109 protein-coding genes and 1 riboswitch (2 of these 110 only partly in view) are annotated in these 115,343 nt (G+C 46.6%); of the genes, 81 read left to right on the forward strand and 28 right to left on the reverse strand.

Annotation, left to right across the window (positions count from 1 at the left end):
• The 13 genes from BLV50_RS23230 to BLV50_RS23290 all read left to right on the forward strand — a co-directional run.
• Positions 1–99 carry the 3' portion of an aspartate/glutamate racemase family protein gene (locus BLV50_RS23230; protein ID WP_090810258.1) on the forward strand. 534 nt of this gene lie to the left of the window's left edge, so only the last 99 of its 633 coding nucleotides appear in the window; its start codon lies off the left edge, out of view; the stop codon is at positions 97–99.
• 395 nt (positions 100–494) lie between these two features.
• The gene (locus BLV50_RS23235; protein WP_083584805.1) at positions 495–2,027 is read left to right on the forward strand and encodes a PucR family transcriptional regulator; all 1,533 of its coding nucleotides are present in this window, start codon (positions 495–497) and stop codon (positions 2,025–2,027) included.
• 312 nt (positions 2,028–2,339) lie between these two features.
• Positions 2,340–3,350, forward strand: coding sequence for an ABC transporter permease (locus BLV50_RS23240; RefSeq protein ID WP_170867904.1), 1,011 nt, complete (start codon positions 2,340–2,342; stop codon positions 3,348–3,350).
• A gap of 51 nt (positions 3,351–3,401) precedes the next feature.
• Positions 3,402–4,277, forward strand: coding sequence for an ABC transporter permease (locus BLV50_RS23245; RefSeq protein ID WP_063568004.1), 876 nt, complete (start codon positions 3,402–3,404; stop codon positions 4,275–4,277).
• A gap of 261 nt (positions 4,278–4,538) precedes the next feature.
• Complete coding sequence (locus BLV50_RS23250) at positions 4,539–6,122, forward strand: ABC transporter substrate-binding protein (RefSeq protein ID WP_090810260.1); 1,584 nt, start codon at positions 4,539–4,541, stop codon at positions 6,120–6,122.
• 95 nt (positions 6,123–6,217) lie between these two features.
• On the forward strand, positions 6,218–7,555 hold the full coding sequence (locus tag BLV50_RS23255) for a M20 family metallopeptidase (RefSeq protein ID WP_256336634.1): 1,338 nt from the start codon (positions 6,218–6,220) through the stop codon (positions 7,553–7,555).
• Between the two features lie 60 nt (positions 7,556–7,615).
• Positions 7,616–8,593: an ABC transporter ATP-binding protein gene (locus tag BLV50_RS23260; protein WP_090810262.1), complete on the forward strand. Its 978-nt coding sequence runs from the start codon at positions 7,616–7,618 to the stop codon at positions 8,591–8,593.
• Positions 8,590–9,552: an ABC transporter ATP-binding protein gene (locus BLV50_RS23265; RefSeq protein ID WP_063567983.1), complete on the forward strand. Its 963-nt coding sequence runs from the start codon at positions 8,590–8,592 to the stop codon at positions 9,550–9,552. Before BLV50_RS23260 ends, BLV50_RS23265 begins: the two co-directional genes overlap by 4 nt.
• A gap of 256 nt (positions 9,553–9,808) precedes the next feature.
• Positions 9,809–10,261, forward strand: a complete 453-nt coding sequence (locus BLV50_RS23270) for a chemotaxis protein CheW (protein ID WP_090810264.1) — start codon at positions 9,809–9,811, stop codon at positions 10,259–10,261.
• Positions 10,262–10,545: 284 nt separating this feature from the next.
• Positions 10,546–13,749, forward strand: coding sequence for a DEAD/DEAH box helicase (locus BLV50_RS23275; protein WP_090810265.1), 3,204 nt, complete (start codon positions 10,546–10,548; stop codon positions 13,747–13,749).
• A 52-nt stretch (positions 13,750–13,801) separates the two neighbouring features.
• Positions 13,802–14,620, forward strand: a complete 819-nt coding sequence (locus BLV50_RS23280) for a hypothetical protein (RefSeq protein ID WP_090810267.1) — start codon at positions 13,802–13,804, stop codon at positions 14,618–14,620.
• A gap of 319 nt (positions 14,621–14,939) precedes the next feature.
• Positions 14,940–15,902 carry a M15 family metallopeptidase gene (locus BLV50_RS23285; RefSeq protein WP_064642532.1) on the forward strand — a complete coding sequence of 321 codons (963 nt, stop codon included), beginning with the start codon at positions 14,940–14,942 and terminating at the stop codon, positions 15,900–15,902.
• Between the two features lie 222 nt (positions 15,903–16,124).
• Positions 16,125–16,547: a RidA family protein gene (locus BLV50_RS23290; RefSeq protein WP_063568364.1), complete on the forward strand. Its 423-nt coding sequence runs from the start codon at positions 16,125–16,127 to the stop codon at positions 16,545–16,547.
• A 164-nt stretch (positions 16,548–16,711) separates the two neighbouring features.
• Here BLV50_RS23290 and BLV50_RS23295 read toward each other — a convergent pair whose 3' ends face one another.
• Positions 16,712–17,773, reverse strand: a complete 1,062-nt coding sequence (locus BLV50_RS23295; RefSeq protein WP_218135421.1) for a copper amine oxidase N-terminal domain-containing protein — start codon at positions 17,771–17,773, stop codon at positions 16,712–16,714.
• Positions 17,774–18,068: 295 nt separating this feature from the next.
• Between BLV50_RS23295 and BLV50_RS23300 the strand changes: the two genes are divergently transcribed.
• Both BLV50_RS23300 and BLV50_RS23305 read left to right on the forward strand, forming a co-directional pair.
• A complete protein-coding gene (locus BLV50_RS23300; RefSeq protein WP_072734885.1) occupies positions 18,069–18,545 on the forward strand; it encodes a GNAT family N-acetyltransferase in 477 nt (158 codons plus the stop codon).
• Between the two features lie 38 nt (positions 18,546–18,583).
• A complete protein-coding gene (locus BLV50_RS23305; RefSeq protein WP_090810271.1) occupies positions 18,584–19,654 on the forward strand; it encodes a Gfo/Idh/MocA family protein in 1,071 nt (356 codons plus the stop codon).
• Positions 19,655–19,769: 115 nt separating this feature from the next.
• On the opposite strand, the gene BLV50_RS23310 is transcribed toward BLV50_RS23305, so the two are convergent.
• The 3 genes from BLV50_RS23310 to BLV50_RS23320 form a co-directional block, all read right to left on the reverse strand.
• Positions 19,770–20,810, reverse strand: a complete 1,041-nt coding sequence (locus BLV50_RS23310; protein WP_090810273.1) for a zinc-binding alcohol dehydrogenase family protein — start codon at positions 20,808–20,810, stop codon at positions 19,770–19,772.
• 203 nt (positions 20,811–21,013) lie between these two features.
• Positions 21,014–21,379 (reverse strand): hypothetical protein, encoded by a 366-nt coding sequence (locus BLV50_RS23315; protein ID WP_256338031.1) that lies wholly within the window; start codon positions 21,377–21,379, stop codon positions 21,014–21,016.
• An 85-nt stretch (positions 21,380–21,464) separates the two neighbouring features.
• Positions 21,465–24,128, reverse strand: a complete 2,664-nt coding sequence (locus BLV50_RS23320; RefSeq protein ID WP_090810277.1) for a UvrD-helicase domain-containing protein — start codon at positions 24,126–24,128, stop codon at positions 21,465–21,467.
• 348 nt (positions 24,129–24,476) lie between these two features.
• Between BLV50_RS23320 and BLV50_RS23325 the strand changes: the two genes are divergently transcribed.
• Together BLV50_RS23325 and BLV50_RS23330 are read left to right on the forward strand one after the other, a co-directional pair.
• Complete coding sequence (locus BLV50_RS23325) at positions 24,477–25,268, forward strand: zinc ribbon domain-containing protein (RefSeq protein ID WP_064642520.1); 792 nt, start codon at positions 24,477–24,479, stop codon at positions 25,266–25,268.
• 68 nt (positions 25,269–25,336) lie between these two features.
• Positions 25,337–26,134 (forward strand): TrmB family transcriptional regulator, encoded by a 798-nt coding sequence (locus BLV50_RS23330; protein ID WP_090810279.1) that lies wholly within the window; start codon positions 25,337–25,339, stop codon positions 26,132–26,134.
• A 188-nt stretch (positions 26,135–26,322) separates the two neighbouring features.
• On the opposite strand, the gene BLV50_RS23335 is transcribed toward BLV50_RS23330, so the two are convergent.
• A complete protein-coding gene (locus BLV50_RS23335; RefSeq protein WP_063567889.1) occupies positions 26,323–27,006 on the reverse strand; it encodes an NUDIX hydrolase in 684 nt (227 codons plus the stop codon).
• Between the two features lie 79 nt (positions 27,007–27,085).
• Between BLV50_RS23335 and BLV50_RS23340 the strand changes: the two genes are divergently transcribed.
• Positions 27,086–27,388 (forward strand): hypothetical protein, encoded by a 303-nt coding sequence (locus tag BLV50_RS23340; RefSeq protein WP_063567890.1) that lies wholly within the window; start codon positions 27,086–27,088, stop codon positions 27,386–27,388.
• A 285-nt stretch (positions 27,389–27,673) separates the two neighbouring features.
• Here the strand turns inward: BLV50_RS23340 and mscL are convergent, their stop codons facing one another.
• The gene (gene mscL / locus BLV50_RS23345) at positions 27,674–28,168 is read right to left on the reverse strand and encodes a large conductance mechanosensitive channel protein MscL (protein WP_072734882.1); all 495 of its coding nucleotides are present in this window, start codon (positions 28,166–28,168) and stop codon (positions 27,674–27,676) included.
• Positions 28,169–28,438: 270 nt separating this feature from the next.
• A riboswitch (purine riboswitch) is annotated at positions 28,439–28,538 on the forward strand.
• 299 nt (positions 28,539–28,837) lie between these two features.
• On the opposite strand from mscL, the gene BLV50_RS23350 reads away from it, so the two are divergent.
• A complete protein-coding gene (locus BLV50_RS23350; RefSeq protein WP_024632141.1) occupies positions 28,838–29,425 on the forward strand; it encodes a xanthine phosphoribosyltransferase in 588 nt (195 codons plus the stop codon).
• Position 29,426: 1 nt separating this feature from the next.
• On the forward strand, positions 29,427–30,788 hold the full coding sequence (locus tag BLV50_RS23355; protein ID WP_090810282.1) for a nucleobase:cation symporter-2 family protein: 1,362 nt from the start codon (positions 29,427–29,429) through the stop codon (positions 30,786–30,788).
• 315 nt (positions 30,789–31,103) lie between these two features.
• On the opposite strand, the gene BLV50_RS23360 is transcribed toward BLV50_RS23355, so the two are convergent.
• Positions 31,104–31,442: a DUF4870 domain-containing protein gene (locus tag BLV50_RS23360; protein ID WP_063567894.1), complete on the reverse strand. Its 339-nt coding sequence runs from the start codon at positions 31,440–31,442 to the stop codon at positions 31,104–31,106.
• Positions 31,443–31,595: 153 nt separating this feature from the next.
• Positions 31,596–31,877: a hypothetical protein gene (locus BLV50_RS23365; protein ID WP_064642492.1), complete on the reverse strand. Its 282-nt coding sequence runs from the start codon at positions 31,875–31,877 to the stop codon at positions 31,596–31,598.
• 397 nt (positions 31,878–32,274) lie between these two features.
• On the opposite strand from BLV50_RS23365, the gene BLV50_RS23370 reads away from it, so the two are divergent.
• The 9 genes from BLV50_RS23370 (at position 32,275) to BLV50_RS23410 (ending at position 39,973) form a co-directional block, all read left to right on the forward strand.
• Positions 32,275–32,463, forward strand: coding sequence for a hypothetical protein (locus BLV50_RS23370; protein WP_017690840.1), 189 nt, complete (start codon positions 32,275–32,277; stop codon positions 32,461–32,463).
• Between the two features lie 232 nt (positions 32,464–32,695).
• Positions 32,696–33,457, forward strand: a complete 762-nt coding sequence (gene map, locus BLV50_RS23375; RefSeq protein ID WP_063567895.1) for a type I methionyl aminopeptidase — start codon at positions 32,696–32,698, stop codon at positions 33,455–33,457.
• 580 nt (positions 33,458–34,037) lie between these two features.
• Positions 34,038–35,090, forward strand: coding sequence for a cytochrome c oxidase subunit II (coxB, locus tag BLV50_RS23380; protein ID WP_063567896.1), 1,053 nt, complete (start codon positions 34,038–34,040; stop codon positions 35,088–35,090).
• Positions 35,091–35,161: 71 nt separating this feature from the next.
• A complete protein-coding gene (gene ctaD / locus BLV50_RS23385; RefSeq protein ID WP_371121660.1) occupies positions 35,162–37,012 on the forward strand; it encodes a cytochrome c oxidase subunit I in 1,851 nt (616 codons plus the stop codon).
• Positions 37,009–37,635, forward strand: coding sequence for a cytochrome (ubi)quinol oxidase subunit III (locus tag BLV50_RS23390; RefSeq protein ID WP_090810284.1), 627 nt, complete (start codon positions 37,009–37,011; stop codon positions 37,633–37,635). The genes ctaD and BLV50_RS23390 overlap by 4 nt, the downstream gene beginning before the upstream one ends.
• A gap of 3 nt (positions 37,636–37,638) precedes the next feature.
• On the forward strand, positions 37,639–37,959 hold the full coding sequence (locus BLV50_RS23395; protein WP_063567899.1) for a cytochrome C oxidase subunit IV family protein: 321 nt from the start codon (positions 37,639–37,641) through the stop codon (positions 37,957–37,959).
• A gap of 106 nt (positions 37,960–38,065) precedes the next feature.
• On the forward strand, positions 38,066–38,989 hold the full coding sequence (ctaG, locus tag BLV50_RS23400) for a cytochrome c oxidase assembly factor CtaG (protein ID WP_063567900.1): 924 nt from the start codon (positions 38,066–38,068) through the stop codon (positions 38,987–38,989).
• A 36-nt stretch (positions 38,990–39,025) separates the two neighbouring features.
• A complete protein-coding gene (locus BLV50_RS23405) occupies positions 39,026–39,490 on the forward strand; it encodes a DUF420 domain-containing protein (RefSeq protein ID WP_024632131.1) in 465 nt (154 codons plus the stop codon).
• A gap of 111 nt (positions 39,491–39,601) precedes the next feature.
• Positions 39,602–39,973, forward strand: a complete 372-nt coding sequence (locus BLV50_RS23410) for a hypothetical protein (protein ID WP_063567901.1) — start codon at positions 39,602–39,604, stop codon at positions 39,971–39,973.
• 107 nt (positions 39,974–40,080) lie between these two features.
• Here BLV50_RS23410 and BLV50_RS23415 read toward each other — a convergent pair whose 3' ends face one another.
• On the reverse strand, positions 40,081–40,371 hold the full coding sequence (locus tag BLV50_RS23415; protein ID WP_139295707.1) for a hypothetical protein: 291 nt from the start codon (positions 40,369–40,371) through the stop codon (positions 40,081–40,083).
• Between the two features lie 134 nt (positions 40,372–40,505).
• Here BLV50_RS23415 and BLV50_RS23420 point away from each other — a divergent pair, with 134 nt between their 5' ends.
• The 8 genes from BLV50_RS23420 (at position 40,506) to BLV50_RS23455 (ending at position 48,517) form a co-directional block, all read left to right on the forward strand.
• Entirely contained in the window at positions 40,506–41,219 is a 714-nt protein-coding gene (locus BLV50_RS23420) for a hypothetical protein (RefSeq protein ID WP_143038142.1), read from the forward strand.
• A 92-nt stretch (positions 41,220–41,311) separates the two neighbouring features.
• On the forward strand, positions 41,312–41,701 hold the full coding sequence (locus BLV50_RS23425; RefSeq protein ID WP_076290740.1) for a GntR family transcriptional regulator: 390 nt from the start codon (positions 41,312–41,314) through the stop codon (positions 41,699–41,701).
• A gap of 15 nt (positions 41,702–41,716) precedes the next feature.
• Entirely contained in the window at positions 41,717–42,613 is an 897-nt protein-coding gene (locus BLV50_RS23430) for an ATP-binding cassette domain-containing protein (RefSeq protein ID WP_090810288.1), read from the forward strand.
• A gap of 20 nt (positions 42,614–42,633) precedes the next feature.
• Positions 42,634–43,536: an ABC transporter ATP-binding protein gene (locus tag BLV50_RS23435; protein WP_063567923.1), complete on the forward strand. Its 903-nt coding sequence runs from the start codon at positions 42,634–42,636 to the stop codon at positions 43,534–43,536.
• Positions 43,529–44,824: an ABC transporter permease gene (locus BLV50_RS23440; RefSeq protein ID WP_063567904.1), complete on the forward strand. Its 1,296-nt coding sequence runs from the start codon at positions 43,529–43,531 to the stop codon at positions 44,822–44,824. Before BLV50_RS23435 ends, BLV50_RS23440 begins: the two co-directional genes overlap by 8 nt.
• Before the next feature lie 329 nt (positions 44,825–45,153).
• Positions 45,154–46,038, forward strand: a complete 885-nt coding sequence (locus BLV50_RS23445) for a hypothetical protein (protein ID WP_161490656.1) — start codon at positions 45,154–45,156, stop codon at positions 46,036–46,038.
• A complete protein-coding gene (locus BLV50_RS23450; protein WP_063567906.1) occupies positions 46,035–47,063 on the forward strand; it encodes a TniB family NTP-binding protein in 1,029 nt (342 codons plus the stop codon). The genes BLV50_RS23445 and BLV50_RS23450 overlap by 4 nt, the downstream gene beginning before the upstream one ends.
• Positions 47,064–47,425: 362 nt before the next feature.
• Complete coding sequence (locus BLV50_RS23455) at positions 47,426–48,517, forward strand: hypothetical protein (RefSeq protein ID WP_063567907.1); 1,092 nt, start codon at positions 47,426–47,428, stop codon at positions 48,515–48,517.
• 397 nt (positions 48,518–48,914) lie between these two features.
• On the opposite strand, the gene BLV50_RS23460 is transcribed toward BLV50_RS23455, so the two are convergent.
• Positions 48,915–50,699: a sensor histidine kinase gene (locus BLV50_RS23460; RefSeq protein WP_063567908.1), complete on the reverse strand. Its 1,785-nt coding sequence runs from the start codon at positions 50,697–50,699 to the stop codon at positions 48,915–48,917.
• Positions 50,696–51,376, reverse strand: a complete 681-nt coding sequence (locus BLV50_RS23465) for a response regulator transcription factor (RefSeq protein ID WP_063567909.1) — start codon at positions 51,374–51,376, stop codon at positions 50,696–50,698. Before BLV50_RS23465 ends, BLV50_RS23460 begins: the two co-directional genes overlap by 4 nt.
• Positions 51,377–51,764: 388 nt before the next feature.
• On the opposite strand from BLV50_RS23465, the gene BLV50_RS23470 reads away from it, so the two are divergent.
• From BLV50_RS23470 to BLV50_RS33160, 6 genes are all read left to right on the forward strand, one after another.
• The gene (locus tag BLV50_RS23470; RefSeq protein ID WP_063567910.1) at positions 51,765–52,415 is read left to right on the forward strand and encodes a hypothetical protein; all 651 of its coding nucleotides are present in this window, start codon (positions 51,765–51,767) and stop codon (positions 52,413–52,415) included.
• Between the two features lie 134 nt (positions 52,416–52,549).
• Positions 52,550–53,458, forward strand: a complete 909-nt coding sequence (locus BLV50_RS23475) for a hypothetical protein (protein ID WP_063567911.1) — start codon at positions 52,550–52,552, stop codon at positions 53,456–53,458.
• Positions 53,459–53,462: 4 nt separating this feature from the next.
• Positions 53,463–54,074, forward strand: coding sequence for an ABC transporter ATP-binding protein (locus BLV50_RS23480; protein WP_063567912.1), 612 nt, complete (start codon positions 53,463–53,465; stop codon positions 54,072–54,074).
• A 51-nt stretch (positions 54,075–54,125) separates the two neighbouring features.
• The gene (locus tag BLV50_RS23485) at positions 54,126–55,343 is read left to right on the forward strand and encodes an ABC transporter permease family protein (protein ID WP_063567913.1); all 1,218 of its coding nucleotides are present in this window, start codon (positions 54,126–54,128) and stop codon (positions 55,341–55,343) included.
• 542 nt (positions 55,344–55,885) lie between these two features.
• Entirely contained in the window at positions 55,886–57,334 is a 1,449-nt protein-coding gene (locus tag BLV50_RS23490; protein ID WP_218135422.1) for a pyridoxal phosphate-dependent decarboxylase family protein, read from the forward strand.
• A gap of 507 nt (positions 57,335–57,841) precedes the next feature.
• On the forward strand, positions 57,842–58,090 hold the full coding sequence (locus tag BLV50_RS33160; protein ID WP_218135423.1) for a hypothetical protein: 249 nt from the start codon (positions 57,842–57,844) through the stop codon (positions 58,088–58,090).
• A 559-nt stretch (positions 58,091–58,649) separates the two neighbouring features.
• Here the strand turns inward: BLV50_RS33160 and BLV50_RS23495 are convergent.
• A complete protein-coding gene (locus BLV50_RS23495) occupies positions 58,650–59,228 on the reverse strand; it encodes an isochorismatase family protein (RefSeq protein WP_063567914.1) in 579 nt (192 codons plus the stop codon).
• A 130-nt stretch (positions 59,229–59,358) separates the two neighbouring features.
• Between BLV50_RS23495 and BLV50_RS23500 the strand changes: the two genes are divergently transcribed.
• Positions 59,359–60,240 carry a TetR/AcrR family transcriptional regulator gene (locus tag BLV50_RS23500; protein WP_063567915.1) on the forward strand — a complete coding sequence of 294 codons (882 nt, stop codon included), beginning with the start codon at positions 59,359–59,361 and terminating at the stop codon, positions 60,238–60,240.
• A gap of 463 nt (positions 60,241–60,703) precedes the next feature.
• Here the strand turns inward: BLV50_RS23500 and BLV50_RS23505 are convergent, their stop codons facing one another.
• Positions 60,704–62,350 carry an RNA polymerase sigma factor gene (locus BLV50_RS23505; protein ID WP_177031243.1) on the reverse strand — a complete coding sequence of 549 codons (1,647 nt, stop codon included), beginning with the start codon at positions 62,348–62,350 and terminating at the stop codon, positions 60,704–60,706.
• 1,080 nt (positions 62,351–63,430) lie between these two features.
• On the opposite strand from BLV50_RS23505, the gene BLV50_RS23510 reads away from it, so the two are divergent.
• Complete coding sequence (locus BLV50_RS23510) at positions 63,431–63,910, forward strand: hypothetical protein (protein ID WP_090810294.1); 480 nt, start codon at positions 63,431–63,433, stop codon at positions 63,908–63,910.
• A 68-nt stretch (positions 63,911–63,978) separates the two neighbouring features.
• On the opposite strand, the gene BLV50_RS23515 is transcribed toward BLV50_RS23510, so the two are convergent.
• Positions 63,979–64,281: a hypothetical protein gene (locus BLV50_RS23515; protein WP_063567918.1), complete on the reverse strand. Its 303-nt coding sequence runs from the start codon at positions 64,279–64,281 to the stop codon at positions 63,979–63,981.
• A 163-nt stretch (positions 64,282–64,444) separates the two neighbouring features.
• Here BLV50_RS23515 and BLV50_RS33165 point away from each other — a divergent pair, with 163 nt between their 5' ends.
• The 3 genes from BLV50_RS33165 to BLV50_RS23530 all read left to right on the forward strand — a co-directional run bounded on the left by BLV50_RS33165 (position 64,445) and on the right by BLV50_RS23530 (position 68,228).
• Complete coding sequence (locus tag BLV50_RS33165; protein WP_161490658.1) at positions 64,445–64,582, forward strand: hypothetical protein; 138 nt, start codon at positions 64,445–64,447, stop codon at positions 64,580–64,582.
• A 750-nt stretch (positions 64,583–65,332) separates the two neighbouring features.
• The gene (locus BLV50_RS23525) at positions 65,333–66,553 is read left to right on the forward strand and encodes a TraB/GumN family protein (RefSeq protein ID WP_090810296.1); all 1,221 of its coding nucleotides are present in this window, start codon (positions 65,333–65,335) and stop codon (positions 66,551–66,553) included.
• Between the two features lie 445 nt (positions 66,554–66,998).
• Positions 66,999–68,228 (forward strand): family 8 glycosyl hydrolase, encoded by a 1,230-nt coding sequence (locus BLV50_RS23530; protein ID WP_090810298.1) that lies wholly within the window; start codon positions 66,999–67,001, stop codon positions 68,226–68,228.
• Positions 68,229–68,494: 266 nt separating this feature from the next.
• Here BLV50_RS23530 and BLV50_RS23535 read toward each other — a convergent pair whose 3' ends face one another.
• From BLV50_RS23535 to BLV50_RS23560, 6 genes are all read right to left on the reverse strand, one after another.
• The gene (locus BLV50_RS23535; protein WP_090810300.1) at positions 68,495–69,820 is read right to left on the reverse strand and encodes a 6-phospho-beta-glucosidase; all 1,326 of its coding nucleotides are present in this window, start codon (positions 69,818–69,820) and stop codon (positions 68,495–68,497) included.
• Positions 69,821–69,874: 54 nt separating this feature from the next.
• On the reverse strand, positions 69,875–70,867 hold the full coding sequence (locus BLV50_RS23540; protein ID WP_079695763.1) for an N-acetylglucosamine kinase: 993 nt from the start codon (positions 70,865–70,867) through the stop codon (positions 69,875–69,877).
• A gap of 33 nt (positions 70,868–70,900) precedes the next feature.
• Positions 70,901–71,908 carry a LacI family DNA-binding transcriptional regulator gene (locus BLV50_RS23545; protein ID WP_090810302.1) on the reverse strand — a complete coding sequence of 336 codons (1,008 nt, stop codon included), beginning with the start codon at positions 71,906–71,908 and terminating at the stop codon, positions 70,901–70,903.
• Positions 71,909–72,039: 131 nt separating this feature from the next.
• Positions 72,040–73,422 carry an ABC transporter substrate-binding protein gene (locus tag BLV50_RS23550; protein ID WP_079695761.1) on the reverse strand — a complete coding sequence of 461 codons (1,383 nt, stop codon included), beginning with the start codon at positions 73,420–73,422 and terminating at the stop codon, positions 72,040–72,042.
• Positions 73,423–73,475: 53 nt separating this feature from the next.
• A complete protein-coding gene (locus BLV50_RS23555; protein ID WP_063567787.1) occupies positions 73,476–74,360 on the reverse strand; it encodes a carbohydrate ABC transporter permease in 885 nt (294 codons plus the stop codon).
• On the reverse strand, positions 74,357–75,214 hold the full coding sequence (locus BLV50_RS23560) for a carbohydrate ABC transporter permease (RefSeq protein WP_063567788.1): 858 nt from the start codon (positions 75,212–75,214) through the stop codon (positions 74,357–74,359). The genes BLV50_RS23555 and BLV50_RS23560 overlap by 4 nt, the downstream gene beginning before the upstream one ends.
• Positions 75,215–75,704: 490 nt before the next feature.
• On the opposite strand from BLV50_RS23560, the gene BLV50_RS23565 reads away from it, so the two are divergent.
• Positions 75,705–76,061, forward strand: coding sequence for a FlxA-like family protein (locus BLV50_RS23565; RefSeq protein ID WP_090810304.1), 357 nt, complete (start codon positions 75,705–75,707; stop codon positions 76,059–76,061).
• A gap of 149 nt (positions 76,062–76,210) precedes the next feature.
• On the opposite strand, the gene BLV50_RS23570 is transcribed toward BLV50_RS23565, so the two are convergent.
• Positions 76,211–77,566, reverse strand: coding sequence for an MATE family efflux transporter (locus tag BLV50_RS23570; RefSeq protein ID WP_063567794.1), 1,356 nt, complete (start codon positions 77,564–77,566; stop codon positions 76,211–76,213).
• Between the two features lie 167 nt (positions 77,567–77,733).
• Here BLV50_RS23570 and BLV50_RS23575 point away from each other — a divergent pair, with 167 nt between their 5' ends.
• From BLV50_RS23575 to BLV50_RS23610, 8 genes are all read left to right on the forward strand, one after another.
• On the forward strand, positions 77,734–78,468 hold the full coding sequence (locus BLV50_RS23575) for a class I SAM-dependent methyltransferase (protein ID WP_090810305.1): 735 nt from the start codon (positions 77,734–77,736) through the stop codon (positions 78,466–78,468).
• A gap of 177 nt (positions 78,469–78,645) precedes the next feature.
• Positions 78,646–79,224, forward strand: a complete 579-nt coding sequence (locus tag BLV50_RS23580) for an RNA polymerase sigma factor (protein WP_090810307.1) — start codon at positions 78,646–78,648, stop codon at positions 79,222–79,224.
• Positions 79,221–80,477 (forward strand): hypothetical protein, encoded by a 1,257-nt coding sequence (locus BLV50_RS23585; RefSeq protein WP_090810309.1) that lies wholly within the window; start codon positions 79,221–79,223, stop codon positions 80,475–80,477. Before BLV50_RS23580 ends, BLV50_RS23585 begins: the two co-directional genes overlap by 4 nt.
• A 60-nt stretch (positions 80,478–80,537) precedes the next feature.
• Positions 80,538–80,996, forward strand: coding sequence for a 2-thiouracil desulfurase family protein (locus tag BLV50_RS23590; protein WP_063567797.1), 459 nt, complete (start codon positions 80,538–80,540; stop codon positions 80,994–80,996).
• A 267-nt stretch (positions 80,997–81,263) separates the two neighbouring features.
• Entirely contained in the window at positions 81,264–81,941 is a 678-nt protein-coding gene (locus BLV50_RS23595; RefSeq protein WP_090810311.1) for an NAD(P)H-dependent oxidoreductase, read from the forward strand.
• Between the two features lie 147 nt (positions 81,942–82,088).
• Complete coding sequence (locus BLV50_RS23600) at positions 82,089–82,400, forward strand: ArsR/SmtB family transcription factor (RefSeq protein WP_063567799.1); 312 nt, start codon at positions 82,089–82,091, stop codon at positions 82,398–82,400.
• Positions 82,401–82,564: 164 nt separating this feature from the next.
• On the forward strand, positions 82,565–83,599 hold the full coding sequence (locus BLV50_RS23605; RefSeq protein WP_090810313.1) for an LLM class flavin-dependent oxidoreductase: 1,035 nt from the start codon (positions 82,565–82,567) through the stop codon (positions 83,597–83,599).
• Between the two features lie 316 nt (positions 83,600–83,915).
• Positions 83,916–85,076, forward strand: coding sequence for an AI-2E family transporter (locus BLV50_RS23610; RefSeq protein ID WP_063567801.1), 1,161 nt, complete (start codon positions 83,916–83,918; stop codon positions 85,074–85,076).
• A gap of 140 nt (positions 85,077–85,216) precedes the next feature.
• Here the strand turns inward: BLV50_RS23610 and BLV50_RS23615 are convergent, their stop codons facing one another.
• A complete protein-coding gene (locus tag BLV50_RS23615) occupies positions 85,217–85,588 on the reverse strand; it encodes an ArsR/SmtB family transcription factor (RefSeq protein ID WP_090810315.1) in 372 nt (123 codons plus the stop codon).
• A gap of 264 nt (positions 85,589–85,852) precedes the next feature.
• On the opposite strand from BLV50_RS23615, the gene BLV50_RS23620 reads away from it, so the two are divergent.
• The 7 genes from BLV50_RS23620 (at position 85,853) to BLV50_RS23650 (ending at position 93,871) form a co-directional block, all read left to right on the forward strand.
• Positions 85,853–88,225 (forward strand): heavy metal translocating P-type ATPase, encoded by a 2,373-nt coding sequence (locus tag BLV50_RS23620; RefSeq protein WP_090810317.1) that lies wholly within the window; start codon positions 85,853–85,855, stop codon positions 88,223–88,225.
• Positions 88,226–88,326: 101 nt separating this feature from the next.
• On the forward strand, positions 88,327–88,686 hold the full coding sequence (locus BLV50_RS23625) for an SdpI family protein (RefSeq protein WP_161490650.1): 360 nt from the start codon (positions 88,327–88,329) through the stop codon (positions 88,684–88,686).
• A gap of 246 nt (positions 88,687–88,932) precedes the next feature.
• Complete coding sequence (locus tag BLV50_RS23630) at positions 88,933–89,373, forward strand: helix-turn-helix domain-containing protein (protein ID WP_090810318.1); 441 nt, start codon at positions 88,933–88,935, stop codon at positions 89,371–89,373.
• Positions 89,374–89,513: 140 nt separating this feature from the next.
• Positions 89,514–90,731, forward strand: a complete 1,218-nt coding sequence (locus BLV50_RS23635) for an MFS transporter (RefSeq protein WP_072734865.1) — start codon at positions 89,514–89,516, stop codon at positions 90,729–90,731.
• Positions 90,732–90,750: 19 nt separating this feature from the next.
• Positions 90,751–91,173 (forward strand): universal stress protein, encoded by a 423-nt coding sequence (locus BLV50_RS23640; RefSeq protein ID WP_090810320.1) that lies wholly within the window; start codon positions 90,751–90,753, stop codon positions 91,171–91,173.
• Between the two features lie 90 nt (positions 91,174–91,263).
• Positions 91,264–92,688: an aldehyde dehydrogenase family protein gene (locus tag BLV50_RS23645; RefSeq protein WP_090810322.1), complete on the forward strand. Its 1,425-nt coding sequence runs from the start codon at positions 91,264–91,266 to the stop codon at positions 92,686–92,688.
• A 367-nt stretch (positions 92,689–93,055) separates the two neighbouring features.
• Complete coding sequence (locus tag BLV50_RS23650) at positions 93,056–93,871, forward strand: MerR family transcriptional regulator (protein WP_177031244.1); 816 nt, start codon at positions 93,056–93,058, stop codon at positions 93,869–93,871.
• Positions 93,872–94,026: 155 nt separating this feature from the next.
• On the opposite strand, the gene BLV50_RS23655 is transcribed toward BLV50_RS23650, so the two are convergent.
• The gene (locus tag BLV50_RS23655) at positions 94,027–94,515 is read right to left on the reverse strand and encodes a GAF domain-containing protein (RefSeq protein WP_063567810.1); all 489 of its coding nucleotides are present in this window, start codon (positions 94,513–94,515) and stop codon (positions 94,027–94,029) included.
• 186 nt (positions 94,516–94,701) lie between these two features.
• Here BLV50_RS23655 and BLV50_RS23660 point away from each other — a divergent pair, with 186 nt between their 5' ends.
• From BLV50_RS23660 to BLV50_RS23680, 5 genes are all read left to right on the forward strand, one after another.
• The gene (locus BLV50_RS23660) at positions 94,702–94,998 is read left to right on the forward strand and encodes a hypothetical protein (RefSeq protein ID WP_063567811.1); all 297 of its coding nucleotides are present in this window, start codon (positions 94,702–94,704) and stop codon (positions 94,996–94,998) included.
• A gap of 197 nt (positions 94,999–95,195) precedes the next feature.
• A complete protein-coding gene (locus BLV50_RS23665) occupies positions 95,196–95,768 on the forward strand; it encodes a GNAT family N-acetyltransferase (protein ID WP_090810326.1) in 573 nt (190 codons plus the stop codon).
• Positions 95,769–95,819: 51 nt separating this feature from the next.
• Complete coding sequence (locus BLV50_RS23670; protein WP_079695914.1) at positions 95,820–97,328, forward strand: MDR family MFS transporter; 1,509 nt, start codon at positions 95,820–95,822, stop codon at positions 97,326–97,328.
• Between the two features lie 119 nt (positions 97,329–97,447).
• Complete coding sequence (locus tag BLV50_RS23675) at positions 97,448–97,936, forward strand: hypothetical protein (protein WP_063567814.1); 489 nt, start codon at positions 97,448–97,450, stop codon at positions 97,934–97,936.
• A gap of 34 nt (positions 97,937–97,970) precedes the next feature.
• Positions 97,971–98,153 carry a hypothetical protein gene (locus tag BLV50_RS23680; RefSeq protein WP_063567815.1) on the forward strand — a complete coding sequence of 61 codons (183 nt, stop codon included), beginning with the start codon at positions 97,971–97,973 and terminating at the stop codon, positions 98,151–98,153.
• Between the two features lie 90 nt (positions 98,154–98,243).
• On the opposite strand, the gene BLV50_RS23685 is transcribed toward BLV50_RS23680, so the two are convergent.
• Positions 98,244–98,705: a MarR family winged helix-turn-helix transcriptional regulator gene (locus tag BLV50_RS23685; RefSeq protein ID WP_024632985.1), complete on the reverse strand. Its 462-nt coding sequence runs from the start codon at positions 98,703–98,705 to the stop codon at positions 98,244–98,246.
• A gap of 310 nt (positions 98,706–99,015) precedes the next feature.
• Here BLV50_RS23685 and BLV50_RS23690 point away from each other — a divergent pair, with 310 nt between their 5' ends.
• Positions 99,016–100,347, forward strand: a complete 1,332-nt coding sequence (locus tag BLV50_RS23690) for an MFS transporter (RefSeq protein WP_063567816.1) — start codon at positions 99,016–99,018, stop codon at positions 100,345–100,347.
• Between the two features lie 112 nt (positions 100,348–100,459).
• Here BLV50_RS23690 and BLV50_RS23695 read toward each other — a convergent pair whose 3' ends face one another.
• Positions 100,460–100,768, reverse strand: a complete 309-nt coding sequence (locus tag BLV50_RS23695; protein WP_240321571.1) for a type II toxin-antitoxin system death-on-curing family toxin — start codon at positions 100,766–100,768, stop codon at positions 100,460–100,462.
• Positions 100,769–100,947: 179 nt separating this feature from the next.
• On the opposite strand from BLV50_RS23695, the gene BLV50_RS23705 reads away from it, so the two are divergent.
• The 3 genes from BLV50_RS23705 (at position 100,948) to BLV50_RS23715 (ending at position 103,447) form a co-directional block, all read left to right on the forward strand.
• Positions 100,948–101,679, forward strand: a complete 732-nt coding sequence (locus tag BLV50_RS23705; protein WP_063567817.1) for an ABC transporter ATP-binding protein — start codon at positions 100,948–100,950, stop codon at positions 101,677–101,679.
• Positions 101,680–101,698: 19 nt separating this feature from the next.
• Positions 101,699–102,949 (forward strand): ABC transporter permease, encoded by a 1,251-nt coding sequence (locus tag BLV50_RS23710; protein ID WP_072734859.1) that lies wholly within the window; start codon positions 101,699–101,701, stop codon positions 102,947–102,949.
• A gap of 114 nt (positions 102,950–103,063) precedes the next feature.
• Entirely contained in the window at positions 103,064–103,447 is a 384-nt protein-coding gene (locus BLV50_RS23715) for a hypothetical protein (RefSeq protein ID WP_072734858.1), read from the forward strand.
• 175 nt (positions 103,448–103,622) lie between these two features.
• Here BLV50_RS23715 and BLV50_RS23720 read toward each other — a convergent pair whose 3' ends face one another.
• Complete coding sequence (locus BLV50_RS23720; RefSeq protein WP_072734857.1) at positions 103,623–104,891, reverse strand: BaiN/RdsA family NAD(P)/FAD-dependent oxidoreductase; 1,269 nt, start codon at positions 104,889–104,891, stop codon at positions 103,623–103,625.
• Between the two features lie 169 nt (positions 104,892–105,060).
• On the opposite strand from BLV50_RS23720, the gene BLV50_RS23725 reads away from it, so the two are divergent.
• The 3 genes from BLV50_RS23725 (at position 105,061) to nadE (ending at position 108,332) form a co-directional block, all read left to right on the forward strand.
• On the forward strand, positions 105,061–106,782 hold the full coding sequence (locus BLV50_RS23725; protein WP_083584801.1) for a two-component system sensor histidine kinase NtrB: 1,722 nt from the start codon (positions 105,061–105,063) through the stop codon (positions 106,780–106,782).
• A gap of 168 nt (positions 106,783–106,950) precedes the next feature.
• Complete coding sequence (locus BLV50_RS23730) at positions 106,951–107,385, forward strand: BrxA/BrxB family bacilliredoxin (protein WP_053779648.1); 435 nt, start codon at positions 106,951–106,953, stop codon at positions 107,383–107,385.
• 137 nt (positions 107,386–107,522) lie between these two features.
• A complete protein-coding gene (nadE, locus tag BLV50_RS23735; RefSeq protein ID WP_090810328.1) occupies positions 107,523–108,332 on the forward strand; it encodes an ammonia-dependent NAD(+) synthetase in 810 nt (269 codons plus the stop codon).
• Between the two features lie 99 nt (positions 108,333–108,431).
• On the opposite strand, the gene BLV50_RS23740 is transcribed toward nadE, so the two are convergent.
• Entirely contained in the window at positions 108,432–109,247 is an 816-nt protein-coding gene (locus BLV50_RS23740) for an alpha/beta hydrolase (protein WP_064642409.1), read from the reverse strand.
• A gap of 186 nt (positions 109,248–109,433) precedes the next feature.
• Here BLV50_RS23740 and acpS point away from each other — a divergent pair, with 186 nt between their 5' ends.
• The gene (gene acpS, locus BLV50_RS23745) at positions 109,434–109,853 is read left to right on the forward strand and encodes a holo-ACP synthase (RefSeq protein WP_090810330.1); all 420 of its coding nucleotides are present in this window, start codon (positions 109,434–109,436) and stop codon (positions 109,851–109,853) included.
• Positions 109,854–109,908: 55 nt separating this feature from the next.
• Complete coding sequence (gene mutY / locus BLV50_RS23750; RefSeq protein ID WP_090810332.1) at positions 109,909–111,264, forward strand: A/G-specific adenine glycosylase; 1,356 nt, start codon at positions 109,909–109,911, stop codon at positions 111,262–111,264.
• Between the two features lie 185 nt (positions 111,265–111,449).
• Here mutY and BLV50_RS23755 read toward each other — a convergent pair whose 3' ends face one another.
• Positions 111,450–112,061, reverse strand: a complete 612-nt coding sequence (locus BLV50_RS23755) for a superoxide dismutase (protein ID WP_024632995.1) — start codon at positions 112,059–112,061, stop codon at positions 111,450–111,452.
• A gap of 538 nt (positions 112,062–112,599) precedes the next feature.
• Here BLV50_RS23755 and BLV50_RS23760 point away from each other — a divergent pair.
• The 3 genes from BLV50_RS23760 to queG form a co-directional block, all read left to right on the forward strand.
• Positions 112,600–113,025 carry a GNAT family N-acetyltransferase gene (locus tag BLV50_RS23760; RefSeq protein ID WP_024632996.1) on the forward strand — a complete coding sequence of 142 codons (426 nt, stop codon included), beginning with the start codon at positions 112,600–112,602 and terminating at the stop codon, positions 113,023–113,025.
• Positions 113,026–113,448: 423 nt separating this feature from the next.
• Positions 113,449–114,054 (forward strand): signal peptidase I, encoded by a 606-nt coding sequence (lepB, locus tag BLV50_RS23765; protein ID WP_256338032.1) that lies wholly within the window; start codon positions 113,449–113,451, stop codon positions 114,052–114,054.
• A 178-nt stretch (positions 114,055–114,232) separates the two neighbouring features.
• Positions 114,233–115,343: the 5' portion of a tRNA epoxyqueuosine(34) reductase QueG gene (queG, locus tag BLV50_RS23770; RefSeq protein WP_090810334.1), read on the forward strand. It continues 728 nt past the right edge of the window; the window shows 1,111 of its 1,839 coding nt (coding positions 1–1,111); the start codon lies at positions 114,233–114,235; its stop codon lies beyond the right edge, outside the window.

The raw sequence follows: 115,343 nt of genomic DNA on the forward strand, positions 1-115,343 counted from the left end.
ACGATGGGTTTCGCCGTGGAAGTGGAAAAAGAACTGCATATCCGGGCGCTTGACCCGATCTATTCATTGGGAGCAGCCGTGTCTGCGTTGAATATCTGATCTATGGAATGTCGAGTGTGGGTATTGAATGATTTTATATTTGGGTTGATTTGATTTTGACGCCGATGCAGTGTGGATAACTGCATCGGCGTTATTTGTGTTGGATAAGGTTATCGGGGCTCTTGGAATAGCATGGCGCAGGTGTGCTAGGATCATGGGCATAATTTTTTCTGTTTTCTGATGTGAAGCGATAAAGTAATGAATTTATTTTCCATGCCATCAACTTCTACTAACAACGTACTATTATTGCTGTAATTTATAGAATCAATATATATCATACGTATATCACAGAAATTCCCGTTTTTTTTGATTAGATAGTCTGGTAAACTATCCAAAAAAATTAGATACAGTATGCAAAAATGATTTGCAAATCTGGCTCAGGGTGGTCGATAGGCTTGAAAACGACAGGTATAACACTAAAAGAACTGTTGAATATTCCTATACTCAGCAAGGCCAAAGTCATTAGTGGGCACCAAGGATTGGATCGGGTTGTACGGTTCGTGGATATTATGGAGGTGCCGGATCTGCAAGGATGGTTGCGAGAAGGCATGCTTATGCTGACGACAGCCTATTCGATTCGTGATAATCCCGGCTTGCTCGGAGAACTAATCTATACGCTTAATGAAGCAGGGGCGGCTGCTTTGGCCATCAAGCCTGCGCGTTTTCTCAAAGAAATCCCGAAAGAAGCCGTTGCAGCCAGTAATGACTGTGGTCTGCCCATCATTGAAATTCCTCCGGAGATACCCTACATGGATATTACGCAACCTGTTATGGAATTGGTACTGGATCGACAGGCCGCACTTCTCCGCAGGTCAGAGGAAGTATATCGGACACTGATGACAATGGTACTTGAAAACAGCGGAATTCAGGCGGTGGGGGACAATGTCGCCGAGCTGCTTCAGGCACCTGTGGGTGTTATCGACAATGCTGGTCAGATGATTGTGTCTTCACCGCCGGATTATGACTGGAAAGAAGCGGTGGACCCACTCGTATGGGAGATAAATCTGGATCGGCGGAAGGTTGCCCGACTGCTGGTGGACAAGGACTCCCTGGATGAAATGGAACAAGTCGGCATTGAGCAAGCCAGATTAGTATTATCCCTGGAATTGATGAGAAACAAGGTGGCGGAAGATACCGAATTACGTCTTCGAGGCAATTTCATTGACGAACTGCTGACACCGCCTCTGCTGTTGCCACATGAAGCCGAATCAAGAGGCCGCAAGCTTGGCATGAATCCGGAGCATTTATGGGAAGTAGCTGTGATGGAAGGGGAGACTGCTCCGGATGAAGACCTATTGACCGAATTGCTTGGTCAGGAGGCCAGAAAACGGAGGGTAGCGCCTCATATTGAGTTTCGGACCAACAGGGCAGTGCTCTTCTTGCCAACACCGGAGTCCCGGGATACGACATGGAAGGATGACGTTCAATCCTGGTCTGATACGATTGGGCTATGGCTCGAAGATCCGGCTAACAAGCTTGGACAATTCAGGACAGGCGTAGGCACCCAGGTTCCACTTTGGAATATGCATCAAAGCTATGGCGAGGCCAGAAATGCACTGCTGGTATCCTCCCGCTTGTCGGGTGGGCGTACAACCCGGTTTGAGGATGTGGAGGTATATCATTTGTTGAGCGAAACGGCGAATGAACCAGGTTTTGCGGCATTGTTTGAGCGGAAACTGGGGAAATTGCGTGCTTATGATGATGAACACAGTGGGGATTTGCTGCGTACGTTTTTTTATTATCTGGAGAGCCGGGGCAGCTTGATCGAGACAGCAAATCGCCTCTATATTCACCGGAATTCCGTGAAATACCGACTGGAGCGAATACGGGATATTACGGGCTTCGACCTGAATCATCCGCGTGAACAATTTGTCTGTCATCTGTGTCTTGTGTACTACTACATGAAGCAGGATAAACAAGAGGTGTAGGTCCTGCCAATCGGATACTCTCTTCTACAGCAAAATCAACAAAGGATGATATGGTAGATATAGGTCGAAAAATAGCGAACTATGTCTTAGGGTGTGATTTAACATGACATAAATAGGAGACATTAGTGCACAATCGACAAACGGTTGTGCTTTTTTTTAGCTAAAAGGGACGTAGTTCGACGCTCGGATTCTAGGTAAAATAAGCACAATTACAAAGAAGAGACGGATAATCAGACAAGTTTTCAAGACTGGGCCGTCCACAGAGAACCGTAAAACAGCAAGTGAGACATCAGAGTTAAAGGGGTTGATCGATTGTTTGCTTACACGCTCCGAAGGCTGCTGCAGATGATTCCGGCGCTGATCGGCATTGTGGTGATTACCTTCATCCTGTCCCGTGTTCTTCCGGGAGATCCCGCCATTGTCATGGCTGGCGAACAGGCCACGGATGATGTCATTGCCAAAATCCGAATGGACATGGGATTGGACAAGCCATTATTTGTACAGTTTTTTAGTTACGTGGGACAGTTGCTTCAAGGGAATCTGGGATTCGCCTACCATACCGGTCATACGGTACTGAGTGATTTCGCTACCCGCTTTCCGGCAACCATTGAGCTGACATTAGCCAGTGTGATTATAGCCATCTGTGTTGCGATTCCGGTAGGCATTATCGCTGCAACCCGAAAAGAGTCCTTTATCGACCACATCTCCAGGGTGTTCTCACTGATTGGAGCATGTGTACCGATTTTCTGGCTGGGACTGCTGTTTATTTACATCTTCTATTCCATCCTCGGCTGGGCTCCAGCTCCAATGGGACGCATCAGCGGAGACCTCAACCCACCGACGCATATCACCGGATTGTACGTGGTAGACAGTCTTATGACCGGAGATATGGTTGCACTCAAAAGCAGTCTTGCTCATTTGCTGCTTCCGGCCATATGCCTGAGCACAGGGACAATGGCGATTGTGGCGCGTATGACCAGGTCCAGCATGCTGGAAGTCATCGGACAGGATTATGTACGTACCGCACGAGCCAAGGGCTTGAGCGAAACCGCGGTCGTTGGCAAACACTCCCTGATCAATGCCTTGATTCCCACGTTGACCGTTCTTGGCCTGCAGTTTGGCGGATTACTCGGTGGTGCGGTTATCACGGAAACTATCTTTTCCTGGCCCGGTGTCGGCGGTTATGTTACAGATTCGATTCTGGCTGCCGACTATGCACCAATTCAGGCATTCACACTGGTAAGTGCCATTCTGTTCAGCTTTATAAATCTGGCGGTGGATCTGGTCTATGGATTGATTGATCCACGAATCCGTTATGAATAGGGTCGCCGCGAAAGGAGGAGTACCGCTGTGAGTACTGCCGCACCGACTTCCATGGGAACCAAACCTGCACCAGCGGTTGTTCCCAAACCCAAAACCTTTCTGAGATTGTTGCTCCGCAATCGGCTCGCTGCTATTGGTCTAGCCTTTATAGTCATGTGGACTGTCATCGCAGCTATTGCCCCCTGGATTGCCCCTTATGATCCGTACGTGACGAATACGGCTGTGAAGCTGGAATCCCCATCAGGTGGTCACTGGTTTGGTACGGATAACTATGGTCGTGACATTCTGAGTCGTGTTCTGTATGGCGCCAGAATCAGCATCTGGACAGGCTTGATTGCCGTCAGCATCTCGTTTGTCATCGGGGTTCCGCTAGGCGGAATTGCTGCTTACTACGGCGGACGTACTGGCAATATCATCATGCGGGTGATGGATGTGTTGCTTGCATTTCCCTCGCTGGTACTCTCCATGGCAATTGCGGCTTCCATCGGCAACGGACTGACGAGTGCCATGATTGCTGTAGGGATTGTAGGTATTCCCGAATTTGCCAGATTGATGTATGGGCAGACCGTATCCCTGCGCGAAAAGGAGTACGTTGAGGCCAGCAGAGCCATTGGTGTCAGAGACAGAGTGATTCTGTTTCGCCATATTTTGCCGAATGCTTTGGCACCGCTGTTGGTACAAGCCACGCTTGGTATGGGCTTTGCCATCTTGACGGCATCCAGTTTGAGCTTTCTCGGTCTTGGCGTCAAACCGCCTACAGCCGAATGGGGGGCCATGATCTCTGAAGGTCGGGAGTATATCATTTCCGGACAATGGTGGCTGGTAACATTCCCTGGACTGGCTATAGCCACATCCATTCTTGGCTTTAACCTGCTCGGAGATGGTTTCCGTGATGTACTGGACCCAAGGTTGCGTTCGGGAAAATAGGGGTTAGTGTCATCGGTCCCTATAGAACCGATTCATAGATAGCTGGATGGTGGAACCAACTTGCGGGGAATACCTGAAATAAAGGCAGGCAAGGTTCCATCACCGGCAGTAGGCAGATTGAATGCTGCTGTGGTTGGTATCAGGAAATGGGTAATTTGCTTTCCAAGGTACTGGTCCACGCATTTACTTTGTCTAATAAAAGCTGCAACGTTTTACAGTATCACATCATAAGACTGGTACAAAAAGGGGAGGAAACTAAACATGAAAAAGCTCAAATGGTTTTCTGCAATGATTGCTCTTACCGTTGTTCTTGGTGGCTGTGCCAGTAATGCCAACCAGCAACCTGCGGCATCCGGCTCAGGAGAGGAAACAAAACCCGCGCCAACACTGACGGTTGCTTACTCTGAAGGTGGAACCACGATGGACCCGGCGGAGGCGAATGACCTGACCTCGGACACATTGGTACTGGCAACCTATGACCAGTTGGTAACCTATGGTGTCAAAACGGTGGATGGTGCTGATGTAGCCAACACGGAGGATATTCAGCCTATGCTCGCCGAGAGCTGGGAAGTGTCTGATGACAATACAATGTATACATTCAAAATCAAAAGCGGTCTGAAATTCCAAAGTGGAAATCCGGTCAATGCGGATGCGGTTGTGTACTCTTTTGACCGTGTATCCAAGTCCAGCTCCGGCAGCTTTCTATACGGAATGGCCGACATCAAGAGCGTGACCGCCAAGGACGACTCCACCGTCGAGATCGTACTGAATAAAGCAAACCACATGTTCACCCAGATCATTGCCATGTATACCTTCTCCATTGTGGACCAGAAGTTGGTCGAGGAAAAAGGTGATGATTATTTGAAAACAAATGCTGCCGGATCAGGCCCGTTCACGCTTGAAAAATGGGACCCGGCCAGTGAAGCGGTCTTCCAGGCCAACAACGACTACTGGCAGGGAGCACCGAAACTTAGCAAAGTCACGCTGAAATTCACGAAGGAAGCCTCCAACCGTGTTCTGCTGCTGAACAAGAGTGACGTGGACATGGCAATCGAGATTCCTCCAAAAGATGTTGCAGCTTTGCAGGAGAACAGTAATTTGGCCATCAAGTCGAATGCGAGTAACCGCATTTTGTTCTTCGCGATGAACAACAATGTCAAACCGTTTGATAATGAAAAAGTGCGTCAAGCCATCAACTATGCGATCCCTTATGACCAATTGATCAACGATGTCATGTATGGTCAGGCCAAAGAGATGAAGAGTGCTGTAGCGAGCAACACACCGGGCTTTACGGATGCAGGCTATGTGTACGAGTACAATCTGGACAAAGCCAAGGAATTGTTGAAAGAAGCAGGGTATGCAGAAGGGTTCAGCTTTGACTTTACACTCGGTTCCGGATTTGACGATTGGGAGTATGATGCGGTTCTGATTCAAGCAGAACTGGCCAAGATCGGTGTCAAAATGAACATTAACAAAGTTGCTCGTGCGCAGTTCCTGGAACAACAAAAAGACGGGAATTTAGTCTCTTACATTTCCAAATGGACTTCTTTTGTTAACGATCCTGGATACCATTTGGGCTTCCTGCTCTACGGTGAAGGCTCTTCCAACTACATTCATTACAATAATGCGGAAGTTAACAAACTGTGGGAAGAAGCAGGCGCCGAACCGGATCAGGTGAAACGCAACGAGCTATACATGAAGGCACAGGAGATTATTACGACAGAAGCGCCATGGGCGTATCTATATGAATACAACCGGGTTGTCGGCATGAATAACAAGGTCAGCGGATACGTGTATTACCCGGATGAGGTTCTGCGTTTCTACCCACTTAGCAAAGAGCAGTAAACGAACGGACGATTTGGGGGACAGGCAGTCATGCCTGTCTTCTGACGATTCGTACTGATCATAATGCAGCCATTATTGAAAGGAGCCTGAACGGGATGGATTGGAAAAGGAAGGTACTTGATGCAATCGAGGAAGGTCAGGATGAATTACTGGAGCTCTGTTCACAACTGATTCGTTTTCCGACGGAGAACCCTCCAGGGGATTCGCGTGAGATTAGTGCTTTTATTATCGAATATTTGCATCAGGCCGGAATTGACACCAAAGTACATGCGGCAAACGAAACGATGTTTAACCTGATCTCGACGTTGAACGGAGAAGGGGCAGACAAGTCAGACAAACATCTGATTTTCTGTGGTCATACGGATGTTGTGCCAGCCGGGGATCTTTCTCGTTGGGATTTTGATCCGTTCTGCGGTGAAATCAAGGACGGATATATGCTTGGACGCGGGGCATCCGACATGAAAGGTGGGCTTGCCGGCTTAATCTTTGCGACGGTTATTCTGGCAAAGTTGAATGTGCCTTTGCGCGGAGATCTGTCGCTAATGATTGTTCCGGATGAAGAAACAGGCGGTGACCTGGGGGTACCATGGGTTCTGGAGCGTGGACTTGCAACCGGAACTGCCGCGGTAATTGCAGAGCCATCCAGCCCGCAGCATCCAACCATTGGACAAAAGGGGAGCTGCTGGTTTGAGTTTACGGTGGAAGGTACACCGGGTCATGGCAGTCTTCAACCCATTGTAGGCGATAATGCGATTGTGAAGGCAGCCAAAGGCATTGAAGCATTGCAGCGTCTATGGGACATCAAGCCAGACATCCCTGAAGAGGTGAAGGATATTATCCGCATCTCGCAGGAATATGCGCGTGATCGGGAGAAGGCAGGTCTGGCCTATCAGGTGTTCGACCATGTAACGGTGAATATCGGTTCAATTCAGGGTGGAACCAAGGTGAATGTGGTAGCGGATCGCTGCACAGTTCAGGTGGACTCCCGCGTTCCATTTGGTGTGGATTACCGCGATGTATTGGACCGTGCTCGCTCGCTTCTGCTTGAAGCAGGAATAGAATCGGAGCTGAAGCCGTTTGGCTTCCAGGGCAACGCCAACTGGACTCCAGCACATGAGCCAATAGTGAGCCAATTGGTGGAGAGCATCAGTGAAGTGAGCGGCGAAGAGGCGTACGGTGTGCTGCAATGGGCATCCAGCGATGCACGCCACTTCCGTAATCATCAGATTCCGGTATTGCAATATGGTCCGGCAGAGCTGTCCACGATTCATAATTTTAATGAAAAAGCACCCGTATGGCAGATTATCCAGTGCGCCAAAGTGTACGCGCTGAGCGCGCTTAAATATTTAGGCGTGGAAGGTATGGAAGATGAGACGTCATTGAAGAATTTGAATGGTGCGGCTTCCGAAGAAGCCACGACGTCCAAGCGCTAATTCTTTTTAAAAGGAGCAAAGTTAAAGGTTCAGAACGTAATGGCATGGGAGGGGAACAACATGACTGAACTGCTCGAAGTTTCGGATTTGCGGACAGAGTTCATTACGGATGCAGGTGTGATACGCGCCGTGGACGGGATCAGTCTTTCCATACGGCAGGGTGAAACGCTGGGTATTGTCGGAGAATCGGGATGCGGGAAAAGTATTACATCGTTATCAATCATGCAGTTGCTCCCCAAAAAGATCGGCCGTGTGGCGTCAGGGGAAGTCCGTTTCCAGGGGAAAGACATGCTTAAGCTGTCTGGGCGTGAAATTCGCCGAATTCGGGGTAACCGAATGGCTATGATTTTTCAGGAGCCGATGACCTCACTCAATCCGGTATTCAAAATCGGCAAACAAATCTCGGAAGCGGCACGATACCATCTGAAGCTGGGCAAAAAAGAGGCTTGGGCACGGTCGGTTGATATGCTTCGCAAAGTCGGCATTCCCCGTCCTGACAAAATTGCAGAACAATACCCGCACCAGCTCTCAGGTGGCATGCGCCAACGGGTGATGATCGCCATGGCGATGGTATGCAGCCCGCAGCTGCTCATCGCAGATGAACCAACAACAGCCCTGGATGTGACCATCCAGGCACAGATTCTGGACTTGATGCGTGACCTCCAGCGGACGGAAAATATGGCAATCATGATGATCACTCATGATCTCGGTGTTGTAGCTGAGATGTGTGATCGCGTCATGGTGATGTATGCCGGGCAAGTGGTGGAAGAGACGGATGTCAAAACCCTTTTTGCCGATCCCAAGCATCCATATACTCGCGGTCTCTTGGCTTCGCTGCCGCAGCTTGCGGGGGATCAGGATCGTCTTCAATCCATTCCAGGTCAGGTACCGAATCCCGTCCATATGCCGTCCGGCTGTCGCTTTGCTCCTCGTTGTCCGGTGAAGGAAGCACGGTGCGAGACAATACAACCTGAATTACTGGAGACAGCACCAAGTCATAGCTGTCGCTGTCTGCTGCAACAGGAGGGGATTATATGAGTGCGATATTGGAAGTCAGAAACCTCAAGAAGCATTATCCTATCCGCAAGGGCCTGTTCTCCAAACAGGTCGGTGCCGTCAAAGCCGTCGATGGTGTAACGCTGTCTGTGGAGCGCGGGGAAACACTCGCCGTGGTTGGAGAGTCCGGTTGCGGAAAATCCACCACGGGGCGTGCCATCCTGCGTCTGATTGAGCCGACGGATGGCGAGGTGTTTTTCGAAGGAAAGGATGTACGGAAGCTTCCGCCAGAAGAGCTGCGCCGTTTCCGTACGGATATGCAGATGGTGTTCCAGGACCCATACGCTTCACTGGATCCGCGCTGGACGGTACAGCGCACACTGGAGGAGCCGCTGCTCACCCACCATAATCTGAAAAAAAACGAGTTGAAAAGCCGAATCGAAGAGCTGATGGAAGTGGTCGGACTATCCCCCTATCAGGCACATCGCTTTCCGCACGAGTTCTCGGGTGGACAACGTCAACGGATCGGGATAGCCCGTGCTCTCGCTTTGAATCCCAAATTCATTGTGTGTGACGAGCCCGTGTCAGCGCTGGATGTGTCCATTCAGGCTCAGGTGCTGAACTTGATGCAGGATCTGCAGGAACAATTCGGACTGACGTATATGTTCATCTCTCATGACCTGTCTGTCGTTAAGTTCATCAGTGATCGTGTGGCTGTCATGTATCTGGGCAAAGTGGTTGAGCTTGCGCCCACTTCCGAACTGTTTACCGAAGCACTGCATCCATATACCAAAGCATTGATGTCCGCTGTTCCGGTTCCTGATCCGAATGTGCAAAAGGAACGAATCGTCCTGGGCGGCGATGTGCCCAATCCGGAAAATCCACCTTCCGGCTGCACGTTTCATACTCGTTGTCCGTATGTGAAGGACGAATGCCGCTCTGTTATCCCGGAGCTGCGGGAGATTTCACCAGGACGCCAGGTGGCATGCCATTTGTATTAGAAGTGATTATTTGAACTGAAAAATACGATCAGAAAATGCAAACAAACTCCAGTTTACTTGGGTTCTGTTTGCGTTTTTCTTTTTTTATCTTCTCTTCTGCCATTATTTCTGACGATAGCATCTACATATTAAGAAATGGGTAAAAATTTTTCTCCCTTCAACCGATATAAACACAGAGAATGCAACATGAAATGTAATTATTCATGATCAAGATGACTATAAAAAGCTTCTATTTTAAACTGAAGACAAGAAGGGTATGAAAACATCTATGGATGAGGAAGTTCAAATTCAATACATCAATTTCTCGGTCGGAAATCAGATTTGTGCGCTTCGTATTGATGAAGTTCATGAAATTATCAAAATGCTCCCGGTAACCACCGTTCCTTTTGGCAGTCCTGAGATTAAGGGTTTCACGCCCTTGTACGGCAAAGTGGTCTCTGTTGTGAGTTTACGCGTCCTGCTCGGCTTGCCTGACGAGCAGACTACACCTTCTACTCGTATCATTGTTGTGCCTTACCACGACGATTATGTACCGCTCGTCGTCGATTCCGTGGATTCCGTGGTGATGTATGATCGGTTTGAAGAGCCTACAGAAGAATATCGTCGTTACACAACGGGAATATTTAAGGAAATCGCACACAATGACGATCATGAAGCCGGTATTCTTAATTTGGATGTATTGCTCGGTAATTTAACCAAATTGCAGTAAACGCACGCTGAAATGTTATATACAAAGCACATAACCGCTTGATTATAATAATGCTCCTTACCCCTTTGTGGGGATGAGGGGCATTTTTTATTGTGATCACCTTATCCTTAATGCAATGACGCGGTGTGTTTCACCTTTTAACAGGCATACATAATATAGTATGAAGTGGTTTGAAGATGGTTTTTTGAAGTAATGTAGCACTTTTTATCCGTAAAAGTTTTTAAATCCGAGCATTTTCGTATATGATGGAGAGTAACAATGCGAAGGGATGACGGGAGACTGTAATGATGCAATCGCTGTATGGAGTATGGCTTGGTGACGTATTTTTTTGTTTTTCCGGTGAAACATCGGAACCACGTGTGGATGCGTGGAGCCACGTGGTACGGAAGCTGAATTTTGGCGACGGGGGTCGTCTGTTTCAGCCTGCCGCTCTGCGTCTTGCGGAGCTTCGTTGGCCCAATCCGATGCGTAATGCCGCGGAAGCGAAGGGTACGAAGCGACGTCAATTGCTCGGACGGACGTTGGAAGGGCTCGCAATCTCGCCCAAAGATACATTCAAGCTGCTGCTCCATTGGGACGACAGTATATTGAATGCGGCAGGAATTGAGGCCGGAGAAGAGATTCGCTACTGGGTAAAAGCAGCACAGTTTACACAGGAACTGCTGCTGCGCGGAGAATTTGCTCCGTCCGCTGAGTTTGCGGCCAAGACGGGGGCGCGTCGTCGCACCGGACAGGAAACGCTGACAGGTGTATGGCGTCCACGTCTGTTGCAGGAAGCGGATGTAGAACGATTCCGGGAGTTGGCGGAATCTATGCCGCCGATCGGATTGTCTGCTCCCGGAGCATACGCATCTTCTGAACCGGAATCACGGGAGGAAGCGGGAGCGGCCGTATTATTCTCATTTATGAGTGGAATGATCCATGCGGTTGTCACGGGTGAGATGGAAAGCATGGACAGTGAGCTGTCTCGTTACCGCACGCCATTCCGGCGTGGGTCCTCTCCGGTAGCAGAGCTGTGGTGGAATAGTCTGATCTCGATGTTCCGCCCGGTGACGGTGCAGGGACCTACGGAGGAAATGGCAGAACTCATTGGAACGCTGCAAGAAGCTGGCGGTACAGCGAAACCCGTGGTAGGCAGTGAAGAAACGGCTCCTACGGAAGGTGAGTTGAAGCTGGTACTGCGGTTGGAACCGCCCTTAGGTGATCATGAATCATTGTGGGGGATTACCTTCTGGGCAGACAGTGTGCAGGAATCTGGCCTGAGATTGCCTGCACGTACGATCTGGGCACATCCGGAACGAGATCTGGACCGAGGCAAAGTACGTTATATTTCAGCTGCAGAACAGCTCCTGATGGCGCTGGGGCATGCATCAGAACTGGCACCGGAGCTGGAAACGGCGCTTCTTCATGCACGACCGGAAGGAATGAAGCTGGAACAGCAAGCCTTTTTTGAATTTTTGACCTATGCTGTGCCTCGTCTGCAGAAGGCGGGAGTAACGGTGTTAATGCCTTCCCGCTGGAGCCGTGCAGGGAAACGCCGCGCTGGACTGCGTCTGCAAATGCTCAATCGGGGAATAGAAAGACCGGTTGGGGCCCCGTCTGCACTGGGTATGGAGCAGCTGGTTGCCTTTAAGGCAGAACCGATGCTGGACGGCAAACCTGTTACGGCGGAGGAGCTGGCTGCCCTTGCAGAAGCAACGGTACCTTATGTGATGTTCCGCGGCGAATGGATTGAAGTGGATACAAAAGAGATTCGTCAGGTTCTGCGTTATATGAAAAAAGAAGAAGAACAATATATGCCACTCTCCGAATGGCTGCATCTGGCAGCGGAAGAAGGCGAAGATACGGCATGGAAGGGGCTTTCCGTCTTTGGTGCGGAATCCGAGGGGCTGCTATCCTTTTTGCTCGACGGACAGGTGCTCCGCAGTATTGAGCCTCGGCAGGTTCCGGCAGAGCTGCATGGCGAGTTGAGACCCTATCAAGAGCGCGGGTACCAATGGTTATCCGCCATGCGTGAGCTTGGGTTCGGAGTATGTCTTGCCGATGATATGGGACTGGGGAAAACGATTCAGGTTATTACCTGCCTGCTGGACTTGAAACATGAGGAACAGCAAGCCGCGGCGGAGGAAGCACGTGAGCACGAAGCGTTTATGGGGATGGAAGAAGAATCCGCGAACGTTGAACAGCCGCACGTGCATGATGCGCATCTGCCTGCACTTATTGTGTGCCCTACCTCGTTGCTTGGAAACTGGCAGCGTGAGCTGAAGCGGTTTGCCCCGAATCTGTCGTTATATATTCACCATGGCGGACAACGGTTGCACGGCAATGCCTTCCAGGCAGAAGCGCAGTCCCATGATATTGTGCTGACGACCTATCATCTGGCTGGCCGGGATGGCCCGGATCTGGCTTCGTTGCACTGGTCTACCGTTGTGCTGGATGAGGCGCAATATATTAAAAATTACCGTACAAAGCAAGCTCAAAGCGTCATGCGTCTGTCTACGCCGCATCGCATTGCGATGACGGGTACGCCAGTGGAGAATCGACTAAGCGAACTGTGGTCCATTTTCCAATTCCTCAATCCGGGGTATCTGGGTACGGCTTCTTCATTCCGCCAGCGCTATACCGGACTGGGACCATCCGAAGAAAATGCAGCTTCTTTGCGTGAGCTTCATCGGCTTGTATCGCCCTTTATGCTGCGTAGGCTGAAAAGTGATCCGGATATCCGTAAGGATCTGCCGGAGAAGCTTGAACTGAAATCCTATTGTTCCCTGACACCAGAGCAGACCGTTCTGTATCAGCGGGTGGTGGATGATCTGATGGGCGGATTGGATGGACGAAACGGTATCGCCCGTAAGGGAATTGTGTTGTCATCACTGACCAAGCTGAAGCAAATCTGTGATCATCCGGTGCTGGCGGACAGCAGCCGGAAGGAACATGGCAAGGCTGAAGCATCCGGAAAAATGGAACGTTTGCTGGAATTGGTGGATGCGATCCGTGACAACGGGGAATCTGCGCTGATTTTCACTCAGTATGTGGCGATGGGGGAACTGCTCGTATCCAGGCTTACACAAAGGTATGAGGAAGAACCGTATTTCCTGCATGGCGGCGTTTCGAAGTCGCAAAGGGATGATATGGTGGAAACTTTCCAAAAAGGGGAGGGCCCATCATTGTTTGTCCTGTCTCTTCGTGCCGGGGGTGTGGGCCTGAATCTAACGCGTGCCAGTCATGTCGTTCACTACGATCGCTGGTGGAATCCTGCGGTGGAGAATCAGGCGACAGACCGGGTATTCCGAATTGGGCAGAATCGAAACGTACAGGTGCATAAGCTGATCTGTCAGGGTACCCTGGAGGAACGGATTGATGAGCTGATTGAGAGTAAAAAGGCACTTTCTGAGCAAGTGGTCGGTTCTGGTGAGAACTGGTTGACCGAGATGTCGGATGATGAACTGCGCGGTCTGATCTCGCTTCAGGGCGAGACATGGCTGTAGGTTGCGAGATAAATAGTACATGCAAAATATAGTGACAGGAAGGGGGATTGTTGTGAGCGAAAAATGGAATGTGGAGCTGCATATGTCCCCCGGTGGATGGACAGCAGAAGTAAGTGCGGCGTCTGATGCAAGCAAAGAGGTATTAGCAGCCGCAGGCAAGACTGAATCAGCCGAAGGCTTGTTCACAGTAACAGGCACGCTGCAGCAGTTCAGTGAAGCTGAACGCGAGGCTGTGCTGGCACAGCTGCGCAAGCGTCCACTGGCGCTGTACGCGCTGCTGCGCGGCGGCCCTGCCCCGGCGGAGCTCGCCGGGCTGCTGCCCGCTGCGCCAAGCGAGGCAGAGCAGGGCACAGCCGCGGGCGGCTCGCTTAGCGCGGGCGGCGCAGCGACGTGCACCTGCGGCCGCACGGGCTGCGCGCATGCCTCGGCCGCTGAGCGCGCCGTTGCCGCGCGCTTCGCGGCTGAGCCGCTGCTGCAGCTGGCGCACGCCGGCCTGCCGCGCGAAGCGCTGCTCGCCGGCGTGCTGGGATCATGGGCGGAGGAACTCGCCCATGATCCCAGCGGCCCCGGCCGCGCAGCCGAAACGGCCGGCCGCCCGCAGGCGCGGGGCGGCGAAGGCGGCGCAGCCGTCGGCGAGTGGATCGCCGAGGCAGCCGCGGACGGCGCCATGCACCAGCCGGGGCCTGGTTTCGGCGCCGTGAAGGTGCGGCTGGCGCAGCCGGGGAAACCCCCGGCAACGCCGGAACTGGCGGCGCTGCTGCCAGGCGTGCCTGCCACCGCAGGGCTGGCATTGATCCGCGAGCGCGTAGCTGCGCGGATGTGGGAGGCTGTCCAAAAGAAGAAGAAGAAGGACAGCCCGGCAACCAAATGATGCATCATTCAGAGCGGGGGAGATCTTAGATCATCCCCCGCTTGTTTGTGATGTGCATCGGCATAATCCTTTTTATCCAAAATGGAAATATACATTTTTAATTCGCTTCTATGGCGTTGAACCTTGGGATAGGGCTCTAAAAGTCCAAAAAACGACCGTACAAGCTGTACACCCGGCATATCTTTAGGGTGACCTCCTCTCAAGGAGGTCTTTACCGGTGGAGCTTCGCTGCAATTTAAGGTATACTGTCGCAGGGGAAGACAAGCCCACATGCACGAATACTGCAATCATTATTACAATATGCGATAGGAGTTTTTACATGAAATTACGTACAGGACGACAGCGCCAAGTTGCGGTTATGCTGTCCTCACTTATGATATGCGGAGCTTTGTTATCCGCTTGCCAGGACGGTTCGGGCTCAGAGGAGAACCAGAATCTGAACGCAGCAGGAAGCGCACAGCAAGAGTCGGACGGTACCACGGTTCATTTGACTGAGGATACTGGCAAGGATGGCAGCAACACAGACAGCTCATCTTCGGACAATAACAATGATGATACGGATAGTGGTTCCGGCGATGCTTCAACTGGGGGAGAGGGTTCTTCTGACGCAGGCAATGGAGCCACATCAGAGGATCCCCTAATGGAGAAACGCAGCATTAGCGCGCTGCAAACGACGATTGATGCACAAGCGGTAGTGACCAATTCAGAAGCGATGACAGTGATCGTTAACAAACAGCGCAGCTTGCCAGAAGGATATGAGCCGGATGATCTGGTTGAGCCTAACGTACCTTTTTCCTTCGACGGGCCGCATGAAAAGCGCCATATGCGCAAGGAAGCTGCTGAGGCGTTGGAGAAGCTGTTCGCCGGTGCCAAAGCGGACGACATTGAGCTTCGTGCGGTATCTGGATATCGTTCTTATCAGCGTCAGGTTTCGATCTATAACAACAATGTCAAAACCAAAGGTAAAGAATACACGGATCGTGTAAGCTCTGTGCCAGGCCACAGCGAACATCAGACCGGACTAGCAATTGACGTTTCCAGTCCAAGTGTAGGCAATGCCATAGAAGAGGTGTTTGGCACATCGAAAGAAGGCCAGTGGTTGGCTGAGCATGCAGCAGAATATGGGTTCATCATCCGTTATCCAAAAGGTGAGGAAGGGATAACCGGCTATGTGTACGAGCCATGGCATATTCGCTATGTCGGCACTGATCTGGCTCCTGATGTTGTGAAAAGTGGACTGACACTTGAAGAATACTTTGATGAGGCTAATATCAAGCTGTAAGCCTGGTGCTTCATCTTTTGATTGAAGACTAGGATCTCAATTTCATAGAGCCCCTGAATGATTCACCCTTGTCCAAGGCACGGGAGATCACTTCAGGGGCTTTTTGGTTTGAGCTAAATTCAGTTATATCCTATTTTATTTGCTTGTTCAGCAGGTCGGCAGGCTGATATGATTCATGTTTAATCAGGAGTCCAAATCACATGTAAAGCGAGGGAAAGCAGAATGAACAGACAGCAAGTGTTTACCGGTTCTCCATGGGAGCCGCTTGTAGGATATTGCCGTGCCATTCGTGTTGGCAACCGAATTGAGGTTGCGGGTACTACAGCCATGCAGGACGGTGTTGTGGTTGGAGCAGGTGATCCATATGCACAGACGAGATTTATTTTGCAGACCATCGAAAATGCACTGAAAGAATTGGGAGCAGACATGTCTCATGTCGTGAGAACCCGCATGTTTGTTACCGACATTTCCCGTTGGGAAGAAGTGGGCAAGGCTCATGGTGAATTTTTTGGTCAGATCCAGCCTGTCGCCACGATGGTAGAGGTTAGTGCACTCATTGACCCTTTGCTGATGGTGGAGATTGAGGCAGAAGCGATTGTTGAAGCAGAAGCTGAAGTTGATGCCGAAATAACAATAACGGAATAGAGCTATTACGTACATATATATATAAATGCAGGATCGAGAAATAACCTTACCCCAACCTCCATGAAGGAGGAATCGTGGGATAAGGTTATTTCTGCATTAATATAGTGTGGTCTAGATCTGCTGTGCTCTACGCATAAAGAAGGCTAGCCTTCTTTTCTGGCAGCTTATTTCGCTTCAGGTTGATCGGCTGGTGTTTCGATTACTACTTTCCAAGCCGTTCCGATTGGAGGCAGGCTGCGAGTCAGGACGGGGCTATAGAAACCAATCACTTTGGCCCCTTTGGTCAGTTCCTCTGCTTTGATCGTTTCCCCTTGATGATTCACCAGTTCTGTATCTTTGCTAATGTTAAGAATAACATGGTCAGGTGCTGTCTCTGTCAGACGGGAGCCGGAGATCTCGATCTGAGTACCATTATCTTCTGTTGTTTTTACATTTTCAATCGTACCTGCTGTACCCAGAACTTCTTTTGGTTGTGCTTCGGATTCCGAAGCAGCAGTATCCAGTACAGTGACTTTGTAAGTAGGTGTTTGCGGCGGTAAACTGAGGGTTGCAATCTCTGAATGCTCAGCTTCCACGTTCATGCCAATAGTCAGATCAGTAAGCTTGATATCTTTGCCATCCGCGGATTTGAACACGGTATCTTCACCAACATAAAGGACGATACCATCTGTACCTGCACCGCCGATATGGATGGATTGATATTTGCCTTCACTGTTAATTCCCGTAATGACCCCACGCTCAGTAACAGTTTTCACTTCCTCTTTACTGGAGATGGTTACTTGGTTACCTTTTGTATTCACTTGTGCGTGCAGTACTTTATCTGCAAAAGAAGCGGGTACAAACAATGTACCATTTGTGATTTCAGGTGCTGTTCCCAGCTTAAGCAGCATTTTATTAACTGAATACTGGTCTTTGCCTGTGGTGACGAGTGTCCAGAGGGTACCTTTTGTCAGCTCAGCAGATTTGTTTTCTTTGTTCCATTTCAGTTCAATGCCAAGTGCTTCGGTGAGATCACGCAGCGCGATCATGGGTTCTTGACCATCTTTGTTCCAATAGCCGTCAGCCATCGGTGCCCCGTTCACAGATACTTTTACGGCTTCAGTTCCTTTGCTGTCGGCTGATACGGAAGTTGAATTGATGGGCTGAGTGCTGTCCAGGTTTGCAGCGTATGCGGCTCCCCCGCCCAGGGCCAAGGACAGGACCATCAGGGCACTAACCTTTTTCATGTTGTTGTTCATCGTTGATTTCATCCCTTCTCATCTTGGTTATGACGCGGTAAACTCCTATTAAGGCCACGTTCCAACCTTATAGACGGGACAACTTCGTCCAGTGTTGCACTTTGAGGTAATTAATGTGAGCAGCATGTTAGTCTATTATTTGAAAAACAGACCAATAGCCGGTTATAAGAAGCGGGATGCGGTTAAGGATCAATAAGTGGAAGATCGTGTGATTCAGATTTTGAATTAACCTAGGATTACATGGGGTTGTGGAGCATCCAAATATGAGGAGGGGGGCAATCATATGAGTGATATGTTGGTTGCGCTTTACCATTTGCCAGAGCAAGAGAGTGGACTGAAAAAGTTGGAGGAGTCCTCCATTGTCATCCGAAGAGCCATCGCACCAGAGAAGCAGGTTGTGCTGGATTGGGTGAGATCCCATTTTAGCCAGCCCTGGGTGGATGAATGTGATGTAGCTTTTGCACGTCAACCCGTGACTTGTTATATTGCGCTTGAGCATGGGAAAATGATCGGCTTCGCTTGTTATGAAGCAACGTGTCGTAATTTCTTTGGTCCAACAGGTGTTGGTCAGGAGGCACGGGGCAAAGGTGTCGGTACAGCGCTGCTGTTGGCCTGTATGCACGCCATGAAGACAGATGGTTACGCTTACGCGATTATTGGATCGGCGGGACCCGTTGATTTCTATGCTCAGACCTTGGGGGCCGTGAAGATCGAAAATTCAACACCAGGGATTTACAAAGGCATGCTCAGGGCAGACTAGACGATATTCATGTTCTGGAAAAGGAAGGGAGGAAGAAGATGAGTACTAGCAAAATGTTGCATATCGGCATGATTGGCACAGGCTCCATCTCGGATCTTCATATGAGGTGTTATGCCAAGAACGAGAATGCCGTCATTTACGCCATCTGTGACCTGAACGAACAGCGTGCAGCCGCGGCTGCTGAGAAGTATGATGCGCAATCCGTGTACACCGATTATCGCGAGATGCTGAAGGATCCGCATGTGGATGCCGTTAGTATCTGTACGTGGAATAATACGCATGCCGAATTTGCCATCGCTGCCCTGGAGGCAGGTAAACATGTGCTGCTTGAAAAACCGGTAGCCACCAATGTGGAAGATGCGCTGCGGATCGAAGAGGCTGTGAAGAAAAGCGGATGTACTTTTGTCGTGGGATTTGTGCGTCGTTATGATAACAATATGCAGATGATGCGTAGTTTCATTGATGCGGGTGAGTTTGGCGAATTGTATTATGCCAAAGCTTCTATCCTGCGTCGCTTGGGAAATCCCGGAGGATGGTTTGCGGACAAAAACCGTTCCGGCGGTGGCCCGCTTATTGATCTTGGTGTACATATTATCGACCAATGCTGGTATCTGATGGGCAAACCGAAACCTGTTTCGGTGAGTGGAAATACGTATCGAAAACTGGGCAATCGTGCCCATGTCGAGCATCTTTCTTTTTACAAAGCCGCAGATTACAGTTCTGCTGTCAACAATGTGGAGGATATGGCGAATGCGCTGATTCGCTTCGAGAATGGGGCTTCTTTGGCGGTAGATGTGAGCTTTACCCTGCATGCACGTGGGGAAGAATCTTCAGTCCGATTGTACGGCGAGCGTGGTGGGTTTGAGCTGGAGCCCGAGACGCTAATTGTCACCGAGAAACACAATACGATTCTGAACATTGAACCTCAGACTGACTATAAAGGTCTAGATATTCACGGCGCCTTCCAGAACCAGATTGATCACTTTGTGGATTGCTGTCTGAATGGTACCGAGCCCATCAGTCCCATTGCGGATGGTGTGGCTTCGACTCGGATGCTGAGCGGAATTTATGAGTCAGCCGAAAAAGGTCAAGAGATTCGTCTGGACTGATATAGAGATTGAATCTAACGTGATATTAAAGGGTGTTGTTTCTCTATCTTATCAATGGAGAGACAACACCCTTTGGTTAATTTATCGATCATAATCAGACAAAACGGATGTATGTTTACTTTTCAAACCCTTCTAACACGATTTTGCCAATTGCAGTGCCCGATTTGCTCTTTCTGTAGGCTTCCAGCAGGTTAGCTGCATTAATAGGTTTAATCCGCTCGGCCATCGTTGTATGAATCTTGCCAGCATCTACTAGATCTGCAATTTCATTAAGTAGAAGATGTTGTTCAATCATATCATCTGTCTGGAACATCGGACGGGTGAACATCATTTCCCAAACGAGTGTTACGCTTTTTGAGAATAACTTTTGAAGTTCGGCTGGTTTTTCGAAGGGTAGAATGGAGCAAATTTTCCCCTGCGGTAAAATAACTTCTGCCATCTCATCCATATGCTCATCTATATGATTTAGCACGAAAATATATTGTACACCAGCGAGTCCGAGATCTTTAAGTTGTGGTCCAAATGGTTGATGATGGTTGATCACGTGGTCTGCTCCGTTTGATTTTACCCAAGAGACTGATTCGGGACGAGAGGCAGTTGCTATAACTTTAAGTCCAGCCAACTTGGCTAATTGAGTAGCGATCGATCCGACGCCTCCCGCTGCCCCGATAATAAGCATACTGTTACCCTCATTATCCGATGCATTTCTGGAAATGCCTAAGCGTTCAAAAAAAGCTTCTCCTGCCGTAAGGCTTGTCAGAGGTAAAGCTGCCGCCTGGGCGAAATCCAGATTTTTTGGCTTTCTGCCGACAATCCGTTCATCTACTAAATGAAACTCACTGTGTCCGCCTGGGCGCATATTGCTCCCCGCATAATACACTTCGTCACCAACGTTGAACAAATTGCAATCGGAGCCGATGTCCACTACTATTCCCGCTACATCACGACCAGGCACGGTCAGGGATAAATCGTCCGGATGTTTGGAAAGATGCGATCTCCAATCCGTCGGATTGACAGACACCGCCTTCACCTCAACGAGTAAATCCTTTCCTGTAGGTTTTGGTTTCTCAACTTCTACCTCCTGAAATGGTGGTATGTCGGTCTCTAGCCCAGGCTCGTAATATCCTAACGCTTTCATCATGATTGGATTTCCCATCGCTATAGTTATCCCCTCGCATAAATAAGTTATATATAAAATATATAGTTTAATATCTAAAATAAACAGTAGTATTATTTTTGGTTTATAGTATCAATAATGATACTATTGGGGCTGAATTGTAAAAAAATAAAGACTCCCGTTACTCCTGAAGCAGGTCATTGGCCTGAATTCATCGGAGTGGAAGTCTTTGTGATAAGGGTTCATTTATTCAGCGGTGAGTTCTCATACCCCGGATCATCATAATCCGTATCTTGCAGCCGTGAAAGTACATTCATACTCTCAATCGCCTGCCGGGTATCCGGAGTGCCATGGTCGTAAAGAAACGTGTACAACAACGTCATGCCATCTGAGAATTGTTCTGTAGCCTCGTCATGATCAGCCGATTTGTAGGGTACCGGGGCCCGTTGCAATGTATAGGCATCTTCATCCTCCAGCACTTTCATCAGGTCTTTCAGCCGGTTTAGCTGTTCATCGTGCACCATGATTTCAAACGGTGTTGATTCGTTCTTGGTCTGTTCAATAAGATTATGGGTTACCGATACATAGTAATGCTTTTTGCCGTGCATAATCCAACCTCCATTCTAAAATGGAAAAAAGACGCTTCTACTGTTAATAAACAGCAGGAAGCGTCCTGAAACGAATGGCAATCGTTCATCTTCCGAACCGCCCGGTTACCGGAACCTTCCGTGTACCGGCCTCCATTGTGCCTGAACATAGCGGACAAGCCGGAGGACCAGAGACCGCCTTTTTGGATGGCTTGGCAGAAGCACCATCCGGTTTCTGGCGCAGCCACGCTTTGCAGGTGGAAGAACTGCACTTCCAGATCGCTACGGTTTCTGTACGTTCTGCACCTGAAGAATGCGACTCCGAACTGTTGGAGGACGAAGCTGCCTGATTCACACCCGTGGTGCTGAACGCCGTGTGATTGCGAATCACCCCGCTGCCGCGCCGCTCACTGAGACGATCCTCGTCTCGTTCATCGAGTACTTCAAAATCACGCCGATCACTTTGACGGATCGCGCTGCGCTGATCTGCACCACGCTGAACTGGACTCACTGCATCCCGTCCCTGCGGCCGCGAACCTGAACGGGCGTATGCTGCATTTCCATTTCTAGTTCTACTCTCATTGCCGTTAGCTTTACCATTCGTGTTCCCGTTCCCCTTCCAGTTGCTGCTACCGCTGCCGTATGACGCGTGATTGCCAGTCTGGCTTTCCTCGCGGTTTTTGCGTTTGTCTGGTACCTCCATGCCGAAGGCCTCCAGCAGAAAGCGGGAAACGTCTGCTGGCTTACCGTGATGACTGGCGGGAGAAGTGACGTATAAGTACTGTTTGGCTCGTGTGATTGCGACATAAGCGAGTCGTCGCTCTTCTTCCAGAGCCATGTCGAGTTCGGCATCCGTCTGCTGCACCGTAAGAGCAGCCTTCTGGTCTTCAGGGATATCCTGCCGCAGTGCCGTGCTGTGAGGCACGATTCCTTCGCTGGCGCCGATCCAGTATACACATGGGAATTCAAGTCCCTTGGCCCGGTGAATCGTCATCAGTTGGACTGCATCGCTGTCCTGTGAACGGCGCAGTGATTCCATCTCGCGGTGTCTGCGGGAGAGTTCATCGGCGAATTGGATGAACTCTTCAACGGTTTCGAATTTTTTGGCTGCAGCTTCGAATTCGTCCAGTGTCTCCAGCATCGTTTCCTTATAATGGGTAAAGATGCTTGGATCACCGCTTTCCATATACTTGTCGTAAAACTGGCGGCGCATCTCTTGGATCGCGATCACTGGTTTCAGCTTCGTCAGTGATTTGATCAGCTTGATGCGCTCCTTGACCTGTTCCTGCTGAAAAGGCTTCAGCTTGTCCCATTTGGCCAGATGAATGAGCGGATATTTCTTCGCTTGCTGCTCTTCACTGCGCTGAATCCACTCCAATCCGGCATCGCGGGATACATAGAGAGGCCCCAGCGCACTTGGCAGAGCATCTACAGCGCGTGGGTTCAGTGACAAGCGCATATGATCCATTAACGGTCGAATCAATGACTGGTCATAGAAGACCGGGGAAGCACCATGTTGTACAAATGGCACATCTTTCAACACAAGCTGCTCAAATATAGCCCGACTGCTGCTGGCTGTCCGGTGCAGGATCGCGATATCCCGATAGGTATGCAGACCTTCCTCGACTTGCTGACACAATTGGTTAACAACCCAAGCTGCTTCTTCCTCGGTATTGGAGGGGGTGGCAAACCGAGGCGCATCTCCACGATGCCCGGCTGCGCGCAGCCGCTTGTCACGTCTTCGTTTGTTCCGGGCAACCAATTCGCTGCCCAGTCCCAGAATACGCGCATCGCTGCGGTAATTAATATCCAGCGTCACGATGCGTGCACCGGGGTAAACTTTATCGAATTCCAAAATGGATTCCTGCCGTGCCCCATTAAACGTATAGATCGTCTGGTCATCGTCTCCCACAACCATCAGGTTGCGGTGGGCGGCAGCCAGTTTTTGTACAATTTCATATTGCAGACTATTCGTATCCTGGAACTCATCGACCATGATGTACTGAAAACGCTGCTGAAGCGGCCCCAGTACAGCAGGATCACGAAGCAGAGCGGCAGCTCGCAGCAAAATATCATCAAAATCCATTTTGTTGCGATCCCGCTTCCAGGCTTCATAACCAAGGAGAACACGTTTGGCATCCCGTTCCTCCTGTGATTTTTCGGGAAGATCGCTCGTCTCTGAACCTTGCATTTTCCAAGCGGACAGCATAGCCAGCAGACTCTCAGGCTGAAATGCCTCACTCATGCCATTCTGGCGCAGAAGCATCTTGAGTACCGTATGCTGCGCACGGGACTCACCAAAAATCTCCTCCTGCACGCCGTAATGACGCAGCAGCGTCAATGCGAACGAGTGGAATGTACGGGCCTGCACCGCTCGTGCGGCTGCGGGACGAATGCCAGGCAGCGATGCGATGCGGTCTTTCATCTCAGTGGCAGCTTTGTTCGTGAACGTCACCAGCAGGATGCTTCCCGCGTGAGCACCACTAACCTCCATCAGGTAGCCAGCTCGTGCAGCCAGTACGGTTGTTTTGCCGCAGCCAGCTCCTGCGAGAGTCAGCAGGGGTCCCTTGCCGTGGCGAACCGCTGAGATCTGGGGTCCGTTCAGACGGATGCCTACCTCTTCCAGAGAGCGGAAATAAGGCGCATCCCGTTCATCGCTGGCAACGAGCTGCCTACTGGTCTCCAGCGGAGCTGAAGGGGACTGGGGCAGTGATGCCGCCGGGGTAACCCCGAGCGGACGGGGGTAAAACGTTGAGTTCGGACTTAACATCATTCATCCACCTCTATATGCATTCAGGGATAGGACTATCCCGGCTTAAAAGTAATTCATTTGCCCTTTTCACAATCACATTGTAAATTGGTATGATAGGGATAACCGCCCAAGTAGGCGGATCAGTAGGGCCAAAGCTTCATTATACCCGAACGTATGGTCCTGACGAAAGCCCCCGAATTCATCCAGCATCGGCAGAAAACGGGCATTCACGCGAGATTTCGCAACTTTTTGGCATGATATCGTATAAGTTATATACTATAAAAAAAATCAAATGAAAATGAGTTTTGGAACAAATGGGTGTTGAATCAAAAGGTTCAACTCTGACGGGACAGAGGAGGAGAAGTCATGAAACTGCTTCAGCGAATTAAGAACGGAGCAAACAAAGCAACAGAGCGTGCCCAGCACGCCGTTGAAATCGGAAAAATAAATAATCAGATTGTGGGCTTGCAGCAGGAACAGGAAGTCCATTTTACAGATATGGGTCGTATCTTCTATGAAGGTTATCGCGCACAGGACATGACGCGTGCCGAAAAAGAGATGGTGGATCTATCGGGATTGTGCGATGAATTGCAGGATGAGATCGATGGTCTGCGCAACAAGATTGCACAACTCAAAAATGAGCGCTTATGCGAGTGTGGACACGTCGCTTCACTGGATGCCAACTTCTGTCCGAAATGCGGACGCAAGTTGGGTGAATTCAAACCCGCAGCAGCATCTGTAGGGGCGACAAACCCTGCGAGACAGGAAGCAGCTGTGGCCCAAAGCCCGGAGGGACCAATCTATGATGCGCCAGCTGAAGAGGAACTGGAGGAAGCTGAGCCGTATCACACGGTAATTCCGTCCATTGCGGACCTGGAGACCGAATCTGAATATAACAGTACGGAATTTACCCAAGAGGAAAAGGAAGCGTTCGATGCCGAGTGGGAACGCCGTCGGGATGAAGAAATGCAACGGGAGCGCGAGCGCCAGCAGGAGCTGGATGAGCGCATTCGGTACTGGAAAGAAAATAATCCGATCGTGAACACGGTGGACGTACAGACGGAAGTGCCACGCGAAATGGTGAATTGTCAGATTTGTACAGCAGAGCTGCCCAAAGGTTCGAAATGGTGCCCACGCTGCGGAGCAGAACAGATTTGATGCAGTAGAAGCGCTGCCGAATCAATGTGTGGCAGCGCTGGTTGCTTACAGCATGGGGGGACGGGAATATGGACCAACTGCTGCATCATTTGCGTCATCTGGGGTTTACCGAGATGGAATCTAAAATTATGGTGGAACTCGCTCGCCAAGGCTCGGCCTCGGGTTATGAGGTTGCGAAAAGGCTGGGTGTGTCCCGTTCCAATGTATATGCCACCCTGCAACGGCTGGAACAGCGGGGATTCCTGCGTTGCAGCGCAGGAGAACCTGCGAAATACAGCGTCTTGAAGCCTGAGGAGATGACAAGCATGATCTCCGGTCAGATGCGCGCATCTCTTGAATATGTGCAGAGCAGTATGCCGCAGCATGAGCCGGAGAAGCCGGTCTTTTACAACATTGAAGGCGACAAGAATGTATTTGAAAACCTGAGCCGGGAACTGGCTGAAGCCAAATATGAGATTGTGGTGGACGTGTGGCGTGAGGAAGCAGAGCTGTTGCGTGCCGACTTGCAGCGTGCCGAAGATCGAGGTGTGCGCCTGTTATGGTCATGTGATGGTGGAGAGGGTATTATGGATCAGCCCGCTCCTTGGCCTGGTTTGCCTTCATACGGAGCAGGGAATGGCCGGAAGTTCTCTTTAGTGGTAGATCGTCGTTGGTGCATGTTAGGGATGCGCGGAGAATCTTGCGCCACTCAGGCGATGGTGACAGAACATCCGGTTATGACCGGACTGCTGTTGAATCATTTTGCTCAGGAATTGGTGTTGTATGAACTGGAGCAGGACATGGGGGAGGAACTGGAGTCTCGATACGGGCCTCGATACCAAAACCTGTCAGCACGTTATTGGTCGGTACCTTCAGATATCCTATGAACTCCAAAATACATGCTTAAAGGAAGCAGGCGTTGCCATGAGGCAGACGCCTCTTCTTGCTAGTTAACAGAAGCAGTGATATTCATCACAGCAAATGTTCCCTGTTGAGCTAATGTAATAGGGTATGAATTCATGCTATTTTTGAGAAAATGAAGCTATGAACGTAACTTTATCATAGGCAAAATTGGTTAGTTTTTGGGCACGTGAACTAACGCTTCAAGTACATCGATATAATATTCCGTACCGTGTGGCACGAACTCGGCTGCTCTAATCTCGCGCATGTGACGTGTTTGAACGTGAAGAGGAACAGAGCTACTATTTGCCTGATCCACCTGATTGGACGCTGACTGCACGGCTTGCACTCCCGCGGCTTGAATCACATGGGTTTCGCCACGGAACAAGGCAATCAGGTCATCCAGAGGCACTTCATATAGACTGTCGACTTCACTTGCCTGCAAGGTATAGGCTTCGAGAGGCTGGTTTAAGCACAGTCCAAAGACAGAGCTGAATTCCCGATCAATAAAAGGTACACCGCGAACCTGCCCTTCAAGTTGCTGTCTTGCTGTCAACAGGTAGGTCAGCGTTTCAAAAGGTGCTTGCACGCCCAGTTCTTCCTCCAGCTCACGACTGGCTTCATGCAGCTGTTCGCCTGCTGTGAGATGCCCTGCTGCGGTAATGTCGTAACATCCGGGGAAGGTATCCTTGATATCCCGTCTTCGCTGAAATAGAACCAACCGCTGTGAGCCTTCGTCCCGCACGATCCAGCAGTGGAATGAACGGTGCCAGAATCCCTTGGCATGAACCACGCTGCGCAGCTCTGTACCTATCCAATTTTGCTGATCGTCGTAAATATCGAAACGTTCTGGGGTCATGATACGTATCTCCTTATATAGCAAGTTTTAAAGTTCAAAATTTCACAAAGTATGTTTTAAACGAAAGGGGAACCATCTTATGGAATGCATTGTACACTTTCAGGTCATTTATCCGCAACCTCAGGAACGTAAAAGTCTTAGAGGATTGATTATGGTAGGGCAAGGTCAGGAACCGGCGAATAGCCAGCTAACAACGATGTTTAAGGATATGGGATTCAACGTACGTCTGGAAGACGAGAGCCAATTGTTGTTTAAACCTGTGGATGCGTCGATGAATTTTGATTATATCCGGGTAACAGAGCTCGATACCGGGGAAGAGGTTTATAAGGAAGATCGGGATTTGAAGTCGATTTTGGAGCACTTGTTGCCGCGTCGATTCTAGTTTGTAAGCATGGTGAGCGTAAGATAATAATGACATTAGAGCAACATACCTGCTTGTGAGATAAAGAAAGGCCCCACCTTTACGGTGAGACCTTTCATGTGGTTGCCGATTTGATTCCACCCGCTCCGTGCGGGATTGCAACAACACGGATGAAGAAGCATGACGGACAGATCAAGCAGGAGTTTTTTTACATAAGCCTTTATATATTAACAATTATCCACTACTGTTCTCTATAGAGAGTTTGGGTACACTGTAAATTCTGATGCACTTCAAGCATGGAAACGATTAAGCCGTTGCGCCGTTACCTTCAGCTTCCAGCTCTGAAGTACAGTGCGAACAGCGAGTAGCCGCAGCCGGAATTTCGGACAGACAATATTTGCAAGCCTTGGTCGTTTTTTGCGGCTCGGGCTTTTTGTGTTCTTTGCTTTTGATGTAATTGATACCCTTCACCAGCATGAAAATACAGAAAGCGACGATGAGAAAATCAATCATCACGTTGATGAACTGCCCATATGCAATCACCGTAGCGCCAGCCTCATTGGCTTGAGCGAGAGTTGTGATCTCCTGTCCACTGGCAGTTTTCATATCCCAATCCAGATTAATGATTTTCTGACTGAAATCAACACCCCCAAGCAGTTTACCTACCGGTGGCATGATAATATCATTCACGAGGGACGTGACAATTTTACCAAAAGCAGCCCCGATTATGACACCTACTGCCAAATCGATGACGTTGCCACGTACAGCAAATTCTTTAAATTCCTTTAGTACGCCTTTCATGTCTGCAAATCTCCTTTACCAAATATATTCATAATACAGGCGGCGTTTCCATCGATTCTCCGTTCGGACACGCGCTTCCGTTCTCATATTGTACATAAAAAAACCGCAGCAATCATCCCTTTAATGCAAATTAAGACAAGTTTCCGCAACTTCCATGAAAATACTTCTTTATTTCACAGCGCCGATTCGGTATACTTCTAACATTATCAGTTCCGTTCATACTTTTACATTCAGGTTCGCGATCATACATTGTAACGAATCATGGAGCTCTAAAAATTTAATATGCCGACTCGTATATGTGCAGGAATAGGCCTGCATGTTTCTACCCGATCACCGGAATGATCGGACTACGGGAAAGATCCTGCAACGTTGTTAAGGTATGGAGAGAGATGATTATCGGGCAGTATGTCTGAAAAAGGATGTTCAAGTAGCTTCATATCCCTTCTTGAATAGGGAGTGAGGTTTGCTCTGAGTTATCCTGTTATCATGCTCTTCCATTACACTACACTTGCAGTATCCATGCGGCTTGTCCACATATGTACAAGTCCGTCTTTTCCCGTCTCCGGTTTTTCCGCAGCGTGTAAAAAGGCGGGCTTTTTGTTTTTTTACAGAGGGGATCGAGGTCATGCAGGCTTCTGTACGGGAGGGCGCACAGGGGGAAGAATTACGATGCAATTGTTAAAAGACAAGGTAATACAGGAAGGCATTGTCCTGTCCGAGCAGGTACTCAAAGTGGATTCATTCCTGAACCACCAGATGGACCCGGTTTTGATGAAGGAAGTCGGTAAGGAGTTCATCCGTCGTTTTGAAGGGGAGAACATTACACGTGTACTGACGATTGAATCCTCAGGGATTGCACCAGGCATCATGACTGCGCTGGAACTCAACGTGCCGCTTATTTTTGCACGGAAGCAGAAGTCACTTACACTCACGGAAGACATTCTGGTTGAGAAAGTGTACTCCTTTACGAAGCAGGAGACCAATGAAATTACAGTTGCGAAGAAGTTCATGCAGCCTGGTGACCGTGTACTGATCATCGATGACTTTCTGGCCAATGGCGAGGCAGCATTTGGTCTGGCCCGCATTGTGGAGCAAGTAGGTGCTGAAGTGGTTGGTATTGGCATCGTGATTGAAAAGGCGTTCCAACCAGGAGGCCGCTTGCTGAAAGAGGCAGGATACCGTGTGGAATCACTGGTTCGCATCGGGGCGTTATCAGACGGACAAGTTACGTTTGCGGACGAGGAGGTCACGATCTAATATGGCACGCGAACGTATTTTTCAGCGGCATCGTCATCCGATCAAAACCTTTTCTCTCGGTCTCCAGCACGTTCTGGCGATGTATGCAGGAGCTGTCGTTGTACCGATTATTGTCAGCAAGGCCCTTGGTTTTACTACGGAGCAGTTGACCTATCTGATTGCGATTGACCTGCTCGCCTGTGGTGTGGCAACACTGCTTCAGGTATGGGGCAATCGTTTCTTCGGAGTGGGGCTGCCCGTCATGCTTGGCTGTGCATTCCAGGCTGTATCACCGATGATTTTAATTGGGATGAAGAGCGGTGTGTCTGCCATTTATGGTGCGATCATTGCTTCAGGGATATTCGTTGTATTGTTCTCGGGCATTTTTGGCAAATTGATACGACTCTTTCCGCCAGTCGTCACTGGATCAGTAGTAACCATTATTGGTCTGACCCTGATTCCGGTTGCGTTCAACGATCTCGGCGGCGGTCAGGGTGCAGAGGACTTTGGCAGTGGGGTTCATCTTCTGCTCGGATTCGGCGTATTGGTGTTCATCATTCTGATGACACGGTTCACGACAGGATTCGTTCGTTCCATCTCGGTGCTGATCGGCCTTCTCGTGGGCACAGTGGCAGCAGGGCTCATGGGTGAAGTGAACTTTGCGCCAATTCGCGAAGCGAGCTGGTTCCATGTCGTGCAGCCATTTTACTTTGGTACACCGACGTTTGAGATTGTGCCGATTCTGACCATGATTCTAGTGGCGATTGTCAGCGTAGCTGAATCTACTGGTGTATTCATGGCTCTTGGAAAAATTTTGGATAAAGACCTGTCTTCCAAAGATCTGGCCCGTGGCTACCGTGCAGAAGGTTTGGCGATTGTGCTGGGTGGTATCTTCAACTCATTCCCTTACACGACCTATTCACAAAACGTAGGGCTTGTACAGATGACTCGAGTCAAAACGCGCGATGTTATCGTTGTAGCGGGTGGGCTGCTTGTGGTTATCGGCTTTGTACCGAAGATTGCTGCATTGGCACAGCTAGTTCCAGGTTCTGTTCTTGGTGGGGCCATGGTTGCATTGTTCGGTATGGTGGTATCGTCTGGTATTCGTATTCTGGGCAGCCAGGTTGATCTGAACCGTCATGAGAACCTGTTCATCATTGCCTGCTCTGTAGGCATGGGGCTGGGTGTAACGGTTGTGCCTCAATTGTTCGCAGGTGCGCCGGACTGGGCACAGATTATGCTCGGTAACGGAATTATTGCCGGTAGCTTTACGGCCATTTTCATGAATTTGCTGTTTAATGGTCTGGGTACTCAAGCAACGGCTGCCAAAATGGCTGAACGTCAAGCGGATGTGATCCTTGGAGATAACGGCAAGTCGGCGTAAAAAGTAAAGAACTGAAATCATCGTTGTTATTACCCGATGCCTTCAACATGTATATTATGTTAACTTTAAATTCCTCATGGATTGAATAATAAATGTTGTGAATAAAAAAGTTAAACGGCCTGAACTATTTAGGGGATGAATCATCTATCCTGTTAATCGTTATTGAAGGCATAATAAACGGAACACCGGAGACCTTGCTCGTTAGAGAGCAGGAGATCCGGTGTTTTTTCTTTTTTTTGCCCAAAACAAGATGGATTATTATGTAGACTCACATGATGAATTACTTTGAGATGAAGCCGATAGAAACGTTATATCTTACAGATGCCGCATCTGTTTCTCTGCAAAGTCTCCGACCCACGGCAGCTTCAGCCATTTGCCTTGCAGACTGGTGACTACCATGAGAAGCCAGACCACCACACCAAGCAGGGATAACAGCGAAGCCAGCAGTGGCCCAAACAGTGGGAGGAATGCACACAACACATGACCGACCATAATGAGGCCAAATACCGTAACGGATTGAAGTGCATGAAACAGAACGAATCGGCTTCGTTTTTCTACAGCCAGAAAGACGATTCCACCTACAAAAGTGAACAGATAACAGAGCATGCCGGCAATATTTTCATCCAGACCGCTTGATGATTTCATGGGGGACATTCGGTCCAGCCTCCTTTGTCCTTTTTAACTAGGTTATGAAGGAGGTGGACAGAACTGAACCGGATGGGACGAAATGTATCTTTGCTAGCTTAAAAGGGACATGTTCCTAATACTGCCCTGGAACATGCCCCTTTCCTTGCCTCATTATATAACTTAACGGTCACCCCGCTGGAAATGTCTGCGTGGATGTGTGGTCTTGCCAATCTTATCGGTATCATTCTCTTTAGGAACCAAACGCTCGTCGGTACGACCTTCGTGATGGTTGTCAAAAGTGAATTCCGTCAGTTCCCATTCCGTCTTGCCGAGAACGGGATCGGCCGGGAATTGTTGTCCGCGATGCAGATGTTCTTCTTGTCCGGCTTCGTTGGTATATATTCCGTCCACTTCCACCTTTTCATGCGAAAGGGGCAGCATTTCTTTATCTTTCTGATCCATAAAACAACGCCTCCTTAGATCCCAGTATTTTAACTGTATGGGTTGTCCGTGATAATATCCCCCGAATAGTTCAGTGTTATGCTGGATATATTAATTCCGTATAGAAGTATCGTATTTATAACATATGATTCGGAATTAAACTTTTTGGGCATAAAAACCGTTATAAATATTAGGTAAAATCGTCAAGTCGTCAGATACTTCCGAATATGCTACAATAAGATTATGATTCACACCGAATCATATCGGGTATTTATAGTGTCAGGTACTTGCTTAAGCAAGGGTTCCCGACCTAAAGCTTGCTTTGAGCCGCGCACACAACTTCATGGATGGCATTTAAGACTTATTCGGCATTCTCTAAACGGAGCATTCACTTTCAACGTTTTGGGAGGGAATTACAATGGCAACGAAAGGTCACAATGAGGTCAAAGAAAGTTTGAGGGAAATGACTCGGATTTTCCGTCCTAAAGATCCAAAAAAATTCGTGAAGGAGTACGTGAGAAAATACCGGATTACGGGTGGATACGAGGAAGAATTGACTTCTGTGGTTGAGCATGAGCTTGTCAAGATGGATTCTTCCGTGTCCTGAAACACACACAACTCTGATTATACTGTTCCGATATGAATAGAACCGTCTCCCGGGCGTTAAGCTCCGGCAGACGGTTTTTTTTGATTGAAAAATGATATGTACATATTTCCAACGTGTAAACCTTTCATCTAAAAGAAAACAGAATTAGCTGTAGAGCTTCGCTCCACTTTTGGGGGCTTTGTTCCGTTCCTGCTGCATATACATGGAAGTACACATATGGCAGGAAGGATGAATGCATGTGGACCCTATTTTGAAAACGAAAGAAGAGATTGGCTACATGCGGGAAGCAGGACGAATCCTGCGAAGCTGTCACGAGCATATTGAAAAGTGGTTGGCCCCCGGTGTAACGACAGGAGATATTGACGAACGGGTGGAGGTTTTTTTGGCTGAAAGAGGAGCTACACCTGAGCAAAAGGGGTACAAAGGTTATCCTTACGCTACATGCGCTTCAGTTAATGAAGTGGTTTGCCACGGCTTCCCTAATGACCGGAAACTGGTCGAAGGCGATGTGGTGACCATTGATATGGTGGTGAACAAAGATGGCTGGCTTGCCGATTCTGCATGGACGTATGGGATCGGTGAACAACGCAGGTCCATACGCAAACTAATGAATCGAACGGAAAGGGCGCTTCATAAGGCGATAGCACAGGCAGTGCCAGGAAATACGCTGGGGGATATCGGTAACGCGATTGAACGGACAGCGAGGCTATATCGTTACGGGATTGTGAAGCCTCTTATTGGTCATGGGATCGGTCAATACATCCATGAACCCCCGAATGTCCTCCCTTACGGGAAACGCAGGACGGGCATGATGCTGACAGAGGGCATGGTCATTACGATTGAGCCTATATTTACGAAAGGCAGCTCTGGAGCAGTTGTATGGGATGAGGATGGCTGGACGGTGAGAACAGTGGATGGAAGCTGGGGCGTCCAGTATGAGCATACGGTAGCCATAACAAGTGATGGTCCTCTTATACTAACTGACGGGACTTAGACGCTGTATCTATGGCAAGCTGGTAAGGGTGCCGCATACGGTGTAAGAGATATACAATAGGTTCAGGCTCCATGCCGTTTGGTTCTATAAGGGAGCGGTATGGAGCTTTACTGCGGCTTCCAGTAGTTGTAAGAGAAACAAGCTGATGCAGGCTTTTCTGTTTTGCATAATACTGCATGTTTTCAATGTGAGAAAAATCGGCAAAAAAATCAATTTCATCACCGAAATTTGGCAAAAATTTTCAAAAGTAGAGAGTAATATTTTTAACTGAAATCGGTTACAAATCAAGTTGTGGTGCGGTTTTTTACATATAGTGAACAATTTGTGAACATGTGTCCAAAGATTGACAAAATCATACCCTCAACTTATATTTAATAAGTGATTGAACCATATAGAATGAATTGGAAGAATGCGCAGACATGCCCTTAGCAGGAAATGACGGGAGTAGTGGAAGCGTTATTTTTGTAAGCGTTCTGTATGTCGGACAGGATTACGTGTATCGTGCTGAAATGAACTGAATTAAGTTTATTTTGGGCGACAACGGCAATCTACGAAAATGTTAAAAAAGTGGGGTAGATCAATGATGAAACAGTGGCAGGTTGCGAAGCGAATTCTCCCCTTGCTGGCGGTGTTCTCTTTGCTGCTATCCGCATGCGGGCGGGAAGACTTGTCGGTAATGAAACCTCAGGGTCCTGTGGCGCAAGGCCAATATGATCTGATGAAGCTGTCCATTGCGATTATGATCGTGGTGCTCATCATTGTATTTGCTATTGCTGCGTATGTGTTGATCCGGTTTCGCAGACGAGCCGGGCAGAATGAAATGCCCGAACAGGTTGAAGGTAATTTCAAGCTGGAAGTAATATGGACAGCCATTCCGTTGCTGCTCGTAATTGTTCTGGCAGTACCGACGGTAAAAACGATTTTTGCCCAAGGCGAAGATCTGTCCAACGACAAAAATGCAATTCAGGTCAAAGTCACCTCGCATCAGTACTGGTGGGAATTCACTTATCCTCAATATGACGTAACCACCGCTCAAGATCTCATCATCCCGACCGGAAAGAAAATCGCATTCGAATTGAAAACCGCTGACGTGCTTCACTCCTTCTGGGTGCCGTCACTTGCGGGTAAAATGGACACAAACCCGGATGGAACGCTTAACAAGTTCAGCTTCTCGGCGCCAAATGAAGGCGTTTACCGAGGCAAATGTGCTGAATTATGTGGCAGGTCGCATGCCTTCATGGAATTTAAGGTAAAAGCGGTCAGTCAGGAATCCTTTGACAAATGGGTTAACGAAATGAAAGCCCCGGCGGTACTTCCGGAAGATACCCAATTGGCTGAGAAGTTCAAAACGAACTGCCTTTCTTGCCATGCAGTTGGGGATCAGGGCGGGCCCGTTGCGCCTAACCTTACAGGTATCGGCGGCAAGCAATCCGTGGCAGGTATTCTGCTGAATCAGGGCGAAGGCCAGGAAGACGGTAATCCGGTGCTGGACAACATGAAAGAATGGCTCCATGATCCACAATCCGTGAAGCCGGGCAATACAATGCCTAATCCGAAAGACCTTGGACTCACAGATGAAGAAATCGACGGAATTGCCGAATATCTGGCCAACTACAAATTGGACTATGAATAGAACAGCAAGGACGAAGAAGGGGGTACACAACCTTGGCTCATGCGCATAGCGTCAAGCGGTATAGGGGCTTGATGGATTGGATCACCACCGTCGATCACAAAAAAATCGCCGTTCTCTATTTGATTGCGGGTGGATTTTTCTTCGGAATCGGCGGCATTGAAGCCATTTTGATTCGGATTCAGTTAATGAAACCGATGAATGATTTTGTGTCGGCACAGGTCTTCAACGAATTGATTACGATGCACGGAACAACGATGATTTTCCTTGGTGTTATGCCTATTATTTTTGCACTTATGAATGCCGTTGTACCTTTGCAAATTGGGGCACGGGACGTTGCTTTCCCTTTTGTTAACGCGCTTGGTTTCTGGACGTTCCTGTTTGGCGGACTGCTCTTGAACCTGAGCTGGTTGATGGGAGGGGCACCGGATGCCGGCTGGACTTCGTACACGCCACTCTCTGGCAGCGAGTACAGTGGGACGCACGGTGTGGATTTCTACACGATAGGTCTCCAGATCGCCGGTCTAGGGACACTCATCGGGGGCATTAACTTTCTCGCGACCATCATTACGATGCGTGCGCCGGGAATGTCCTATATGCGGATGCCGATGTTTACCTGGACCACATTTATTACATCAGCCATCATTCTTTTTGCATTCCCTGCCATTACGGTAGGACTTGTACTGTTAACGTTTGACCGTATACTTGGGGCGAATTTCTTCGATGTTGCAGGTGGCGGTAACCCGGTACTCTGGCAGCATATCTTCTGGATCTTCGGGCACCCGGAAGTATACATTCTCATCTTGCCGGCTTTTGGTATTATCTCGGAGGTTATTCCAACCTTTGCACGTAAAAGATTATTCGGTTACAGCTCCATGGTGTTTGCAACCATCCTGATCGCCTTCTTAGGATTCATGGTCTGGGCGCATCACATGTTTACGACAGGTCTGGGAACAGTCGCCAATGCATTGTTCTCGATCTCAACCATGTTGATTGCTGTACCAACAGGGATCAAAATATTTAACTGGCTCTTTACGATGTGGGGCGGACAGATTCGTTTTACGGCAGCAAACCTGTTTGCTGTTGGATTCGTTCCAACCTTCGTTATGGGCGGGGTTACTGGTGTCATGCTGGCCTCAGCGCCTGCGGATTTCCAGTTCCATGATACGTACTTTGTTGTGGCTCACTTCCATTACGTTATCGTTGGTGGATTGGTGCTAGGTTTGTTCTCTGGATTACATTACTGGTGGCCGAAGATGTTCGGTCGCGTCCTGAGCGAAACGCTCGGAAAGTGGACCTTCTGGACATTCATGATCGGTTTCCAATTAACGTTCTTCGTACAGCATTTCCTTGGTTTAATGGGGATGCAGCGCCGGATCGTTACATACTTGCCGAATCAGGATTTTGACCTGCTTAACCTGGTCAGTTCCGTTGGTGCATTCCTAATGGGTGTTGGGGTTATCATGTTCCTCGTGAACATCGTAATTACAACGAGAAAACCAGTTGATGCGCCGAATGATCCGTGGGAAGATGGTCGTACGTTGGAATGGTCAATCCCATCTCCGCCACCGGAATACAACTTTAAGCAGACTCCTCTGGTACGTGGAATCGATGCGTATTGGAAGGAAAAGATGGCAGGACATACGGAGATGACACCGGCCGAACCTGTTGGTTCGATTCATATGCCATCAGCGACTCCACTGCCGTTTGTTATGTCTGTCGGTATATTCATTGCCGGACTTGGTCTCATGTTCAGCAAAGATGATTTTGGCAATGCGTTTATGAACGGATTGTTTAACAATTACATTGTAGTCATTATTGGCCTTCTGATTACATTTGGTGCGATGGCGCTGCGGTCACTCTATGATGATCATGGCTGGCATATTGAACCGGAGGATCAGGATGAGAAGGGGGTTAGAACATGACAACTCCACATGCCGAACCGGTAAACGGCAAATTGCCGCATGAGCCGGAGAAAGCAACGCTGGAAGGACGCAACAAGCTTGTCGGCTTCTGGTTGTTCCTTGGCGGCGAGACCGTATTGTTCGGAACCCTCTTCGCAACCTTTTTGGCCCTCCGTGGCCAAACGAATGACGGACCGACGGCGAATGAATTGTTTCATATGCCACTCGTGGCTGCAGCAACCTTTATTCTCTTAGTCAGCAGTTTGACAAGTGTATTTGCCATCCAGGCTATGCATAAGGGGAAGCGCAATGCTCTTGCTCTCTGGCTTGGCATTACCGTTGTACTGGGTCTTGGATTCCTCGGTCTGGAAATCTACGAGTTCTATGAATATGTGAAACATAAAGAGTTCGGCATGACTACAAGTGCATTCAGTTCAGCATTCTACACGCTGGTTGGGTTCCACGGAGCTCACGTTGCATTCGGTATTATGTGGATTGGGCTCATTATCGGGCAACTGTTCAGAAAAGGATTAACGGTCGTAACTGCACCTAAAGTATACGTCTCCGCAATGTACTGGCACTTTATTGACGTGGTCTGGGTGTTTATCTTTACGGTCGTGTACCTGCTCGGAAAGGTGGGGTAACACATGTCGGTACAGGATAAAAGTGATCAGCAGCCTGTGAAGCATCGTCACCGGGCGGAAGGTCCACAGAAACACGTCGTTGTTTTTATTTTCTCGATTGTCCTGACGCTAATTGCGTTCGCGGCTGCTGCCGCGGGAGGAGTCAATACGACCTTTACCATTATTATATTGGTGGTTATGGCGATCCTTCAGGTGTTTGTACAGCTCGGTTACTGGATGCACTTGAAGGATAAAGGGCATTTAATGCCGATCCTGTTCATGAGCTTCGGATTTTTCGTAGCTTTTACGTGCATCATTATGGCACTCTATTGGGTTTGGTGGTAAAAGAGATGGCGGCGGCGCAGTGTCGCCGTCTTTTCCCCTTTTAGGCGGATCAATCAGTCAATGGATTCAGGCAACAACCAAATCAGGTCACGGGGAGGTTTCCCGTATGCTCGGGTTGCAATATTTTAGTTTCAATGATTTATGGAGTCCACTTATTATGGCATTGTTTTTGCTCATTGCTGCAGCTTATCTAGTGCTCGTTGGTCCATTCAGTGAGCGGATCAAGGGGGCAGATCAGGCCACGGTCGCACAGAAAATGATGTTTATTACTGGGCTTACCGTGTTGTATCTTGCACAAGCGGGGCCATTCAATCTGCTGGGTCATGTGATGTTCAGCTTCCATATGGTGAGTATGGCTCTGTCCTATCTGGTAGCGCCACCGCTATTGATGAAGGGATTACCCCTCTGGGTATGGCGCGGCATCATCCGGTGGCTGCCGACACGGCAGTTATCTTTTTTGGCTCATCCGATCGTGGCGGCTGTGCTGTTTAACGGGTTGTTCTCGTTATATCATCTACCCGTGGTACATGATTACGTGATGTTAAATTTTACGGTTCACCGTTTGTATTACATTGTACTTTTCATTACTTCCATGCTGATGTGGTGGACGCTGCTCAATCCGTTGCCGGAAGGGAGACAAGCGTCGGGGCTGTCTAAGATTGGTTTTATTTTTCTGAACATGGTTCTTCTGACACCAGCTTGTGGACTAATTATTTTTGCCTCCGAACCCTTGTATGCGACCTACAGCAATCCTGCCGTATGGGCTGAGGCGATGCGGTATTGTGTCTCCGGGGATTCCACAGCATTGCTGCGATCGTTCGGTGGACCGGCGTTCTTCAACTTTCTGTCCTCTGCCAAGGAGGATCAGCAGGTGGGCGGTATTTTAATGAAATTCATACAGGAAGGCATCTTCGTCTCCATGCTGGCGTATGTCTTTTTCCAATGGTACCGCAAGGAAAAACGGGAAGATGATGATGATCCGTACCCTGTAGAGAATACGGGAGGACCGCTCAATCCTGCAGCGAAATAACACAAGTTTTGTTTGGACAAGAGGGGGAAACACACGATGGATATGTATTTTCTGCTACCCACGATCAGTACTTCTTTCATTGTGATTAGCGCAGTGCTGGTTGGAATTGGCTGGGTGCTAATTATCCGTGGCAAACGGGAGGCGCACCAAACCGCGATGATTGCAGGGGCCATTGCTGCCCTTCTGTTCTTTGTCATTTATATGTCTCGTACCATCTTTGTCGGGAATACGGCTTGGGGTGGGGACCCGGAAATGGAGATCTTCTATCGAATATTTCTGATCTTTCATATTATCCTTGCCACGGTGGCAGCGGTCTTCGGGATTTCCACTTTGGTGCTTGGGTTCAAAAAGAAATTCAAGACACATCGCCGTTGGGGGAGATTTACATCCATGATCTGGTTTAGCAGTGCTATCACAGGCGTTATTGTATACGTTTTGTTGTACCTGCTGTATCCTGGTGGACACACTCGTCCGGTATGGGAAGTCATTTTGGGTGTTTAATGCAATGAATTGAATTCTTTGAAAATATGAAAATGGATGTATCCACCCGTGGATTGGTCCAAGCTTCCTCTCGCATTCATTCATAGAATGAGTTCGAGAGGGGGAAAACAAATGAAAAAAACAGTCCATGTAAGTCAAACGTATCCACGTCTCACGGTGTATTCAGAAGAGGATTATCGTGGAAGAAGCAGGGTATACCGTGGTAACACGGGTCTCCGTAATCTGGACAACATCCTGGGTGGGGTAGAAAGCCTGCGTTTCTTCTCGACAAGTTCGAATGCAACGTTGGTTGTGTTTACGAGACCTAACTTTCAAGGCGGATTCCGCGTCTTTCGTGGGAACACCAACTTGAGAGATTTGGATGATCTGATTCGTGGCAATGATGTGGAATCTTTGATTTCCACCAATCAACGGCTTACTTTGGACGAAATTCGTGCGATTCGCAGTAATCGCAGCCTGCCAAGTGGCTACAACCTCGTTTAAGGATTAAACCTCTTCAGTATTCAGGTGCCGGGAAACAGGAAAGAGCTGTTCCGAATTGTGTTCGCACAATATCGGATACAGCTCTTTTTTTGGTTTGAGGAGTTATCCTAATCTCCACCACCGCCGCCACTGTCCCCACCGCCACTATCTCCACCACTGTCGTTGCTGGTTCCACTATCGCTACTGTGATGGTGATTAGATCCCGAAAAAGAATCACTGTCATGATGCTTGTGATCGTGTGAATGTTTGGAATGATGAGTGTAGGAGTCATCATTGGTGGTAATGACCGGGTATGCCGGAGAAGAGTCGGTGTAGCCGTTGTTACGGCGAACTCGATGTCTGCCTTTTTTGGCAGCATGACGCTTGGGTTCATCCCGCAAAATGAGCCAGATGACCACGATTCTGACGTGAATCCCATCCTTTCTTCCTGATTCAGGAAAATAAGGAGTTGACGGGAATAGGGAGTGGTCTGTATACTGTGTATATTGATATATACAGTGAGCACAGTCGAGATGGAAAGGCAGGCAATGATATGAGCGCATGGAAGCAGGCGTGGTGGTTGACCCGCAGTGAGATGAAAAAGGATAAGCTCCAATGGCTGTGGACTGCAATTTTTATGATATACACGGGTGGCATGAGTGGTGTGATGTTATTAGGACAACAGAAGACCGATTTCATTAATCCTGTTGTAGATACTTTCTTTTTGATCATGGTGCCATTTCAGGGATTCGTGTTCAGCAGACGATCTTTCCGTTACATACAGGAGGATTCCTATACACAGATGTTGGCCTACTATCGCAGACTTCCTATTCCAAACGAGACAGTGATGTGGTCGAGACTTCAGCAGTCTCTGATGGCGTTTACGTATAATGGTATCTTTTTCTATGGATCACTGTATGTGGTTGGGTTGCACGAGGAAGGGTTCCGGTGGGATCAGTACCTGGCCTTTGGCATAACTTGTACAGGTTACGGACTTCTCATGACAGGCTTATATATTTACGGAGAGTTTCTGCACAGTGGCAAAAAATATTTGCTTCTCAGTTCACTGTTTTTGCCGCTTACGATCATCCTATCCTTGCTGATCCGAACGTCGGGCAGTTACGGATTTTCGATTGTAATTGATATGAGTAAATCATGGGGGCTGCTTTCCCCGATTATGTGGGTTGCTTTGGTGGCTGGCATAGCGGGATTATGGCTTTTCAGTCGGTTGACGCTGAAGAAACTTTCCAATCGGGATTTGAGTTAACGGTATGAGGGATGAACGCAAAAATGAATACAGGATGAAACCGGCACGGACAGGTAACAGACTGGAGTGTACCGGAGGGCGAGGTGCAAGATGTGAAAATACCCATTCAAATTAATGAAAATAGCGCTGAACCTTTATACCACCAAATTGAAAATCAGTTAAGATCGTTAATTGTTACGGGTCAGTTGGGGGAGGGAACACATTTGCCGTCCATTCGCGAATTCGCCGGATCACTGAATTGCAGTGTTATAACGGTTAGACGGGTCTATCAGGATCTGGAGAATGAAGGGCTGCTTCGTACGAAGCAGGGGACGGGTACATTTGTGGCCCAGGTAGAAGCCGGCGACAGAGAACATTATAGATTGAAGGCCGCACAGGAAGCGATGCAGGCAGCGGTGCAGTCCGGAAAATCGGTAGGATGTACGGAAGAAGAACTGGAGAGTCTGTTCCGGGAAGTCCTGAGGGCTGTTTACTCGAATTGAGGGAGTGATTCATACATGGAACCTATCGCAGTTCAGTTGAACGGCGTATCCAAAATGCGAAAACGCAGAGTTATTGGCCCGATCGATCTGACCATCCCGGAAGGGTATGTAGTTGCTATTCTCGGTCATAACGGTTCAGGTAAAAGCACACTTCTTAACATGTTACAACAAGTGGTACTGCCTGATGCAGGGCAGATTATATGGTTTGGGAAGGAACATGAGGGGCCTCTTCCCATTGAACTGAGACAACAGATCGGTTTTGTGGCTGACAACGCTGGGCTCGAAGAGAACCGGATTACTGCACAGGAAGCAGCTGATTTTCGGGCCTACTGGTACCCGCGTTGGGATATGAAGTTGTTCGACCAACTGATTCACGATATGGAAGTACCTGTTGATGTGAAGCTGAACAAGATGTCGAAGGGTGAACGGAGGAAATTCGAGATCGCTGCTGCAATCGCAGCTCGCCCAAGACTATTGCTTTTGGATGAGCCTTCATCAGGATTGGACCCCTTTGCCTGGAAAGTGATGATCGAGCAGTTCCGTACCTTCATGGCTGAGGGAGACACCACGATTCTGATTGCCACACATATTGCGGACGAAGTCAAAAGGCTTGCCGATTACATCGTATTGATGCACCGTGGTCAGTCCCTGGGGATGGCCGAGAAAGATATGGTGCTCGATCAGTGGAAAGAAGTCTGGTATGAAGGAGACTTACGACCAGAGAGCATCCCTGGGGTTGTGGAATCTTCTTCTGAAGAGAGAGGACTGGTTCGCGTCATTACTACCCGGGTTAGCGAAGCGCAGGAAAGGCTGGAGCTGGCAAATAACCGGGTATTGAAGATCCGTAACTTGGAATTGGATGAAGTCTTGGCATTCTGGATTGCCGGGTATGCACCCGTACAGTGGAAATAACCGAAGGGAGACGATAAATGATGAACCGATTGGAATTGAAGCAGGTAGTCAAGCAATATGCAGACAAAACGGCAGTTAATGGTGTGACGCTTAATGTACAAGAAGGGGAGATTTACGGTCTGCTCGGAGCCAACGGCGCTGGTAAAACAACAACGATGCGTATGGTGCTTGGGCTAATCCACCCGGACGGGGGAAGTATCCAGTACAACGGCAAACCCTATAGCAAAGAATTGCAGCAGATTATGGGATATCTTCCGGAAGAGCGCGGTTTGTACCCGAAGGTAAAGGTCAGTGAACAGATCAACTATCTGGCCCGTCTGCGCGGCATGAATGGAAAGGATGCGGATCAGAGCCTGAAGTATTGGTTGGACCGATTCGAAGTGCCGGAGTATTACGACAAAAAGATTGAGGAACTATCCAAAGGGAATCAGCAAAAGATGGGCTTTATTGCCGCAGTGGTTCACAGACCGCAAATTCTCATTCTGGATGAAGCCTTCAGCGGACTTGATCCGGTCAACGTGGAATTGCTGAAATCCACGGTGAAGGAGTTGCGTGACGAAGGTACCGCCATTCTGTTCTCAACACATCGCATGGAGCACGTCGAAGAATTATGTCGTCAGATAACAATCCTGCATCGCTCCAACACCGTTGTACAGGGAGAGATTAAGGAGATCAAGAGCCGTTATCCACGTGAGCATGTGTTCCTGAGCACCATGGGTAATGTGGGCGGTCTGGAACAGCTGCCGGGTGTGAAAAAGGTAGAGCAAAATGAGCGTGGATACCTGATCCATATTGGTCAGATGGAAGCAGCTCAGGAAATTCTGAGAGCAGCCATGGCTCAGACGACCGTTGAACATTTTGAAATCAAGGAACCAACGCTTAACCAAATCTTTATTCGTGAGGTAGGTGAGTCGAATGAATAAAATGGGGACAATTATCGGATTTACGTTCAAAAACAAAGTAAAAACGAAGTCTTTCATGGTGACGACTATTGTACTTGCACTTTTAATTACGATTGGACTCAATATTCCATATTTCATTACCTTATTTAATGGCGGTCCCATCGGTGGAGGCTCGAGCACAAATCCGGTAAATATCGGTCTGCTGAGTAAAGGACAAACGGAGGTAGCCGAGAAGCTGGAGACATACTCTTCCGCACAAGGCAACCAAACGTATCGTTTTGTTAACGACGCGAGTAAAGATGAAGCGGCACTCAAAGCCGATGTGGAGTCGGAGCTTTTGGATGGGTACCTGAAGTTTGAACCTGTTGCGGGGCAAGACTTCCCACAACCTGTTTTGTACTCAAGTGAAGATATCTCCCCGCAGGTTATAGCACCCATTGAAGCTGCGCTGCAAATTGTGAAGCTGGATGTCGTGGTGAAAGATACACTCACGGCGGAACAAAAACAGCTCATCAGTACGCCGGTAAAACTGACAGAGCAAAACCTGGATTCTGGCCAAAGCGGAGCTGCAGCGGAGTCGGAAGGTACCATGAGTGGCATCAATTACATTGTGGTATATCTGCTGATTATCCTGTTGTTCACATCAACGATGATGACAGGTAATATGATTGCTTCCGAGATTACAGCCGAGAAGAGCTCGCGTATTATGGAGATTTTGATTACGAGTGTATCTCCGCTCAGTCAGATGTTTGGTAAAATTATCGGTATTTTCATGGTAGGTCTATTGCAAATCGGTATTTTCGGTGCAGTAGTTGCCGGAAATATGCTGTTACCGCATAACCGCGATGTATTGAGTGATTTCAACATGAACCTGGGTGATGTGAACGTCGCAGTCATTGTATATGGACTCATCTTCTACATTCTGGGTTACTTCCTGTATGCGGTGATGTTCGCGGCCATTGGTTCGATGGTGAGTCGGACAGAAGAACTGGGTCAGGCCGTGCTGCCGATTACGATGTTGTCCCTGGTTTCCTTCTATATTGCAATTTTCAGTATTGCTACACCGAACATCCTGTTGTTGAAAGTAGCAAGCTTCATTCCGTTCACATCGCCAACGGCAATCCTGGTACGGATTGGGGCAGGCGTTGCGCCAACTTGGCAGATCTGGACGTCTCTGGCCATTCTCGTGGTATCGATTATGATCTTCGGCTGGCTCGCAGCGAAAATCTATCGTACAGGTGTGCTGATGTATGGTAAACGCCCAACGTTCAAGGAATTGTTCAAAGCGATGAAGGCTTATAAGATCTAATACAAGTTTACGAACACGGGTTGTTAACTTTAAATTAAAATGTCGGTAACTTGATAGTGATTTGTCGTTAACTTTAAATTAAAGTGCCGTTTCTCCTTGATAAATCAAGGTTTTTCATCAAAGTAATTATGAATCTAGAAACAAATTGGCTTTACAGTATTATGTCGTTTTTTTGAAATTGTAGATTTAATAATAAAGGGACTGCTGGAGGCAGTCCCTTTTCTCATAACGAAAAAGCATCAGGACATCAAAAAGGAACCATCGAAAATGCTTTGGGGAATATCAATCGTATTTTTCATGCTTTCCCAGGGACAACATTCTCGAACCATATGGAACGTGGTCAATATGATTCTGCTAACAAGGCTTGTGTTGATATTAATGGATTGCATGAGATGATTCATATTATATTAGTTGATTTAGTAGCAAACAAATATAATCGAGGAGTTGGTGGGATTCCTGATGATCTTTGGAATGAAGGGTTGAAAATATCTAAAGTTTCAAGGGGTTTACCCCAAAATAGAGAGTATATTGAGCTATTGTTTGCTTCAGAATCTAAATATAGGGTTCTTGGACTTAAGGGTATAGAGATATTTGGGCAGTTTTTCTATAGTGAGGCAGTGAATGAACTACGCCTGAGGATTAGAAATGAGAGTGGAAATCCCAAAGTAAGGGTAAGGCATGGAATTGATTTAAGACATATCTATGTGTATGACGAATTTGAAAAGAGATATCTGGAAGCAAGTCTAAAACAGACATCAAGATTGATTAGATGCCGGATTGATCCTAGGTATCCTTTACATGTGGAGCATTTGTCAGAGTTGTGCAACAAAAACAATAGAGAAGATTACACTTTCCTTCAAAATCAGGAGAATGTATCTCATGCATTGAAGGTACTTGAAGAAGTAGTTCGCGAAGGGAAAAAGGAGTATTCATTAATTAAACGTAGGAGAAGAAAGGTTGAAGATAGAGAAACCTCACTAGTAAGTGCTGTAAATGAATTGAAGAATAAAGCATCTTTAGTTCCAGAAAATCCTAATATTATTTTGATTAAATCTGAAGCAACTGATCTAACCCCTGGGGATAAACATGTGGATCTAGAAGTGTCGATTCCAGAGAAGGCGGTAGAACCTTCAGAAATATCTAAGATTATTACTACGGAAAATGTTGACCTACAGAAAATCAACTCCAGTTGGGGTATAGGGAGGAAGTCATGATAGTGGATAAATTCGAACGATTGAATGGTGCCCCTGCAAGTAGGGTTGAACACAAACGTAGAAAGGAGCATGTGAAGAAGATTATTGTTCACCACCCTCAATATAACGAGGTTTTAGAGCAACTTGAGGATATGTTATACATGAGCGATGGAAGTGTTTCTCCAGACCAGTTGTTTATTTTCGGACCAACAGGAGTAGGAAAGAGTACAGTTACAACAGAGTTTAAAGATCGCTATCCGCCGGTTGAAGTGTTCACTTCAGATAAGCACTATACACGTATTCCTGTTCTTCACGTAAGAGTCCCTCCCAAAGCATCGCCAAAGGCACTTGCCTCAAAATTATTAAATCAAATGGGAGATCCTTTTTTTAACGTGGGGACAGAGGTTCAGATGACAAGTCGTATTCATCATTTTATTAGGGAACTTGAAATTAAAATGATTATACTGGATGAGTTCCAGCACTTAATTGATAGTGACAGGGATAGTGTGCTTGCAACAGCTGCTAACTGGGTCAAAACATTTTCTGAAGAAAGTTCTATCCCTGTTGTTCTATGCGGTATGCCGAACTCAATTAATATTTTTGCCAAAGAAAAGCAATTAGACAGAAGATATGCTACCAAGTTATCCTTGAAGGGATTTGAGTATTTTACAGCAGAGGATAAAGTCATGTTTCGAGCTTTTTTAGATAAAGTGGAACAGGAACTGCCTTTTGCAGATAAATCAAACCTCTCAAATATCCGGTTAGCTGATAAATTGTTTTATATTTCAATGGGTATTCCATTTTACGTGATGAAGCTGTTGGAGTTTGCTACTGAAGTTGCTTCAAAAAAAGGTGAAGATAGTATCCATGAGAGTCATCTGGAACAAGCCTTGAAAAAGATTGGACAAGTATCTCGACCATTTAGAGTCAATCCATTTAATCAGGATAATTTTGATTTGATAGATGAATTATCAAGGGAAACGAAAAAGGAAGGGAATTCTAAAACATCTCAGTTTGCTGAAAAGCAAAACAATCGTAAAAAATGAGACAGCAGTAGTATTCATAAAATCTCCTAAGAGTAAATTTAAACAACTTCTACAGAAGGGAAGATGTACAAATGATAAGTTGTTTCGCTTACATCAATTCAGGATACTCAACTACATATATTACATAAACGCACGTTTTCATGTGAAGTTGGTACCAAATATTATATAATCATAGATAAATGTGAATTCAGTATTTGTAGTTACCTTAAGGATTATGGAATCAACTTGATTATTAAATTGCCCTGATTTTATATGTTGAATTTAAATAAAAGAAGATTACTTATAACTTTTTGTTTGAAGGTAGAGTTTGTATTTTTTTAAGTAAGTGACTTATCTCAAAATATGAAAGAGAGCAATAATTAATGGATAACTTAATAAGAAAAAGTATAATCGCAATGATTATGTTAGTGATGTATGTTCCGCTAAATATTTGGCTTTCAAGCTCGTTGTTTAATCTTGTCATGAAAGTAGATATAGGTATTTTTTATAGGTATGCGACTGATAACAAGTATGGTGAAGATATCTTCTTTTCTGAAAAGATTGATAAAGAAACAAAAGTAAGTCAGACAATTCAAGAGATATTCCAGTTAAAAGGTGAGCTTCAGACGGATAGTATTCAAGATACATTTGCCAAGTTATTAGAGGACGAGCATTTTTTCATTCAACAGATAGAAAAGAATAGTGAATATATTAGTTACTTGACTTCAAAAGAATTAACAACAGAAGATTTAATTACATATATGAATCTAATAGCTGATTTAAACAGCAAGATTATGAATGGTAGCTTCTATTTGTCGGCCTTAATTTTATTCTTATTGATGTACTTATTATTTGAATTTAGGTTAGAGCTATACTTTATTGCAGGAGTCCTATATATATTTACTACTTTGAGTACATTCACCTCGGGAATATTTGCAAATATATTTTTCTACCCTATGCGTTGGATGAGTCAGATTATGCGTGTTAATTTGGATTATAACTTTGAAGAATACGCTATGTATATTGAGTTTTTGCCAACAATTAAAGAGGCATTTTTATCTTTTATTATTTTTGATACAGTGGTTCTGGCGTGGAGAGAGAGGCGGAAGAAGAGAAGAACAATGAAAATCACAGAGATATATTATTCAATAGATGAGATTATTAATGTATTGAGTAATCTAGAGGTATTTAATAGTAATTCTCCTTTTATCAAGGTGAATAAAATCAAAGTAGATTTCAACTATCTCTATAAGTTTACAAAAACGAAGAAAAAGGATCCTGCATTAAAGGAAGTGAGAAGGCTCACTCTAATGCTTCTGTATAGAAACCAATCAATTGCTCTTTTAACCAAGGACGTACTTAATGTTATGGAAAGATTAAAGCAAGAATTAAGTAAATCTATCGTTTTCAAATCTGAAATTGATCAACACTACAAATTTGTTATGGTGAGTAAGCAAAATGCCAAACTTAAATGACGCTCCTTGCATGACATTTTCAATCAGAAATGTTATTAAGCTGAGTGAAAAAAAGGTCCTCTCCCATTCTATAATTACTGTAAACATAATTTAAATGACAACTCCGACCGGTGTTTTACATGTCGGTTTTTTTGAGCCCAAACAATAACGATGGTGCTAAAAACTATTTAGTAAATACCAGTAGTTATGTTATTGATCGTGCCAGGCAGTTTGAAGTGTTCTCGGTTACGTTTGATGTCATGTGATTTATACTTACTCTCGATGTGGCGTGGATTTTGTCACGTATAATTAAAGACCCAGCACGCTCCTCACATCAATGGAGTATGCTGGGTCTCGTGTTCCTCAGAGTCTACGCGAACAAATCCTGTTTACTCTGATCTAATGAATAAAAGCAAGGTCAGCTGCTTTCGAATTGAGTTGCAAGGGGGAGTGTAAAATAAAATTTCACACCAGATGGTGTATTCTCAGCTCCGAAGGTCTGTTGATGTAGCTGCATGATTTCCTTAACGATAGAAAGTCCAAGTCCTGTTCCCCCAGACGAGCGACTTCGTGCATTCTCTTCGCGGTAGAAACGGTTCCAAATCGACGGTAATTCACTGTCGGGAATTTTTGGACCCTCATTAGTGACGGAGACATAGACAGTACGTTCACTTCTGCTTAATTCAAAGTCTAAACGTATGGAGCTTCCTTCTGTGGCATAGTGAATGGCGTTACTCAGATAATTGAGCACTACCTGTTCAATTTTCTCGGGATCAGCCACGACAAGGAGACTCTTGTCCTCCGAGATAAGAATGTTTAATGTTTTAGCGTTAGAAAGTGGCTTCATATTTGCAGCAGTTTCAGCAATCAACTCATAGAGTAGGAACGTAACTGGCTTTAATTTGACAGTTTGAGCTTCAAGTTGTGTCAATTCCAACATGTCTAATACAAGCTTTTCCATTCGATTCGCTTCTCGTAGTATCGTTCGGGCGTACTGCTCCCTTTTATTCTCCGCAATGAAGTCAACCAGACCTTCCGCGTAACCTTTGACTACACTAATTGGTGTCTTCAACTCATGCGAGGCATCCGAGACGAATCGCTTCTGAATCACTTCCATTTTGCTCTTATATTCCATCTCCTCAACCAGCTTTTCATTTGTCAGCTGTAGTTGGTTCAAAGTGCGTTCTAGATTCGATGATAGGCTGACAAGGCTAGTGGACAAGCTACCAAGCTCGTCTTTGGTTTTTATTGGGGATATCGCCGTGAACTCGAGTTTCGCCATTTGGGCTGCGGTCTGATTAAGTTTGAGTAGTGGGCGAGAAACCCATTTGGAAAATAGAAAGGACAAAACCACGATCAGCAGCAGTCCACCTACGATGCTAAAAAAAGCATAGTACATTTCAAGCGCACTAAATGCCTCTTCGAGCTGCGTTAAAGGTGTCAACGCAAACAAATACCCTTGGGTAACGCCGTTAACGATAATTGGCTGGATAAACACGAGATTTTGAACGCTGCTTACGGCTTCTTTCCATTCCGAATGAAAGGCTTCACCATTGGCCACTTGTTCTGAATACTCTTCTGGAAGGGGAAACCAAGCTTTGAGTGCGGCGGCCATGATTCCCTCTCGGTTATTCCATTGTCCGGGCTTGGGCAAAAGTATGGACACAATAGAGCCATGCACCACCTCTAGTCTTTCTGTGTTCACATTGTTAGGGAGGGTGCCAATCGATGGCGAATACTCCTTCGTGATGACGTATGGCGAGAACAATTTTCTGTTTTGCTCATCGTAATATTCTCCTTGAATTGAGACACGGTCATCTTTTTGCAAGCCGTACTGCGCAAGTTTTGATAAATCGGAAAAGAAAGAAGTGGAAACAGCGATCCTCTCACCGCTATCTGTTTCAATCCACAGTTTAAAGGGATTGTCATAACGAATCTGTCCTTGCTTGTCCAGAATTGCTATTTGTACGTGATTTTGCGTAATGAAACGTCCCATGACAGAAGAAATCCTCTCCATTGGAAAATTCTGTTGACTGTAATACGAAGCGAAGCTGGATAGTTTTTTTTGAAGATCCGAAGCTCGCTCATTCTGGTAGAATCGTTCAAAAAAAAAGAAGTGGCCGGAGATGACTATTGCAAAAAATATGATATAGAATACTAAATTGGCAGCGAATAGCTTGAACACGATTCCCCTAGACTTCATGAAGGTTCCTCGAATTTATATCCAATACGAAAGACGGTATGTATATATTGAGCGTCGTCTTTCAGTTTTTTTCGCAGATTTTTGACATGGGTGTCAACAACTCTAGAATCTCCATAATAATCTATTCCCCAGACAAGGTTGAGCAGATGCTCCCGACTCAAAGGTAAGTTTTTGTTTTTCAGAAAATGAATCAGTATATCGTACTCCTTATAAGACAACTCAATCATTTGTCCGTTAACTTCGACTGTGCGTTTATTTTCATTAACGATAGTGTTACCGAAACAAAACAGGAAATTTTCCTGACCGACGGTTTGTTCTACTCGCTTCATTAACGTTTCAGCACGAGCCACTAGCACTCTGGGACTGAATGGTTTGGTAACGTAATCGTCTGCTCCCAATTCAAAGCCCAGCAATTTGCTTTCCTCTTCAAATTTGGCCGTCAGAATGATGATAGGTACAGTAGAGGCAGCTCGAATTCGTTTGCATACACTCCAACCGTCGATTCGGGGAATCATCAGATCTAGTATGACTAGATTTGTGGGCCTGGTTTTAAATAAGTCCATTGCCTCCTCACCATTGGCCGCCTCCACAACCTCCCATGATGATTTTACGAAATAATCGTTGACCAGTTCGCGAATGGATTCTTCATCCTCGACCAGCAATACAGAACGTCTCACTAAATTTCCTCCTATTTAACACATGAATTACACAACTGTTTAGTATTATAGCAAAAGTGATAATTATCTAAATTTTGTACATTTAAGATGAATTAATTAATAAATTTATAATACATATAATTCTATTTTATTTAGTAAAGAGAGGAATCAAATAATACTCATGCCTATTGTTACCGACAAAGGGTCACCCTTTTTAAACAGCTGAGAGGCAAGGTGTAGTAAAGTTGTTCCTTTTGGCAATCTTAAGACAGGTACTATTATAAATTATTATTTTAATAATTCCTATTATTTCTTTATAAAGAAAATAAAGGTTTACTAATTTATGAGATAGTAGTATTATTATGGAAGACAAATCATTAACTAAAAAACAATTAAAGGAGAGTTATTCTTGAAGAAAAAATTGCTTGGTCTAGCTATTTGCACAATGATGCTTAGTCTCCCTCTTAATGCTTTTGCAGCAGAGGATATCTTGGACACTAACAATACCATTATTACGAGTGAACCTGGGTCTGTTGTAGATACAGGACAAAGTTCTGATGGTTTTGATGATTTTGTTATTACGCCGTTTGGTGCAAGTGATCGTTATTATTTCGATGATCCATCGCCAGTACCTACCAGTGACAAAGGGAAATTATATTCGCATGCAGAAAGACAAAAATTTGGCGAACAGAGTGGTAATGTAAAAACGTATCGCTATTATATCTATTCCAAATATGAGGGTAATGCGACAGTGGAAAGTATTTCTTCTGAATGGTACACCACAGCAAAATTAAGAAGTTCTGCTACAATGACATTGAACACATCTTTGGGTACACAGGGGAGTTCAATTTCTGCCGGAATTTCATCTACATGGCAAAATGTGAAGTCTCCAACAAAAACATGGACGAACTCCAATGGTTCCAAGACTACATATGAGCAGTCCAATTTCGCGGTTTCTCCTGTATCCGATTTATATAGCGATGATGTGAGTATTGTCCATACTTCGAAATTGAAATTGAAAGGTGATGCGAGACCATATAGCTTGCAATCAGGAGTATAATATACTTATTTAGGTAGGAAATCTGGTTAATGATATGTCTGAATGATTTTAGGAACTGATAAATCTACGTCCTGTCGTTGTAAAACAGGGCGTAGATTTTATTCGTATAAGCCGAGGTTAAATCGGGAGGGAATATGAAGAAAATAGGAGCATTTTTGTGTGTTATCTTTTTAATGATCGTCATTACAGCTTGCAATAAAGGAAATGATATGGAGGCTAATCCATACAAGGACGAAGTGAACAAAGAAAATGAGATTTTCCTTTTTAATATAACCAAACAGCAAATGGGTAGATACAACAAGGATTCATTACAATGGAGAGCACTATATGAGCAGGATAATTTGTTTCAGTATGTGTTTGGCCATACTAGCAAATTTGTTGTAAGTGGTCATAGCGTTGAGAATGAGTTTGTATTGTTTGATGTTAGCGACGATCAAAAAAAGATCACAAAGATTTTTGATATGAAAAATAATAAGGATGCTTTTTTTCCACTTGCTGATGATGGACAAAAGTATTATTACGTTTTATATGAGAATGAAAAAGATACAGATTCGATAAACAGAAGCGTATTTACATTTGATGAAAATAACGAAATTCAAATTTTATTCAACACGAATGAAAAAATCACTTCAGGCACTATCGTTAATTCAACACTTTACTATACAGTATACGAACCTGGAAAAGACAGTTACACGGTGTATTCCTTTCCATTGAATGGAACGGATAAGCAAGTAAGTGTAGTTAAGCAGGGCCAACCAACCAGGGAATTATACAATTTCCATAACAAGCTCTTTTTTTCAAACGAGAATAAAATTTTTAATGACACCCGTTCGTTTGATAAAAAGGATGAAAACTTTTTTGTAAACAATTTACTTGTCCAGATATATTCTGATACCAATCAAGACCTGATCTGCACTGTAATGGATACGGAAAATAATGAAATGCTAGGGCGCTACAAATATCCTATCAATTTCGAAGTCAAAAACAATACACTATATATTTACTGTGAAGGCGGGATATATACTTTGGAGATTGGGGGTTAAGTGGTTGACTATTTCCTTAAAGTCCATACATCTTAAGTATGGAGAAAGACTTGTACTATGTGAGCTTAACTATCAATTTAACAAGGGTGTTTATTTAATTAGTGGGGAAAGTGGCAGTGGAAAAACAACATTATTAAATCTAATTAAAGGTTATGTGCAACCGGATAAAGGCGAAATTGAGAGAGGTAATTCGACTATTTCTTATATGATGCAAGAAACGATGTTATTTTCCAATTTAACCGTGTCTGAGAATTTCATGATGAAATATGCTCTTCATCATGCGTTGGAAGATGAAAAGTATAAATCAATTCTATCAAATGATATGACTAACATCGGATTGCCAATTAACTTGTTGAATACTAAGGTGTCCTCCCTTTCTGGAGGGCAAAAACGAAAGTTAGAGTTGTTGTTGATTTCCTGTGATCCATCAGAAATCATCTTACTTGATGAACCTGTTGCCAATCTGGACAAAGCAAGTATTCAACAGATTGTTGCTTATGTTGAAAGTCATTGGTCGGACGAGAGAACGGTAATTATATCCAGTCATAGTGAAATGAATTTTGAGGGTCCAGTAAATAGGTTGCTTCTGGATCAGGGAACGTTAAGAAGTATTTAATTGACTTAAATTACGGATCAATTAAGTGTATGGAACAAATGGAGGAAACCTATGAATCCAATTCAAATTCATAAATATATTATTAAAAAATCAAAAAAAACATATTATAGGATGGTAGTAATAGTTTCTTTGATTTTTATTATTATTTCATCTTATGCTTTTTTTTACATGTTTAATCAATTGGCGAATAAAGAAAATTTCTATAATAACACCAATGCTCATCTTATTAGAATTGAAGGAAAGATGAGCAATAATATTTTAGGCAAACTAAGCAGCGAAGATGTTGAACAAACAGAATACATGTTAAGGGATCGCGGAGAGCGGTATAAGCTATCCAAAATATTTAAATTATCAAGCGGAATTATGAATGCCTCAGACAACAAAGGAATGATCCTGTATGGCCTTGATGAAACATTCTCAAACATGCTTAACCAGCATTTTGAGATGAAAGACAACGTTTTATATTCCGAGACGGGATTGGGAGAATTGTCAATAATTATTCCCCATATTCAGTTTACAGAACAAGGGGACATCCAATCTAATTCTTTTGATGAGAAAACATTCCAACTGAAAAATATTTATGACGCAGTTGATAAATCCAATATGGCTTATTTCTTTTCACGTAAGGTCAATGATCTTCCTATGGTGTTTGCTACACAAGATACCCTAGTGGATATTCTGAATATCATGTTTAAAGACAACATGAAAGAAACCGATAACGGAGAATTACACTCATATAATAGTATTTATGATTTCATCGACGTAGAGGAAGTGTTGATCTATATAGATGATATCCAATCATTAGGTGAACTCGTTGAACAGTTTCGAAGTTCCGACTTTCTTGTCTCATATGCATTTGACTCCTTTGAAAGTTTAAGCACAGATTTATGGAAATCTAACATGCTCTACAATATTATTTTGGTGTTGCTTGTAATGATTAGCATGATTTATATCGCGCTAACCTATCGTAATTACTTGAAATCACAGCAAAAAGATTTCGGCATATTTAAAATATTCGGATATTCCGATCAAAGTATTTGCAGAATATATAATCAAGTGTTATTTAAGCTTTTTGGGAGTGTATTCGTTATAGCTTTCATATTCAATTTGATCATATGTTTCAACAGATGGGGTACGTTTATGTTAATTTTTGCTCTTGAATCTTTAATGTTGTTGTTCATTGTATGGTTCATCAGTCAATACCAGATAAGAAGGGTTATCAATAAAGGAGTTTTATTCCTGGTTAAGGATGATAAGGAGTTCGAATGATCCTACTCAAGAATATTTGAGAAGTAAGAAAGCAAATTAAGTCTGAAATATGCTGCATCCTATCTAAAGGATCACTACAAGAAAGACTAGATTGTTATAGTTTTTTTTGTATAGAAACATAGTCCCATTCGAAGTCGCTATTCTAGCGACTTTTTATTTTATTGGTACAAGTTCTTGTACCAAGCCAGGAACAAGAACTTGTACCGATTGCCGAAATGGACAAGAACATGTTCCCATTACCGATTAGGTATGTAACTAATCGGTTTTAGTCTCTTAATTTAGCTTAACGTGCAGGGGGCCCATCGATAAAATAAATGTGATTGAGCGAATAAGGGGAAATCAGTATGAATTGAAAAGGTGAAATTCGCCTAAAGTAATAGTTGCCACGATTTTATTGTCATATTGCAGAAATTTGTAGTTAGCTTACGCTGAGATTGAGGAATATAAGCAAAGTGTGAGGAGTGCGAATTGATGAGCAAGATATCAAAAGGATGGTAATGTTAAAATAAATTTGTCTTAAATTCTTACTGGGGGCGGTTATTTTGATAAGAAAAACACAAACGGATAGTAATGACCTGAATGAAAATTTTCGCTCTCTTCTTGAGCGTACTCAGGTTCATGCTGTAGATTTTCTCAACAAATTGGACAGCCAGTCTGTCGGTGCAACTACAGACACAGATACATTACGTCGTCGATTGGGCCTTCCACTTGGCAATGATGGCATTCCCGCCGAACGGGTGATTGACGAGTTGGTGGCTGCCACGGAAGGAGGACATTTGGGCTCTGCAGGGGGCCGTTTTTTTGCATGGGTGATTGGTGGTGCACTACCATCAGCACTTGCAGCCGATTGGCTTACTTCCACCTGGGACAATAACGCAGCTCTATATGCATGCGGGCCTGCCGCTTCTGTAGTGGAAGAGATTGCCGGAGCATGGGTCAAGGAGGTACTCGATTTGCCTAGCACAGCTTCGCTCGCATTTACCACCGGCTGCCAGATGGCGCACTTTACTTGTCTCGCCGCAGCACGTCATGCGCTCCTTCGAGATAGGGGGTGGAATGTGGAGCTGGACGGGTTGAACGGAGCACCCTCAATCCGTATTCTAGCGTCTGAACAGCGTCATGGAAGTATCGAACGAGCTCTGCGCTTTCTAGGTATCGGAACAGCTGCCTTGGTTCCTCTCACTACCGACGAAGACGCGCGTGTCACAGCAGATGTGCTGTCCACAGCACTTAAGGCTTCTGACAGCCCAACGATTGTTATTCTTGACGCAGCGGATCTTAACGTAGCCGCAATCGATCCGTTCAGCGAACTTATCCCTATCGCGCGAGCAGCTGGGGCATGGGTGCATATCGACGGTGCATTTGGACTTTGGGCGCGAGCAAGTGGACAACATCGAAGCAAACTGGCAGGAATCGAACTGGCGCATTCATGGGCGACGGATGCGCATAAGTGGCTTAATACACCGAAGGACAATGGGATAGCCCTAATTACTGATTCCGATGCACATCGCGCTGCAATGGGGATTAGCGCAGTCTATCTGACCCATGATGAGGAAACACGCGACCAAATTAACTGGACGCCAGATTGGACTCGACGCGCACGAGGCTTTGCGGTGTATGCAGCGTTGCGTGAACTTGGTAGAGCTGGCGTGGCTGATCTCATTGAGCGGAGTTGTAATCATGCCGCAGCACTCGCGAGCGGTATTGCAGCGTTGCATGGAGCCGAGATGGTTTTTGCACCCACGCTGAACCAAGCACTGGTCAGGTTCCTCTCTCCAGAAATCAATGCTACAGAAGAAGATCATGACGCTCGCACCACCTCAGTGATTGCCGCTATCAACGCGGAAGGAACGGCATTTTTCAGCGGCACAGTTTGGAGAGGGCGGAGTGCAATGCGAATCAGCGTTGTCAACTGGCGCACGTCGGACACCGATGTGCATGCGACAGTAGCCGCAGTCGCGCGCGTGCTCGCCAGTATGGACCTTAATTAGAATTTTTGTGGGGCAAGACAAGCAGTCAATAGTAGGTTTGTAACTGGAGAATGGGACCCGTATAAATGAGTTAATTTATACAAATTAGTTTATGTTTTTTTAACCTTGATGGGCTAATTGCCTTCAAGGTTCTTTTATTAAGGTATAGTTCATAACAAGACATTTTTCCTGTGAGAAATGTATAATTAATCAAAGAAATTGTTATAGTGATAGCATCATCCCAGAACAATAAAGACGAATAACTTGAGATGAACATTTGTCGAGGGACAAGAACATAGTCCGATTTCCGATTAGATGTATATCTAAATATAGGTAGTGGAGCTCTTTTGAGTGACTAGACGCTAAAGGCTGAATTATGATCACGATACGAGCTTCAATGCACGCAAGTATTTCTACTGGAACCTGTAATCCCAATTGAAATGTGTATAATAGATAATTGTACATTTATTCGTTAAGACTTGTGCTTTGTTTGCATTGCCAGAGACGAAGCTATTTTCACCTTATATTGTGAGCGTATTTAATAGGATGTTCCTGAGCAGTTTTATTTGGAACTGGTGGTGCTCCGTTACTTCTATAAAAATGGGAGAAGGGGAGCATAACAAAGAGGAAGACTTGCTTGGTTGTCGTTTTTCTATGATACTCATGGCATCCATGCTAATAACAACTGTGTTTCTTCTGTTTAATGCACCATTCTTAAGACTATTTGGTGCCAGTAATGAGATTTTATCATTCGCTAATGAATTTTTAAACATTTAGCTTTTTGGAACTTTAGGTGTACTCATTTCTCTGGGATTAGATTGGTTAATTGCAGCACAAGGATATGCAAAACAGCTATTCACGGTATTTGTTGCTGCGGTTGTGAACATTATCCTCGACACCATTTTTATTTATGGTATGAAGTTGGGCATAGTGATTTTATAGCGCAGCTACCCATTAGTCTGTTCATCAACGATCTAGAGCTTATTGTACTGAAGGCTAGACTAATGAGAGGGGCCAAAAGCTTTCTGCCCCGAAAAAATCGACGGACGTCCAAATTATTTAATGGCTTAAATAATCCGTGTTTTAAGCAGACGAAGGTAGCTCTGTTCATGGAACAACTATTAAACTCTAGATAGGATTACATAGAATGGTGAACCAACTAAAATTAGGTAGTGATCTAAGTGCTAACAGATTAGAAAAGTAACACAAAGCAAAGGTACCTGGTTGCGTACCTTTGCTTTAACTTAAGAGAACGGTGTCGTAAAAGTTACCATTGTATCATTCTCGATGAGTGCTTGTTAGCAGACCTATCATCTATTAAGTTCTTTTATGTGGATCATGATTGAAGCGCTGCACAAGCGAGAATCTCGTCGGTAGTACGGATTCGGCCGATACGTGGAAAGATGACTTTGCTGACGTGCTCATGTTCTGCCTCGCTGAATCCGGTCATTGCGTCTATTGCAAAAATCACCTGATACCCATGAGCAAATGCTTCTCGCGCCGTTGTATCTACCCCGATCCCTGAAGCAATTCCACAGAGTATGATCGTAGTAATGCCTCTCCGGCGTAACTGCTGATCCAGATCCGTCCCGTAAAATGCACCCCACTGACGCTTAGTAATTAGATGGTCGTTAGTAGTGACTCCAATTTCAGGTACAATTTCATCCCATCCAGGTACCAGATTGATCGCTGGCGGTTCTTGATCCAGCAACGGATGGGGCATATCTTTGAAATCTTTCGAAGAAACACGTACGAGTCCAACGAAGGCACCAACCTCACGGAAAGTTTGAACCATGGCAGCGGCACGTTCGACAACTTGTTCTGCTGAATGAGGGGCGTACTGGTTTCCGATCCATTTCTGCAAGTCGATTACGATTAATGCCGTTTTAGAAAATTGATATAAATGCTCTTTCATGTTAATCACACTCCAATTTCAATTTGATCATCCTTAATAGTAAGTTCATAAAATTGAACTTTTATTCATTGACTTGGTGTTCATAATTTTGTACTATAGGTTCAAAGTTGTCAAGAGGGGATGCTTGAGCATGAGCGTAACGAAGCAAGATATTATTTATTCGGCTTCTAAAATGTTTAAAGAAAAAGGTTACCTGGGAACATCCATTCAGGAAATCGCCCAGGACTGTTCCATAGCAAAGGGCTCCGTTTACAAATATTTCCCTTCTAAAGAGGATTTGTTGTGTGAGGTTTTCGACCATTGCCAAATGGCTTATTTTGATCGGGCTGAACGTTTGAAAGATATCGGAAAGGGAAGCCCTCAGGAGAGACTAGTGGATCAGATTGTATTTCGTTTTCAGTATTTCATGGAATATCGTCATATTATGGTGGATTTCATTGATCTGCCAATTACGCAGTACGAAACATTCAGCAAATTGAGGAATCACGTTCGCGAGCGAATGATGGAGTGGCACAGATCATGGCTTATAGAAGTTTACGGCCCTAGAATTAAGCCGTTTCTCTGGGATTTGGTCTTTATTTATCGGTCTTTTATTAAAGATTATCTGCAGCGCGTCATCTCCGAAGAGAATTTATTGTCCATTGAGGATACAGCTTGGTTTATCGTTGATAAAATGGATGCGTTAGTCAACCACATGTCCAAGTTAGGTTCGAATGGGCTGCTCGGGCAAAGCGCATATGATACATTTATTCATTCAGGCTCAAATGACTGGAATAGAGAAAAAAAACGGATCACCGAAGAGTTGCTCAGCAGAGTGATTGCTATCATTGATGTCTGGAAGGGGGGGGCTGAACGCCGTAAGGAATTGCAGGAGATTTTACAATTGTTGAATAGCGAAATTGCTCAGACTAATCCAAAGAGGTCGGTTATTCAAGCGTTGTGTGCTTACCTAGAACAAGAGAAAGAACTAAGGAGTTCAGTTATTCAGTTAAAGCATACCGTCCTATCCTAGGTAAGGAATATTGGTGTTGGTTAGAGAAATGTGATTGTTCCAATGATGATAACTATAGCGGTATATTTAAATAAGGTTGCACAATTGTTGCTTTAATAATTGGATTTGAAGAATAATAACATTGGAACCATGTAAATTCAATATTGCCCGTAAATTCATTCAACTAACGGGCAGTTTTGCTGAATAGATCTGCCGAGTAGTGGAGCATTTGGCCTCTCACGGTTGGTTGCGGACAAGAAAGATAAAAATCATAAGGTAAAGGAGAAATCTGGCAGATACGATTGCGATCAAAAACTACCCATGACGCACATGCGTTATGGGTAGTTTTTGATCATTTCCATACGTTCAGGAGGGGGCCACGTGAAATAGCGATGTCCTAATCACTTCGTTGGACAGACAGAGTTTTGTGTAAAAATGGCCACCGCCCGGAACGGCCTTTCTTCATATACATTTCCGAACTGACTTACTTGACCGGCCCCATCCAGGTTGAGATCGTCTTCTGCTGGTGCGGCAACGGCGGTTTCAACTTCCCGTTATCGACCAAATGCTTCAAAATATAAGCGACAAGCCGGCCTCCGCCGGTGTTGCCTCTCACCATGTAAGCAAGCTGTGGCTCCAAATGCTTCGGCTGATTTTGCAGGAACAGCTTGAGCATTTTGTCGTAGAGCTTGCCGACAGCAGGCGCATACAGAGCGGACAAATCCGGCATTGCCTTGTTCAACCGATCCAACGTTTGCGGAGAGTCGATCCAAACCGCATTGAACTTGTACCCCTCCTCCGTCTTGCGGATGTACCCCTTCTCCAGCAGGAACGAATATTGCTCGCCGTTCTCTTCGTTGTCGGGCAGTTCCCCTTGTTGGAACGCATGACAAATCTCGACATTCCGGTATTCCAGGAAACGCCAATCCATCTGGCGGTCACTCCAGTACGTATTGAATTGCCACAAGTATAAGGGAGTGTCTTCGACGTAGCGGAGCGATGGACCGAAGGTGACGTAACTACTCAAATCAAAACCCGGATCGGCATCGTGGCTCCGGTTTAACGCCGCATAGGCAATATACTGACCTCCGTCCTTTCGCATTGGTGCGACCGCATCGAAGTTTTCGCCCGCCGGCATGCTCCGCCAAGATTGCTCCTCGACGTTCTTGGGCAGCAAGGTCCAGAGCAGGAAGTTATAGTCGCCGTCCGGAACGTACACTCCGCTATCCTCGACTTGCCGGCGAACTTCAATTAACGAGTCAAAATGAACATCGGCCACTTCGGCGGCGCAATCTTGCCAAAATTGATGACCGGCTACGGCCAACTCGAAGAGGTCCCAGACGATGGTATTGCTTTGATATTTGCCGGGAGAGGTTTGGATGAGAAAATTGTAATCGGCCAGGTGCCGGACTTCGCCTTCCAGCAAAGACGGCGGCATTCCAAGCTCCTCCGCGATTTGATGTACGGTACGCGCCTTGTGATAAGCCGCGTAAACGATATTTTGCGCCAAGGCGCGTCCAAGAAAATCGTTGGTTTCGCCCAGTCTGCCGGCCGAACCGGAATGGCCCATTTCCCCCATGCTGACCGGATTGACACTTAAAGTTCCTGTTGCACGCATACGTTTCATTCCTTTCCGTAACTTCTTTTTAGCCTCGCTCAAATGCCACTTCACCGTGTTGACAGGAATGTTCAGAGCAATCGCGATATCGCCGATTTTAAGCTCGTCGTAGTAATGCATGACCACGATCCGGCGATGGATGTCGGACAGAAACGCGACTTCTCGGCGGAGCTCGCGGTAAGCTTCGGTTACCAGCAGCCGGTCAAGCGGCTCCCGGGAAGGGGCAGCAGACAGTTCGGACATGCCGTTGATTTCGAACGCTTGGGGAGCGTGCGCACGCTTTTTCAACCAATTCACCCAAGTGTATCGGGCAACCGTCCAGACGTAAGCGTCAAGGCTTCTAATGTCCCGCACCCCAGAGAAGGATTTCAACAACTGCAGCATTATCTCCTGAGCCAGATCCTCCGCCTCGGCCCGCTGCTTGACCCGGTTTAAGGCAAAACCGAAAATCGGTTTGACATAGCTCCGAATCGCTTCCGCCGCTTCTTTTCCGTTTTTACTAATTGAATCCATCTTTTGCCTCCATAGTTGCATCTGTAATTCCTGACAATTATATAGTGTGCCAGGCGAAATAAAGGTTGGGATTATTTTAAAAAACATTTGGACGTCCTACCGGATCAATCATACACGTATAATTACAAACATCATGAGTAGGTCATTTAAATGGTTAAAGAGACGTTATGAATTTTTTGTTAAACAAGATGAAGATTACTTTAGATGTAAAGGTCTCACTTTTAGTATATAAATATACTTCTTTTCCGTTCAACTATGGGAGGATACAAACTAGGAGCACGAGCCGAAGTTCTTGTTCGGGTACTTGGGGTACTCCTTCGTTCCGTGGTTAACCAGGAGTGGTCTGGATTAATTATTCAAATGCATAATAGAGGCTCATTAAACTAACGGGAAACGATAGCTCATACAACAAACAAAGCAGCTGACCAAAATGATCGGCTGCTTTTATTTCAAAATAACAGGAAGATTATTTTTTAATCAAGTTAAAATTTGCACTTATTCTCAAGAGGTACATATCATATTATTGTAGACATTGGGTCTACTTCTGTAGGAAAAGGTTAGCCCGCCGATTCACTCCCGGCGGGCTTTATTATTGTACAGCTATTCGGCACAACAGACTCAACGGAACTCAGATATACGATAGGTCAATGACCGGGAACCATCCGTGAGATAACTCTACTTCATACCTATGTATCGGGGCAGCTTCACGTTCACCATTTTTCAGTATCTCTTCAGCAAACAACGCCCTTCTTTGATAACACGTTCATATATCCTCCAGGTGAAACAAAATGGAACGGTTTACCTTCTGATTCGCCCGATCGCTATCCGGCGTGTTGTCCATGTTGGATGGAACATAATAATACCTAGAGGAGAATTGAGATTTAATGCGTAAGGAAATGCATTTTATCGTAAACTGATGTTCACATGCACTTTAAATGCTAGTATAATAAAATTAGGAAAATAAAACATTTTATAGTTGAATCTTTTCCTTAACAGACCTTATCGATTCGTTCAACATTTGGGTGAATATAATGTTTTAAAGTAGGAAATAATTATTGTTATAGGAAGGGCGAGGATAATATGTTTAAAAAAATATATTTAATAGCCTTTGCAGTGATTATTATTTCAGGAGTGGCATTAATATCGAATTCAAAAGCAGACACCTATTCAGAAATGGAAACCGTAAATAAGACAGATGAAAATCCTGTTAACACTAATTTTTCAACAAATAACGTGAAATCCGTAGAATCCGAAGAATCAGTAAAAAACGTAGAATCCGTAGAATCAAAAATCGCAAAAGGGTATTATAGTCAACTATATACACCTCATGGCATGTTCGTGCGAGCAGATGAAAAAAGTATCTTTAAGGAATCGGAGATAGCAAGAAATTTAGATCAAATCGGGCCTAATACGAATCAACTAATTTTTGAAGGCGAGTTTTTTTTAAAAGTAGATGAAGCAGAATTTCTTAAAAATTATCCCAATTCGTTGCTCTTAAATAAAACCTTAAATGATGAAAACCCGACTGATACTGATGTTCCATCAAGTTCATCAAAATAGTAATTTCACTTCATAAATAAGGAGCCATTGTTTTCGACAATGGCTCCTTCTTGGCCTTCTTGTTTTACTTAATCATTGATTGATCCATATCCACTAGCAGTTGTAGTTCCAATACTTTTTATTTGCAAAGCATAAGTACCCGCTTGAACATTGGAAAAAGTTATTGTTTTAGTAGCACTTGAATAGTTACCAGCGATTGGTATGCTATTTTTTTCAGAAGCTCTCAAAGTATACTCGATAGATACAGTCCCGCTACCATTAGTGGGATACTGGGCAAGCTTTATCGTTATATCTCCGTAAGAGTAGTGGTTGAACCATTCTTTAGTTGTATAGTCATCAGATGAAAGAGGCCCAAAGGAATAGTTTTGCAACCGCTGAAGGTCCTCTTAAGTACCTTAAAGGAATTAGTGGTTCTCGAATGCTTGCTTAAGATTTGATTTCCGAGGTCATCCCTACGAAGTGAAGTAGATTAGGAGTGAGTTGGTGTATCTTATACGATTGAAACCAAACCACAATGAGTCTTTGTTGAGTTACTTGAGTAGAACTGCTGAAGCGAACGAGTTTTCTTTGATTGATGTGATCAAGGATGTGAAAAGTAAAAAGTACACCTTACGAATCGATCGACTGTATCTTATAGATCATCACCCTCATGTGAAGCAGGAGTTAGGTTAGAAGAATAGTAGGCGTTGGGATTTATTCCTGAAGATAATGAACTGGTAAGAGTAAAGGCCCAAGCATTGCTAATATCGCAATTTACTTGGACCTAAAATTAAGATTTACTATACTCAATAGAATTATTTTTTATTTTGTGGGACAAGTTTCTCGTAGGCTTCGGTATCGAAAGTGTCAGCTTGAATAAGCCACTTATCATTTTTATTTACTAATGACAGTCTTCCTTCTAATGGAACAGTCTCATTACTTATAACGCAATAAGATAGAGACAATTACTAATATAAACAGTTAATAAATTGGATATATGAGTTAAATTTAAAACAATAGCAAAAGACCGCTTCTCAAAGTAAAAGAGAGCGGTCTTTTGCTGTTGGTACCTTAGGATTATCCGGTTTAATTCGTCAACAATTTTATGCATAAATATACAAATGAGGATTTGCTGTTTTTCTCAGCATTTGTGAAAAAGATGGAGATTCTATAACGTTAGCGTTAAGTTACTCTCGGTAAATATGAAAAAATGACTTGATTTATAAGGCATTTTCGATGATTTTTCTCATTAATTATGACAACACACAACACGACGTTATTAGTGGTTCAATAGAACCTTTTTGATCCAGAACGGAAATGGCTTGAGTAATTAAAGCAGAGAAGGTGCTATGCAATAGAGAGGAGCATCTTCTCTGCTTAATTCATAATAATCCAAATATCTTTTATTCAAATTACTATATTGCTTAAAGGAGAACACATAATATGAAAAACTGGAAACGCATTCTCTTGTCTCTAACTATTTCGGTCGGTTTGCTCGCATCGGCAGTACCGGCTATGGCCTCTCCGCAAGAGACATCGGTAAAGGTGAATGACGAAACGGTTGAATACACGGCGGGTGCACCGATCAACGATAAAGGAACAACACTTGTGCCGCTGCGCTCCACGCTGGACGCAATGGACGTGAAGCTGACGACAGCAAGAGATGATACAATTACAGCCGTCGTTAACGGCAAGACGATTACGTTGAAGAGCAAGCTTACACGTATTAATGGCGTAACATATGCGCCGATTCGAATTGTAGGGGATGCGGCAGGTTATGAGGTCCGTTGGGATGCTGCTGCACGCACAGTGCTGCTGGTTTCCAAAGGTGGCGAAACAGAAACTGTTCAAACCGGTGGACGTGGCTTCATGTGGGAAGTCGAAAGCAACGGCAACACCGTGTACCTGGTAGGTTCTATGCATATTGCAGATGAAAGCTTTTATCCATTGCGTAAGGAGTTTGAAGAAGCCTTTGCCGAGGCGGATTACTTAGGCGTAGAGATCGATATCAGCAAAGCGGCTGACGAAGCGCAGCAGAAGATTGTTCTGGATCTGGGCTCGTATCAGGATGGCACAACACTGAAAGATCACATCTCCAGCGAGACGTATGCTCAGGTGGGAGACATTTTGAAGAAGAATGGATTGGAAGCGAATGCACTGGATACCTTTAAGCCTTGGGTAGTGGAGAGCACACTGGCCAGCCTGAAATCCATGAAAGCGGGCTATGAAGCTTCTTCGGGGGTTGACCTATACTTCATACAGAAGGCAATTGAGCGCAAACTTCCGGTGATCGAGTTGGAATCCTATGAATCTCAATTGGGAATGTTCAATGACTTCTCCAAGGAGCTGCAAGAGAAAACATTGAAAGCGACTTTGGACAATTTTGATGTGTTGGATGACAGCGTGAATCAAATGGCCGAAATGTGGAAGACAGGGAATGACGAACAACTGTTGGAGCTGACGAACAGCTTCTCTGATGATGAAGAATACAACAAAGCAATGCTGATCGACCGTAATGTTGGAATGGCTGATAAAATTGATGGTTACCTGAAAAACGGCAAGGGTGAAGAGTACTTCATCGTGGTTGGTGCAGCGCACTACTTGGGTGATCATGGGATTGTGAAGTTGCTGAAAGATAAAGGATATACAGTGGTACGAAAATAAAAGAATTATAGCTCCTTATATGGAAGTCTGGTATTCTCCCCAGATGGTAGACAATAGTGAAAAAAGAGATCGTATAAAATCCCTCTCAAGCACTGGAAGCTTGAGGGGATTTTGTATGCCTGCGAAGAAGCAAGTAGTCGTCTATACGTGAGTGAATGAAGGCTTGATATTGAATTAATTAGGGTAGAGAGGGGTGATCTCTACCAAAATGTCGAATCAGGACTTTAGATTCAATCTCAGAAAGGCCTATTTACAAATATTAGAAAATCATTTAAAATAAATGTAAGCGTTTTAAAAGTTAAAGCGCTTTAACTTTTAGGCGGAGGTGATTGTGTCTCGCGAGTATCGAATCATGGTTTCTCCATCAAGATGCTGCATTGAATTTTCGGCTTAAAGGTTATGTCATGGATCAAAACCCATTTGGACCTAAAAGGAGCGTAAATTTATGAGAAAAAATAGGGGATTTTCAGTTAGCAGCAAGGCTGTTATGATGTGTTGTCTCGCTTTTCTTCTGATTCCGGCGAGCTTTGCTTTCGCCGCTCCAAACAAGCCGTTTCCGCAGCACACGACATATACCAGCGGCTCGATCAAGCCTAACCATGTTACGCAAAGTGCGATGGATAGCTCCGTGAAAGCGAAATGGGACAGCTGGAAATCGGCTTATCTGAAAACGGCGGGCACAGGCAAGTATTATGTGAAGTATCAGTCCAACGGGGATACCGTATCTGAGGCACACGGGTACGGAATGCTGGCAACGGTTATAATGGCCGGTTATGACGGTAATGCGCAGACCTATTTCGACGGACTTTATCAATATTATAAAGCGCATCCGAGCGCCAACAATTCGAAATTGATGGCATGGAAACAAAACAGCAGCTTCCAGAACATTGAAGGCGCCGACTCGGCCACGGATGGAGACATGGACATTGCTTATTCGCTCCTGCTTGCGGACAAGCAGTGGGGTAGCAGCGGCAGTATCAACTACCTTCAGGCCGGCAAGGACATCATCAATGCCATCATGCAAAGTGACGTGAATCAGTCCCAATGGACGCTGCGTCTTGGCGACTGGGCAACGGATAATACGTTCAAAAATGCTACCCGTCCATCGGACTTTATGCTGAATCACTTGAAGGCGTTCCAGGCAGCAACGGGTGATGCCAAATGGGCGAACGTGATCGACAAAACCTATACCATTGTCAACTCCCTATACAACGGGTACAGCTCATCAACCGGATTGCTTCCAGACTTCGTCGTTCTGTCGGGCTCGACGTACAAGCCAGCTTCAGCCGATTTTCTGGAAGGTGCGAACGACGGCAGCTACGATTACAACTCGTGTCGTACGCCTTGGAGGATCACAACGGATTACCTGATGACTGGTGACAGCCGGGCACTCAGTCAGCTCAATCAAATGAATAGCTGGATCTCAACCAAAGTAAGCGGTAATCCTAGCAACGTAAAGGATGGTTATAAACTCAACGGCACGGTTACAGGTTCCGGCGGCAGCGGCGCGTTTTATGCACCGTTTGGTGTCAGCGCTATGACCTCGTCCGTGAACCAAAACTGGCTGAATTCCGTCTGGACCAAAACGGCCGGCAGCTCCAATGAAGGCTACTATGAAGATAGCATCAAGCTGTTCTCCATGATCGTGATGTCCGGCAACTGGTGGACATACTAAGCAACTTATAATCCGATGATTGCTCATATGCAAGCAGGCCGCGAGATTAGCTCCGGGCCTGCTCTTTTTATGGATAGAGAGCTAGGAGAATGTATTTAATGATTGATTTAAGAAAGCCTTATAGATAGCCTTATAGATAGAAAATGCCTAAAAACAACAAACCGCCATATCTCAGGAAATTCTGGGATATGGCGGTTTCTCTTAATGTGAAAGTACGTCGATAGACGTTTTTCTTATGGTATCAGGACGAATGGATGAAAGCCGAATTATGCTTTAGCTGCAGATTCAGTAAAGAACTGCGGCAAATATTCCTTGTTGGCTTCGAGCATTTCATCCAGCATCTGAATCGCCACTTCGACCGAAGGGACCAAAGGATGATGGGCCAATGCCTGTATGGCCAATCCACGATCGCCGGTCACGGCAGCATCGATGGCGAGGCGCTCATAGGTTTTAACCGCATGGATCAGTCCAACTGCCATTGGAGGAACCTTGGTCAACGGCAGGGGCAGTGGACCGGTTTTGGTGACCACGCAGTTGACTTCAATGCTGGCATCGTCTGGCAGGAAATCAATGATACCTTGATTGGCTACGTTCAACGTCTGAATGTCATTCGTTCCGTTGTAGAGTGAGCGCATCAGGTTCACGGCTGCTTCGGAATAGAAGGCGCCGCCCCGCTGTTCCAGCTGTTTCGGTTTATCTTTCAGGTCCGGGTCATTGTAAAGCTCGAAAAGTTCTTCTTCGACGCGTTTAACCACTTCCGCACGGTTGCCGCCTTTTTGTAAGGATTCCAGCTGCTCTTCGAGCATGGCGTCGGTCATATAAAAGTATTTCAGATAGTAAGAAGGCAGGGCATGCAGGGATTGCAGGAATTCCGGATTCCACTCCCGTGCAGGCACGTTCTTCGCGCTGTAACCGGCCGTATCGGACAGCATGTCATCCAGTTTGTCTTCTCCATTCACATCAATACGCGTAATCCAGTGGAGATGGTTCAGGCCAACAAACTCGGCATAGACGCGGTCCGCTTCTACGCCGTATTTGGCTGAGGTTTGCTTGATTAGGCCGATTGGTGCATTACATAGACCAATGCTTTTAACGTTGGAATACTTCAGAATGGCTTCCGTGACCATACCCGCCGGATTTGTAAAGTTCAGCAGCCAGGCATTAGGAGCGAGTTCTTCAATATCACGGCAGATATCAAGCAGGACCGGAATCGTCCGCAGCGCCTTCATCATGCCTCCGGGACCAGTGGTTTCCTGACCGATCACGCCGTATTTCAGGGGAATGGATTCATCGCGGCCACGGGCGTCAAGCATGCCGACACGCATTTGAGTGCTGACGAAGTCCGCACCCTTGATGGCTTCGCGACGGTCGAACGTCAAATGAACTTCAATCGGCAGACCCGATTTCTCCACCATGCGTTTGGCTAAGTTGCCGACAATATTCAGTTTGCGCTCTCCCGGCTCAATATCGACCAACCACAGCTCTCGTACAGGAAGCTCGGCATGATGGAGGATGAACCCCTCAACGAGCTCCGGAGTATAGGAAGATCCACCGCCGATTACCGCTATTTTTAGCCCTTGTTCATATGCCATTTTGCACACTCCAGTCTTTTAAGAATTTTTTATGATGACAGTGTTTATAGACGTTTATCTTGTTGTTTGCTTAATATGTTCGAAGTCACGGAAGGCCCTCATTTTGTCATATACATCCTGGCTTACCGCATGTCCGGCCGCATCCATAGCAGACCATAAGGCACCGACAACAGGCTCGGTGGCCAACGTTACGATGGTCGCATTTGGAGCGATGGTTGCAACAGTCTGTTCAATTTTGCTGCGAATCCAGCCACGATCTCCCCTTGTTAGCAGACTTCCTGCTAGTATAACGTCAAAGGCGTCCTTTTCCATTCCAAGTTTATGGATAACCGCAGCTGCTGATTTGCCAAGCTCTACGCCTTGACGGTTCAGAATTTCCAGAGCTACAGCATCGTCCTCTGCGGCAGCTTCAAATAGCAGCTTTGCTACATGGACAGGCACATGCTTGCCGTGATCCTGAAAGTCATCGAACATATCGCTGACACTGTCATATCCAAGGAAGTTAAGCAGCAGGGGACTCAGGAGCGTTGGCTGCTCACGGCCGTCCCAAGAACGGATGACAGAGCGGAACACCTCAATATTGAGGGAACCGCCACCGCCGAAATCACCGTACATATAATCAAAACCACCGACCTGTACATGTTCTCCTGCCGGATTGCGGCCTGCGGAGTTGGTGCCTGTGCCGCAGATCAGCGCGACCCCGTAAGGCCGGTTCGTACCTGCGCGCAGACCGATCATCGTGTCACAGTTAATCGAGTAATTCTGGGTGAATCCGATTTCCTGAACCAGAGGGTGCAGGATTCGGTAATCTACCTCCCGATCTGCGCCCGCAAGTCCGAAATAGGTGTGCGAGATTTCATGAATCCGCAGTCCTGCTTCGTTTAGAGCTCCTTCTGCAGCTTCCCGTATGCTTTGTGCGGCCAAGGCGCGGTCAATCTGGTGATTGCCGTTGCCGCCCACGCCTTTGCCAAGCACATTGCCGAAGTCATCGGTCAGCAGGGCGTATGTTTTTGTTCCTCCCCCATCGATTCCCAAGTAGTAAGCCAATGGTCGTCACTCCTATATATAAGGTTATATTTATTATCCGGTCGTACCTTTTGTTGGTAATCCAGTAGATTCTCTCACGATGAGTTCAGGATCGATCCTTACATTAGCCCCTCGTTTCATCGTACCGTCCATGCGTTTCAACAGCATATCCGCAGCTGCGACCCCAATGCGGTCGGCAGGCTGCCGGACCGTTGTCAGATGGGGGTGCAGCTTGGATGAAATATACTGATCGTCATAGCCGACGATAGCTACCTGTTCAGGCACCTTGATGCCTTCTTCCATGAGGGCGTTCACGACTCCAAGCGCGATATGGTCATCGCCCGCGAACACCGCGGAAGGCAGGTGTCCCTCACGCAGCCACTTGCGGCAGATGTCATAACCAAAATCGATTTCGAAATCGCCCGTGATCATTTCAAATGGAGCCAGATCTTTTTCCTTAAGAGCCTGCAGGAAACCGCTGCGACGCTCTCTCGTACTGCGGAACATGTTTTGTCCGCTTAAATGCGCGATGGAGGTATGGCCGAGATCAAGCAGATGCTTCGTAGCGGCATAGCCACCTTTGTAGTTATCGATCGTTACCGAAAAAGTATCATTCTCCGGCTTCTGATTGTCGATTAGGACATAAGGAATATTGCGCCGCTTCAGTTCCACGATGTAGTTATCCTCTTCCATCGGCGAGAGCAGAATAAGTCCGTCTACCCGGTCCTCCTGGATCAGGTAATGGGTTTCATCGGAGCCAATGCCGGTAGAGACCGAAACGGCCAGAAAATAGCCGTGAAGTGCAAGCACTTCGTTCAGCTCTTTAACGACGGTGTCGAAGAAGGAATCCTGAAGAGTGGTCATGATCAAGCCGACGATTCCTGTCTTACCGCGAGCTAAACTCCGCGCAGCAGCGTTGGGATGGTAATCGAGCTCCTTGATGGCTTCCAGAACCTTTTGCCTATTTTTCTCTCGCACGGATTCGGCACCGTTTAAGACGCGTGAGACCGTTACGACGGACAGCCCTGATTTCTTTGCAACATCAAATATACTAACCTTCATTGTTTATTCTCCTTGCGGCAGATTTTCCGTACTTTATATTGACTTAACAATAGTATACATGTACGGAGGCTTAGCCGCGAAGCTAATTTGATAGATGCACCGCCCCTTTCGGGACGGCACAATGTCTAGCGTTACCGTTTGATAATTTCCATGACCTTTTTCTGAATCGTCGGCATCACTTCTTCAACGGTGTTGTGTCCGGTATCAATCGGCTGCATCTCATTAATGAACATGTCGTTGATCTGAGAATAGTGGGTGATCAGGTGGTTATAGGATTCAAAGCCGTATTTCACAGCGCCTTCGTAAACCTTCTTCACATCTGCCGCATCGATGCCATCAAAATGCTTGTAATAGGTTTCGGCTGCCTTCGTATTCACTGGAGGGTTACCACCGCTCAGGTCGATGGATTTTTCCTGAATTTCGTCGCTGACCAGATACTTGATCCATTCAAAAGCTTCCTTCGGATGTTTGGAACCCTTCAGAATCAAGAGCGGATCGACGAACAGCACGCTGCGGACCTTGTCATTGCCGCCGGCAGGCACTGCAGCCACGCCAACCTTGAAAGGAAAGTCATTGGAGCCCGCAAGGCTCCATGAGCCGCTGACGGTCATACCCACCTTGCCGGTTACGAACGCATCGCCGTTTTGCCCCGCTACGCTTTTGCTCCATTCCGTTGTCGGAGACACTTTATCTTTTAAGATCAGGTTGAACAGCTTGTTATAAGCTGCGATGACTTCAGGCGAATCAAAATGAGTCTCGGATGGTACGCCGCCGTTCGTCCAGGTATCCTGGGAGTAGGGTTCAGCTCCGAAATAGAGCGGGCGCATATCGCGCTCGGACCATGTGAAGTCAACGCCATATTGAGTTTTAGCAATATCATTGGATACATGCGTCATTTTCTTCGCGTCTTCGACCATTTTGTCAAACGTCCAGCTCTTGTCCTCGTAATCGCTTGGAGGATAAGCAACGTTGGCAGCATCGAACATGTCTTTGTTGTAGAGCATCAGAGAGACGTACATGTTGACCGGAATACCGTAGACTTGGTCTTTGACGGTGTAGATTTTCATAAGATCATCCGGGATGTTGTAGTCGGACGCCTTAAATCCGTCTTCCTTAATAATGTCGTTCATATCAAGCAGCATGTCTTTGTTGTAATACTCTGCAAAACCGCCGTATCCATAATGGCTTGTGACGTCAGGCGATTTGCCCCCGGCAATCAGCGTTTGAAGTTTACTGTCGAACTGCTCGTAAGGAGCTTTCTCGATTTTCACCTTAATATTCGGATGTTGGGCTTCAAAATCCGGAACGAGCTTTTCAATAAAGGTGCGATCCTCGGAATCGATGGTGTAGTGCGTTATGGTTACTTGCCCACCTGAGTTAGCGCTATCGCCATCGTTACCAGGTACGACATCTCCCGCTGATTTGCCGCCGCTACAGCCGGACAAAGCCAATACGACGAGCATGCTGGTCGCAAGCAAAAGTGTAAAAGACTTTTTGATCCTTATCGTTTTCATGAACTACAGTCCCCCATATATTCAAGTTTTTTGCCGCCCCTGCGGCGGAGTCTTTACTTGATGCCTGTAAGTACAATTCCTTCCACAAACCGCTTCTGGGCTATCGCAAACAGGGTCACGATCGGCAGCATGGCGAGTACGGAGGCGACCATGAGCAGATGCCACGGCGGAATTCGAAAACGCGAAGATGTGAAGGAAGACATACCGACCGGAAGCGTAAACTTATCCGATGAGCTTAAATAGAGCACAGGTGTCAAAAGGTCATTCCAGCTGTAGATGAAGGCAAAGATCGCAACGGTTGCAAGTGCTGGACCAGACAGAGGCAAAGCAATCTGTCGCCACATCCGGAACTCGCTGCAGCCATCGATACGTCCGGCGTCAAACAGCTCATCCGGTAGCGTGGTAAAGAACTGTCGCAGCAAAAAGATGTTGTATGCTGAACCGAAAAACGCAGGGACAATCAGCGGCAGGAAGGTATCGATCCAGTTCAGCTTGGAAAAGAGAATGAACTGTGGGATCATAATCGCTGGATATGGAAGCATCATGGTGCTGAGCATGAGCATGAACCACAAGTTGCTGCCCTTGCCCCGATATCTGGCGAAGCCATAGCCTGCAAGCGCCGACGAAAACAGGGTGCCGACAACAGTCAAAATGCCGATAATGAGACTGTTCATATACATTTGACCGAAGTTCAGCGTGTCGAAAATTTCTCTGTAGTTACTCCACTGCCAGGACTCCGGCAGAAAGGTCGGAGGAAACGTCAGTAGTTCCTTCTTCGATTTCAGTGAGGTAGAGACCATGAAAAACAAAGGGAGGAGCATGAGAAAGGTGGTGACCACCAGGGCAATGAAGCTGGCAATGCTAACCGCATCGATTTTGCGCCGGCGTTTATTCACAGAAGGTGAAGCCCCTGGGCCGGCAGTCGGAATCGTACTCATTTGCGTCCGCCTCCTTCATAGTGAACATAACGGTTCGAGAGTTTGATAATAAGCGCTGTAAACGCCATGACGACGATCAGCAGTACCCAAGCGAGTGCCGAGGAGTAGCCCGCTCTGTATTCCTTGAAGGCGCTGGTGTACAGGTTGTAAACGTAGAACCAGGTCGAGTAGTTTGGACCCCCTTGGGTCATTACATACGCCTGCGTAAATACTTGGAAGGAATCAATGACGCCCATAATCAGTTGGAACAAAAGTACCGGTGAAATCATGGGCAGCGTTACGTTCAGGAAAATCCGGAAGCGTCCCGCACCGTCAAGCTTGGCGGCTTCCACGAGGCTTGAAGGAACGCCCTGAAGTCCCGCAAGGAACAAAATCATGCCTGAGCCCACCGTCCAGAAGGACATAATCATCAGAGCGTAAAGCGCATAATCGGGGCTCATGAGCCAGGCTGGGCCGCTAATGCCGAACCAGGACAGCACGTAATTGAACAGACCGATCGATGGATTGAAAATCCAGTACCATAGCAAGGACATGGCGACGCCGGATACCATGCTCGGAAAATACATGGCCGTGCGGAAAAATCCGCGAAACGGTATTTTCGCATTGAGCAGGAGAGCAAATCCCAGTGCCAGCAGCAGCTGGATCGGTACACTGATAAATGTATAGCGTACCGTTACGACAACAGATTTCCAAAATAGGTCATTTTGAAACATTTCTTTGTAATTCGCGAGTCCGACATATTTCGGCGGGTGGATAATGTCATAGTCCGTGAAGCTGTAATAAAGGGATGACAGAATCGGATACAAGGCAAACACGAAGAAACCGATAAGCCATGGAGAGATGAAGAGGTACATGTAAAATGTCTGCCGCCGGCTTTCGCGATGGGTCACATAAACACCAACCTTTCTATTTGATATAAAGTTATAACGCTTTAACTTTCGTAGTTGAGTTTCCCCGAAATTAAAAGGTTTCATGTGATGTTATGTAATTGAAAGTTAAAGTGCTTTAACTTTATTATCCGGACTGATGAGATTATCATAGTGGATGGTTTCTCAATTATCAACCCTTTTTTTGGATAGTTGAAAGCGCTACCTTCATTGGTGCTTCGGAAGTTCTTTCAAAACGCCTGATAAAGGCTGATTTAGAAAGGTTTTTTGGGGGGGGATCAAGCCCTCGAAAATTCACGAAACTTCTTGGAAGGAATTTTCGCGAAAGGATCGGGTAACTTTGTTCGAAAAACTAGAAATGGCCGGCGCCAATCATTCAGCAACCTTTCAGTTGAATTTAACGTTCCTATCGTCTGTATGGGATATAGTGGAACCAAGAAAGAGGAGGAGATCAACAATGAATATTTCTTCAGCAGCAAGTTCCACGACATCCTACATATCCACGTCTTCATCCAGTTCGAACAGCACAAGTGAGTTGGAAAAACAAAAGACGAAGCTTGAGGCCGAATTGGAGAAAGTGCAATCCAGCAAGGACGATGATAAAACCAAGGAGACCAAAACGAAGCAGCTGCAGCAGCAAATCAAGCAAATCGAAGCTCAAATCTCGCAGCAAAGCTCCCAGAGCAGCGGGACAACCGGAACCAAAGAATCGCCGCCGGCCAAACCACCAACCAATGGCATGCAAGCAGCATCCCCGCAACAAATTGCAAATGCAACGACGGACAGCAATGGCCGATTTGATATTCGGGTATAAGAAGGAATACAGAACTTAATTTAAAACCGAATATAAAATAATTTAAACCAACGAGCTAATCGATAAGTTGGAGCTGATTGGCTCAACCAAAAGACCTGCCTGATCTCTATAGATCAAGCAGGTCTTTTGGTTGTTCACATGTACATGTTTTATTCAATCGTTAAACCGTTTATCCGTTCAGAGATGGCTCTTTTTTTATAGTACATGCCGATAGTCACCAGAACCACCATCTCGGATAGCGGAACGGCAAGCCAAACGCCTGTAACACCGAAGAATGAAGGGAGGATCGCAATCAAAGCAACCATAATAATCATCTCGCGTGCAGCTGTAATCCAGATGGCCATTTTGGCATTTCCGACAGATTGAAAGTACGTGCTCATGACAAAGTTAATACCCATGAACAAGTATGCAAAAGTAAATATTCGCAAACCGTACACGGCGTTATCCGTCACGCTGGCACTGAAGTTCCCGAAGATTTGCACAAAATAAGGTGCGCCCAGTTGTACAACGAGTAACAGCAGGACCCCACATGCCAGAGCCGTTCTGGAGGCTAAACGAATGGTCTGTTTTTCCCGATCCATCTGTTTGGCTCCGTGATAATAACTGACCAAAGGTTGGGCAGCGGAGGCTAGACCGAGAAATGCGAGCAGTACAACACCATGAATATAGTTCAAAACTGTAAAAGATGCCACGCCATCCGTGCCCGCAATCCGATCCAGTGAGATGTTGTGAGAGATGGAGAAGACGGACATGCCTAGTTCAGCAAGGAAGCTTGGAAACCCAATGAGTACAATAGAAGCCAGCAGTTTGGTATTCCATTTGAAGCGAGTGAATTTGAGATTATTATTTTTTCTGAAAAAGTGAGTCAGCAACACAAGAAGCGCCAGAGATGCCGATATAATTGTACCAATCGCGACGCCACGAACGCCCCATTCCAGTACGTATAACGTTATATAGTTAAGCACAATATTAGCTACCGCAAATGTAATCTGAGCATACATGGATGTATTGGGATTGCCGTCGTTACGAACAAAAATAGTAAGTGCATTCTCAATGGTGAAGACAAAACCGAACAACAGCATAATATTCATATAGTCTGCAGCAAACGGGAATGTTTCAGTATTGGCACCAAGGGCCAAAACAAGCTTATCTCTGAAAGTATATGCCGTATATCCGATAACCATTGTAATCAGCAAAATAATCGTAATGGATTTGGTGAAGATTTGTTTCGCTGTCGTGGGGTCCTTCTTACCCATATAGGTGGAATACAAGGTTGCCCCGCCCATTCCGATCCATAGCGACATAGCTACAAAAAGCGTATAGACAGGAGATGCAATCCCGATTCCCGCCAACGCTGTAGAACCCAGTTTGTGTCCAACCATAATGCCGTCGATAATAAAATTGAAAGCGATAACGAGCATCCCTAATATGGAAGGCACGAGGTAGCTTACAAATGCCTTACCTACAGATTGCCTTTCTAATGGATGCGTCCAATTTGTGTTCATGATGACCTCCGTTAGTATACTGAATGTTCGTTCTATATTATATTATACTGAACGTTCGTTCTGTATAATAACATGCCGAGAATTTGGTTGGCAACTTTTCCAAAAGATGATCGTTTATATGGTAGAGTTAATAGAGCATCTTTTATGACACGGGAGGGAATCTCTTTATGAAGCAAAACAAATATGATGAAGCTGAGTTTTTCGGCAATTACAGTCAGATGGCTCGATCTACCCAAGGGTTGGAGGCTGCTGGCGAGTGGCATGAACTGCAAACGATGCTGCCTGAATTAAAGGGCAAGAACGTATTGGATCTGGGGTGCGGCTTTGGTTGGCACTGTCGATATGCACGTGAGCAACACGCTAGTTCTGTGGTTGGCGTGGATTTGTCTGAAAATATGTTGCAACGTGCACGCGAGATGACGGATGATCCTCAGATCGAGTACCAGCGTATGGCGATTGAGGATATTGATTTTGCACCCGGACAATTTGATGTAGTGATCAGCTCACTGGCTTTGCATTATATCGAGCGTCTGGATCAGGTATACGCCAAAATCAATGCATGTCTTGTTCAAGGAGGTACGTTTGTCTTGTCTGCGGAACATCCCATCTTCACGGCGCGGGCGGAGCAGGACTGGCATTATGGAGCTCAAGGTGAAATACTGCATTGGCCTGTGGATCATTATCAAGAGGAAGGGCAGCGGGTAGCGAACTTTCTGAATCAGGACTTGGTGAAATATCATCGGACGATGGCGACTCATCTGAATGAATTGATTCAAGCTGGTTTTGTCATTCAACAGGTAGCCGAGTCCAAGCCATCTCCTGAGATGATGGAGCAGGTTCCCGGTATGCGAGACGAGAATCGTCGGCCGATGTTTCTGATGATTGCCGCGGTTAAGGCTTGAGCAGCAGCTTCGGCGGTATCAAAATGAAGTTTATGGGTTTTATACTCGATAGACCAGCGCGTTCAGTACATCTGGACTTTGCTGGTTTATTTTATTTTGTAGGAGAGGGAGAAGAAATAAACCGTTTGGGAACCAAATCCGAATGGACGTAGTCTTATTAAGTGAGGTGAACATCAGTTGGACTATCAATATCTGGCACACGCTCAGACGATCGACAATTACACACTTAGCAGCATGATGGATGAGTACGGGAACGATGTATGGAACTACGCGTACTTTCTGACCAAAAGTACCGAGCAGGCAGATGAATTGTCACAGGAGGTGTTTATCCGGGCATATTCTGGGATCGCCCATTTTCGGGGGGAATGCTCATTGAAGACATGGCTGCTGACCATTACTAGGAACACAACATTTACATACCGGAAATCCAGATTTTTTCGCAGCAGTTTATGGGGAGAGACACTGCCACTCCCCACGGAACAGGTGAATACGAGCATGGGTGAGATGAAGCCTGAAAAATGGGTTCACCCCTCTGCCGAAGCCGAGGCGATCAGCAGGGAGCACGTTCATGAAATCTGGGACATCATCATGGCTCTGCCGGACAAATTCCGGGAATTGCTTTTGCTGCATCTGAAGTATGAGCTTACAACGGGTGAAATTGCGGAAATGCTGGGCATCAGCGCAGGAACGGTCAAATCGCGACTGTCCAGAGCGAAGGCCAAAGTACGGAAACAGTGGGAGGAGCGAAGTGAATGAAACATATGGATGACGAATGGGAAAAAGTAGTCAAACAGGAGCCGTTTGCGGAGTCTCCTTTTACCGAGGAGCATAAGCAGAACGTACTTCGCCAGGTAGCCTGGCTCAAATCGGGATCTGCACAAACAATGAGTGATGCTGGGGATAAGTCCGCCGAGCAAAACACCCTGCCCAATCAACACAGACGCCGTCTTCGCTCCCGCAGAGCTGTTATTGCGTGCACGACGATTGCAGCCGTGGCAGCGGCGGTCATTCTTTGGAACGGACAGATTGTGGAGCCTGTAATTGAAAAAGTATATCCCACAGCAGCGCTGCAATATACGGATGATGCCGGCATGAGCCTGCTCACTGACAAGATGAAAAAGAATGTAGCCGTCACGATGCGAGACTATCTTGGCAAACAATTACGTATAACCAAAGTGCAGGACCTGCCTGTCTCTGGAAGAGTTTCTGTCGAGGCTGGAAAAGAAGGCGATGCAGAATATGCGTTGATCTGGCTTGATGCGGCAACAGGCAATCTACGTGAGGTACAGATGAGAAGGGAGATGGCAGCTAATGAGCTGGAGCATCGTTATTTGCGCCAGATTCCTTCACTGCTTCAAGGCATTGGTGGGGACCCTGCGCTCACACCAATATCAGCCAATCGATATGTGGGAATGAAGCAGGGCGAATTGGAGCCGAAATCGTATACTACACTTACGTTAGAGAATAAAAAAAGCTATGGAGAGATTATTTGGTTACAGGATGAAGCGATCTCCGTTTCAGGTGATCTCGATCCTGATCAAGTTTCCCAAACTGCTTTGGCAAATGCAGAGGATTCCATTGAGGCGTTTTCTGGCAAAACTGCTCCCGATCTGACGAGCATACACCGGACCAAAGATGATGAGATTGGTGAGGATACAATTACTTTTAATTTTGGAGATTATTATTTTGTACAAACAACTGAAGGCAAGTCTGGCTTAAGTTATTCCGTTATAGATGCGAAGTATGATGGAAAAGAAATAAATAATTTGGAAGAAATGGAGGCTTATCATAAGGAACTCTTTGAAATGAAAGAATCTATCCTTAGGGAAAAGGCAGCACCAATAATCAAGAAAATATTTAAAGTTGATCTTCAAGCATATAAACTCCATCGAATGCCGGAAACGCTTGGAATCGTTACATTTGAACTGGAATCGACAGGGGATGTTTTTCAAGTTCGATATAATGAGGATGCTCGTATTACTATGATCACAAGGGATGCCAACCTCTAAGACTTGATTTCATATGGTACAATCAATTTAATAGATGATTGGAGCATAAGGAGCATAACGATGAAATATTTGGTGAGTTCATGTCTTGCTGGCGTAGCCTGCCGTTACAACGGAACAGCGAGTCTGGATGCAAAGATTCAGGAGCTTGTGGAGCAGGAACAGGCAAAGATGGTCTGCCCGGAGCTGCTTGGAGGGTTTTCCACCCCGCGGGAGCCAGCTGAAATTATCGGCGGTACGGGTAAGGATGTGCTGGCAGGTACAGCCAAGGTGATTGAGAAGAGTGGCAATGACGTCACGGATCTGTACATTAAAGGAGCCTATCAGACACTTGAATGGGCGCAAAAACTGGATGTCACCTGTGTGGTGCTTAAAGAATTCAGTCCTTCCTGCGGTACACAGATGATCTACGATGGGAATTTTGCCAACCACAAAGTCGTGGGCGAAGGGGTTACGTCTGCTTTGCTGCGGCAAGAGGGATTTACGGTTATCTCGGAAAATGAGTTTATGGAACAGTTGTAATTGTCGTAATCACAATAATCTCTGATACGAATTACAGGTAAGTCGCCTTGGGGAGCAGCAGATCCATGGCGACTTGTTTTTTTGTTACAACAGGGCATGCACTTGATTATCGAAAAAACCTTGTTAGAAATAATAGTTACTTTTATATACTAAGAAACATTATTGTGCGTACTTTTATATTTTGATTATAAACTCTAAAATAATACTCAGGTATTCAAGTTCAGACCATAAACAGGAACATAAACAAGAAAAGGATGTGCAGATCATATGGAATTCTCGGCAAAAGCCATTACGAAAGAAAATATTTTGAACGCTTACTATTTTCGGCATGCAACCAAACAGTTTGATGCTTCACGTATCATTTCGGCTGAAGATTTTGAGTTTATTCTAGAAACGGGACGGTTGTCGCCAAGCTCAATTGGTTTGGAACCATGGAAATTTCTGATTGTGCAGAACCCGGACTTCCGTAAGCGTCTGTCCGAAGTTTCTTCCGGGGCTCAGAAACAATTGGCGAAGGCAAGCCATTTTATTGTCATTCTGGCGCGGTCTGAGGCGAGTTATAACTCGTCTTACGCGGAATATATGCTGAAAGAAATCAAGGGCATGCCGGATGACGTATTTGAGCTGACCCGTGAAGCTTATGGCAAATTTCAAAAGAACCAACGAATGCTTGAGAACCCGCGTACTTTATTTGACTGGGCGTCCAAACAGACCTATATTGCTCTCGGTAATATGATGACTGCGGCAGCGCTGATTGGTATCGATTCCTGCCCAATTGAAGGGTTTAGATATGAAGACGTACATCGTATTCTGGAAGAGGAAGGTTTGCTTGAGGATGGACAATGGGATGTTTCCGTCATGGCAGCCTTCGGTTATCGGGCGGAAGATCCGCCACGTGAGAAATCCCGTCAGCCTTTGGATAAAATCACGCAGTGGATTGATTAAGCTTATCAGTCCATGCTGGAACAAGTAAAAGAAACGGTCAGCACCAAGTTCTAAACGTATACACATGTATTTATTGGCAGGCCGGTTCGTTCGTTGAATCGGTCTGTTTGGTTTGCAAAATGAAAGAAAGGCGGTATAATCTTACCCATGGAACCTATACTCATATTCAAAGCATTATCCAACGAGACACGTCGACAGATTCTGTTGTGGCTCAAAAACCCGGAGCAACACTTTCCACCGCTGGAGTTATCCCAGCATCCGGATGCAGGAAAGAGCGGCATATGTGTTGGAACGATTCAGGTGAAGGCCGGACTGGCTCAATCCGTCATATCCAGCTATCTGCTGACTATGCTCAAAGCCGGGTTGCTGATCTCCGAGCGTAGGGGACAGTGGACGTATTATCGCCGCAACGAAGAAACCATTCGTCAATTTGCCGAGTACGTACAGCACGAGCTATAAGCCGGACGCCGAGACGGAAGCAAGAATGCAGGTGCAGGCGGGTATTCCGTCCGGATGTAAACGGCTAGAGGAGCAGCTCTGTCACATCATTTTTTTGCGCTTTTACATCTATATATCTGGATATACAAAAATAAAAATATGAACAAAGAGGAGAACTTTCTATTATGTCTACCGAAAACACAGCTTCATCCCATAAAAAACTTATTAACGACGTTAAATTGTCCATACTGGATTTGGCTCCTGTCGTAGTAGGTGCCACACCTGCGGATGCGCTTCGCAACAGTCTGGATCTTGCTCAGCACGCAGAGCGTTGGGGATATCACCGTTACTGGGTAGCGGAACACCACAACATGCCGGGCATCGCTTCTTCCGCGACCGCGGTTGTCATTGGTTACCTTGCAGGTGGAACGAAGACCATTCGTCTCGGATCAGGCGGAATCATGCTGCCTAACCATGCGCCGCTTGTTATTGCCGAACAGTTTGGCACGTTAGAGTCACTGTATCCAGGCCGTATTGACCTTGGGCTGGGCCGTGCACCGGGAAGTGACCGACGTACGTCTCTTGCTTTGCGAAAAGATCTGAACAGTGGTGAAGATTTCCCCGAATTGCTGGCTGAACTTAGAGCATACTTCGATGCTTCTGCTACATCGTATCACGCGCCTGTTCGCGCTGTACCCGGTGAAGGGTTGAATATCCCGATTTACCTGCTCGGCTCCAGTGATTTCAGTGCTCGTCTCGCCGGACAGCTGGGATTGCCGTTTGCTTTTGCCAGCCACTTCTCACCGGATTACACCCGGATTGCACTTGAAACGTATCGGAGCAGCTTCCAACCATCCGATTACTTGAAGGAACCCCATGTTATTGTGGGTGTAAATGCTGTCGTGGCGGATACCGACGAAGAAGCAGCATGGCTTGGCACAACGATGCAGCAGCAGTTCTTGAATATTATTCGTGGCACAACCGGATTGGTGCAGCCACCAGCCGATATGGAAGGCAAATGGACAGATCGTGAGAAAGCTGGTGTAGAGCAGACGCTAAAAGCAGCTGTGAACGGTTCTCCAGAGACCGTGCGTGGTCAACTGGAATCATTTATTGCTCAGACCCAGGCGGATGAGCTGATTATTACGTCGATGATCTATGATCATCAGGCACGCCTGCACTCGTATGAGCTGATCGCTCAACTGGCGGGAAAAGCATAAACAAAAGCATAAACTCAACAGCGGACGTGAACAAAAGGCTCGCATGCCACTGACATATTAACGGTTTGTCTCTTCGGAGGCGAGCCGTTTTTTGGTAGGGAAATTATTCAAAGGAGTTGTATGGGGCAGAAGGTTCTTTTTAGGGTAAAATGAACTTACCGGTCTAATTTGAAACGGTTAAACAGCGCCGTACGTATAAACTCAATGTGTTATACATATGTTGGCTTGTACAAGCAACTTTATGCGCAGTCAAGAAACATGCAGGTTTACAGCTTATGCTTTTGATAAAGGATACATAAGAGAGGAAGACACGCCTATGGAGCAACCCGAGCAACCCCGCATTTGGCCGGATCGGTTTAAACGATTTTTTCTGAATAATAAGTTCGTGCTTTTTCTGTTAATTCTGCTGCTGGTAGGACTGAACGTGATGGTTCTTACCAAAGTATCCTTTGTTTTGCACCCGCTCGCGGTGCTGATCAAGACGATTGTGCTGCCGATTATTCTGTCGGGTATTCTCTATTACCTGCTGAATCCAATTGTGGATGTTATGGAAAAGTGGAAAATCAAACGTGGCTGGTCCATTCTGATCTTATATCTGGCTATCGGGGGCATCCTGACAGTCGTGGTACTGGCGGTCATTCCGGTCGTACGTAACCAGATTACGAGTCTGATTGAAAATTTTCCAACGTACAGTGAGACGGTCAAACAGCAGTTTGAGCAGCTTACGGGCAGCAAGCTGTTCGGTCAGTTCCAGGAGACAGTCAATTTGAATTCTCAGGACTGGTGGGGCACGATTTCCCAGAAAGCCACTGACATTCTGAACTCGACCTGGAACAAATTGGGCGGATTCCTCGGAGCGTTCACCGAGACGGTGCTGTCCATTGTAACGGTTCCGTTTATCCTGTTCTATCTGCTGAAAGACGGCAAGAAGCTTCCATCGAAAATTCTGTCTTTCCTGCCAATTAAGAGCCGTACAGGTGCAATGCATGTGCTGGAAGATATCAATCACCAGATCAGTTCGTTCATTCGTGGACAGATTATCGTTAGCTTCTGCATCGGTATTCTGCTATACATCGGTTATATGATTATTGGTCTGGACTATGCGCTGATTCTTGCGATTATCGCATCGTTCACGAGTGTTGTACCGTATCTGGGACCTGCGATTGCGATTACGCCTGCGTTGATTGTTGCTCTGGTCACTTCCCCGGTGATGCTGCTGAAGATGGTAGCGGTGTGGACGATCGTGCAATTAATTGAGGGTAAATTCATCTCACCTCAGATTATGGGCAAAACACTCAAAATTCACCCCATTACCATTATCTTTGTCATTCTGACTTCAGGTAATCTGTTCGGTGTAGTAGGCATTCTGCTGGCTGTTCCGGGATACGCAGTGCTAAAAGTATGTGTGTCGCATATCTTCAACTGGTTCAAGGAACGATCCGGTCTGTATGATCCGAAAAATAACAATCTACTGTAACCGAAGTGGGCAAGCCCGTAGCTAGAGCATGATAAACTTCTTTTTCTGGCAAAACGGTGCCAATAATTCAACAGAACCCCCGTCCATCGGCTAACAGCCGAGAGGCGGGGGTTCTGTTGTGTGAACAGGCTGGCTGATGCCTAGCCATGTTTAATATGCTGAAGCGTCTGCAGGAAAATCTGCTCAATGTGTGCATCATCCAGAGAATAATACACGGTCTTGCCTTCTTTGCGCCGCTTGACAATCCGCATGTTGCGGAGTGATCGCAGCTGGTGCGAAATGGCCGACTGTCCCATATCGAGCAGCACCGTCAGATCGTGCACACATAATTCCTTCTGCAACAGCGCATCAATAATACGAAGCCGTGTCGGGTCGCTGAAAGCCTTGAACCAATCAGCCATCTCGGAAGAGGTCTCGCGATCCATGAGAGAAGCACGAATGGTCTGCACGTCAGCCTCTGTTCCAGAGCAGGCCGCGTCGCAATCGGCTGGAGCTTTAACCGGTTGTTCCATTTCCTATCACCACCTATATTAACTCAACCTTTGATTTGATCAAATGTTCTTCGATAAGCCTATTATATCCAAAAAACGTCTAAAGCGAAATGATTACTATTAGCATATTCTGTATGAAAAATCAACCGGAATTGTTGACACTCATGTTTAAGCGTGCATATAATAGGGTTAACAAAACATATGAATGATTGCTCATATATTGATTTTAACGTAAAAATTACGAATAATAATATTGATTTACGTACTGCAAAGGGGAGAGTTCACATGGGAACCGGACAGGAACAGGTGAAAAGGGAACTGCTGCTGGATGGATTGGATTGCGCGAACTGCGCATTGAAGATTGAGAATGGCGTCAAAAAAATTAAAGGCATTTCCGATTGCTCGGTCAATTTTGTGACCAAAACCTTATCCATGCACACCACATCCGATATGGATGAGCAGGTGGTGGAAGAAGCGAAGCGCAAAGTACTTCGGCTGGAGCCGCATATTCGTATTTCGGAAAAAGGTAAATCATCACAAGGCAGTCGTGGTTCTGCTGATTCAATAGACCAAGCTAACGGCAATGTGCACGCACATGCAGGTAGCGGAGCTCACACGCATGAGCATACTCCGAGTAGGCACGATCATGCTGGTCACTCCCATGACCATGACCACGGTCATCATCACGGAGCTCAAGATCAAACGCATGATCATGGAAGTCATGCCGGACATGATCACGGTCATGCGGACGGTCACGATCATGACGATGCGCATGCCGGACACTCACATGAACATGGCGCTGGGCAGACGAAGGTGCTGCTGGCACGCCTGGCGGTAGGCTCCATTTTGGTAGCAGCCGCGATCTGGTCTCCGCTGGAAGGCTGGGCACAGCTTGCACTCTATGTTGTCGCTTATCTGATCGCAGGGGGAGATATCGTTCTCCAGGCGTTCAAAAATATTATTCGCGGTCAGGTATTCGATGAATACTTCCTGATGTCCGTGGCTACCATCGGTGCGTTTGCCATCGGTCAATACCCCGAAGGTGTTGCGGTTATGCTCTTTTATCAGCTCGGTGAGCTGTTTCAGGGGCTGGCGGTTAATCGGTCAAGGAAGTCGATCCAGTCGCTTATGGATATTCGCCCGGACTATGCGAATATGCTGATTGGCTCGGGAGAAGAGACCAAGCGAGTGTCGCCGGAAGAAGTACGTATTGGAGACCGCATCTTGGTTAAAGCGGGTGAGCGAGTACCTCTGGACGGGATTGTTAAGGCAGGTCGTTCCATGGTGGACACTTCCGCTCTGACAGGTGAGTCAGTTCCGCGTGAGTTAGAACCGGGTAGTGATGTTCTGAGTGGATTCGTGAACAAAAACGGAATGTTAACTATCGAAGTAACAAAAACTTTTGGTGAATCCACGGTATCCAAAATTCTGGACCTAGTGCAGAATGCGAGTAGCCGCAAAGCCAAAACAGAACATTTTATTAGCAAATTCGCCCGTTATTATACACCGGTTGTCGTCATTCTCGCCGCGTTGATTGCGCTCGTTCCACCATTGGTGCTCAGTGGTGCGACATTTGCCGATTGGATCTATCGTGCACTGGTCTTCCTCGTGATCTCTTGTCCGTGTGCGCTGGTCGTTTCCATTCCGCTTGGTTTTTTCGGCGGTATCGGAGCTGCCTCGCGTAACGGTATTCTCATCAAAGGAAGTAACTACCTTGAAGCCTTGAACGATGTCAAAGTCGTTGTTTTCGATAAAACGGGTACACTAACTAAAGGTGTTTTCAAAGTAACAGCTATTCGCCCTGAAGGTGGGCGTAACGAAGATGAATTGATGGAGCTTGCTGCAATTGCCGAGGCTCATTCCAATCATCCGATTGCTGAATCCATTCGCGCAGCTTGGGCAAAAGATATCCGGACCCAAGGTGTGGATGATTACGATGAGGTTGCAGGGCATGGCATCAAGGTCAGTGTGGATGGACGTGAAGTGCTTGCGGGTAACGCCAAATTAATGGAACAGGCAGGTATCTCCTACACGACTCCACAAACCGTAGGCACAGTGGTGCACGTTGCCGAATCGGGTTCGTATGTCGGTCACCTGATCATTGCCGATGAGGTTAAGGATGATGCAGCGGCAGCCATTCAGGCACTCAAGAAGCTAGGTATCCGCAAAACAGTGATGCTGACAGGGGATGCCAAGGCTGTTGGTGAAGCTGTAGGGCGTGAGCTGGGTGTCGATGAAGTATACGCTGAGCTGCTGCCACAGCATAAAGTCGAACAGTTGGAGCGTCTCGAAGCTGCCAAATCACCGAAGGAGAAAATGGTGTTTGTCGGTGACGGTATTAATGATACCCCGGTGCTGGCTCGTGCCGATGTTGGTGTAGCGATGGGTGGGCTTGGTTCAGATGCCGCGATTGAAGCGGCAGACGTTGTCATCATGACGGATGAACCATCCAGACTGGCAAGTGCGATCCGGATTGCAAAACGGACACGAACCATTGTCTGGCAAAATATCGGTTTTGCGTTGGGTGTCAAAGCGATCTTCCTGCTACTGGGTGTGTTCGGCATTGCCACCATGTGGGAAGCGGTATTCTCTGATGTAGGAGTGACCGTGCTTGCTGTCCTGAACGCTATGCGTGTACTGCGGGTGAAGGACATCTAAGTTTTACGAAACGATCCGGACGGCTCTTCGTATATACGTAGAGCCGTTTTTTTTGTTTTAATATCTGTGGTGTATTTTTAATGGAGTTAGGGGAGAACATTGTGGCAGGAGCAGTAGTTGGGATTATTTGCGGAGTGTGCTATTTCATTCTGGGATTAATGGTGTACAAAAAGCCGCCGAAAAGGATTAATGGCGTATATGGTTATCGTACTCCGCGAGCAATGAGTCATCCTGAGTTATGGGAAGAAGCGCAACGTTATAGCGCCAATCTGATGATGCAGTTTGGTGTGATTATTACGGTATTCGGCATAATCGGTTTTTGGCTTACGGATGTACGAGCTTTGGTTCTAAGTCTTGTGGCTATAGGATTCTATACATTCAGGCTGTTTACCAGAGTCGAAGGCCGTTTGAAGCAAATGCAGCGTGTCCAGCAACAGGAACAGAAGGAGCAAGGCGCTTAAAGACATAATATGAAATCGCACCTGAACGAAGATCCGCGCGAGCGGATCTTTTTTGCATCTTATAGAGGCGAAGGATAACAGAGAACTGCTTTTAACAACATATTGTAAAAATTACCGCTGCAATAATTTATTCTTGTTTGAGACATACTACATATTCAAGTCCAAAATCTAACGTTGACGTTAACGTTAATAACATATATAATTATGTACATAACATTATAGACATATTAAAGTGAGGTGAAGGAAATGAGTTTATATAAAATCGATGACGTAGCCAAGGAATGTGGTTTGACCAAGCGTACCATTCGGTATTACGAAGAGATCGGTGTTATGCCTTCACCTCAGCGGACGGACGGTGGCACACGATTATACACCCGGGAAGATATCGATTATCTCAAAAAGGTGGTTCGGGCGAAGGAAGTGCTTGGTTTCTCGCTTCAGGAGCTACATACCTATGTGGCAACGGCGGATGCGCTGAACGAACAGCGTTTTGACTACCAACAGACCACTGAGGTGAGAGAACGGATCGAGAAGCTCACCAAGATGGAAACGACGTTGGATGACCAGCTGGAACTGATCGAGCAGAAACTTCAGAGTATTCACGCCGTTCAGGAGGAACTTGAGGAATTACGTGAACGGGTTCAGAACGGCATTCGACGATTAGAAGGGCACGAGAATGAGACATAATTAGTATTTCACGATAAGCACCGGGAGATCCGGTGTCATTTGTGCCGTTTTCTTTCCTATATTTCTGAAAAAAAATGAGCATTTCATTGTTTTTCACAATTTATTTCACAACATAAATCATGAACCAGGAGGAATTACGTATGAAAAGAGAACCCTCATTACCTGACGAATTGCCGTCATCCCGTGGAGGTCTGTTATCCCAGCCCAGAGCAGTATGGGCAGTAGCCTTCGCCTGTATTATCTCCTTTATGGGTCTGGGATTGGTTGACCCGATTCTGCCTGCGATTGCCGATCAGCTGCATGCCTCCAAAAGCCAAGTATCTTTATTGTTTACAAGTTATAACGCGGTTACCGGGGTAGCCATGCTGATTACAGGTGTTGTATCCAGCCGGATTGGTGTGAAGTGGACACTGCTCAGCGGGATTTTGCTGATCATTGTTTTCTCTTTCCTCGGAGGAACCTCTGACACTGTAGGTGCGCTCGTCGGTTACCGTGGTGGTTGGGGACTAGGGAATGCCCTGTTCATCGCAACTGCATTATCCGCTATTGTAGGACTGTCCACTTCGGGGACAGCCAAAGCGATTATTTTATACGAAGCAGCGCTTGGTCTGGGGATTGCCGTTGGTCCATTGCTCGGTGGTGAACTGGGTTCCATCTCATGGCGTGGCCCGTTCTATGGTGTAGCTGTTCTGATGGCGATTGCTTTTATCAGTATTACGTTTATGCTGCCTAAGATGGCCAAACCGAAAACGCGTAGTTCCTTGTCCGATCCGTTCAAAGCACTGGGTTATCCTTCACTGAAAACATTGGCGATCACAGCCTTCCTGTATAACTTTGGTTTCTTTACCTTGATGGCTTATTCACCTTATGTCATGAATCTGGATGAACACGGACTTGGTTATGTATTCTTCGGTTGGGGTCTGATGCTGGCGATCACGTCTGTCTTTGTCGCACCAAGACTGCAACGTCGATTCGGATCCGTTCCTTCCATGAGCGTTATGCTGACCCTGTTCGCCATTGATCTGCTGGTAATGGCGGTGGGTACGGTAATGGGATCATCCACAACAGTTATTGTGGCCGTTATCGTTGCCGGGATTTTCCTCGGGATCAACAACACATTGATTACAACAGCAGTTATGGAAGCTGCACCTGTGGAACGTTCTGTGGCATCGGCTGCATACAGCTTTGTCCGGTTCCTTGGAGGTGCGCTGGCACCTTGGCTTGCAGGTAAATTGTCCGAGTGGTTCCTGCCGGAGACACCGTTTTATTTTGGCGCATTGATGGTTCTGATCGGGGTCGTTGTGCTTCTGGTACGCCGCAGACATCTGCGCGATATCGATGCTGCCATTACGCATTAATGAACAGGAGGAATGTAAAATGCTGAAACGAATATTGGTTGCTGTCGATGGGTCGGATCATGCACACAAGGCTTTGGAGCAAGCTGTTGATCTGGCAGAAAGTTTGAAACAACCGGCTTCCTTGATGATCGTACATGTTAATCCTTCGATCTCGCTAAATGAGCCCGCACTGGGTGTGGATCTGGAAGCACGGATCGCAGAAGAAGGACAGCATATTATACAACCTGTTAATGAATTGTTAGCCGCTCGTTCTGTTCATTATGAAACGTTGCTGATAGCTGGTGATACCGTGAATGAGATCTGCCGTGTAGCGAAGGATAGAGACTGTGATCTCATTGTGATGGGGACGGCGGGGAAAAGCATGCTCGCTGAGATCGTCGTGGGCAGTGTCAGCCACGGAGTTTTGAAACATGCAGCATGTCCCGTAATGACTGTGAAATAGTGGTATGACTTTCTTGTGTTGATGATGCTAAAGTGGTGTATAAATAGGTATGGGAAAACGCTGCGTTAAACATGAATGGAGGATACAACTATGAAAAAACAACATCTGTTCATCGGGGGCAAGCCCACCGAATCAGTAGACTATATAGCACTTCAGGCACCATACTCGAAAGAAACACTGGCAGACGTATCCTCGGCGACAGCTGAGGAAGTGGAAGCGGCGATTGCCGCCGCAGTTCAGGCGGGCAAAGAGATGCGCAGAATGCCTGCCCATCAGCGTGCAGACATCCTTTACAAGCTGTCCACCCTGCTGGAAGAACGGAAGGAAGAAGCAGCACGGATCATTGCGCTGGAGGCAGCAAAGCCGATTACTGCGGCACTCGCCGAGGTTGACCGTACGGTGGAAACGTATCGTTTCGCCGCAGAAGAAGCCAAGCGGCTCACCGGAGAGACGGTTCCCATGGACGCAGCCAAAGGCGGTGAAGGACGCGTAGGCTACACGATGCGGCAGCCTTTGGGTGTTATTGGAGCCATTACGCCGTTTAATTTTCCGATGAACCTGGTGGCTCACAAAGTAGGACCGGCACTGGCAGCAGGCAATACGATTGTGTTGAAACCTGCGGAGCAGACACCGCTGTCCTCGTATTATATTGCCAATTTGCTTCAGGAAGCGGGATTACCGGATGGCGCATTGAATGTAGTGAGCGGTGACGGTAAAACGATTGGTGATGTACTTGTAGAGCATCCTGACGTGGCCCATATTACGTTTACAGGCAGCCCGGCTGTAGGCACCAGCATTCGCAGCAAAGCCGGACTGAAACGCGTCACATTGGAGCTAGGGTCAAATGCAGCTGTCATTATTGACGCGGATGCCAATTTGGACAAGGTGGTACCGAGATGTGTGACCGGAGCTTTTACTTACCAAGGTCAGGTATGTATCTCGCTGCAGCGGATTTATGTGCACAGCGCTATCGCGGATGAGTTCATTCGTCGTTTTGCTGAAGCAGCCCAAAAAGTCGTAGTTGGAGACCCGTTGAATCCGGATACCGTTGTGTCTGCGCTAATCACATCCAAAGATGTACAGCGTACGCTGGATTGGATTGATGAAGCGAAGCAGGCAGGTGCTGAGGTGGCAACAGGCGGCGAAGCCGAGGGCGGCGTATTGCGTCCAACCGTGCTTGTTAACGTTCCGCGGGATGCCAAGGTGTCTTGTCAGGAGGTCTTTGCCCCGATCGTTGTCATTAATACAGTGGATTCGGTTGAAGAAGGCATCGAGCAAGTGAATGATTCCATCTACGGGCTTCAGGCGGGTGTGTTTACCAATGATATTCATACTGCATTGCATGCAGCGGACCACATCGAAGCAGGCGGCGTGATGATTAACGATATTCCCACTTTCCGTGTGGATCATATGCCTTATGGTGGTGTGAAGCAGAGCGGGATGGGACGTGAAGGTGTTAAATATGCTGTAGAGGAAATGACGGAATTGAAGTTTGTCATGTTTAACAAGAATTAAATATCCACTCCTAGGACGAGCGGGATTCGAGATAAAATAGAACAAGATGATCCTGTACCCGAGTTAGGGGTGCGGGATTTTTTTCTTTTCTACATTCAGCCCTTACCGTAAAAAAATACATAGCCTTTCTTTATTAACCCCGGGTTCACATCTGATGAGAAGGGTATAAATACTTATCATACCGCAAATGTACCAATTAGATGCCGTTCATATCACCGAAGCATTGTGTATCCATCCAGAGAAATGAACGGATTACTGGGGTACAGAATGGTTGGAAGTTTTATAATATCTCACTTAAATTTAAATAAAATGCAGTATGAACAAGCCTGAACCTAGGAGTTACAGGCCAGACAGGAGGTGTATTCAAATGGCATATTCCATGGTTGATGTATCCGGGATGTCCGGTGTAAGTCTGAGTGAATTGGGACAGTATGCGGAGACAGGTCTGCTGAATCCAGCCTTCGTTGGTCAAGACGAGGATATCTACTATGAGAAGCCGGAGCTGCTGAGACTACAGCAGATTCTGTTCTGTAAAGAAGTAGGCATGGAGGAGGAGGAGATCGGCCCCATGCTCAGGGATACTCCCCGTGACATGATCCGTATTATGCAGCAGCATCGGCTCGAGATGCTGGAGAAGGCACTTCATCTGCACGGAATGATTCAAACACTGGATAAAACCATCTCCTACTTACGTGGAGAGCAGGAACTGGATGAGTACGAACTGTACGCCGGGTTTTCCAACAAGGGGCGTCACCAGCTTCTAAATGAACCGACCTCTGACCAAGCGTCAAAGAATGACTATTCTGAACGGATGCAGACAGAGGACAGTCAGAAGTACAACGCCAATTCACCGGAGCAATCCACAATGCCTGATGGGCAGGAGATGAAGTCGAAGGAAGATTTTCTCGATTCACAGGCGAAGATTGACCGGATTCACTTGGACTTGCAGGGCGCTATTGAGGATGGGTTAGAACCCGGCAGCTCGGAAGTACAGCAGATTATTGGAAGACACCTGGATTGGATCAAGGATTATTACACCCCAACAGCAGAGATTTACCGGGATTTGGCCAATCTGTACGTCGAGCACAAAAATTTTCGTCAGATGTATGATGGCTACCACCCCCAGCTGGCCGAGTTTTTGCGAGATGGGATGATGATTAAAGCGGAACAGGATTTATCCTAGATGCATAAAGTATCTTGGGCGAGCAGAACATGGGTGTGAAGAAAAATAATCATAACAAAGAGCGCAGATCCTCTAGGAGGAGTGCGCTCTTTGTTATTGCATATCATCGTAAGGTCGATAAACCCTCCATCGGCTTAAGATGGTATTTCAGGCAGTTAGGATAATTCCAGCTGCTCTGTAATTAGGCTTACCGCCTTTTCCAGGAAGACGCGGTCTTCATCGTCAAAACGGTTTTTGATCGGGCTGTCGATGTCGAGCACCCCGTACAATTCGCCGTTTTTGATAATGGGTACAACGATTTCACTGTTCGATGCGGCATCACAGGCGATATGGCCTGGAAAGGCATGAACATCTTCAACGACCATTGTACGCCGTTCCGCAGCAGAAGTGCCGCATACACCGCGTCCAAGTGGAATACGGATGCAGGCAGGCAGTCCCTGGAATGGACCGAGTACAAGTTCTTTTCCATCATACAGATAGAATCCGACCCAATTGGTGTCGGTCATAAATACATTGAGCAACGCCGCAGCGTTTGCCAGATTGGCAATAGCGCTAGGTTCATCGCGGATCAGAGCACTTAACTGTCCCAGGACGGCGGTTTGCTGCTCGCTTCGTGTTCCTTCATAAGAAACAGCTTGAAACATGATGAATCACCCTCCCGAGCAAAAATGGTACTTATTTTCAAGATAGTGCAGAGCCTGCGGTTAGTCAAGCGGAGGATTTCGGAAAGGGCAGGTCAGGCATGAATATTCCTCCTGTTTCTCATCTTCCTGGGTGGGGTAAATACTTAGCAACCACGGCGGGCTACAACCCGGGAAGGAGCTTGGCTTATGCATGCAGAGGTACAGAATCTTTTTGTACGAATTCATCTTCTATATTTAGCTCAAAATCAGGATTTAACTGTTAGCGACGCATTGCCTCTATTGGAAGAACGGGGGTATCGCGTTGGAGAACGGGAGATCAAGCAGGAACTTGAGCATCTGACACAGGAAAACTTCCTGACCGCCCATGGAGATCAATGGAGCCTTACCGGGACTGGCATTGAGGAGTTTAAGGAAATCATAGCCGTGTTCGGCCGGGTTAGTGAGGAATTGCTGGGGACGGGCAAGAAGACGTCTACAGCCTGAAATTAAATTTGGATAAGGTATCCCGAAATAGGATGCAAACTTGAGTTGATCCATACGTACAACAAGACCGGGAGCGGAAGTGGCCCGGTTTTTTGACGTGATCATGATGACTGAACAGTTGCCATTCGGTGCAGGTTATGGTTAGATGGCTATTGAATATGAGGTCTGTGAGATAGATCGGATCGGAGAGTCTTTTCATGTACAAATGCAAAGGGAGAATTCCCGAATTAGAGACAGGGCGGTTGCGTCTGCGCAAAATGCGCCGCCGAGATGCTGCCCAGATGTTCGCTTGCTGGTCAGACCGGGAAGTGACCCGTTATATGAATTTGGCGCCCATGATCGGGACAAGTGAGGCTGCGGATATGATTGGGCTGTTGAACCATATGGCAGGAGAAGAGGAGGCGATTCGCTGGGGTATTGAGCTCAAGGAGACGGGCCAGCTCATCGGAAGTTGCGGATATAACACTTGGCAACTTGAAGGCGCATTCCGTGGGGAGATCGGTTATGAACTGGGGCGCGACTACTGGCGTCACGGTTATATGACGGAAGCATTTTCGGTTGTGTTACCGTTTGGGTATGAAACGATGGGTCTCAATCGGATTGAAGCGCTGGTTGATCCGCGCAATGTGGCTTCGGGAGAGTTTTTGACGAACCGCGGTTTCACGAGGGAAGGCCTGCTGCGTCAGGTGCAGCATACGTCTACCGGATATAAGGATATGGTGATGTATTCCCTGTTGTACGATGAGTTTTTGCGTAAGAGAGATAAATAGAGATTAGAACGACTTGAAGAGAGAAGGGTTTGTGTGAATACAACCGGAGGTTTGAACCGCAGTTTCATCCTGGCGGGATTGCTGCTGGCGACTTTTTTGTCTGCAATTGAAGGTACAGTCATTGGTCCGGCAGGGCCAACCATTGTCAGTGAGCTGGGAAGTGTGCAGCTGTTGAGCTGGATTTTCACTGCTTATCTGTTGACGATGGCTGTGAGCACGCCGATTTTTGGCAAAATCAGTGATCTATACGGACGAAAGCCAGTATTCCTGATTGGCTGTGCCTTATTCTTACTAGGCTCGCTTCTGTGCTGCCTTTCGCAGAACATGGAGCAACTGATTATTTTTCGTGCGATTCAAGGGATTGGCGCAGGTGCGGTTGTGCCTGTTACGTTTACGATTATTGGTGACATCTACCGCCTTGAAGAACGGGGCAAAATACAGGGCTGGATCAGCTCCGTGTGGGGCATTTCATCTCTGGCCGGACCGCTGCTTGGCGGGTATTTCGTAGACAATCTGGGCTGGCAGTGGATCTTTGGATTTAATTTGCCGTTCGGACTGCTGGCGATGTGGTTTGTGTTCCGTTATTTGAAGGAAGAAATGTCTCCGCGTACCGCGAAAATTGACTATATGGGTGCGTTGACCTTTACCGTTGGTATTACAGCATTGCTCTTTGTATTGTCCGCGGGTGGACAGTATTATGCCTGGAGTTCTCCTATTATTGTGGGACTGAGTATCGTAGCTGTTTTGTTTATGATTTTATTTTTTGTGGTGGAAAAAAGAGCCCAGGCCCCAATGGTACCTCTTCATCTATTCCGTATTCGGGACATCCGGGTGGCGAATATCGCCGGACTACTGACCAGTACCCTGATGATTGGCCTAACCAGTTATTTGCCACTATGGGTGCAGGGGGTTCGGGGCGGTAACGCGACTGAATCAGGATTGCTGCTTGCACCGATGTCTGTTGGCTGGCTGATTGGTAGTGTACTTGCTGGCCGTCTGCTAATGAAAATTGGATCACGCTTAACAGCGGTGATTGGATTAACCGGGATTGCCATTGGATCGGGTGGACTCTTCTTGGTCGGTGGAACATCACCCCAAGCCGTACTGTTTATTTTGACCTTTATTTACGGACTCGGCTTCGGATTTGCTTTTACAATATTCACGATCATTTCACAGTCGTCGGTTGGGTATAAAGAACGTGGATCTTCCACGGCCTTACATACCTTTATGCGTACGCTTGGACAAACCATTGGTGCAGCAGCCTTCGGCACATGGTTAAATTACCGAATTTCAACGTTGTCGAGCGAACAGCATCTGGCAGAGGCGGGGATTTCGGATGGGGACCTGAATCAACTGCTTGCTCCGCATACGGATGCCGCTCTATCGGATGACAAATGGGCGCTACTGCGTAACGTGTTGGAAGGAAGTCTGCATTCCTTGTTTGTCATCATGTTTGTCATTGCCATTATCTCATGGGTGACGACACTGGCCTTGCGCAAACGGCTAATCGTTCCCGAAGATGCAGATACTCCGCCGCAAGCACAAGCTTCAGCGAAGTAAACGAAGTGAAAAGAAAATTCATTGGATTAGGGCAGCTGTTTCTTGGCTGCTTTTTTGTTTATTATTTTCTAGAAGGGATTATCTATAATTTACAATAATGGAATGGGAGGCGAGTTAAGATGAGTAAGCAATCGCTGCAATCATTCTGGTTAATATCCTTTTCAATCAAGCTTCTGGCAGTCATTATGACTTGCATTTCGCTCTCAATTGTTGTCGGACTCATGAAATATGTTCCCTTGGCAGAACGAGCGGAACATACATATTACTATCCCTTCTGGTATACATTGATCATAAGCATTCTTATCAACTTGGCTCTTCTTCTGTTTCTGACCCTGCCTTTATCGTTAATTGCGGACAGTGTGCTTGCTTCCCTGAAAATGAACAGATCTATATCCAAGGTAATAAGTACAATCGTAGCTTATTTTCTTCTTGGTGTAGGTAGTGCGCTGTTGTTCTCCATCTTTGTGTACAGAATGCATGCCTTTCAGTATGCTGGCCCTTATCAATACGTAGTAACAACAACGTTTGTTTTTTTACTGTGGCAATCAGGTCTGGGATGGATCTTGAAAAAAATTCGTAAGCAGAAGCAGCAGACCAGCACAGGATAATATAGATATCTCATTTGGAGTAGGGGTGAGGGTGATGTTTCCCAATAATCTGAATTCGTCCAAGGAAGATGAAGCCAAAAGAAAGTACGAAGAGACTCAGAGAGAGATTGAGGGTCACAGCCGCTCAGGTCTGTCCAGTTACATTGTCGATTTGCTGATTGCAGGTGGATTGGTTGTCGCTGTCCTCACGGTGTTGATGTGGATTCTGTACCTTTGATTTGATTAATAAACAAATTCGAATAACCGGTACCGCCTATTAAGGCGAACCGGTTATTTTTAGTTTGGATCAGGTGATACGGGGCTGGCCTTAACCGTTTGCGGATAAACGATCCGCACCGAGTGCAAGCCTTTCCAACAGCTCAGAAAGCAATGTCTTATCATCTTCGCTCAGACCGCTGACAGCACGATCTATTTTGTGTGCGTAGCCTGGATAGATCTCATCCATCGTACGCTGGCCTTCTTCGGTCAATTCTACGAAAATGATGCGTCTGTCCTGCGGACAGTGTTTTCGATGTAAAAGTCCCTTTTGCTCCAGCTTGTCAATGACATAAGTGACATTCCCGCTCTGCAGCAGAAGCTGTGCACCGACTTGTTGAATAGGCTGTGCTCCTTTCATATATAACACTTCGAGCACCCCGTAAGCGGTGGGGTTGAAGCCATGCACTTTGCTTCCGGATACAGCGTGTTCATTCACGCTCTTAAATGTCTGGGCCAAGGTGCGGTACAGATGAAGAGAACGTTCGGTTCCGATTTCCTGTAATTCCAGCATACTGATCCCGCCTTTTCAGATTTATTGGAGTTGATGAATTTACATTTGACGATTCAAAGGTTCGCCATATTTCTATTGTAAGCATCTGTTTGCACGAAAAACATGCGATATGTCACAAGATTTGCATTTTTAGCAATTAAAATTTAATCATTTTTCGTATTGTCAGCATTCATGAGATTTGAAAATAAGTACTGAGAAAATCATCCTGAAGGCGCCGCGTCCTCTCCGTCTCTGGCAGGAGGTGGGAGCTCAGCCTGCTCTCTATAATAAATTCATATCATGAATGGGTTGAGGGCGGAGGAGGAGAATGATGGCAAATGGATTAACGATGCAGGAACGAAGACCCCTGAAGCACAATCGATCTTTTATCACTTTGATGGCTGCGCAGGCTATCTCCAATCTGGGAGACTGGCTGCACCTGCTTGCGATCCTTACGCTGGTGGGCATTCGCTGGAATGCCACGCCATGGGAGATTACGTTCACCACGCTCTGTGCAGCATTGCCTGTCTTACTTACAGGTCCATTTGCAGGGGCACTGGCGGACCGGGTCAATCGCAAGTGGCTGATGATCGGCGCAGACGGTGCGCGAATTGTGATCGTTGGAGGGCTCATTTTTGCGGATCAAATCTGGCATGTGTATGTATTGCTTATTCTCAAGTCTTTATTCGATGTGGTGTTCTCACCGGCCAAGAACGGCAAGCTTAAGGAGATTGTGCCGCAGGAGCAATTGGGGCAGGCGGTGTCCATCAGCTCGGTGATTGAACAGATGTCCAAAATTATCGGTCCGGCTCTTGGCGGGCTGTTGGTTGCCGCTTTTGGGATCACCTGGTGTTTCGTGTTGGATTCCGCGTCCTTTCTGATCTCAGGCATTATTTTGCTATGGATTCCTGGAGCGCGAGTGATCCAATCTGTGAATCAGAACTTAGAACAAGTAAGGGAAGAGACAGCAGGTGTTGCTCCAGCAGGTAAAAAAGCTACGTTTATGAAAGATACAATGGAAGGCATCCGCATGCTCGCATCTCTTCCTCATGTGGGTACCTCTTTAGTCCTGCTTGCCTCAGCCCTTCTGTTTCTGCAATTTGCGGATTCCCAGACGGTAGTCCTGTTTAGGCAGCTTCCTGGTATTTCAAGTGATCTGCTCGGATGGTGTGTCGCGGCTAGCGGTGTTGGGACGTTAATTGCAGCGATGAGTGTTCAGAAGTGGAAGAAGGCGGGGCATGTAATCAAGATGGGTCTTGGAACATCATTGATGGGTCTTGTCATTGGTGGAGTAGGCATGATCGTAGGAGTATGGCCGCATGCTGGTCTTGGCGCTAATTTACTGCTGATATCGTTATTTGCCTTGGCAGGTGTGGGGGTTGGGTTTGCCATTGTTCCGTTCCAAATTCTACTTCAGGAGCAAACGCCTGAATCCATGACGGGGCGTGTGTTTGGAACGGTTGGCAGCATCATGACGGCCAGTAACATCATGGGTCCGGTGGTAGGTGGATTTCTGGTGACCTCATTCGGAGTTATTCCGGCTTTTATCAGTTCAGGCATTTTGCTGACGTTGCTTGGCGTGATTTATGTAGCGATTCGTAGGCGAAAAAAGAACGATATGGACGGGAGTCTTACAGCAAACTACATGATTACAGGTGAGTGAAACGAGTATGCAAATATGAGATTTTCACTGTAATATAAAGAAGCAGGGGTTCCGGAACCCCTGCTTCTTTTGTTTATTATAAAATTATGTTACCGCACGACTGAATGGTCCTTTAATATAGTTGCGATGCTTTCAAATGAGTGCTTCCCTCTGCAATATTGACCACGAACTCTACTGCAAATTGACGTTCCATTTGGAGATGGTAACCATTCAACATCAAAAACGATTTGGTCACGAGATAAGCTGTCCTTTTGTTCCCATTTTGAAAGCAGTGATTTTTAACTAAAGACTCTAATAAAGCACTAGTTTTTTCAAATATAGAAGGATAGGCATCTTCTCCAAACAAAGTTTGTTGGGGGCTATTTACAGCAGAGTCCAACAAAGAATAGTTCTTCACTCCAGCTTGTGCTGTGTTATTCATCCTCTTCAAAAACATCAAAAAAAGCTTCCAGTACTTCAGGTCTCACATTTTCAGGTATTTTCACAGTATGATCCAACTTAAGAACAAAAGCTTAAAATGATCAAACAATTCCTCACGAACTCGATTACAATATCAATAAAGAACCGAACAAGCACCTGACAGGACAGGGAGTGAATGATATGGAAATTGAAAACGAAGATACAGCCGCACAGGAGTCCATATTGGACGTACATATTACGGAAGCAGGATATGAGGCGGGTCAATCCACGATCAGGAACATCCGATTACACGTGGCGCCGGGGGAACTGGTGGGTATTATCGGACCGAATGGGGCTGGCAAAAGCACGACCATCAAAACATTGCTTGGCTTACTTGAGCATGCAAAGTATGAAGTAACCATTGGGGGAGATGGACGTTATGCCTATATCCCGGAACAACCTGTGTTTTACGAATATATGACCCTGTGGGAACATCTCGATCTGGCAGCGGCTGCCTATGAGATGGAGGAAGAGGTCTTTGTTGCCAGGGCGGAGGAGATGTTGGTTCGTTTCGGCATGGACCACGTTCGCAATGATCTTCCGGCCAGTTTCTCCAAGGGGATGCGGCAGAAAATGATGCTGATGATCGGCTTCCTGTCCTCGCCGGATGTATATATTGTGGACGAGCCTTTCATCGGGCTGGACCCACGCGCAACCAAGGATTTTCTGAAATTGCTGGACGATGAGCGCCGCCGTGGTGCGGGTGTCCTTATGTCAACGCATGTACTGGATACCGCTGAGCGAATCTGTGATCGTTTTATTCTTATTCATTCCGGGCGCTCTGCTGCCGAAGGAACATTGGACGAAATCCGTGCAGCCGCAGATTTGCCGGATGCCTCGTTGTTTGATTGTTTTGACACACTGACATCCTAACCGGGAAGGGGGGAGGAAGATGGAGACCTCTCGAGCATACACGCCACTTGGTTTATATAGACGCAGACGCAAGGAGCACTTCAATGAACAGTTAAAAAACCTGAAACTGGTAGTAGATTGGACGGTATGGGTATACCTGCTTATTCCGGGTCTGCTGTATTTCAGCGGATGGTACGTGAGTTTATGGTCCAAACCACTGCCCTCATGGGCGACCGGATTAACGCTGCCTACACTGACAGGACTGATCGACGTCATTATGCTTACAGGTGGAATTCTTATATTTGTAGAGGAAGCGGATGTGTTATTCCTGAAGTCGCGGTCGCTGTGGATGCGTACATTGATGAAACAAGGGATCTACCGGGCTTGCTTGCAGCATTTGGGTAAAATGATTGCAATTACGGCGTTGACTTCACCACTATGGTCCCGTGTGTATGACATGTCATTTATCCATATCGCACTAATAGCGATTTGGTTTGGCGCAGTAGCTTCATTCCAGGTCATTGTACTTCATATGACGAAAGTACGTTATACCGGATGGAGACGCTGGATTCGCATGATCCCTTTAGCAGTTGCCATGGGCATTATCACGATTGGAGTAACATCCTGGATGCATGGACACATCTGGATACTGCTTGCAGGTATTGTGGCCGCAATCCTTCTTCTGATTTTGGTTGGCCGATTGAGGCTGGAAATGAAGGGAACCTTTGAGGGCGATGTGCGTGAAGATTTACGAGAAAGGCTAAAGTTCACAGCCCTTTTACTGAGTCGATCTGTAACCAAACCGAAAGCACCACGCACCCGGACGATCATATTCCGCAAGCAGCGTAAGTTGCTGCGTCATCGAACGATCTCTAATCGGACAGCTGAGACGGCATTCAAAGCATTTTTTCGTAACTCCTCAACCATGAAATTGTACTTGCAGCTTGGCGGCCTTTCGATTGCTGCCGTTGCTTTACCACCTTTCCCGGTCAATGTAATCGTGTGTGGCTTGTTGGTCATCATGTTGAGCGTACTTTTTTATCGCTCTTGGGAGGTCTTTGCAACCTCGGAGTACGTTCAGCTTGTATCCTATGATTCCGAGGCGTTAAATCGTGCAGGTGTGACCATGGTACGGATGTTGTTCGTTCCGCTAGGGATTCTAATGGGATTTTCACTGGGGGCAGCCTGGCTGGGCTGGCTGGAAGGTATCGTTACGGCTGCGGCTGTCGTGGCATTTGGGCTGTTCGTCCTATCTATAACAGGCTGGATTCGTTACATCCGATCCGCTTAGTTGATATTCTTCCTTGTTCAGTAGCATATCAGATGAAGTAACTGACCATGCTATAGGAGACGGGTCTTACGATTTTGAAAGTAAGAGATCGGCTCTCGCAAGGAGGAAAAAATCATGTTGGATGATAGTGAACTTCAGGTACATTTTGCAGACAATGCAGCGTTGCTCGCGGCGCATGCAACTTTGGAGGAACTTGGGTATAAGCCATACCAGTCAGGGCCGCTTGAATTGTACATTCCTACAGATCGACAGGATACGCTATCTGCTGTGGAAATCGTACAGTCACACGGAGGAAGTGCGGTGTTTCTCTCCGAAACAGATGGATTGGATCAGTTTCAGAATATATCCATTCCGGCTCATCTCGTGAATGAAGATTGGAATGAAGGTTATGCGAGCGGAACCCAGGGGGGCAATTCCGAACAGGAGATCTCTAACCGGGATGAAGATCCGACATTCGATGATTCAGTGGATGGTTTCTCGGGCAGTGTGAAGGCGTAAATACAACAGGGGCAACGATGCTGCTTGCCTTGTTGGTGACAGTGATTCTGGATTGCATACATCTAAAAAAAACCTCGATACCCCGCCGATAGCGGGATGTCGAGGTTTTTTCATGCTCTTAATAAACTTACGTGATGTGGCCCCTAACTCTGTCCATCAACATCCTATGTTCAAGTCATGAGCGAGCGTTTTTATACTCTGCAGCATGCATGCCAGCCGTGTACCCCGTAGAGAAGGCAGCGGTAATATTATAGCCTCCCGTGTAGCCGTGAATATCCAAAACTTCACCGCAAAAGAATAGTCCCGGCAGCAGCTTGGATTCCATTGTTTTGGGGTATATTTCCTTTAAGTGGATTCCCCCACCAGTCACAAAGGCTTCTTTGAGAGAACGAGTTCCGTCTACGCGGAAGGTGAAATCTTTCATTAACCCCACTAATGCACTTAACATGCCTTTGGGGAAATGGTGAAATGTGAGGTCTTCGCTGATCTCTGCACGCTTCATCATCAATGGAATCATGCGCTCAGGAACCCATGTTTTGAGTATGTTTTTGACGGCCTTTCGGGATTCCTGCTCCAGCACCTGCTGAACCTGGGCTTCCAGAGCACCGGGGGACAGATCGGGGAACAGATCAATACTCATCGTGACCTGAGGGTTCCCAGATTTCATTTGCACCTTGCGAATGAACTGGCTGCAACGAAGCGCGATCGGTCCTGATACGCCGAAATGGGTGAAGATCATATCTCCGCGATGGGAGATAACCGATTTGCCTTTGGCATCTAGAACAGATAACCCGACATCTCGCAAGGACAAGCCTTGCAGTTCTTTGGATTGAATCCAGCTCTCGCCAGATACAATCGGTACTTCCGTCGGATACAGCTCTGTAATCGTATGTCCAGCCCCTTCAGCCCAAGGGTAGCCATCCCCGGTTGATCCGGTTTGAGGAACTGATTTACCCCCGGTAGCGATAATAACAGAGCGTGCAAGTATCGTTGTACCAGAAGCTAGCTTCACGCCCTGCACGTGTTGACCGTTCTGAATTAATTCCTTAACCGGCTGTTTGGTGCGAATCTCTACCCCAAGGGAAACAATTTTACCAACCAACGCATCAACGACCGTTTTGGCTTTATCGGTTACCGGGAACATTCTCCCGTTATCTTCCTCTTTCAGGGCAATACCGAGATTTTCAAAAAACCGCATAATTCCCTGATTGTCCAGATTCTGAAATGAACTATATAAAAAGCGTCCATTGCCCGGAATATGCCGGATTAGTTCATCCGTCTCCTTGGCATTGGTCACATTGCAGCGACCGCCGCCAGAGATCCCGAGTTTACGGCCGAGTTGATCTCCTTTATCCAGCAGAAGCACCGAGGCTCCATGCTCGGCAGCGGCAACACAGGCCATGAGGCCCGCAGATCCACCGCCAATTACAATGACATCATACATGCATTATTACCCTCTTTTTTCATTGATTTTGTCTGTTTTCCGAAAACCCTGTCTACTCCTGCCTGTTTATGAAACAATACAAATGTATTAGCAGTTCTATTATGCAGTCTTAAGGGATATATTGTAATATACTGTCGCCTATGTTTTAATCAGAAATACATGAGGGAATGTGCAGGCAGAGGAGGGAGATGGCATTGTGGTTGCGTTGAAGGACATTCTTTTACAAATACTGCTTGCAGGAGCTGCGGTATTCCTGATTCCATTATTGCACTTGGGGCTCTCCAAGCAAGCGGTCGCCAAGGCAGGATATCATAGGATGGTACAGACCAGTTTTGCCGCGACCAGTGTGGTGAGCATGTTGCTATGTCTGCTTTTTGCCCACTATGGGAGTCCGGTGTCAGTTCCCATCTCCTTGGGCATTGTGCCCCTGACGCTAGTCATATTGTATTGCAGGCCTCGCATTGGTCTAACGCTGTCTCTTCTCCAGATACTCTTCTATTTTCTCTTTGCGCATCCCTATAATCTGTACGGATTTCTACTTCAAACGGGCATCCTTCTCTATCCTATTGTATGGTTGTCAGCCAAACGATTCAAGCATTATACACGTTCACGCAAAATGGCAACAGTTATCGCCTTAATAACGGCAGAGCTGGTTGTGTCCAGTGTACTGTATATTCCATTGATGGAAAGCCAGCCAACATTCTCAATAGTACAGTGGGTATTGCTAGCGCTGGGATATACCATCGGTGCAGTTATTGCTGGAAGTCTTAGTATGCTCTGGATTGAACAGATGCAACATCACCGGGGGCTTGAGCAACATTTGTCTGAAGTTCATCATAGATACATAGCCGAAACGGAAAAGCTTAACCAAATTCTGAATGCTGTTCCTTTATCCATCGCAACCGTAGATAAGGAAGGGACCGTGCAGTTCGTCAATGATACGATGGAGCAAACGGCGCGGGATCAACTGCCTTGCACAACCACACCAGATTTGATTGGGCAACCAGCGAGTCAGTTTGTCGAACAAGCCCAGGCAGACAAGATGGAGAGCAGTATTCGTAAAGCCATTGTTCATGGAGAAGTGAGTGGGCTAACAGTGCGTTACGGTTCAAACGTGTTCCAATCCCGGACGGTTCCCATCTACGCGTATTCAGCAGAACTGCCAAGAGAGGCTATCGGAGCCATGTTGATCATTCAGGATATTACTGAGCTTGAAATGCTGCGGAGCGAGCTCGATAATGTGGATCGCCTCAGTCTTGTCGGCCAAATGGCCGCAAGTATTACCCATGAAGTACGGAATCCGATGGCGGTTGTGCGTGGTTTTCTTCAATTAATGCAGGAAAAGAGTCCAGAGTCCCTGGATCACTATTACCGGATCGTTCTGGAAGAGCTTGATCGGGCGAATAGCATTATTAATGATTTTCTGTCATTGGCTCAGAATCGAATTGCCGAGAAAGAAGAATCCCAGCTGCATGATATCATCCATGAACTAAGTCCTTTGTTATGGGCGGATGCAAATTTGCGAGGTCAGAGTATTGAATTTATGCTGGCTCACAATGTGCCGAAGCTGCATCTAAATTCAAAGGAAATCAAACAAGTGGTACTTAATCTGGCTCGTAACGGGATGGAAGCCATGAATGAAAAAGGGGTACTTACACTTGAGACCCGGTTGGTGGATGACACCGTGGAGCTGTGTGTGCGAGATACAGGCCCAGGAATACCTAGAGTGAAGCAGGAGAAGCTGTTCGAACCTTTTTTTACGACCAAAGCCAAAGGAACCGGACTGGGATTATCCATGTGTCTGAGTATTATTGAACGGCATAACGGAACCATTACCGTCGAATCGGAGGAAGGGAAGGGTACAACTTTCAAGGTTGCATTTCAACGCTGAACTTTAAGCATGTTTTGCCAAGGAATGAGACATAATATTGAAGGAGAAGCCTTTCCGCAGGCGGTGTTTGAACCTTGCTTTCATTGATTAGGGATGTATAATAGGAATAGCACAAAAGCATTTAATTTTTTAAATAATAGAACTCACATGTTTAAGGAGTGAAACCGAATGTCTATGTCATTTGATCAATACATGAAAGATATGGTTCAACCGATGCGGGATGATCTGACTCGTTTGGGAATTCAGGAGTTGCGGACTCCAGAAGAAGTTGAAGCAAGTTTGCCGGATGCCAAAGGAACCGCTCTGGTTGTCATTAACTCGGTTTGCGGATGTGCCGCAGGTCAATGCCGTCCAGGTGTATCCCAAGCACTTCAACATGATATTACACCAGACCACCTGTACACAGTATTTGCTGGTCAGGACAAAGAAGCTACAGCAAAAGCACGTGAATACTTTGCACCATATCCTCCATCTTCACCTTCCATCGCTCTGATGAAAGACGGAGAACTCGTTCACTTTATTGAGCGTCATCAAGTGGAAGATCGTTCTGCGGAGGAAATTGCGGCTGAACTCACAAGTGTGTTTGACCGTTACTGCCGTTAATTAGCTCAAGCAACGCCCCGCCTTTCGGATGACCGATGCCGGGGCGTTTCATTTTGAGCGAATAGGGTTATTTAACCATTCGGACCTTTCAAAATGGACATCAAATTTCATTAATTTAGAAACGGGGTGTGTGAACGATGAGTTTGCAACAACAGATCATCGCTGAATTGAAGGTTAAACCAAGCATTAATGAAGAAGAGGAAGTGCGCAAGCGCGTTGACTTTCTCAAAACCTATGTGAAAAATGCCAATTCCAAAGGGTTGCTTATTGCAATCAGTGGCGGGATTGACAGCGCTGTAGCTACGGCAATTTGCAAAAAAACAACGGACGAGCTTACAGCTGAAGAGAATAAGGAATACAAAACGCTGGGTGTATTCCAGCCTTACGGTGAGCAATCGGACATTGACCATAGCTATGCTGTAGCAAAAGCCTACGACCTGAAGCACGTTGTGGAAACCAACATCGAAGATGCAGTGAACGAAATCGCACTCGAAGTGGAACAAGGTTTCAAATCCATGGGCAGCCCGCGTCATATGACTCATCAAGGCAAAGGGAATGTGAAAGCAAGAACCCGTATGGTGATGCAATATGCTCTGTCCTTTGAGGAAAACCTGTTGGTTGTCGGAACAGACCATGCTTCTGAAGCCATCACGGGCTTTTACACCAAGTGGGGTGACGGCGCCGTGGATATTACACCACTGAGCAGCCTGAACAAACGTCAAGTGCGTCAGCTGGCTGCGTATTTAAACGTGCCACAGGCCATTTTGGACAAGGCTCCATCAGCGGGACTCTGGGAAGGCCAGACTGATGAAGATGAACTGGGCATTTCGTATGAAGCGAACAGTGACTATCTGGAAGGCAAACAGATTGATCCGGCTGCACAGGAGCGTCTTGAAGCATTCTACACACGTACCCATCACAAACGTAATGCCATTCCTGGCATCTAATATGGATTGCAAGCATGCCATGATATGATATGGGCAATGCAAGTATCTGAACAGCAAAGAGTCACTGCATAAGGCAGCGACTCTTTTTGTTATGCAAGATTAGTTAATCCAAGTTGCGATCTGGCGAAGTGTTTCGGCGATCGCCTGCTCAAGCTGCTTCGTCGATTCCTTGAATGGATGCACAGTATTAAAAGTATGATTACCGCCGGGAATCTGGTGCCACGGGATATCCGGGCGAGCCTGAACCAGTGCGGCCGAGCCGTCACGCAGCCGTGTGCCGTCCTCTGTTCCCTGAATAAGTGCCACACGCAGAGGGGAAGAAGCCAAACGATCAATGATGGCGTAACGCTCCTTATGCACGTCCAAGTCTTCCAGAATGGACACGTCCAGAGGCATCTGCTGGCCAGTTCGCCCGTTCGTGACATGGCTGCGGCCCTGTGTGCGCATTTCTTCTTTTTGCTCAGGGGTAAAGAGATCCAAGTTGGTTACACCGTTCCAGGAGAGTACACCTGCAATCTGTTCGGGATGATCCAGCGCGTACACGAGGCTTACGCCTGCACCGCGGCTATGTCCAAGTAGAAATACCGGCAGTCCGTGGAGTTCTGGCTGTGTGGACACATAATCAAGCAGTGTTGCCAAGTCGGCAAGCTCCCGGCTGTACGTATTGACTGCAAACTTTTCAAGTTCAGAAAATTGCTCTAGATCTTCTCCAACTCCGTTGTGAGAGAAATTGAAGGTCAGGACGTGATAGTTCTCGCTTAGCTGGGATGCAGTGTAGGGGAACATGCCCCAGTCTTTGAAGCCTTTGTAACCGTGAGCTAGGATAATGATTCCTTGAGCGGGTTGCCGTGCAGTGAATATATTTCCGCGAATGACGGCATCTTCGCCTGCAGGCAGTTCAAATGCTGTGGACATATCTTATTCCTCCTAAAGTTTCTTCTATTCCCGATTCATATTTTAACATAAATGGTAATGTGGACGAAGGTACTCGCATCCATGCGCGCCTCCTGCTACAATAGAATACGTGTTCGGATAAGTTACGGATCAGATGACCGAATGGAGATCGTTTACAGCATAAAAGGTTAAGCGGGTGAAGCGTTAATGATATATGGCATTGGAAATGACGTACTGGAGATTGGGCGTATGCGCAGGCTGTTGTCAGGTCAACACGCCGAAGCGTTTATGAAGCGGATTTTAACGCATGCAGAGCAGGAGATTGCGGAGCATCGGGGAAAACGGATGGTGGAGTTTGTATCTGGTCGATTTGCAGCGAAGGAAGCTGTGTCCAAGGCATTTGGCTGCGGCATTGGAAGCATGATGAGTTTTACCGACATTGAAGTGCTGCCTGATGCGAAAGGACGTCCCGTTGCCACACTGTCTGATGAAGCGTGGGAACGACTGCAACTGCCATACGGCAAGCAGTATGATATTCACTTGAGTATTACTCACCAGACGGAGCTGGCTGCGGCCTTTGCTATTGTAGAGCAGATGGGGAAGACGTTGCCTGAATCTGAACAGTAACAATGTGGGAGAACGTGTGAAGAACGTAAGCATGGTAACAGGAGAGGACGGGAATATGGGTTTATTGGAACAGAAACGACATTTCAGTGTGAATTTGCTGGATTGGTATATGGTCAACAGACGGGATTTGCCGTGGCGTCGCCACAACAATCCTTATTTCACGTGGGTATCGGAAATTATGCTGCAACAGACTCGGGTGGATACGGTGATCCCGTATTTCAACCGTTTTATTGGGAATTTTCCGACTGTACAGGCTTTGGCTGAAGCACCGGAAGAAGAGGTCTTGAAAAATTGGGAGGGGCTCGGATATTATTCGCGTGCCCGCAATCTTCAAGCAGCTGCCAGACAAGTCATGGAGCTGCACGGTGGGGAGATGCCACAGGACAAGCAGGCAGTCTTTGCGTTAAAAGGGGTGGGCCCGTATACAGCCGGGGCCATTCTCAGCATTGCCTTCAACCAGCCGCAGCCAGCGGTGGATGGCAATGTGATGCGGGTCCTGTCCCGATACTTCCTCATTGATGAGGACATTATGAAGGGCAGCACCCGGGTGTTGATGGAAGAGCTCGCGGGAGAGCTCATTCCAGAAGGGCGTGCGCGTGATTTCAATCAGGCGCTGATGGAACTTGGCGCACTGGTGTGCACGCCCAAAGCGCCGCACTGCCTGACTTGCCCGGTCATGGAGCAATGTTCCGGCCGCATCGCCGGACGGGAGCTCACGCTGCCGGTCAAGACCAAGGCGAAGCCGCCGCGCCCTGAGCAGCGGCTGGTCGCCATTGTGGAGGGCCGCGGTGCTCATCGCGGCCGTGTGCTTGTGCGCCAGCGCCCAGCGACGGGCCTATTGGCCCGCATGTGGGAGCTGCCGCATGTGCTGGCGGCGCCCGCCACAGCTGGCAAGAAGGCGGGTCCGCTGGCAGATGAGCCGGCCATGGCTTTGCTGGCCGGCAGTCTGTGGGCGGAAGGCTTCGCTGCCCGCCCGGAAGGGCTGGCTACCCATGCGGAGCATGTGTTCAGCCACATTGTCTGGAGCCTGCAGGTATACAAATGCACCGAGCAGGACCAGAGTAACGAGCTTCCGCTGATCGCCGCGGAAGCCAGAGCCGCCTACGACGCACAGGCGGCAACAAGGGAGGGCACAGCCGCATCATCAGCTGTGTCACCTGAGTCAGCCACATCGCCATCGGAGCCGGGCACTCCTCATGCACAGAACATCTCAACATCGCTTAACGATGGAGAGCTGCTCGCACCATCTGACGTTAGTGACCAGGCGCTGAGCACACTGACAGGTAAGGGTGATGGCCTGACCTATCGCTGGATTGGTCCAGAAGATATGGACAAAATGGCATTTCCGAATATATTCCTGAAGCTGATCAGCAGTTATTTTGCAGGGGCATATGACGATGTTAATGAATAGTGAAACTACTCCATACTAACCGTCTTTGAATGAGGATACTTGCTCTAAGGACTAAGGATTCTTAACTTAAAGCTCGTAGCCGTAGAAGGATTACTCATAACCCAGTGCAGCAAGCAAAAGCAAATAAAAAAAAGCCTGATTCGGTCGTGTTGACCAAATCAGGCTCTTCTATTATGCCAGCAGTCTTATTTCGCTGCAGCGTAACGTTTGTTTACTTCGTCCCAGTTGATTACATTCCAGAAAGCACCGATGTAGTCAGGGCGTTTGTTTTGATATTTCAGGTAGTAAGCGTGCTCCCATACATCCAGACCCAGAACCGGAGTCAGACCTTCGAAGAGAGGGCTGTCTTGGTTAGGTGTGCTAGTGATGGACAATTTGCCATCTTTACCAACTACGAGCCAAGCCCAACCGGAACCGAAACGAGTTGTAGCTGCTTTTGCAAAATCTTCTTTGAATTTGTCAAAGCCACCCAGTTCGCTATCGATTGCTGCTGCGATGTCTCCAGTAGGAGCGCCGCCGCCGTTAGGTCCGATGATTTCCCAGAACAGGCTGTGGTTAGCATGTCCACCACCATTGTTGCGAACGGCTGTGCGGATACCTTCAGGTACGCTGTCAAGGTTAGCAATCAGATCTTCCAAGCTTTTACCTTGCAGTTCAGGAGCGCTTTCCAGAGCTGCGTTCAAGTTCGTTACGTAAGTATTGTGATGGCGATCGTGGTGAATTTCCATCGTTTGCGCATCAATATGTGGTTCCAGTGCGTCGTTAGCGTAAGGAAGTGCTGGTAATTGAAAAGTCATAGTGAAATACCTCCTGAGATTTTTGAATTTTTGTTAAGGTCAGCATTTTGCATAATTCAATTCGAATCGCTTCCGGGACAAGTTCTAGACGAATAGGATCACTTCGATCTATATCTTGCTGAGTGAAAGTCGCTCACAGGATTTATGCAAATTGCCACAGGTACCTATGTAATAATACCCTTGTCACTAATATTAAACCGCATTCGGGCTAATTAAGCAACATTTTTGTTTATTAAGTCCCCCCAGATGTTAATCCATTCATGGGTCAGAGATAACAAACATATTTTACCCATTATGAAACTATTTATGTGATTTTAGGTGTTTAAATAGAGGGAAAATTTAATATTCGGATGTAAACGGTTACAATTAAGCGCTTTCAAAAGAAAATGCGTGTTTTATGGCGTAAAGTATGGTTTAATTGACGAAGAAGCGGTATTTTCTCGTTTTTTGTCATTATATGAACATTGGGTTTTTGGTAAAAAGGGGAGCCCCTTTTTGTAAAACCTCATCTAAGCTAACGAAAAGGGAGATTTAAGACATGCACGTTCGTTCCTTTCAGTTGAGTGATGCAAGCCAGATGACAGAGCTTCTCCAGGTTGCACTATCGGAAGAGTGTTATGAGAACACGATGGGCCCGTTTGCCCGTCAATTGTCATGGGATTCTGACCTGATCATGGTTGCGGAAGAAGAGGGAGACCTCGTCGGCGCTTTGATCGGTACGATTGACCACAACCAGGGATGCATCTATCGTATTGCGGTCCATCCAGACTATCGTCGACGCGGAGTCGGCAAAAAACTTGTCGAGGCCATGGAACAAAGGTTCCAGCAGCGTAAAGTCAGTCAAATATGGGTGGCGGGTGATGAGCACAACAAAGTGGCCATGCCTCTTTATGAAGCAATGGGTTACGGTGCCAATCAGATTATGAGCGCTTTCCAGAAACTTAGTATTTTGTCCAAAGCTTAGTTTGCATGGTTAAAAAGAAATATAAACAGATTTTCATTTTATATTAGGCGTATCTTTCAGCGTGTAACAACGTGAGGGATATGCCTTTCTATTTATATGGGTGCTATTCACCGATTATTCCCCTTTTTTCGCCACTTCTGAACGCCATTCCATTTAACTTAATCCCTGGTTTAACTGTTTTAATCCCGTTGTAATTCACCCTTCAAGTTGTGTTGGTGCTCATAACCAATTGTTTCACCCTTGCAAATGAAGTAGAATTAAAAGGATTATGATCACTCGATTTTGGTAATATCAGAACATATAAACGTGGAACGCCAGCTTCCTGATATTTTTAAGAAAAACGTTCATTATATGCGATCTGTCTGCCTTGAAAGTACGTCGATCGATGTTTTTCTTTATAAAATTGATAAACGAGGTGTCTCTTTGAACTCCAATAATCTTTCAACGGAGCATGTGGCTTCCAAGGAACGAAATGGTCCGGGAGTGCCTGATCAACCGGGGAAATCCTGGGGTGCAGAGCTTTGGGACTGGGTGAAAACGATAGTGATTGCTTTTGTAATCATGATGCTGTTGAACCTGTTTGTATTCAATCTTTCGATGGTCAAAGGTCAATCGATGCAGCCCACGCTGGTTGAGCAGGACCGTTTGTTTGTGAATAAAATTGTATACGACTTTGGGACACCGTCCCGATCGGATGTTATTGTACTTCGTGATCCAAGCGAAGGTGTGGAGAAAAAAGATTTTCTGGTTAAACGGATTGTCGGACTTCCCGGTGATACGGTTGAAGTACGGGATCATCATCTGTTCGTGAATGGGGAGCAGCAAGCGGAAACGTACACGGATACGGAGGTTCAGGACCCTGATTTTGGACCGATTACGCTGGAAGCGGATCATTACTTTGTGATGGGAGATAACCGTCATGAAGGCAAGAGCAAGGATAGCCGTGTGTTTGGCAGCATTACATCCAGTGAAATTGTAGGCAGGGCGGAGTTTATTTTTTGGCCGTTCTCGGAAATTAAAAAACTGTAAAATGTTAGCAGGACAAGGACAACAACTTCACGCTGCATTTTGCGTTAAACGATATAGACTCGGTTTCTTTCTAGCTCCGGTATGTCCGACTTGTATATCGAAATCAGCGCCTGTCCTCCCACCTGAGGCGGGCGTTCACTATTTACGGAATTAGCGTGGAAGAAGAGAGGGAATAGATATGACGAGTGTACAGACCGGAGCAGCAAAGGCAGCAGCTGTATGGGAGAAGTTAAAACAAGAGATTAAGGCAGCTGCTCCCGAGATGGGTATTGATGATATAGGATTCGCTTCGGCAGAACCATTCGTGACCTTGAAATCCATTCTGGAGCAACATCGGGCGAAAGGATTCGAGTCCGGATTTGAGGAGCCTGATATTGAGAAAAGGGTGCGTCCCGAACTAAAAGATGGAGAGCCTGCTTCGCTCATTGCTATTGCTGTTGCTTATCCATCGAAGATGGTCAATCCGCCGAAGTCGGAGCCGGGTGCATACCGCGGTATTCTGGCTCGTTCCGCCTGGGGGCAGGATTATCACCAAGTCCTGCGTGCAGCGATGGACAAGCTGGTTAACTTTATACGAGAACGCGTACCTGAAGCCATGATTGAAAGTATGGTAGATACGGGGGCGTTGGTGGACCGTGCTGTTTCCCAACGTGCGGGGATAGGATTCAGTGCCAAGAACTGTGCCATTATATCGCCCAAATTCGGTTCATGGATCTTTCTCGGCGAACTGGTCACGAATATTCCGTTTCAGCCAGATAACCCGGTGACCGAGGATTGTGGTGAATGTACGAAGTGTATTGATGCCTGTCCAACAGGAGCATTGGTGGGACCGGGACAACTGAATGCACAGCGCTGCATTTCGTTTGTGACCCAGACGAAAGGCTTCGTGGATGAAGAGTTTATGCTGAAAATTGGCAACCGTCTGTACGGTTGTGATACCTGTCAGATTGTCTGTCCGAAGAATCGGGGTAAAAACTGGGACCACCATCCCGAGTTTCATCCCGATCCGGAGATTGTAAAACCTTTGCTGATACCGCTCCTTGACATCGGTAACCGTGAATTCAAAGAGCGCTTTGGCCAAAGTTCCGCCGCTTGGCGGGGCAAGAAGCCAATCCAGCGCAACGCCGTAATTGCCCTCGGCAATTTCAAAGACAAAACCGCTGTACCGAAACTAACGGAGGTACTTAAGCGTGATCCGCGTCCCGAGCTGCGGGGAACTGCAGCTTGGGCGCTGAGCAGAATTGGAGGAGAAGACGCAATGAGAGCCATTGGGGAAGCTGCCGCTAACG

This window comes from Paenibacillus sp. 276b (assembly GCF_900107875.1).
Lineage (GTDB): Bacteria > Bacillota > Bacilli > Paenibacillales > Paenibacillaceae > Paenibacillus > Paenibacillus marchantiae.

Coding starts and splice junctions, on each gene's coding strand:
- map (WP_063567895.1), top strand. CDS start 32,696: ATGCATGTGGACCCTATTTTGAAAACGAAAGAAGAGATTGGCTACATG.
- BLV50_RS23430 (WP_090810288.1), top strand. CDS start 41,717: ATGGAACCTATCGCAGTTCAGTTGAACGGCGTATCCAAAATGCGAAAA.
- BLV50_RS23495 (WP_063567914.1), bottom strand. CDS start 59,228: ATGAAAGAGCATTTATATCAATTTTCTAAAACGGCATTAATCGTAATC.
- BLV50_RS23530 (WP_090810298.1), top strand. CDS start 66,999: ATGAGAAAAAATAGGGGATTTTCAGTTAGCAGCAAGGCTGTTATGATG.
- BLV50_RS23605 (WP_090810313.1), top strand. CDS start 82,565: ATGTCTACCGAAAACACAGCTTCATCCCATAAAAAACTTATTAACGAC.
- nadE (WP_090810328.1), top strand. CDS start 107,523: ATGAGTTTGCAACAACAGATCATCGCTGAATTGAAGGTTAAACCAAGC.
- mscL (WP_072734882.1), bottom strand. CDS start 28,168: ATGAAAGGCGTACTAAAGGAATTTAAAGAATTTGCTGTACGTGGCAAC.
- BLV50_RS23260 (WP_090810262.1), top strand. CDS start 7,616: ATGACTGAACTGCTCGAAGTTTCGGATTTGCGGACAGAGTTCATTACG.
- BLV50_RS23440 (WP_063567904.1), top strand. CDS start 43,529: ATGAATAAAATGGGGACAATTATCGGATTTACGTTCAAAAACAAAGTA.
- BLV50_RS23655 (WP_063567810.1), bottom strand. CDS start 94,515: ATGTTTCAAGCTGTTTCTTATGAAGGAACACGAAGCGAGCAGCAAACC.
- BLV50_RS23675 (WP_063567814.1), top strand. CDS start 97,448: ATGAGTAAGCAATCGCTGCAATCATTCTGGTTAATATCCTTTTCAATC.
- BLV50_RS23755 (WP_024632995.1), bottom strand. CDS start 112,061: ATGACTTTTCAATTACCAGCACTTCCTTACGCTAACGACGCACTGGAA.
- BLV50_RS23510 (WP_090810294.1), top strand. CDS start 63,431: ATGTTTAAAAAAATATATTTAATAGCCTTTGCAGTGATTATTATTTCA.
- BLV50_RS23705 (WP_063567817.1), top strand. CDS start 100,948: ATGGAAATTGAAAACGAAGATACAGCCGCACAGGAGTCCATATTGGAC.
- BLV50_RS23645 (WP_090810322.1), top strand. CDS start 91,264: ATGAAAAAACAACATCTGTTCATCGGGGGCAAGCCCACCGAATCAGTA.
- BLV50_RS23340 (WP_063567890.1), top strand. CDS start 27,086: ATGGAATGCATTGTACACTTTCAGGTCATTTATCCGCAACCTCAGGAA.
- BLV50_RS23360 (WP_063567894.1), bottom strand. CDS start 31,442: ATGTCCCCCATGAAATCATCAAGCGGTCTGGATGAAAATATTGCCGGC.
- BLV50_RS23565 (WP_090810304.1), top strand. CDS start 75,705: ATGAATATTTCTTCAGCAGCAAGTTCCACGACATCCTACATATCCACG.
- BLV50_RS23695 (WP_240321571.1), bottom strand. CDS start 100,768: ATGAATAACACAGCACAAGCTGGAGTGAAGAACTATTCTTTGTTGGAC.
- BLV50_RS23485 (WP_063567913.1), top strand. CDS start 54,126: ATGAATCCAATTCAAATTCATAAATATATTATTAAAAAATCAAAAAAA.
- BLV50_RS23450 (WP_063567906.1), top strand. CDS start 46,035: ATGATAGTGGATAAATTCGAACGATTGAATGGTGCCCCTGCAAGTAGG.
- BLV50_RS23590 (WP_063567797.1), top strand. CDS start 80,538: ATGAAATATTTGGTGAGTTCATGTCTTGCTGGCGTAGCCTGCCGTTAC.
- BLV50_RS23730 (WP_053779648.1), top strand. CDS start 106,951: ATGTCTATGTCATTTGATCAATACATGAAAGATATGGTTCAACCGATG.
- BLV50_RS23505 (WP_177031243.1), bottom strand. CDS start 62,350: ATGGATTCAATTAGTAAAAACGGAAAAGAAGCGGCGGAAGCGATTCGG.
- BLV50_RS23315 (WP_256338031.1), bottom strand. CDS start 21,379: ATGCACGGCAAAAAGCATTACTATGTATCGGTAACCCATAATCTTATT.
- BLV50_RS23720 (WP_072734857.1), bottom strand. CDS start 104,891: ATGTATGATGTCATTGTAATTGGCGGTGGATCTGCGGGCCTCATGGCC.
- BLV50_RS23760 (WP_024632996.1), top strand. CDS start 112,600: ATGCACGTTCGTTCCTTTCAGTTGAGTGATGCAAGCCAGATGACAGAG.
- BLV50_RS23610 (WP_063567801.1), top strand. CDS start 83,916: ATGGAGCAACCCGAGCAACCCCGCATTTGGCCGGATCGGTTTAAACGA.
- BLV50_RS23350 (WP_024632141.1), top strand. CDS start 28,838: ATGCAATTGTTAAAAGACAAGGTAATACAGGAAGGCATTGTCCTGTCC.
- BLV50_RS23455 (WP_063567907.1), top strand. CDS start 47,426: ATGGATAACTTAATAAGAAAAAGTATAATCGCAATGATTATGTTAGTG.
- BLV50_RS23325 (WP_064642520.1), top strand. CDS start 24,477: ATGAAACTGCTTCAGCGAATTAAGAACGGAGCAAACAAAGCAACAGAG.
- BLV50_RS23390 (WP_090810284.1), top strand. CDS start 37,009: ATGACAACTCCACATGCCGAACCGGTAAACGGCAAATTGCCGCATGAG.
- BLV50_RS23665 (WP_090810326.1), top strand. CDS start 95,196: ATGTACAAATGCAAAGGGAGAATTCCCGAATTAGAGACAGGGCGGTTG.
- BLV50_RS23635 (WP_072734865.1), top strand. CDS start 89,514: ATGAAAAGAGAACCCTCATTACCTGACGAATTGCCGTCATCCCGTGGA.
- BLV50_RS23300 (WP_072734885.1), top strand. CDS start 18,069: ATGAGTGATATGTTGGTTGCGCTTTACCATTTGCCAGAGCAAGAGAGT.
- BLV50_RS23680 (WP_063567815.1), top strand. CDS start 97,971: ATGTTTCCCAATAATCTGAATTCGTCCAAGGAAGATGAAGCCAAAAGA.
- BLV50_RS23545 (WP_090810302.1), bottom strand. CDS start 71,908: ATGAAGGTTAGTATATTTGATGTTGCAAAGAAATCAGGGCTGTCCGTC.
- BLV50_RS23320 (WP_090810277.1), bottom strand. CDS start 24,128: ATGTTAAGTCCGAACTCAACGTTTTACCCCCGTCCGCTCGGGGTTACC.
- BLV50_RS23245 (WP_063568004.1), top strand. CDS start 3,402: ATGGGAACCAAACCTGCACCAGCGGTTGTTCCCAAACCCAAAACCTTT.
- BLV50_RS23615 (WP_090810315.1), bottom strand. CDS start 85,588: ATGGAACAACCGGTTAAAGCTCCAGCCGATTGCGACGCGGCCTGCTCT.
- BLV50_RS23445 (WP_161490656.1), top strand. CDS start 45,154: ATGGAACGTGGTCAATATGATTCTGCTAACAAGGCTTGTGTTGATATT.
- BLV50_RS23405 (WP_024632131.1), top strand. CDS start 39,026: ATGGATATGTATTTTCTGCTACCCACGATCAGTACTTCTTTCATTGTG.
- BLV50_RS23535 (WP_090810300.1), bottom strand. CDS start 69,820: ATGGCATATGAACAAGGGCTAAAAATAGCGGTAATCGGCGGTGGATCT.
- BLV50_RS23620 (WP_090810317.1), top strand. CDS start 85,853: ATGGGAACCGGACAGGAACAGGTGAAAAGGGAACTGCTGCTGGATGGA.
- BLV50_RS23255 (WP_256336634.1), top strand. CDS start 6,218: ATGGATTGGAAAAGGAAGGTACTTGATGCAATCGAGGAAGGTCAGGAT.
- BLV50_RS23370 (WP_017690840.1), top strand. CDS start 32,275: ATGGCAACGAAAGGTCACAATGAGGTCAAAGAAAGTTTGAGGGAAATG.
- BLV50_RS23600 (WP_063567799.1), top strand. CDS start 82,089: ATGGAACCTATACTCATATTCAAAGCATTATCCAACGAGACACGTCGA.
- ctaG (WP_063567900.1), top strand. CDS start 38,066: ATGCTCGGGTTGCAATATTTTAGTTTCAATGATTTATGGAGTCCACTT.
- BLV50_RS23270 (WP_090810264.1), top strand. CDS start 9,809: ATGAAAACATCTATGGATGAGGAAGTTCAAATTCAATACATCAATTTC.
- coxB (WP_063567896.1), top strand. CDS start 34,038: ATGATGAAACAGTGGCAGGTTGCGAAGCGAATTCTCCCCTTGCTGGCG.
- BLV50_RS23435 (WP_063567923.1), top strand. CDS start 42,634: ATGAACCGATTGGAATTGAAGCAGGTAGTCAAGCAATATGCAGACAAA.
- BLV50_RS23335 (WP_063567889.1), bottom strand. CDS start 27,006: ATGACCCCAGAACGTTTCGATATTTACGACGATCAGCAAAATTGGATA.
- BLV50_RS23365 (WP_064642492.1), bottom strand. CDS start 31,877: ATGGATCAGAAAGATAAAGAAATGCTGCCCCTTTCGCATGAAAAGGTG.
- BLV50_RS23275 (WP_090810265.1), top strand. CDS start 10,546: ATGATGCAATCGCTGTATGGAGTATGGCTTGGTGACGTATTTTTTTGT.
- BLV50_RS23410 (WP_063567901.1), top strand. CDS start 39,602: ATGAAAAAAACAGTCCATGTAAGTCAAACGTATCCACGTCTCACGGTG.
- BLV50_RS23650 (WP_177031244.1), top strand. CDS start 93,056: ATGGCATATTCCATGGTTGATGTATCCGGGATGTCCGGTGTAAGTCTG.
- BLV50_RS23285 (WP_064642532.1), top strand. CDS start 14,940: ATGAAATTACGTACAGGACGACAGCGCCAAGTTGCGGTTATGCTGTCC.
- BLV50_RS23560 (WP_063567788.1), bottom strand. CDS start 75,214: ATGTACCTCTTCATCTCTCCATGGCTTATCGGTTTCTTCGTGTTTGCC.
- BLV50_RS23330 (WP_090810279.1), top strand. CDS start 25,337: ATGGACCAACTGCTGCATCATTTGCGTCATCTGGGGTTTACCGAGATG.
- BLV50_RS23310 (WP_090810273.1), bottom strand. CDS start 20,810: ATGGGAAATCCAATCATGATGAAAGCGTTAGGATATTACGAGCCTGGG.
- BLV50_RS23740 (WP_064642409.1), bottom strand. CDS start 109,247: ATGTCCACAGCATTTGAACTGCCTGCAGGCGAAGATGCCGTCATTCGC.
- BLV50_RS23690 (WP_063567816.1), top strand. CDS start 99,016: ATGGCAAATGGATTAACGATGCAGGAACGAAGACCCCTGAAGCACAAT.
- BLV50_RS23585 (WP_090810309.1), top strand. CDS start 79,221: ATGAAACATATGGATGACGAATGGGAAAAAGTAGTCAAACAGGAGCCG.
- BLV50_RS23290 (WP_063568364.1), top strand. CDS start 16,125: ATGAACAGACAGCAAGTGTTTACCGGTTCTCCATGGGAGCCGCTTGTA.
- BLV50_RS23500 (WP_063567915.1), top strand. CDS start 59,359: ATGAGCGTAACGAAGCAAGATATTATTTATTCGGCTTCTAAAATGTTT.
- BLV50_RS23660 (WP_063567811.1), top strand. CDS start 94,702: ATGCATGCAGAGGTACAGAATCTTTTTGTACGAATTCATCTTCTATAT.
- BLV50_RS23640 (WP_090810320.1), top strand. CDS start 90,751: ATGCTGAAACGAATATTGGTTGCTGTCGATGGGTCGGATCATGCACAC.
- BLV50_RS23685 (WP_024632985.1), bottom strand. CDS start 98,705: ATGCTGGAATTACAGGAAATCGGAACCGAACGTTCTCTTCATCTGTAC.
- acpS (WP_090810330.1), top strand. CDS start 109,434: ATGATATATGGCATTGGAAATGACGTACTGGAGATTGGGCGTATGCGC.
- BLV50_RS23595 (WP_090810311.1), top strand. CDS start 81,264: ATGGAATTCTCGGCAAAAGCCATTACGAAAGAAAATATTTTGAACGCT.
- BLV50_RS23395 (WP_063567899.1), top strand. CDS start 37,639: ATGTCGGTACAGGATAAAAGTGATCAGCAGCCTGTGAAGCATCGTCAC.
- BLV50_RS23250 (WP_090810260.1), top strand. CDS start 4,539: ATGAAAAAGCTCAAATGGTTTTCTGCAATGATTGCTCTTACCGTTGTT.
- BLV50_RS23295 (WP_218135421.1), bottom strand. CDS start 17,773: ATGAAAAAGGTTAGTGCCCTGATGGTCCTGTCCTTGGCCCTGGGCGGG.
- BLV50_RS23575 (WP_090810305.1), top strand. CDS start 77,734: ATGAAGCAAAACAAATATGATGAAGCTGAGTTTTTCGGCAATTACAGT.
- BLV50_RS23525 (WP_090810296.1), top strand. CDS start 65,333: ATGAAAAACTGGAAACGCATTCTCTTGTCTCTAACTATTTCGGTCGGT.
- BLV50_RS23460 (WP_063567908.1), bottom strand. CDS start 50,699: ATGAAGTCTAGGGGAATCGTGTTCAAGCTATTCGCTGCCAATTTAGTA.
- mutY (WP_090810332.1), top strand. CDS start 109,909: ATGGGTTTATTGGAACAGAAACGACATTTCAGTGTGAATTTGCTGGAT.
- ctaD (WP_371121660.1), top strand. CDS start 35,162: ATGGATTGGATCACCACCGTCGATCACAAAAAAATCGCCGTTCTCTAT.
- BLV50_RS23630 (WP_090810318.1), top strand. CDS start 88,933: ATGAGTTTATATAAAATCGATGACGTAGCCAAGGAATGTGGTTTGACC.
- BLV50_RS23475 (WP_063567911.1), top strand. CDS start 52,550: ATGAAGAAAATAGGAGCATTTTTGTGTGTTATCTTTTTAATGATCGTC.
- BLV50_RS23715 (WP_072734858.1), top strand. CDS start 103,064: ATGTTGGATGATAGTGAACTTCAGGTACATTTTGCAGACAATGCAGCG.
- BLV50_RS23710 (WP_072734859.1), top strand. CDS start 101,699: ATGGAGACCTCTCGAGCATACACGCCACTTGGTTTATATAGACGCAGA.
- BLV50_RS23550 (WP_079695761.1), bottom strand. CDS start 73,422: ATGAAAACGATAAGGATCAAAAAGTCTTTTACACTTTTGCTTGCGACC.
- BLV50_RS23305 (WP_090810271.1), top strand. CDS start 18,584: ATGAGTACTAGCAAAATGTTGCATATCGGCATGATTGGCACAGGCTCC.
- BLV50_RS23420 (WP_143038142.1), top strand. CDS start 40,506: ATGAGCGCATGGAAGCAGGCGTGGTGGTTGACCCGCAGTGAGATGAAA.
- BLV50_RS23355 (WP_090810282.1), top strand. CDS start 29,427: ATGGCACGCGAACGTATTTTTCAGCGGCATCGTCATCCGATCAAAACC.
- BLV50_RS23570 (WP_063567794.1), bottom strand. CDS start 77,566: ATGAACACAAATTGGACGCATCCATTAGAAAGGCAATCTGTAGGTAAG.
- BLV50_RS23265 (WP_063567983.1), top strand. CDS start 8,590: ATGAGTGCGATATTGGAAGTCAGAAACCTCAAGAAGCATTATCCTATC.
- BLV50_RS23555 (WP_063567787.1), bottom strand. CDS start 74,360: ATGAGTACGATTCCGACTGCCGGCCCAGGGGCTTCACCTTCTGTGAAT.